Source organism: Rhizobium herbae, assembly GCF_019511375.1.
Lineage (GTDB): Bacteria > Pseudomonadota > Alphaproteobacteria > Rhizobiales > Rhizobiaceae > Pararhizobium > Pararhizobium herbae_A.
Genome location: NZ_JAEUAO010000007.1, coordinates 56568 through 169603, shown reverse-complemented (window position 1 = coordinate 169603; position 113036 = coordinate 56568). Strand labels below are relative to the sequence as shown.

Annotated in this window: 109 protein-coding genes, 1 tRNA gene and 2 pseudogenes (2 of these 112 cut by a window edge); 53 read left to right on the top strand and 59 right to left on the bottom strand. The window is 61.9% G+C overall.

From position 1 onward, the window contains the following. Positions 1 to 1556, bottom strand: the 5' portion of a protein-coding gene (locus JNB71_RS23020; RefSeq protein ID WP_220374109.1) for a GumC family protein. Its footprint begins 580 nt before the window's first position; only the first 1556 of its 2136 coding nucleotides appear in the window; it begins with the start codon at positions 1554 to 1556; its stop codon lies off the left edge, out of view. A 212-nt stretch (positions 1557 to 1768) separates the two neighbouring features. Here JNB71_RS23020 and JNB71_RS23015 point away from each other — a divergent pair, with 212 nt between their 5' ends. From JNB71_RS23015 to JNB71_RS22995, 5 genes are all read left to right on the top strand, one after another. After that, the gene (locus JNB71_RS23015; protein ID WP_220374108.1) at positions 1769 to 2344 is read left to right on the top strand and encodes a polysaccharide biosynthesis/export family protein; all 576 of its coding nucleotides are present in this window, start codon (positions 1769 to 1771) and stop codon (positions 2342 to 2344) included. A 5-nt stretch (positions 2345 to 2349) separates the two neighbouring features. Beyond that, positions 2350 to 3525 carry a glycosyltransferase family 4 protein gene (locus tag JNB71_RS23010; protein ID WP_220374107.1) on the top strand — a complete coding sequence of 392 codons (1176 nt, stop codon included), beginning with the start codon at positions 2350 to 2352 and terminating at the stop codon, positions 3523 to 3525. A 57-nt stretch (positions 3526 to 3582) separates the two neighbouring features. Continuing rightward, positions 3583 to 5145 (top strand): undecaprenyl-phosphate glucose phosphotransferase, encoded by a 1563-nt coding sequence (locus JNB71_RS23005; RefSeq protein WP_220374106.1) that lies wholly within the window; start codon positions 3583 to 3585, stop codon positions 5143 to 5145. Further along, positions 5142 to 6413 (top strand): O-antigen ligase family protein, encoded by a 1272-nt coding sequence (locus tag JNB71_RS23000; RefSeq protein ID WP_220374105.1) that lies wholly within the window; start codon positions 5142 to 5144, stop codon positions 6411 to 6413. The genes JNB71_RS23005 and JNB71_RS23000 overlap by 4 nt, the downstream gene beginning before the upstream one ends. Positions 6414 to 6475: 62 nt before the next feature. After that, positions 6476 to 7657: a glycosyltransferase family 4 protein gene (locus JNB71_RS22995; protein ID WP_220374104.1), complete on the top strand. Its 1182-nt coding sequence runs from the start codon at positions 6476 to 6478 to the stop codon at positions 7655 to 7657. 237 nt (positions 7658 to 7894) lie between these two features. On the opposite strand, the gene JNB71_RS22990 is transcribed toward JNB71_RS22995, so the two are convergent. Next, entirely contained in the window at positions 7895 to 8569 is a 675-nt protein-coding gene (locus tag JNB71_RS22990) for a thermonuclease family protein (RefSeq protein ID WP_220374103.1), read from the bottom strand. Positions 8570 to 8761: 192 nt separating this feature from the next. On the opposite strand from JNB71_RS22990, the gene JNB71_RS22985 reads away from it, so the two are divergent. Beyond that, a tRNA-Pro gene (locus tag JNB71_RS22985) sits at positions 8762 to 8838 on the top strand. A 114-nt stretch (positions 8839 to 8952) separates the two neighbouring features. Here the strand turns inward: JNB71_RS22985 and JNB71_RS22980 are convergent. The 10 genes from JNB71_RS22980 to JNB71_RS22930 all read right to left on the bottom strand — a co-directional run bounded on the left by JNB71_RS22980 (position 8953) and on the right by JNB71_RS22930 (position 15674). Then, positions 8953 to 9711, bottom strand: coding sequence for a DUF2726 domain-containing protein (locus JNB71_RS22980; RefSeq protein WP_220374102.1), 759 nt, complete (start codon positions 9709 to 9711; stop codon positions 8953 to 8955). 198 nt (positions 9712 to 9909) lie between these two features. Then, complete coding sequence (locus JNB71_RS22970; RefSeq protein ID WP_220374100.1) at positions 9910 to 10176, bottom strand: hypothetical protein; 267 nt, start codon at positions 10174 to 10176, stop codon at positions 9910 to 9912. A 4-nt stretch (positions 10177 to 10180) separates the two neighbouring features. Beyond that, a complete protein-coding gene (locus JNB71_RS22965; protein ID WP_220374099.1) occupies positions 10181 to 10531 on the bottom strand; it encodes a hypothetical protein in 351 nt (116 codons plus the stop codon). A 131-nt stretch (positions 10532 to 10662) separates the two neighbouring features. Next, positions 10663 to 10908, bottom strand: coding sequence for a DUF982 domain-containing protein (locus JNB71_RS22960; protein WP_220374098.1), 246 nt, complete (start codon positions 10906 to 10908; stop codon positions 10663 to 10665). Between the two features lie 139 nt (positions 10909 to 11047). Further along, positions 11048 to 11581 (bottom strand): MerR family transcriptional regulator, encoded by a 534-nt coding sequence (locus JNB71_RS22955; RefSeq protein ID WP_220374097.1) that lies wholly within the window; start codon positions 11579 to 11581, stop codon positions 11048 to 11050. A 251-nt stretch (positions 11582 to 11832) separates the two neighbouring features. After that, positions 11833 to 12171, bottom strand: a complete 339-nt coding sequence (locus JNB71_RS22950) for an integration host factor subunit alpha (protein ID WP_112855501.1) — start codon at positions 12169 to 12171, stop codon at positions 11833 to 11835. 94 nt (positions 12172 to 12265) lie between these two features. Further along, entirely contained in the window at positions 12266 to 13237 is a 972-nt protein-coding gene (locus JNB71_RS22945) for a beta-ketoacyl-ACP synthase III (RefSeq protein WP_220374096.1), read from the bottom strand. Between the two features lie 5 nt (positions 13238 to 13242). Next, entirely contained in the window at positions 13243 to 14301 is a 1059-nt protein-coding gene (plsX, locus tag JNB71_RS22940) for a phosphate acyltransferase PlsX (protein ID WP_220374095.1), read from the bottom strand. A 204-nt stretch (positions 14302 to 14505) separates the two neighbouring features. Continuing rightward, complete coding sequence (locus JNB71_RS22935; protein WP_220374094.1) at positions 14506 to 15057, bottom strand: YceD family protein; 552 nt, start codon at positions 15055 to 15057, stop codon at positions 14506 to 14508. Between the two features lie 77 nt (positions 15058 to 15134). Then, positions 15135 to 15674: a ubiquinol-cytochrome C chaperone family protein gene (locus JNB71_RS22930; RefSeq protein WP_220374093.1), complete on the bottom strand. Its 540-nt coding sequence runs from the start codon at positions 15672 to 15674 to the stop codon at positions 15135 to 15137. A 131-nt stretch (positions 15675 to 15805) separates the two neighbouring features. Here JNB71_RS22930 and JNB71_RS22925 point away from each other — a divergent pair, with 131 nt between their 5' ends. Then, on the top strand, positions 15806 to 16339 hold the full coding sequence (locus JNB71_RS22925) for an outer membrane protein assembly factor BamE (protein WP_220374092.1): 534 nt from the start codon (positions 15806 to 15808) through the stop codon (positions 16337 to 16339). Positions 16340 to 16449: 110 nt separating this feature from the next. Here JNB71_RS22925 and JNB71_RS22920 read toward each other — a convergent pair whose 3' ends face one another. Both JNB71_RS22920 and JNB71_RS22915 read right to left on the bottom strand, forming a co-directional pair. Next, positions 16450 to 18585, bottom strand: coding sequence for a sodium-translocating pyrophosphatase (locus tag JNB71_RS22920; protein ID WP_220374091.1), 2136 nt, complete (start codon positions 18583 to 18585; stop codon positions 16450 to 16452). A 1578-nt stretch (positions 18586 to 20163) separates the two neighbouring features. Then, positions 20164 to 21132 carry a hypothetical protein gene (locus tag JNB71_RS22915; protein WP_220374090.1) on the bottom strand — a complete coding sequence of 323 codons (969 nt, stop codon included), beginning with the start codon at positions 21130 to 21132 and terminating at the stop codon, positions 20164 to 20166. Between the two features lie 469 nt (positions 21133 to 21601). Between JNB71_RS22915 and JNB71_RS22910 the strand changes: the two genes are divergently transcribed. From JNB71_RS22910 to JNB71_RS22900, 3 genes are all read left to right on the top strand, one after another. Beyond that, a complete protein-coding gene (locus JNB71_RS22910; protein WP_220374089.1) occupies positions 21602 to 23290 on the top strand; it encodes a peptidase domain-containing ABC transporter in 1689 nt (562 codons plus the stop codon). Beyond that, positions 23287 to 24609, top strand: a complete 1323-nt coding sequence (locus tag JNB71_RS22905; protein ID WP_220374088.1) for an HlyD family type I secretion periplasmic adaptor subunit — start codon at positions 23287 to 23289, stop codon at positions 24607 to 24609. The genes JNB71_RS22910 and JNB71_RS22905 overlap by 4 nt, the downstream gene beginning before the upstream one ends. A 63-nt stretch (positions 24610 to 24672) precedes the next feature. Then, positions 24673 to 25068: a toxin-activating lysine-acyltransferase gene (locus tag JNB71_RS22900; protein WP_262927119.1), complete on the top strand. Its 396-nt coding sequence runs from the start codon at positions 24673 to 24675 to the stop codon at positions 25066 to 25068. 140 nt (positions 25069 to 25208) lie between these two features. On the opposite strand, the gene JNB71_RS22895 is transcribed toward JNB71_RS22900, so the two are convergent. Genes JNB71_RS22895 through ribH form a run of 3 tightly spaced genes read right to left on the bottom strand, consistent with a single transcriptional unit; the run spans position 25209 to position 27394 of the window. Continuing rightward, positions 25209 to 26444, bottom strand: coding sequence for an MFS transporter (locus tag JNB71_RS22895; protein WP_431029629.1), 1236 nt, complete (start codon positions 26442 to 26444; stop codon positions 25209 to 25211). A 9-nt stretch (positions 26445 to 26453) separates the two neighbouring features. Further along, complete coding sequence (nusB, locus tag JNB71_RS22890; RefSeq protein ID WP_220374086.1) at positions 26454 to 26936, bottom strand: transcription antitermination factor NusB; 483 nt, start codon at positions 26934 to 26936, stop codon at positions 26454 to 26456. Then, entirely contained in the window at positions 26933 to 27394 is a 462-nt protein-coding gene (gene ribH / locus JNB71_RS22885; protein ID WP_220374085.1) for a 6,7-dimethyl-8-ribityllumazine synthase, read from the bottom strand. The genes nusB and ribH overlap by 4 nt, the downstream gene beginning before the upstream one ends. A 205-nt stretch (positions 27395 to 27599) precedes the next feature. On the opposite strand from ribH, the gene JNB71_RS22880 reads away from it, so the two are divergent. The 3 genes from JNB71_RS22880 (at position 27600) to JNB71_RS22870 (ending at position 30543) form a co-directional block, all read left to right on the top strand. After that, a complete protein-coding gene (locus JNB71_RS22880) occupies positions 27600 to 28100 on the top strand; it encodes a cupin domain-containing protein (RefSeq protein WP_220374084.1) in 501 nt (166 codons plus the stop codon). A gap of 42 nt (positions 28101 to 28142) precedes the next feature. After that, positions 28143 to 28661, top strand: a complete 519-nt coding sequence (locus tag JNB71_RS22875; protein ID WP_220374083.1) for a GNAT family N-acetyltransferase — start codon at positions 28143 to 28145, stop codon at positions 28659 to 28661. A 130-nt stretch (positions 28662 to 28791) separates the two neighbouring features. After that, positions 28792 to 30543 (top strand): adenylate/guanylate cyclase domain-containing protein, encoded by a 1752-nt coding sequence (locus JNB71_RS22870; protein WP_220374082.1) that lies wholly within the window; start codon positions 28792 to 28794, stop codon positions 30541 to 30543. Between the two features lie 72 nt (positions 30544 to 30615). Here JNB71_RS22870 and JNB71_RS22865 read toward each other — a convergent pair whose 3' ends face one another. The 7 genes from JNB71_RS22865 to JNB71_RS22835 all read right to left on the bottom strand — a co-directional run bounded on the left by JNB71_RS22865 (position 30616) and on the right by JNB71_RS22835 (position 37423). Beyond that, complete coding sequence (locus tag JNB71_RS22865; RefSeq protein ID WP_220374081.1) at positions 30616 to 31233, bottom strand: riboflavin synthase; 618 nt, start codon at positions 31231 to 31233, stop codon at positions 30616 to 30618. Beyond that, positions 31233 to 32345, bottom strand: coding sequence for a bifunctional diaminohydroxyphosphoribosylaminopyrimidine deaminase/5-amino-6-(5-phosphoribosylamino)uracil reductase RibD (gene ribD / locus JNB71_RS22860; RefSeq protein ID WP_220374080.1), 1113 nt, complete (start codon positions 32343 to 32345; stop codon positions 31233 to 31235). Before ribD ends, JNB71_RS22865 begins: the two co-directional genes overlap by 1 nt. Before the next feature lie 65 nt (positions 32346 to 32410). Then, positions 32411 to 32884 (bottom strand): transcriptional regulator NrdR, encoded by a 474-nt coding sequence (gene nrdR, locus JNB71_RS22855; RefSeq protein WP_018326044.1) that lies wholly within the window; start codon positions 32882 to 32884, stop codon positions 32411 to 32413. 13 nt (positions 32885 to 32897) lie between these two features. After that, the gene (gene glyA, locus JNB71_RS22850; protein WP_220374079.1) at positions 32898 to 34199 is read right to left on the bottom strand and encodes a serine hydroxymethyltransferase; all 1302 of its coding nucleotides are present in this window, start codon (positions 34197 to 34199) and stop codon (positions 32898 to 32900) included. Between the two features lie 196 nt (positions 34200 to 34395). Next, positions 34396 to 35721, bottom strand: coding sequence for a L,D-transpeptidase family protein (locus tag JNB71_RS22845; RefSeq protein WP_220374078.1), 1326 nt, complete (start codon positions 35719 to 35721; stop codon positions 34396 to 34398). Positions 35722 to 36341: 620 nt separating this feature from the next. Further along, positions 36342 to 36854, bottom strand: a complete 513-nt coding sequence (ldtR, locus tag JNB71_RS22840) for a transcriptional regulator LdtR (RefSeq protein WP_220374077.1) — start codon at positions 36852 to 36854, stop codon at positions 36342 to 36344. A 131-nt stretch (positions 36855 to 36985) separates the two neighbouring features. After that, on the bottom strand, positions 36986 to 37423 hold the full coding sequence (locus JNB71_RS22835) for a DUF6163 family protein (protein WP_026203384.1): 438 nt from the start codon (positions 37421 to 37423) through the stop codon (positions 36986 to 36988). Positions 37424 to 37715: 292 nt separating this feature from the next. Between JNB71_RS22835 and JNB71_RS22830 the strand changes: the two genes are divergently transcribed. Continuing rightward, entirely contained in the window at positions 37716 to 38021 is a 306-nt protein-coding gene (locus tag JNB71_RS22830) for a hypothetical protein (protein ID WP_220374076.1), read from the top strand. Positions 38022 to 38057: 36 nt separating this feature from the next. Here JNB71_RS22830 and JNB71_RS22825 read toward each other — a convergent pair whose 3' ends face one another. From JNB71_RS22825 to JNB71_RS22795, 7 genes are all read right to left on the bottom strand, one after another. Beyond that, a complete protein-coding gene (locus tag JNB71_RS22825) occupies positions 38058 to 38324 on the bottom strand; it encodes a DUF1488 domain-containing protein (RefSeq protein WP_220374075.1) in 267 nt (88 codons plus the stop codon). Between the two features lie 120 nt (positions 38325 to 38444). Continuing rightward, on the bottom strand, positions 38445 to 38771 hold the full coding sequence (locus JNB71_RS22820; protein ID WP_220374074.1) for a hypothetical protein: 327 nt from the start codon (positions 38769 to 38771) through the stop codon (positions 38445 to 38447). A 272-nt stretch (positions 38772 to 39043) separates the two neighbouring features. Continuing rightward, a complete protein-coding gene (locus tag JNB71_RS22815; RefSeq protein ID WP_220374073.1) occupies positions 39044 to 39769 on the bottom strand; it encodes an amino acid ABC transporter ATP-binding protein in 726 nt (241 codons plus the stop codon). Beyond that, positions 39747 to 40406, bottom strand: a complete 660-nt coding sequence (locus JNB71_RS22810; RefSeq protein ID WP_220374072.1) for an amino acid ABC transporter permease — start codon at positions 40404 to 40406, stop codon at positions 39747 to 39749. The genes JNB71_RS22815 and JNB71_RS22810 overlap by 23 nt, the downstream gene beginning before the upstream one ends. Then, positions 40403 to 41074 (bottom strand): amino acid ABC transporter permease, encoded by a 672-nt coding sequence (locus JNB71_RS22805; protein WP_220374071.1) that lies wholly within the window; start codon positions 41072 to 41074, stop codon positions 40403 to 40405. Before JNB71_RS22805 ends, JNB71_RS22810 begins: the two co-directional genes overlap by 4 nt. A 395-nt stretch (positions 41075 to 41469) precedes the next feature. Further along, positions 41470 to 42225 carry a transporter substrate-binding domain-containing protein gene (locus tag JNB71_RS22800; protein ID WP_223215964.1) on the bottom strand — a complete coding sequence of 252 codons (756 nt, stop codon included), beginning with the start codon at positions 42223 to 42225 and terminating at the stop codon, positions 41470 to 41472. A 29-nt stretch (positions 42226 to 42254) separates the two neighbouring features. Continuing rightward, the gene (locus tag JNB71_RS22795) at positions 42255 to 43010 is read right to left on the bottom strand and encodes a GntR family transcriptional regulator (protein WP_220374069.1); all 756 of its coding nucleotides are present in this window, start codon (positions 43008 to 43010) and stop codon (positions 42255 to 42257) included. An 867-nt stretch (positions 43011 to 43877) separates the two neighbouring features. Between JNB71_RS22795 and hemB the strand changes: the two genes are divergently transcribed. The 6 genes and pseudogenes from hemB to JNB71_RS22765 all read left to right on the top strand — a co-directional run bounded on the left by hemB (position 43878) and on the right by JNB71_RS22765 (position 47848). Further along, a complete protein-coding gene (gene hemB, locus JNB71_RS22790; RefSeq protein ID WP_220374068.1) occupies positions 43878 to 44894 on the top strand; it encodes a porphobilinogen synthase in 1017 nt (338 codons plus the stop codon). A gap of 84 nt (positions 44895 to 44978) precedes the next feature. Continuing rightward, positions 44979 to 45443, top strand: coding sequence for an RDD family protein (locus JNB71_RS22785; protein WP_018327420.1), 465 nt, complete (start codon positions 44979 to 44981; stop codon positions 45441 to 45443). A 178-nt stretch (positions 45444 to 45621) separates the two neighbouring features. Further along, positions 45622 to 46386 (top strand): arginyltransferase, encoded by a 765-nt coding sequence (locus JNB71_RS22780; protein WP_220374067.1) that lies wholly within the window; start codon positions 45622 to 45624, stop codon positions 46384 to 46386. 10 nt (positions 46387 to 46396) lie between these two features. Next, positions 46397 to 47308, top strand: coding sequence for a DMT family transporter (locus tag JNB71_RS22775; protein WP_220374066.1), 912 nt, complete (start codon positions 46397 to 46399; stop codon positions 47306 to 47308). A 74-nt stretch (positions 47309 to 47382) separates the two neighbouring features. Beyond that, positions 47383 to 47454: pseudogene (locus tag JNB71_RS22770) on the top strand (AbrB/MazE/SpoVT family DNA-binding domain-containing protein); the annotation flags it as partial. A gap of 4 nt (positions 47455 to 47458) precedes the next feature. Next, positions 47459 to 47848: a type II toxin-antitoxin system death-on-curing family toxin gene (locus tag JNB71_RS22765; RefSeq protein ID WP_220374065.1), complete on the top strand. Its 390-nt coding sequence runs from the start codon at positions 47459 to 47461 to the stop codon at positions 47846 to 47848. 31 nt (positions 47849 to 47879) lie between these two features. Here the strand turns inward: JNB71_RS22765 and parC are convergent, their stop codons facing one another. After that, complete coding sequence (gene parC / locus JNB71_RS22760; RefSeq protein ID WP_220374064.1) at positions 47880 to 50156, bottom strand: DNA topoisomerase IV subunit A; 2277 nt, start codon at positions 50154 to 50156, stop codon at positions 47880 to 47882. Positions 50157 to 50418: 262 nt separating this feature from the next. Between parC and JNB71_RS22755 the strand changes: the two genes are divergently transcribed. Then, positions 50419 to 51612: a hypothetical protein gene (locus tag JNB71_RS22755; RefSeq protein WP_220374063.1), complete on the top strand. Its 1194-nt coding sequence runs from the start codon at positions 50419 to 50421 to the stop codon at positions 51610 to 51612. 68 nt (positions 51613 to 51680) lie between these two features. Here JNB71_RS22755 and JNB71_RS22750 read toward each other — a convergent pair whose 3' ends face one another. Both JNB71_RS22750 and aspS read right to left on the bottom strand, forming a co-directional pair. Beyond that, positions 51681 to 51998 (bottom strand): DUF1236 domain-containing protein, encoded by a 318-nt coding sequence (locus JNB71_RS22750; RefSeq protein WP_018327414.1) that lies wholly within the window; start codon positions 51996 to 51998, stop codon positions 51681 to 51683. A 171-nt stretch (positions 51999 to 52169) separates the two neighbouring features. Then, positions 52170 to 53960 carry an aspartate--tRNA ligase gene (gene aspS, locus JNB71_RS22745; RefSeq protein WP_220374062.1) on the bottom strand — a complete coding sequence of 597 codons (1791 nt, stop codon included), beginning with the start codon at positions 53958 to 53960 and terminating at the stop codon, positions 52170 to 52172. 17 nt (positions 53961 to 53977) lie between these two features. Here aspS and JNB71_RS22740 point away from each other — a divergent pair, with 17 nt between their 5' ends. Beyond that, positions 53978 to 55006 carry a class I SAM-dependent methyltransferase gene (locus tag JNB71_RS22740; protein WP_220374061.1) on the top strand — a complete coding sequence of 343 codons (1029 nt, stop codon included), beginning with the start codon at positions 53978 to 53980 and terminating at the stop codon, positions 55004 to 55006. Between the two features lie 38 nt (positions 55007 to 55044). On the opposite strand, the gene JNB71_RS24675 is transcribed toward JNB71_RS22740, so the two are convergent. Next, complete coding sequence (locus JNB71_RS24675; protein ID WP_262927118.1) at positions 55045 to 55167, bottom strand: hypothetical protein; 123 nt, start codon at positions 55165 to 55167, stop codon at positions 55045 to 55047. On the opposite strand from JNB71_RS24675, the gene JNB71_RS22735 reads away from it, so the two are divergent. The 4 genes from JNB71_RS22735 to JNB71_RS22720 all read left to right on the top strand — a co-directional run bounded on the left by JNB71_RS22735 (position 55166) and on the right by JNB71_RS22720 (position 60357). After that, positions 55166 to 56404, top strand: a complete 1239-nt coding sequence (locus JNB71_RS22735; RefSeq protein WP_220374060.1) for an MFS transporter — start codon at positions 55166 to 55168, stop codon at positions 56402 to 56404. The two genes, JNB71_RS24675 and JNB71_RS22735, sit on opposite strands and share 2 nt — an antisense overlap. An 89-nt stretch (positions 56405 to 56493) precedes the next feature. Continuing rightward, entirely contained in the window at positions 56494 to 57897 is a 1404-nt protein-coding gene (locus JNB71_RS22730; protein WP_220374059.1) for a multicopper oxidase family protein, read from the top strand. 84 nt (positions 57898 to 57981) lie between these two features. Further along, positions 57982 to 59127: a ribonuclease D gene (gene rnd / locus JNB71_RS22725; protein WP_220374058.1), complete on the top strand. Its 1146-nt coding sequence runs from the start codon at positions 57982 to 57984 to the stop codon at positions 59125 to 59127. A gap of 159 nt (positions 59128 to 59286) precedes the next feature. After that, positions 59287 to 60357 (top strand): adenylate/guanylate cyclase domain-containing protein, encoded by a 1071-nt coding sequence (locus tag JNB71_RS22720; RefSeq protein WP_220374057.1) that lies wholly within the window; start codon positions 59287 to 59289, stop codon positions 60355 to 60357. Between the two features lie 85 nt (positions 60358 to 60442). On the opposite strand, the gene JNB71_RS22715 is transcribed toward JNB71_RS22720, so the two are convergent. From JNB71_RS22715 to JNB71_RS22690, 6 genes are all read right to left on the bottom strand, one after another. After that, entirely contained in the window at positions 60443 to 62110 is a 1668-nt protein-coding gene (locus JNB71_RS22715) for a calcium-binding protein (RefSeq protein ID WP_220374056.1), read from the bottom strand. Positions 62111 to 62368: 258 nt separating this feature from the next. Then, a complete protein-coding gene (locus tag JNB71_RS22710) occupies positions 62369 to 63691 on the bottom strand; it encodes a calcium-binding protein (protein ID WP_220374055.1) in 1323 nt (440 codons plus the stop codon). A gap of 113 nt (positions 63692 to 63804) precedes the next feature. Beyond that, positions 63805 to 65328 carry an exopolyphosphatase gene (gene ppx / locus JNB71_RS22705; RefSeq protein WP_220374054.1) on the bottom strand — a complete coding sequence of 508 codons (1524 nt, stop codon included), beginning with the start codon at positions 65326 to 65328 and terminating at the stop codon, positions 63805 to 63807. A gap of 12 nt (positions 65329 to 65340) precedes the next feature. Beyond that, the gene (locus tag JNB71_RS22700; RefSeq protein WP_220374053.1) at positions 65341 to 67527 is read right to left on the bottom strand and encodes an RNA degradosome polyphosphate kinase; all 2187 of its coding nucleotides are present in this window, start codon (positions 67525 to 67527) and stop codon (positions 65341 to 65343) included. Between the two features lie 66 nt (positions 67528 to 67593). Beyond that, complete coding sequence (gene hdaA / locus JNB71_RS22695) at positions 67594 to 68280, bottom strand: DnaA regulatory inactivator HdaA (protein ID WP_220374052.1); 687 nt, start codon at positions 68278 to 68280, stop codon at positions 67594 to 67596. Positions 68281 to 68287: 7 nt separating this feature from the next. Continuing rightward, complete coding sequence (locus tag JNB71_RS22690; protein WP_220374051.1) at positions 68288 to 69409, bottom strand: AI-2E family transporter; 1122 nt, start codon at positions 69407 to 69409, stop codon at positions 68288 to 68290. A 219-nt stretch (positions 69410 to 69628) separates the two neighbouring features. Between JNB71_RS22690 and purM the strand changes: the two genes are divergently transcribed. Genes purM through JNB71_RS22675 form a run of 3 tightly spaced genes read left to right on the top strand, consistent with a single transcriptional unit; the run spans position 69629 to position 71535 of the window. Further along, positions 69629 to 70699 carry a phosphoribosylformylglycinamidine cyclo-ligase gene (gene purM / locus JNB71_RS22685; RefSeq protein ID WP_220374050.1) on the top strand — a complete coding sequence of 357 codons (1071 nt, stop codon included), beginning with the start codon at positions 69629 to 69631 and terminating at the stop codon, positions 70697 to 70699. A gap of 8 nt (positions 70700 to 70707) precedes the next feature. Beyond that, a complete protein-coding gene (gene purN / locus JNB71_RS22680; protein ID WP_220374206.1) occupies positions 70708 to 71358 on the top strand; it encodes a phosphoribosylglycinamide formyltransferase in 651 nt (216 codons plus the stop codon). A 9-nt stretch (positions 71359 to 71367) separates the two neighbouring features. Next, positions 71368 to 71535: a PIN domain-containing protein gene (locus tag JNB71_RS22675; protein ID WP_220374049.1), complete on the top strand. Its 168-nt coding sequence runs from the start codon at positions 71368 to 71370 to the stop codon at positions 71533 to 71535. Between the two features lies 1 nt (position 71536). Here the strand turns inward: JNB71_RS22675 and JNB71_RS22670 are convergent, their stop codons facing one another. Then, positions 71537 to 72136 carry an NUDIX domain-containing protein gene (locus JNB71_RS22670; RefSeq protein WP_220374048.1) on the bottom strand — a complete coding sequence of 200 codons (600 nt, stop codon included), beginning with the start codon at positions 72134 to 72136 and terminating at the stop codon, positions 71537 to 71539. A gap of 7 nt (positions 72137 to 72143) precedes the next feature. Next, positions 72144 to 74272, bottom strand: a pseudogene (locus tag JNB71_RS22665) (molybdopterin-containing oxidoreductase family protein). Between the two features lie 68 nt (positions 74273 to 74340). Between JNB71_RS22665 and JNB71_RS22660 the strand changes: the two are divergent. From JNB71_RS22660 to JNB71_RS22645, 4 genes are all read left to right on the top strand, one after another. Continuing rightward, positions 74341 to 75207 carry a 23S rRNA (adenine(2030)-N(6))-methyltransferase RlmJ gene (locus JNB71_RS22660; protein WP_220374047.1) on the top strand — a complete coding sequence of 289 codons (867 nt, stop codon included), beginning with the start codon at positions 74341 to 74343 and terminating at the stop codon, positions 75205 to 75207. A gap of 63 nt (positions 75208 to 75270) precedes the next feature. Beyond that, entirely contained in the window at positions 75271 to 75702 is a 432-nt protein-coding gene (locus JNB71_RS22655) for a hypothetical protein (RefSeq protein WP_220374046.1), read from the top strand. A gap of 5 nt (positions 75703 to 75707) precedes the next feature. After that, positions 75708 to 76439, top strand: coding sequence for a ribonuclease T2 family protein (locus JNB71_RS22650; protein WP_220374045.1), 732 nt, complete (start codon positions 75708 to 75710; stop codon positions 76437 to 76439). Between the two features lie 17 nt (positions 76440 to 76456). After that, positions 76457 to 77047, top strand: a complete 591-nt coding sequence (locus JNB71_RS22645) for a glutathione S-transferase (RefSeq protein ID WP_220374044.1) — start codon at positions 76457 to 76459, stop codon at positions 77045 to 77047. A 74-nt stretch (positions 77048 to 77121) separates the two neighbouring features. Here JNB71_RS22645 and JNB71_RS22640 read toward each other — a convergent pair whose 3' ends face one another. Next, positions 77122 to 77760: an outer membrane protein gene (locus JNB71_RS22640; RefSeq protein ID WP_220374043.1), complete on the bottom strand. Its 639-nt coding sequence runs from the start codon at positions 77758 to 77760 to the stop codon at positions 77122 to 77124. Between the two features lie 369 nt (positions 77761 to 78129). Between JNB71_RS22640 and JNB71_RS22635 the strand changes: the two genes are divergently transcribed. From JNB71_RS22635 to JNB71_RS22615, 5 genes are all read left to right on the top strand, one after another. Further along, a complete protein-coding gene (locus JNB71_RS22635) occupies positions 78130 to 78894 on the top strand; it encodes an SDR family oxidoreductase (RefSeq protein ID WP_220374042.1) in 765 nt (254 codons plus the stop codon). Further along, the gene (gene uvrC, locus JNB71_RS22630) at positions 78891 to 80912 is read left to right on the top strand and encodes an excinuclease ABC subunit UvrC (RefSeq protein WP_220374041.1); all 2022 of its coding nucleotides are present in this window, start codon (positions 78891 to 78893) and stop codon (positions 80910 to 80912) included. The genes JNB71_RS22635 and uvrC overlap by 4 nt, the downstream gene beginning before the upstream one ends. Positions 80913 to 81133: 221 nt before the next feature. Continuing rightward, positions 81134 to 81721, top strand: a complete 588-nt coding sequence (gene pgsA, locus JNB71_RS22625; RefSeq protein ID WP_220374040.1) for a CDP-diacylglycerol--glycerol-3-phosphate 3-phosphatidyltransferase — start codon at positions 81134 to 81136, stop codon at positions 81719 to 81721. Next, positions 81721 to 81981, top strand: a complete 261-nt coding sequence (moaD, locus tag JNB71_RS22620; RefSeq protein ID WP_018327388.1) for a molybdopterin converting factor subunit 1 — start codon at positions 81721 to 81723, stop codon at positions 81979 to 81981. Before pgsA ends, moaD begins: the two co-directional genes overlap by 1 nt. Before the next feature lie 5 nt (positions 81982 to 81986). Continuing rightward, a complete protein-coding gene (locus tag JNB71_RS22615) occupies positions 81987 to 82460 on the top strand; it encodes a molybdenum cofactor biosynthesis protein MoaE (RefSeq protein ID WP_220374039.1) in 474 nt (157 codons plus the stop codon). Between the two features lie 23 nt (positions 82461 to 82483). Here the strand turns inward: JNB71_RS22615 and JNB71_RS22610 are convergent, their stop codons facing one another. Then, a complete protein-coding gene (locus JNB71_RS22610) occupies positions 82484 to 83380 on the bottom strand; it encodes a branched-chain amino acid ABC transporter permease (protein WP_220374038.1) in 897 nt (298 codons plus the stop codon). An 80-nt stretch (positions 83381 to 83460) separates the two neighbouring features. Between JNB71_RS22610 and JNB71_RS22605 the strand changes: the two genes are divergently transcribed. Beyond that, complete coding sequence (locus JNB71_RS22605) at positions 83461 to 84021, top strand: CGNR zinc finger domain-containing protein (RefSeq protein WP_220374037.1); 561 nt, start codon at positions 83461 to 83463, stop codon at positions 84019 to 84021. Further along, entirely contained in the window at positions 84018 to 84539 is a 522-nt protein-coding gene (locus JNB71_RS22600) for a hypothetical protein (RefSeq protein WP_220374036.1), read from the top strand. The genes JNB71_RS22605 and JNB71_RS22600 overlap by 4 nt, the downstream gene beginning before the upstream one ends. Before the next feature lie 97 nt (positions 84540 to 84636). On the opposite strand, the gene ndk is transcribed toward JNB71_RS22600, so the two are convergent. Beyond that, positions 84637 to 85059, bottom strand: a complete 423-nt coding sequence (ndk, locus tag JNB71_RS22595; protein ID WP_220374035.1) for a nucleoside-diphosphate kinase — start codon at positions 85057 to 85059, stop codon at positions 84637 to 84639. A 250-nt stretch (positions 85060 to 85309) separates the two neighbouring features. Here ndk and JNB71_RS22590 point away from each other — a divergent pair, with 250 nt between their 5' ends. Next, entirely contained in the window at positions 85310 to 85822 is a 513-nt protein-coding gene (locus JNB71_RS22590; protein ID WP_220374034.1) for a DinB family protein, read from the top strand. A 234-nt stretch (positions 85823 to 86056) separates the two neighbouring features. On the opposite strand, the gene JNB71_RS22585 is transcribed toward JNB71_RS22590, so the two are convergent. After that, a complete protein-coding gene (locus tag JNB71_RS22585; protein WP_220374033.1) occupies positions 86057 to 86896 on the bottom strand; it encodes a hypothetical protein in 840 nt (279 codons plus the stop codon). A gap of 243 nt (positions 86897 to 87139) precedes the next feature. Beyond that, on the bottom strand, positions 87140 to 87616 hold the full coding sequence (locus JNB71_RS22580) for a hypothetical protein (protein ID WP_220374032.1): 477 nt from the start codon (positions 87614 to 87616) through the stop codon (positions 87140 to 87142). Between the two features lie 74 nt (positions 87617 to 87690). On the opposite strand from JNB71_RS22580, the gene JNB71_RS22575 reads away from it, so the two are divergent. From JNB71_RS22575 to JNB71_RS22560, 4 genes are all read left to right on the top strand, one after another. Continuing rightward, positions 87691 to 88056, top strand: coding sequence for a hypothetical protein (locus JNB71_RS22575; RefSeq protein WP_220374031.1), 366 nt, complete (start codon positions 87691 to 87693; stop codon positions 88054 to 88056). Between the two features lie 76 nt (positions 88057 to 88132). Then, positions 88133 to 89218: a GGDEF domain-containing protein gene (locus JNB71_RS22570; protein ID WP_220374030.1), complete on the top strand. Its 1086-nt coding sequence runs from the start codon at positions 88133 to 88135 to the stop codon at positions 89216 to 89218. A 58-nt stretch (positions 89219 to 89276) separates the two neighbouring features. Next, positions 89277 to 91166, top strand: a complete 1890-nt coding sequence (locus JNB71_RS22565; RefSeq protein ID WP_220374029.1) for an ABC-F family ATP-binding cassette domain-containing protein — start codon at positions 89277 to 89279, stop codon at positions 91164 to 91166. Between the two features lie 105 nt (positions 91167 to 91271). Then, a complete protein-coding gene (locus JNB71_RS22560) occupies positions 91272 to 91490 on the top strand; it encodes a hypothetical protein (RefSeq protein ID WP_220374028.1) in 219 nt (72 codons plus the stop codon). Between the two features lie 92 nt (positions 91491 to 91582). Here JNB71_RS22560 and JNB71_RS22555 read toward each other — a convergent pair whose 3' ends face one another. Then, positions 91583 to 92425, bottom strand: a complete 843-nt coding sequence (locus tag JNB71_RS22555) for a GNAT family N-acetyltransferase (RefSeq protein ID WP_220374027.1) — start codon at positions 92423 to 92425, stop codon at positions 91583 to 91585. A gap of 160 nt (positions 92426 to 92585) precedes the next feature. Between JNB71_RS22555 and JNB71_RS22550 the strand changes: the two genes are divergently transcribed. Beyond that, positions 92586 to 93512 carry a Gfo/Idh/MocA family protein gene (locus JNB71_RS22550; protein ID WP_220374026.1) on the top strand — a complete coding sequence of 309 codons (927 nt, stop codon included), beginning with the start codon at positions 92586 to 92588 and terminating at the stop codon, positions 93510 to 93512. Between the two features lie 185 nt (positions 93513 to 93697). Here the strand turns inward: JNB71_RS22550 and JNB71_RS22545 are convergent, their stop codons facing one another. Both JNB71_RS22545 and JNB71_RS22540 read right to left on the bottom strand, forming a co-directional pair. Further along, positions 93698 to 94147, bottom strand: coding sequence for a DNA polymerase III subunit chi (locus tag JNB71_RS22545; protein WP_220374025.1), 450 nt, complete (start codon positions 94145 to 94147; stop codon positions 93698 to 93700). An 8-nt stretch (positions 94148 to 94155) separates the two neighbouring features. Beyond that, the gene (locus JNB71_RS22540; RefSeq protein WP_220374024.1) at positions 94156 to 95652 is read right to left on the bottom strand and encodes a leucyl aminopeptidase; all 1497 of its coding nucleotides are present in this window, start codon (positions 95650 to 95652) and stop codon (positions 94156 to 94158) included. Between the two features lie 323 nt (positions 95653 to 95975). Here JNB71_RS22540 and lptF point away from each other — a divergent pair, with 323 nt between their 5' ends. The 6 genes from lptF (at position 95976) to rsmA (ending at position 103564) form a co-directional block, all read left to right on the top strand. Next, complete coding sequence (lptF, locus tag JNB71_RS22535; RefSeq protein ID WP_220374023.1) at positions 95976 to 97151, top strand: LPS export ABC transporter permease LptF; 1176 nt, start codon at positions 95976 to 95978, stop codon at positions 97149 to 97151. Beyond that, complete coding sequence (gene lptG, locus JNB71_RS22530; protein ID WP_220374022.1) at positions 97148 to 98233, top strand: LPS export ABC transporter permease LptG; 1086 nt, start codon at positions 97148 to 97150, stop codon at positions 98231 to 98233. The genes lptF and lptG overlap by 4 nt, the downstream gene beginning before the upstream one ends. Further along, on the top strand, positions 98233 to 100572 hold the full coding sequence (locus JNB71_RS22525; protein ID WP_220374021.1) for an LPS-assembly protein LptD: 2340 nt from the start codon (positions 98233 to 98235) through the stop codon (positions 100570 to 100572). Before lptG ends, JNB71_RS22525 begins: the two co-directional genes overlap by 1 nt. A 178-nt stretch (positions 100573 to 100750) precedes the next feature. Further along, positions 100751 to 101695 carry a peptidylprolyl isomerase gene (locus JNB71_RS22520; RefSeq protein WP_220374020.1) on the top strand — a complete coding sequence of 315 codons (945 nt, stop codon included), beginning with the start codon at positions 100751 to 100753 and terminating at the stop codon, positions 101693 to 101695. 10 nt (positions 101696 to 101705) lie between these two features. Next, complete coding sequence (gene pdxA / locus JNB71_RS22515; protein ID WP_220374019.1) at positions 101706 to 102737, top strand: 4-hydroxythreonine-4-phosphate dehydrogenase PdxA; 1032 nt, start codon at positions 101706 to 101708, stop codon at positions 102735 to 102737. Next, entirely contained in the window at positions 102737 to 103564 is an 828-nt protein-coding gene (rsmA, locus tag JNB71_RS22510; RefSeq protein ID WP_220374018.1) for a 16S rRNA (adenine(1518)-N(6)/adenine(1519)-N(6))-dimethyltransferase RsmA, read from the top strand. The genes pdxA and rsmA overlap by 1 nt, the downstream gene beginning before the upstream one ends. A 208-nt stretch (positions 103565 to 103772) precedes the next feature. Here the strand turns inward: rsmA and gmk are convergent, their stop codons facing one another. From gmk to fabD, 7 genes are all read right to left on the bottom strand, one after another. Next, entirely contained in the window at positions 103773 to 104438 is a 666-nt protein-coding gene (gene gmk / locus JNB71_RS22505; RefSeq protein WP_220374017.1) for a guanylate kinase, read from the bottom strand. 2 nt (positions 104439 to 104440) lie between these two features. Beyond that, entirely contained in the window at positions 104441 to 105328 is an 888-nt protein-coding gene (locus tag JNB71_RS22500) for a YicC/YloC family endoribonuclease (RefSeq protein WP_220374016.1), read from the bottom strand. Positions 105329 to 105481: 153 nt separating this feature from the next. Continuing rightward, complete coding sequence (gene mltG / locus JNB71_RS22495) at positions 105482 to 106660, bottom strand: endolytic transglycosylase MltG (protein ID WP_220374015.1); 1179 nt, start codon at positions 106658 to 106660, stop codon at positions 105482 to 105484. Positions 106661 to 106963: 303 nt separating this feature from the next. Then, entirely contained in the window at positions 106964 to 108223 is a 1260-nt protein-coding gene (gene fabF, locus JNB71_RS22490) for a beta-ketoacyl-ACP synthase II (protein WP_220374014.1), read from the bottom strand. A gap of 214 nt (positions 108224 to 108437) precedes the next feature. Further along, positions 108438 to 108674 carry an acyl carrier protein gene (locus JNB71_RS22485; protein ID WP_018327362.1) on the bottom strand — a complete coding sequence of 79 codons (237 nt, stop codon included), beginning with the start codon at positions 108672 to 108674 and terminating at the stop codon, positions 108438 to 108440. Between the two features lie 317 nt (positions 108675 to 108991). Continuing rightward, positions 108992 to 109729 (bottom strand): 3-oxoacyl-[acyl-carrier-protein] reductase, encoded by a 738-nt coding sequence (fabG, locus tag JNB71_RS22480; RefSeq protein ID WP_112848991.1) that lies wholly within the window; start codon positions 109727 to 109729, stop codon positions 108992 to 108994. A gap of 125 nt (positions 109730 to 109854) precedes the next feature. Next, on the bottom strand, positions 109855 to 110796 hold the full coding sequence (gene fabD, locus JNB71_RS22475; RefSeq protein WP_220374013.1) for an ACP S-malonyltransferase: 942 nt from the start codon (positions 110794 to 110796) through the stop codon (positions 109855 to 109857). 162 nt (positions 110797 to 110958) lie between these two features. Between fabD and JNB71_RS22470 the strand changes: the two genes are divergently transcribed. Then, positions 110959 to 112002, top strand: a complete 1044-nt coding sequence (locus JNB71_RS22470; RefSeq protein ID WP_220374012.1) for an aldo/keto reductase — start codon at positions 110959 to 110961, stop codon at positions 112000 to 112002. Between the two features lie 115 nt (positions 112003 to 112117). On the opposite strand, the gene JNB71_RS22465 is transcribed toward JNB71_RS22470, so the two are convergent. Next, on the bottom strand, positions 112118 to 113036 hold the 3' portion of the coding sequence (locus JNB71_RS22465; protein ID WP_220374011.1) for a class I SAM-dependent methyltransferase. The gene runs 125 nt beyond the window's last position; the window shows 919 of its 1044 coding nt (coding positions 126–1044); its start codon lies beyond the right edge, outside the window; it ends in the stop codon at positions 112118 to 112120.

Below are 113036 nucleotides of genomic sequence, written 5' to 3'. Positions count from 1 at the left end.
ACCGAGAAATCGTCGTCGCTATCGTCCGCCGCCTCCGCCGCTTCCTCATCCGGGACGATCGGTGTGCCGCCCGTCGCGGCTATCCCGCTCGCCGGTGCTGCCCGGGCCTGGCGCTTGCCGTCGACAAGCGGCTCGCCATTTTCTCCGATCGGCCGCAAGGCGCGGCCGCTGAACAGTTCTAGGAGCATGATGACCATGCAACTGACGAGCAAACTGGCGAAAGCCGCGACGATCGTGATCGGCAGGACCTTCGGGAAATGCCGCTCCGTCGGCTCGACCGCCTGGGAAATGATGCGGGCGTCGGCGGGTGTCGCATTCTCGCCGCTGCGCGATGTCGCCTCGCGGTAGCGCGCGAGGTAGGTCTCGAGCAACTGCCGCTGCGCTGTCGCTTCGCGCTCCAGCGCCCGCAGGCCCACCTCGTCCTCGCCTGCCTTGGCCGACGTCGCCTTCAGCGTATTGAGCTGAGCCACAAGCTGGCGCTCGCGCAACCGCGATACGTTCGCCTCGTTTTCGAGGCTGCCCAGAATCTTCTTCGTTTCGCTGAGTATCTGGCCACGAATGCCCTGGAGCTGTGACTTCAGCCCCTTCAGCCGCGGATGTCCGTCAAGCAGGGTCGTGGAGAGATCGGCAATCTGGCCCTGGACGTTGGATTCGGTTTCCTTGAGCCGCTGGATCATCGGCGAGGCGACGACGTCATTGAGCGTATCGACGGCGCGGCCGCTCGCAAGCGCTGCGCGCACGTTTTCGGCGCGCGCCTCGGCATTGGCGCGTTCGCCGCGCACGCGGGCAAGCTCGGTGGAAATATCGTTCAGCTGCTTGGTGGCGAACGTGCCACCGGCTTCACCGGTGAGCAGCAGGTCGGATGAGGCCCGGTAGTCGGCAACCCTGGCCTCGGCGTCGCGAACCTTTTCGCGCAGGTTGGCGATCTCGGGCTCCAGCCAGCGGCTGGCCTCAGTGTTGGAATCGAGCTTTGCACCGCTCTGCAACGACAGGAAGACCTTGGCCATCTCATTCGGGATGGCGGCCGCCAGGCGCGGATCCTTTGAGGTGAACTGGATCGCGATCACCCGCGATTTTTCGACCTGGTAGACCTGCAGCTTTTCCTGAAACTCCTTCAGCACGCGCTCTTCAGGCGGCAGGTCGAGTGGGTTCTTTTTGATGCCGAGCATCACCAGAATATCGGAAGCAGCCGAAGGATTCGCCGTCGGGTCGAATTCCGGCAGCTCGTACAGCTTCATTTCGCGGGCGACCTGCTTGATCAGATCGATTGAACGCAGCACCTGCACCTGGCTGGAAATGCCGGATTCATCGAACAGGCTGTCGGTTGTTTGGGGCGGCCCCTGGTTGTTGGCGCCACTGAATTCCGGCTGGCGTGATTCGATCAGCAACCGCGCCTCGCTCTGATAGTCGGGAGACATCAGGCTCGCGCCGGTGAATGCAAGTCCGGAAAAGACAACGGTCGCCGCGAGCACCCTGCCCCGGCGCCGCCAGATGGCACGGAGCAGCCCACCGAGATCGATGTCCACATCCTGATGTCTGCCGTTGACGCCCGACATGCGCTTTTACCTCGAACCTGCACAACTCGGCGCAACGTAAACAAACATGGTAACGCAAGGGTTAATGGCAGCAAGGCGCTCTCGACGGGACAACCGCTGAATGCAGGGAGAACGCGCCGCAATGACGAAAAACTGCCGCGCCTTTACCGGCTATTAACCCTAACGGATTGATAACATCGCCCATGACATGGTTTCCGGAGCGTGAGAGCCCAATGACGTCCGCACGAATGAAAACAGGCCTTTCCCTAATGGGCCTTTCTCTGTGCCTCGCCGTATCCGGTTGCAGCAGCTATCAGCCGGCGCCCAAGGCGTTTCATGAAGCGACGATCCAGCCGTACCGCGTCGACAGCGGCGACCGGCTGCGGATCAGCGTCTTCGAACAGGCTGGCCTGACCGGCACCTATACGGTCGACCAAGCGGGCTATGTCGCCTTCCCGCTGATCGGCGCCGTGCCGTCGCGCGGCCATACCCTGCCCGAGATGGAGAAGATGATCGCCGGCAAGCTGCGCGAGGGCTATCTGCGCGATCCGGACGTGACGATCGAGGTGGATCGCTACCGCTCCGTCTTCATCATGGGCGAAGTCGGCCAGGCCGGGCAATATTCCTATGTTCCGGGCATGACGGTGCAGAACGCCATTGCGGTTGCGGGCGGCTACTCGCCGCGCGCCAACCAGGCGAATGTCGACGTGACCCGCAAGATCAACGGACGTATCCTCACCGGCCGGGTTTCGATTTCCGATCCGATCATGGCCGGCGACACCATCTATGTGCGCGAGCGGCTGTTCTGACAGCCATGTCGGATTCCCGCCCGCTACGCATCATTCATTGCTTCAGATCGCCGATCGGCGGAATCTTCCGCCACGTCCGCGATCTGGCCGAGGCACATGCCGCACAGGGTCACGAAATCGGCATCATCTGTGACAGCACCACGGGAGGCAGCTACGAAGACGCTCTTTTCGACGAGATAAGGCCATTTCTCACGCTCGGTCTCGTCCGCCTGCCGATCCCCCGGTCCATCGGCCCGACGGATCTGGCGGCACTCTGGAGCAGCTACAAGGAAATCAGAAGTTTGCGGCCGGATATCCTGCACGGTCATGGCGCCAAAGGCGGCGCCCTGGCCCGGATCATCGGCTCAGCCTTGCGGGTGAACAGGTATTGCGTTGCCCGCCTTTATTCGCCGCATGGCGGAAGCTTGCACTACGACAGCCGCGCGCTTTCCGGCAAGGTCGTGTTTGTTCTCGAGCGTCTTCAGGAGTTTCTCACGGACGCGATCGTCTTCGTGTGCGATTTCGAGCGCACGACCTATGAAAAAAAAGTCGGCAAGCCGCGCACCCGCAGCGAACTGATCTACAACGGCATCGACGATCGTGATTTCGAAACCGTCCTTGCCCGGCCCGACGCCGTCGATTTCCTCTATATCGGCATGCTGCGCGACCTGAAGGGACCCGACCTCTTCGTCGATGCTTTCGCGCGCGCCGAGCGCATCATCGGCAAGCCGCTGTCGGCCATGATGATCGGCGACGGACCGCAAAAGGGCGAATACGAGCAGATGATGCTGGAGCGCGGTCTTGGCCGCCGTATCGAGATGCTGCCGGCGATGAAAGCGCGCGACGCATTTGCCTTGACGCGCAATGTCGTCGTGCCCTCGCGGGCTGAATCCATGCCCTATATCGTTCTTGAGGCGCTGGCTGCGCGCAAGCCGGTGATCGCCGCCAGGGTCGGCGGCATTCCTGAGGTACTGGGTTCGGAAAGCTCGGCTCTTGCTGTGCCGAGCGACGCACAGTCGCTCGCCGATGTCATGACCGCCGCAATGACCGAGCAGGATTGGGCGGCCAAGGTGATGCCGGATGCGGGCGCCTTCAAGGCAGCCTTCTCGACGTCGACCATGGCGGGCAGCATCATGCGGCTCTATCGCCAGCTTGTCCCGGAATCGGCCGCGCGGCAGGATCGGCCGCACAACCGCCCGTAAGCGTTTCTTAGGGGCTTTCTGCTATGCCGGACGCATCTGAACGGCCGAGCGGATATCATGAACCAGATCGACAAACAGGAAACCTTCGATACCGAAGCGCTGCGAAAGAAGATTTCGGAAATCCGCACCATCGCGCCCCACGAAAGAAGGGAGAGCGAAGCGAGCCGCGAACTCAACCCGCTGGCCCGCCGCATCGCAGAACAGTTCCGCACCGACACCTATTCTCCGAACATGATCATCGGTCTGATGCGGCTGTTCGAGTTCACGGCGCTGTTTGCCATCGGCTATGCCGTTCACGCATTCTATATCGCGCCGAGGCTTGACGAGCTGCTCGGCTATTGCGGCCTGATTGCCGGCGGTTCGGCCCTGACCGTCGGCTTCCTGCAATTGTGCGACGGCTACCAGGTGCCGTTGCTGCGCTCCGCCGCGCGCGCTCTGCCGCGGCTGATCGGATGCTGGACGCTGGCCTTCGCCGCCATGGCGCTGGCACTGTTCCTTCTCAAGATCGGCGGAACCTTCTCGCGGCTCTCCTTCGGCGGCTGGTATGTCTTCGGCGCCGTCTTCCTCGTCGCCGAACGTACCTTCATCGCCTATTCGATCCGCCACTGGGCACGCAACGGCACGATGGAGCGCCGCGCGGTCATCGTCGGCGGCGGCCAGCCGGCCAAGGACCTGATCCGGACGCTGGAACATCAGTCCGACAACGACATCCGCATCTGCGGCATCTTCGACGACCGCGACGAGCGCCGCTCGCCGGTGATCGTCGCCGGCTATCCGAAGCTCGGCACCGTCACCGAACTGGTGGACTTCGCCCGTCTCACCCGCATCGACATGCTGATCATCGCGCTGCCGCTGACGGCCGAAGACCGCATCCTGGAACTGTTGAAGAAGCTGTGGATCCTGCCGGTGGATATTCGTCTTGCCGCCCATGCCAACAATCTCCGCTTCCGTCCGCGCAGCTATTCGCATGTCGGCCAGGTGCCGATGCTCGACATCTTCGACAAGCCGATCGCCGACTGGGATTCGGTCGCCAAGCGCGTCTTCGACGTTTTCTTCAGCCTTCTCGCGCTGGCCCTCCTCTGGCCGGTGTTCATCGGAGCGGCGATTGCGGTGAAGGTGAGTTCACCCGGCCCGATCATTTTCAGGCAGAAGCGCCACGGCTTCAACAACGAGACGATCGAGGTCTACAAGTTCCGCTCCATGTACACCCACATGAGCGATCCCACGGCGCGCAATGCGGTCACCAAGGGCGACCCGCGCGTTACTCCGGTCGGGCGGTTCCTGCGCAAATCCTCCATCGACGAACTGCCGCAGATCTTCAACGTGCTGAAGGGCCAGCTCTCGCTCGTTGGCCCGAGACCCCACGCGGTGCTCGCCCAGACTGCCGACCGCACCTATTCGGACGTCGTCGAGGGTTATTTCGCCCGCCACCGCGTCAAGCCGGGCGTCACCGGCTGGGCGCAGATCAACGGCTGGCGCGGCGAGATCGACAATGACGAGAAGATCAAGTTCCGCACCGCCTTCGATCTCTACTACATCGAAAACTGGTCGCTGTGGTTCGACCTGAAGATCCTGTTCCTGACGCCGATCCGGCTTCTCAACACGGAAAATGCCTATTGAGCACGCTTGGCGCCACGTCTGCCGCGGTTTTTCGTCCGCAGCTTGCCGCCGTGGCGATCCTCGGCTCGGGCATGGTGACCTTCGGCGTTTTCCTCTCGGGTTTCGTCATTGCCGAACCTGCTCCTTACGAAGTCTTCATGGCGGCGCTGATCGGCCTGTGGTTCCTCTTCGGGCTGAAAATCTCGCGCGCCATCGCGCCGCTGCTTGCGCTGTTCATCCTGTTCATCACCGGCGGCCTTCTGTCCTTGACCGTCATGCGCGATCTTGCGACGGCGCCGATGTACATGGCCGTCTCCGGCTTCCTCGCTCTCACGGCCGTCTTTTACGCGGCCATCATCGAAGCCCGCCATGAACGCCTGAAGCTGATCTTCGACGCCTGGGTCGCCGCCGGTGTGCTGACCTCGCTGCTCGGCATTCTCGGCTATTTCGGCGCCATACCCGGGGCTGAGAATTTTACGCTCTACGATCGCGCCAAGGGTGCCTTCCAGGATCCCAACGTCTTCGGACCGTTCCTCGTCGCCCCGTCGCTCTATCTCATGTACCGGCTGCTCACCGAACGGATCACCACCGCGGCGCTGAGGGCGGTCGCGATCCTGATCATGGCACTCGGCCTGTTCCTCTCCTTCTCGCGCGCCGCCTGGGCGCTCTATCTCTTCTGCGCCTGCGCCCTCGTTCTGGTCATGCTGCTCAAGGAACGCACGGGCGCGTTCCGGCTGAAGATCCTCGTGCTGGCGCTCGGCGGCGCGCTCCTGATGATCGCGGCACTGGTCGTCGCACTGCAGATCCCGCAGGTCGCCGATCTGTTCTCCAACCGCACGCAACTCGTGCAGGATTATGACGGCGGCCATCTTGGCCGTTTCGACCGCCACAAGATCGGCTTCCTGATGTCGATGGAAAAGCCGCTCGGCATCGGCCCGATGGTGTTCAGCAACATCTTTCCCGAGGACGAACACAATATCTGGCTGAAGTGCCTCACCTCCTATGGCTGGCTCGGCTTCGTCTGCTATGTCACGCTGATCATCTGGACGGTCACCATGGGCTTTCGCTTCCTGCTGCTTAACCGGCCGTGGCAACCCTACCTGATGATCGCCTGGATCGTCCTGATCGGCCACGCCGCCATCGGCAATGTTATCGACACCGACCACTGGCGGCACTTTTACCTGCTGCTCGGCATCATCTGGGGCTGTGGCGCCCTGGAATACCGCCACCGGCGCAACGCCGCAGGTCCCTTGACGCATCGGCGTCTGAGCGCGCCAACGCAGCGTTAACATCAACATTGTACACAGGGTGCGGATCGGCTCCACATCGGGGCCGGCGGCGGATTGTCAGAATGAGCATCGACCCTCCCATCGCCGAAAGTGGCGGCAGCCTTCGTATCCTCCAGGTACTCGAGCCGAGCGGCGGCGGCTCCGGACGCCATTTCCTCGATCTTTGCCGCGGGCTTAAACGGCGTGGCCATCACGTGGAGGCCGTCTACTCGCCGGTTCGGGCGGAGGCGGCCTTTGTTCGCGAACTGAAATCGCTCGATCTGCCGGCAGTCCACACCGTTGCGATGAAACGCGCGCCGGGCTGGTCGGACATTGCCGCCTTTTGGGCGCTGCGCGACATCATCGCGGAGGGCAGTCCGTTCGACATTATCCATGGCCACAGCTCGAAGGCCGGCGCGCTGTCGCGCCCTCACCTCACCGGCCGCCACATCCCGCGCGTCTACACGCCGCATGCCTTCCGCACCATGGACCCGTCGCTCGGCAAGGCCGGACGCCTGATCTACGGCGCCATCGAACTGATCCTGGCGAGCCTCTTCACCGACCATCTCATCTGCGTGTCCGATGACGAATATGCCCATGCGCGGTCGCTTGGAATCCCTCAAGACAGGCTATCGGTCATCGTCAACGGCGTCGCGCCGCTGCCGCTCGACATGGCAAGGACGGTGCGCGCCTCCTTCGGCATCCCGGCCGAGACCTTCGTGTTCGGCTTCGTCGGCCGCCTGTCGCATCAAAAGGCGCCCGAACGGCTGATCGAAGCCTTCTGCAGCGCCGCCGCCCGCCTGCCCAATGCGCAGTTGATCATGGTCGGCGCGGGCGAAGGCGAGCGCGACGTGCGCAAGGCCATCGCCGGGAGCGGCCTGCAAAACCGCATCCGCCTGACCTCGGCCTTCAGCGGTTCCCAGGCCATCCCCGCCTTCGACGTCCTCGTCATGCCGAGCCGCTACGAGGCGATGTCCTATGTCATGCTGGAAGCAGCCGCCGCCGGAAAACCGATCGTCTCGACGGATGTCGGCGGCGCATCGACGGCAATCGACAGGGACAGAAGCGGCCTGATCGTTGCCAATGACGGCGACACGAGCAAGCTGGCAAACGCCATGGTCGACAGCGCCGATCCTGCCCGCTACAAAGCCTTGGTCGCCGCGGCTGAGGCGAGAATGTCGGATTTTTCGCTGGAGAGGATGATCGACAAGACCGAAACCGTCTACCGCCAGCTTGCCGCAGGGGCTTACACCAAAGATCGCTGACAATGACCGTGCGACGGCACGGAAACGGGCGTCCGGGTAGAAGAAACCACGGAGCGATGCCTGAGCATCGGTCGAGGATTTCGACGCCCTCCCGTGGCCGATTTCCGCGCCACCCGGAGGCCCGTCGCTTGTGGCTTCCGGGCGTCGTCAAAAATCCTCGCCGGACTTCTATCCGACTGCGGTTTTCTGCCGGCCGGAAGTTAAACCGGTCGCATCGGTCATCATCAATCTTTGGTGCTAGCCCTCTGCGCACCAGCCGCGCTTGCCGTCCGCCCCATGCCGGGCAAGGCCCTCGGCCACCAGCATGTCGCCGATCGACCGCCCCTCGCCCACCGTCACCCGGGCATTTTGGACGCCGGCCTTGCCGCCGGCCCCGGCGAGACGGACCTCGCCGGCATTGAGGATTTCCCACAGCCGCCGCTTTGCCAGCGAGCCGAACTTGCGCTCGTTGTCGCATTTGGCCTGTTTGATGCGCGGCACCTCGATATCCGCGATCTGGACCTTCTGGCGCCCGTACCAGAACGTACCGCCGTCGATGACGCAGTTTTCGAGCGTCACCGTGCAGAAATAATAGGTGCCCGGCTTGCCGTTGCGGGAATTTCCCACACCCGTGATCCGCGCCGGCGGTTCAAGGGCCGCCTGCTCGACCGGCCGCGCTCCGGGTCTTGGCATTGCCAGAGCCGGCCTTGCCTTGTCCGGCTGCTTTTCGGCCCGCTTCTCGACCGGTCGCGGCTTGGCGATCGACGCCGTATAGAAGGGTGCTGCCATCGGCACGATCTCTGCCCGGTGATCATAGGCGACCGCAGCGCTCACCGACAGGACACCGGCCAGATACCAGGGCCACATGCCGCCCTTCGCCTGCTTCCGGCCCGCCCGCCGCTTGTGGCCTTTTCTACTCGCTGTCTTCGCCATCACCCGGCTCCCCGATTAACAGCCGGCATTATCGGGGCAACGGGTTGCTGAAAACTTTAAGGATCGAAAAATTTGACGCCATGGCTGGGATGCAGCACCAGACGCCCGCGCTTTTTTCTCATCGATTTCCAAGCCTTTTCCAAAATCAGGGCTTGCGCCAGAAGTCCCGATTATATACGGCTCTTTTCGGTTCGGAGCGTAGCGCAGCCCGGTAGCGCACTTGACTGGGGGTCAAGGGGTCGTGGGTTCGAATCCCGCCGCTCCGACCATTTTCCTCCTTTGAAGTCCTTAGTCTTTTAGAAGCCGGAATATCGCGACAGCGGGAAATTCGGAAAATTGGGAGCGGCTTGCGCTTGGACTGAAAGCCGCAAGGGCCGCGGCCGCTATTCGGGTGCTGCCGGCTTGTCTACCAGCTTCTCTACCAATCGCCTAAGTTCCGACGGCGTAGTTTGGCCTGCCACGACCTCGTAATAGCCGATCCCAGCGCGTCGCAGCGCCTCTTTCTTGATGGCATCGCGCGCGGCTGCGGCGCCCTGGTGATGGGCCCCGCCTTGATATTCGATCGCGCATCGGGGCTGGCAGTCGCCATCCACCAACAGCAGGTCGACCCGCTTCGAGTTGATGCAACTGTGCGCGACCGCATCCTTGCTGCGGATGATCTCGCCCAACGATACTTGCGCCATCACCTGCCATGCCGGGTTGCGGCGAATGAGGATGCGGTCGAGTTCCTTGAATACGCGCGCTTCGCTCTTGTTGAGAAGCGGCTGAATTGCGAAGGTCGCACCCATAACGATCCGCAACTGGTCAGCAGCATCGGTTTTTTTTGAAGGCTCCATCGGAGGCCAAGGCCCAGTGGCGATGCTCGCCCCACTCTTTTTCCCCCAGCGGGGGCGGTTCTTTTCCCGCCATGCCTGCCTTCGCATTCGGGACAGGAATTGCTCGATGGTCATACCGGCGAAGGCGCCGGCAAACAGAACGGCGACAAGAAGGTAAGGATTTTCGGTCAATGCAACGGCAAGATGGTCGCTTGCCGTCATGGCGCCGGCAGCATCCAGCGCGAACGCACCGATAGCCAGGCCAGATGATGCGGCGAAAAACAGCGGCCTCTTTCGCAGACTACGGTTGCTCTGACGATAGTCCATGCCCCTCTCCGCCGTTTCGCGCCCAGATCGTAAACGCTGAGCACGTTGGCGAAAAGCTACACAAAAGAGTTAGCCCGGTGCTTATTGCGCGCCTCCGGCATCAGCACGTCCCGCCGAAGCGAACGTGCTACCCACGCATCCGGTAGGCACCTTGAGAGCCGATCGTAGTCTCAACTCCACCCGCCCCACCAGCCGCCATCAATGCACCGACGCCTCCGGTTCCGGGTCCTCCAGAAACGACCGGATGCCGTCGCGCTCGACGGTGGCGAGGAATTCCTCGAAGGCTTCCTTGTCGGTGGGGAAAGGCTCTTCCCAGACGGTCAGGCCCTCGTCCTGGTCGATCACCTCCATCGTCCAGCCGTCGTTGCTTCCGGCATTGCGGAAGATGTCGACGAGCACGGTGACGCCGTCATCGGTGAATTCGCCGGCGAAATCCGAATGCTCGAGCTTCTGCTTTTTTGCCATTTGACTATGCCTGTTTCGGGTTGGTGACGGTGGCGGTGAGCCGGCCTCGGGAGCGTTCGCGGCTAGCGGTCCCCTCGAGGCGCCTGGCGGCTTCCTTGATTTCGAGCGGCGTAAACAGCGAGCGATAATCCGCCCGCACCATCGCCGCCTCCATCGACAGTGCGGCCTTGCCGGCGTCCATCAGGCGCTCGAGGCCGGTCGTGCCCGGCTTGAACACCAGTTCCTTCGCCGCTTCGACGCCGCCGTTCAGGATGACGAGGCGGCGAAACAGAACGGGGCGGAAGCCAAGGCGGGCGCAATGGTCGTAGAGGGCGAGCATCTCGGCATGGAACTTCGCCTGCAGGGATTTGGTCATGTCGCTCGTTTCTTCATCCTTGAAGACGCAGATATGGAGATGCCGGCGCTCAAGCCCAAGGGTCTGTCTGTCGTTTCAATAAAACAGGTTGCGAAAAACAATGTGACACATCGGGAAAGGATAGGAAACGCTCACTCTCGAACATGGATGTCGGCCTCGGCGGCGGCCTCGATAAACGCCTTGCGCGCATCTTCCGCCGGCCGCTTGCCCTCGACGGCGGCAGCACAGATGTCGAGCGCGCGGTTCAAGACGGGTGCATCGTCGAGCGGCCAGTCCTCGATCATCGCCCAGGATGCCTCGGTGACGTTGGAGATCGTCACATATTTGCCCGGCCCCTCAAGGGCGAGCGTCACGCTTTTCGTCCAGGGCCTTTCCATGCGTTGCGCCTTGCTCGTCAAAATTGATGGAGATTCACAGTGTACGTCTCTGACGGCACGAGCGGAATGCAGAGCAACGGAGAACGCAGGGCCGCATCGCTACGGAGCGCCCTCCGCGAAACCAGCTGCCTGGTCTGCCTCAGCGCACCTGGTCGAGCAGCCGCTTGCATTCCAGGAGGTCGTAGAGCGCTTCCTGCAGCAGGGCGCGATCCTCCTTGCCGACCGAGGTCTTGCCGACCGAGATTTCCGGCGCCTCGTCATTGCCGCCGACGAAAGAGAAGAACCGGCGGCTCGCCGGCGCCTTGGCGCGACCGACGATCTGGTCCTCGTCCGGGTTGCCGAGCTTCGGCTGCGCCGGCTCCTCGATATTGGCCGCGGCCAGCGCCTCGACGGTGGCGAGATCGCCGCTGGCAATTGCGGCAACGAACTTGTTGCCGTTCATCTTCAGAAGCTTCTGAACGCCCTTGATCGTATAGCCGTGATCATAGAGCAGATGGCGGATGCCCTTCAAGAGATCGACGTCTTCCGGCCGGTAATAACGCCGCCCGCCGCCGCGTTTCATCGGCTTGATCTGCGCAAAGCGCGTCTCCCAGAACCGCAGCACGTGCTGCGGCAGGTCGAGATCGTCGGCCACTTCACTGATGGTGCGGAACGCGTCCGGGCTCTTGTCCATGTCTTCCCCCATCGAACACGGCTGCTGCACAATTGCTCAAACCGGAATTGCTCCAGGAATGACATTATGCGGCAATCTGAAAGTTCTACAGCGTCCTTTACGCGCCTGAACAGACGCGCGGGGCTGTAGACGGATCGGGCGCGACCGTCGTCCTGCGTCGTCCCTGGCAGCAATACGAATGATTACACGAATCATGCGTATTTCAACGGCTTATGGACGCGTTTTCAACCACTTTAATGATAAGTGAGCAATTACGAAGCCGGCGATTGCGGTTTCAGCTTGGCCTTGCGGGCCAGATGCGCCTTGAGAACGCGCTGCTTCAGCACGTTGGAGGCCTTGAAGGTCATGACGCGGCGGGGCGAAATCGGCACTTCCTCGCCGGTTTTCGGATTGCGGCCGATGCGCTCGTTCTTGTCGCGTACCTGGAACGTTGCGAAGGAGGAGAGCTTGACGCTTTCGCCACGGACGATGGCGTTGCAAATCTCATCGATCACGGTCTCGACCAGTTCGGCCGATTCCGTTCGGGAAAGACCGACCTTGCGAAAAACCGATTCGGCCAAGTCTGCTCGTGTCACCGTTTTTCCGCTCATCGTCCCCCACCGATTTTCTTGAAATATCGATTAGCCCGGAAGAGTATTGCCCTTGTCCATTCCGGTCAAGCCTCTGCGTTATATTGTCTTTTCTTTACCAGCGCAGCAGGATGGAACCCCATGTGAAGCCACCGCCCATGGCCTCGAGCAGGACGAGATCGCCCTGTTTGATACGGCCGTCGGACGCCGCGACGTTGAGTGCAAGCGGAATGGAGGCGGCCGAAGTGTTCCCGTGGAGGTCCACTGTAACCACAACCTTGTCGAGCGGGATGCCGAGCTTCCTGGCGGATCCGTCGATGATGCGGCGATTGGCCTGGTGCGGCACCAGCCAATCGAGATCCTCGGCCGTCGTGCCGGTCGCCTCGAACGCCGCTTCGATGACGTCGGTGATCATGCCGACCGCATGCTTGAAGACCTCGCGGCCCTCCATGCGCAGGTGGCCGACCGTGCCCGTCGTCGATGGGCCACCGTCGACATAGAGTTTTTCCTTGTGTGCGCCATCCGAGCGCAGCTGCGCGGTCAGGACGCCGCGATCGGCGGTCGTTCCCTCGCCTTCCTGCGCTTCCAGAACGATGGCGCCGGCGCCATCGCCGAACAGGACGCAGGTCGTCCGGTCGTTCCAGTCGAGAATGCGCGAAAACGTCTCCGCGCCAATCACCAGCACGCGCCGGGCAAGCCCGCCGCGGATATAGGCGTCGGCCGTCGCGACGGCGTAGATGAAGCCGGAACAGACCGCCTGCACGTCGAAAGCCGCGCCATGATGCATGCCGAGGCGATTCTGGATGTTGACGGCCGTTGCCGGAAATGTGTTGTCCGGCGTCGAGGTCGCAACGATGATCACATCGAGGTCGGCGGCCGTCAGGCCGGACTTGTCGAGGGCGGCGCGCGCTGCCGCCTCGCCGAGCGAAGCGGTCGTTTCGCCCTCGCCGGCGATATGGCGCTGGCGGATGCCGGTGCGCTGCACGATCCATTCGTCGGACGTGTCGACCTTCGCTTCCATTTCGCTATTGGTCATCACCCGTTTGGGAAGCGATGCCCCAAAACCGCGAACCACAGAACGGATCATACTCTTCAAACCTCGTCGGCCATGCCGCTCGCCGCACCTTCGGCGGGACGCGAGGCATGGTATTTTTGCAAATCGTTTTCGATCTTGGCCTTCAGGCCGTTGCGGACCATATCGTAGCCGACGTCGATCGCCGCTGCGAAACCTTCCGCGTCGGTTCCTCCATGGCTCTTGATCACGACACCATTAAGGCCGAGGAAGACGCCACCATTGACCTTGCGCGGGTCCATCTTCTCACGCAGGCGGTCGAAGGCGCCCTTGGCGAGAATATAGCCTATTTTGGCAAGTAGAGTGCGCGACATCGCCGCGCGCAGATATTCGGCGATCTGCCGGGCGGTGCCCTCGGATGCCTTCAGCGCGATATTACCGGCAAAGCCCTCCGTCACCACGACGTCGACCGTGCCGCGGCCAATGTCATCGCCCTCGACGAAGCCGAGATAGTCGATGCTGTCGGGAGCCGCTTCGCGGATCAGCCGACCGGCCTCCTTGACCTCTTCCTGGCCCTTGATCTCCTCGACGCCGACATTGAGCAGACCGAGCGTCGGGCGCTCGATCTCGAACAGGGCGCGCGCCATGGCGCCGCCCATCAGGGCGAAATCCATCAGTTGCTGTGCGTCCGCGCCGATCGTTGCGCCGACGTCGAGCACGATGCTCTCGCCCTTCAGCGTCGGCCAGATCGCCGCGATCGCCGGGCGCTGGATGCCGGACATGGTGCGCAGGCAGAACACCGACATCGCCATCAGCGCGCCGGTATTGCCGGCCGAGACGACCACGTCCGCGTCGCCCCTGTTGACGGCGTCGATCGCCTGCCACATGCTCGCCTTGCCGCGGCCGCGCCTGAGCGCCTGGCTCGGCTTCTCGTCCATGGCAATCGCCAGCTCGGAAGGGTGAAAGGTGCTGTTCGCCTTCAGCCTGGGATATTTTTCCAGGAGCGGCGCGCACTGATCCTCGAGGCCATACAGGACGAAACGGATATCGGGATGCCGTTCGAGCGCCCTTGCGGCACCCGGGATGACGACCTGCGGACCGAAGTCGCCGCCCATCACATCAACAGAAATTCTGACCACGCGTGCCTTATCCTTTATTCCTGCCACACCGCATGTTTCGTCCCGGCGCAATCAGCGTGAGCGATGGAGACACACGTGTTTTCATGACGTTTGAGACGCAACGGCCCCTGCTTGCGGGGCAAACGGCCCAACGGGCTGGATTTCGGCCAAAATACCGTTTTTCGCTGGTGTGACAACCGATTTGTGTCGCGAGCCTTTCCAGACTCAGTCCTTTTTCCAATCCTTGAGCACCGCGAAAGGATTGGGACGGACATCATCCTTCTCGCTGCTTTCGATCCGCTCACCGAAGCTCGCCCCCTGCTTGCGAGGATAGGGGTCGATTGCCAGCGCCGCGTGTTCCGCGACGGTGACGCCCACATCGATGGTGTCGCCGCTGAACATGTCGGGAAGATCGGGGCCGTCCGGATCGAGAATCATCTCGCCCGTATCATTGGCGGCGATCCGCGCCAGCCGCGAGCCCTCCGGCACGAAGATCGCTTCGACCGGCTCGTCGAGTTCCGCTTCCACCGGCTCCAGCGTCACCACGCAGGCCTGGACGATCTTCGCCTTGACCCTGCCCTTGATCTTGACGCCGTCCTTCTTCCAGCGGGCGATCTGCAGATCGGAGGAGAGCGACAGCACGTCCGACACACCCCACAGATCGCGCAGCGCCTTGCGTTCGGCCTCATTGGCCTCAAGATGAACCGTCACGGCATTGGCGGAGATATGGCCAACCTTGACCGGAAAGGAAAACGCGGGTTTCTCGTCGTGGTTCATCGTCAAGTCCTTTCGGGCGGCGTCGCCGCCCAAGATGGTGCTGCCGGTAGCGGCTCCGGGGGTCGCGGTGCGGTGCTTCAGGCGGCCGCATCGGCCAGGTCGATCCGGCCGGTTTCTACGACATCCTCTCCCACTTCCGCAAGCTGCGCTTCGGCACGCAACATATAGCTTGCGAGCCCATCCATGGAGAGGGCCGGGTCGTCCGTCTGCGGGTGGAAATTGCGCTTCAGCGCTGCCGCCAGCTCGTCGCCATCCTTATGATCCAGCGCCGCCGCATAGCTTTCCAGCCGGCCGTAAAACATCGAGGCGAACTTCTTCATCTTCTTCGGCACGCTGACGTCGCCGACGCCCAGCTCGCGTATCGAATGATCGACATCCTCGAAGAAGGCGTCGATGATTTCCTGCGCGATCTCCTGCCCCACCCGACCGGAGCTGCGGGTGCGGCGAAAATAGAGGATCAGCGTTGCCGACAGCATTTCGAAGCGCCCCATCACCGTGTCGGGAACGCCAAGATCGGTATAGAGATAAGGCCGCCGGGCGGCTGCGGTCAAAAGATCGTACTGGCGCGCGACAATGGCCGCATTGCTGTTTTTTTTGCCGAACAGTCCGAATATCATCATAAAGCCCAAGTTTGACCGCTTCAAAATGCGCCGGCCCGCGCATCCTGTTATTGCATGATCGCTGAAGCTGGTTTACCGAAGCAGGCACGAAATGCAATGGCGCATCTGCCAGCGTTACCTTGAGGGAGATGTCGTTGACGAAACGGTATTTCAAGTCAGACATGAAATTTCTGAGCAACGTGACTTTTACATTGGCAATTTGCGCAACGACCCTTTCGGGCTGCAAGACGGCCGAGGTGCTGAACACCAGCCAGACCATCAATCAGGGTTATGTCGTCGATGAGGAAACGCTGGCGCTGGCACCGGTCGGCTCCAGCCGTGAACAGGTGCTGCTGTCGCTCGGCACGCCGTCGACCACCGCGACCTTCGACAATGAAGTGTTCTACTATATCTCGCAGAAGCGCCAGCGGCCGGTTGCCTTCATGAAGCCGAAGCTGGTGGACCAGAGCGTCCTTGCCGTCTATTTCGACAAGGAAGGCGTCGTCTCGCAACTGGCCCACTACACGATGCAGGACGGCAAGGTCTTTGACGTGATTTCCCGCACGACGCCGACCGGCGGCAAGGAAATGACCTTCCTCGGCCAGTTGCTCTCCGGCAACGGCATCGGCAAGACCATGGCCCGGTCGATCTTCTCCGACGGTTCCGACTACGGCAAAAAGTAGCAGCATCAAGAGATTGCCCTCGATACGAAAAGCCCGCGGAAGAGACCTCCGCGGGCTTTGTGCTTGTGGCGTGACCCCCACAGGCGCAACCGGACGCCTGTGGGGTGCAATCAGGCGAGAACCGCCAGAAGCAGAAGAGCGACGATATTGGTGATCTTGATCGCCGGGTTGACGGCGGGGCCGGCCGTATCCTTGTAGGGATCGCCGACCGTATCGCCGGTAACGGAAGCCTTGTGGGCTTCCGAGCCCTTCATGTGCCTCGTGCCGTCCTTGTCGACAAAGCCGTCCTCGAAGCTCTTCTTGGCATTGTCCCAGGCGCCACCGCCCGAGGTCATCGAAATCGCAACGAACAGGCCGTTGACGATAACGCCGAGCAGGGACGCACCCAGTGCAGCAAAGGCAGAGGCCTTCGAACCGGACAGCGCCAGCACGCCGAAATAGACGACGATCGGCGCCAGCACCGGCAAAAGCGACGGCACGATCATTTCGCGGATCGCGGCCTTGGTCAGCATATCGACGGCGCGGCCATAGTCCGGCTTGTCCGTTCCTGCCATGATGCCCGGCTTTGCCTTGAACTGGCGGCGGACTTCTTCCACCACCGAGCCGGCGGCCCGGCCGACGGCGGTCATGGCAATGCCGCCGAACAGGTAGGGAATGAGCCCGCCGAAGATCAGGCCGGAGACCACATAGGGGTTGGAGAGATCAAACGAGATCACCCCGATATCCGCAAAATAGGGATACTTGTCGCCGTTTGCCGCGAAATATTTCAGATCGTTCGAATAGGCCGCGAACAGCACCAGCGCGCCGAGGCCGGCCGAGCCGATCGCGTAACCCTTGGTGACCGCCTTGGTGGTATTGCCGACGGCATCGAGCGCATCGGTCGATTTGCGCACCTCCGGCGGCAGATGCGACATCTCGGCAATACCGCCGGCATTGTCGGTGACCGGACCGAAGGCGTCGAGCGCCACGATCATGCCGGCAATGCCGAGCATGGAGGTGACCGCGATACCGGTGCCGAACAGCCCTGCCAGCTGATAGGTGGCGATGATGCCGCCGACGATGACGATTGCCGGCAGTGCAGTGGATTCCAGTGACACCGCAAGCCCCTGGATGACGTTGGTGCCGTGGCCGCTGACGGAGGCCTGGGCGATGGAATTCACCGGCCGCTTGTTGGTGCCCGTATAATATTCGGTGATCACCACGATCAGCGCTGTAACGACGAGGCCAAGAATGCCGCAGATGAAGAGGTTGGCACCGGTGATGTCCTTGCCGTCGATGACGCCGATCGAGCTCCAGCCGATGGTCAGAGACGTTGCCGCGCCAAGGCCGACGATCGACAGCAGGCCGGTGACGATGAGGCCCCTGTAGAGCGCGCCCATGATCGAGCCGTTGGAGCCGAGCTTGACGAAGAACGCGCCGATGATCGAGGTGATGATGCAGGCGCCGCAGATGGCCAGAGGATAGGCCATGACAACCGCAAGGTTCGCAGCGCCGGCAAAGAAGATCGACGCAAGGACCATGGTCGCGACGATCGACACCGCATAGGTCTCGAACAGGTCGGCCGCCATGCCGGCGCAATCGCCGACGTTGTCGCCGACGTTGTCGGCGATCGTCGCCGGGTTGCGCGGGTCGTCTTCCGGAATGCCGGCTTCCACCTTGCCGACGAGATCGCCGCCGACATCGGCACCCTTGGTGAAGATGCCGCCGCCGAGACGGGCGAAGATCGAGATGAGAGAAGCGCCGAAGCCGAGCGATACCAGCGCGTCGATAACTTCACGCGAGCCTTCCGGCAAACCGAGGCCGGCGGTCAGCACGAGGTAGTAGATCGACACGCCGAGCAGCGCCAGGCCGGCGACCAGCATGCCGGTGATGGCACCGGACTTGAAGGCGATACCGAGACCGGCCGCAAGGCTGACGGAGGAGGCCTGCGCCGTGCGCACGTTGGCCCGGACCGAGACATGCATGCCGATGAAGCCGGCAGCGCCGGACAGGACAGCGCCAATCAGAAAGCCGATGGCGGCGGTGGCGGAGAGAAGAACCCAGGCCGCGATGAATACGACAGCGCCGACGAGGGCAATGGTCTTGTATTGACGGGTGAGATAGGCCTGCGCCCCCTCGCGTATGAAGCCTGCAATCTCTTGCATGCGGGCATTGCCCTGGTCGGCTGATAGCACCGACTGCGTCGCCCAGATGGCATAAACCACCGAAAGCAACCCGCATGCGATAACGCCCAGTAATATGGTCATTTCGCACTTTCCTCCGTTTAAGCCTGCGGGCTCACTCCGTTCCACAGGCCCCAAAAAGCGCTGCCGACCGTGCCTCCTCTTCAAGCGACGGTAGCAGACGTGGCGAGAGAGTGCGGTGACGAATCGGGATCGTCAAGCGGCCATAAAGGGAAAAACCCACGTTTTTCGGTATGTTGGCGGCAGCTTACGGGAGCGGGAGAGCAGTTTCGGCGTCAGATCTCAGGCCGGACGCCGCTTTTCGGCGAAAAACAGCGAAATCAGCATAAGGCAGAAAGCCGTCACGGGCCAGACCGCAGCGCTCTAGGCGGTCAGCACCTTGCCCGAACCGAAGGCCTCCGCAGCGAAGCGCTCCGGCCAGCGCCATATGCAGGTCTTGGACTTGCACGTCGCTCCACGATTCAACGGTGCCCACGCCGTCGGCACTCAACAGATAACTACCCGGAAAATTTGCTAAAGAACCATGTTAGTATAATCGTAACAATGATAGAAAGTGCCGAGCTTATTAAAAAGTCGCGTAATTTAATTTGATTCCTAAGCATATATACATAGTATATAAAAAAGAATACCAGGGTAATAAACGACGCGCTTAGGGCGAGTTTTATCATGCTATACTCCTGAGAATGGAGTGGGGTAGCCGCAAGACAATCCCACTCCTTTGAGCAGGTGACTCAAATCTTGTGGTTCCCGTCACCATGACATAATCGAGTATAAGCACGAAGAAATCGCTCCCCCAACAGCGCCGCCTACCGCCCCCTTGACGCCACCTGGCGAGCCCGCAATTGCTCCGCCTATGGCACCTCCTGCGACCGCCTCCGGGCCTGTTCGCGGAATATTTGGAGTAGAGCGATGGTTTAAAGCGGTGCTGCACGGTTCCATCGCGGCACGGCTTCCCCCAGTATCGAGAAAACACTACAATTAAAGGTTCATTTTCTGGAATATGTTTTGTGATACACACAGAAAAATGTAACAATGTATGACATAACAAATAACGTCGGCAAATAAAGAAGTATTCCCCGTGGTATTCGTTCAACGCCTGAATGAAGAAGCTGCTGTAAGAATAAAATTCGTCAGCGTAGCCGACTAAATGCAGAGCGAAAAAACTGCCTGCCACCGCTGCAAGGAACGAAATTCCACCACCCAGCATCGCTGCGAGATTTCCTCGGCTGTATAGAAATGGGGCTGCCGCCGCCATGAAAAGGACGAACGCATATGTGACGGCGGCAGTCCAAGACAAAGGCATCTCCCTGCTCGAACATCTTAGATGTCGGTGTTGGATAAAAGATTCTGTTTCGGCGCCAACGGAAAGTGGCGGAGATTACTTACACGCTCTATTAGCAGCCACCCCCGCAGCGGCAGCCACAGATGTGGCAACGCCCTTTGCCACCCCGGCTGGGCATCCCACCCGCGAGGCCAGCCGTGGCCACGGCAGCGCCGACCGCTGCTGAGCACTTGCTGACACTATAGCTCGACTTGTTCGTCAGGTTTGGTCCGCCTTTAGAGCTATTTACCCACTCGCGCTCGATTATCTTCTTCCACACGATCACACTCGACTGCCCGGGGGCGGCGGAAATCTCACCATCAGCATCTGCTCGAAAAAATCTCATGGTATCTTGGGTTATTCTGGACAGCCCGCGCCGCTTGTTCGAGCTTGTGAAAGTTCTTTCTGATGTATCTGATGTAAGGACCGAGCCTTGCATCGGCGATTGACTCGTCGCGCGCATAGAGCGTCATCAGCAACATCACATCGTAAAGGCACATATTGGGAACATTGAGCTTCGCGCGCTCGGTCCGGTTCTTTGGATCGGCGTCGTCCTCGCTATCGGGTACGTTAGGCACCCGCCGTTCCTCGATGATGGAAACTGGCGTTTGATCAACTTTCAGATCGCTGGCGTTCAGCAGAACCTGCAGCAATTCCTGCTGGACAACGTTGCGCGCAAGCAACTTGTCAACTTCGAGTGTCGCGCCTTCAAATTCGTTGATTGCAACGTAAAGACGCGGCTCCAAGCCTATCTCAATCATAGATAGCCCCATACCATATTGACTTAAGCGGGCGTCAATAGGCTTGGTCATTCCAGCCCGCGTCATGATCAGAGCAAGCTCGCCGACGGCAGTTTGGTTGAAATTCTCCTCCCCCTGATGGAGGTGTACATAGAGAAACGTCGAGTTTGGGCATGCAACAATGTCAGGCTTGAAGCCAATCGTTGGGCGTAGCCACGTCACTTCTCGAACTATATCGAAGAAGAGCAACACCAATTTCTTGGTGCTCTCACTTCGACCACCATAAATGCAGACATCAAAACGCGAAGCCCATCGATTAAGTTGGATGTTCTCATCGTATGAACCCGAGGCGAGCGATTGCCTGAAAATCTGCTCGAAGCGATCATAACCCCGCGACGGAAAGCCGAACATAACAATCGAAACGGCCGCAGCAATTGAGACAGGCAAGAGCCAAGTCATAAAACGCTTCAGCGCTCGTACTCGTAACACCGGCATAAATCCACGTCCGCTGAAAAATTGATGATGACTTTCCCGCAGGTCCAGCTGCAATGTGTGCTCCCGTGAAACGGCGGGAGCACACAAAACAACACTGCCTATTGTTTGCGGCGCCCAGAGTATGGATCATGGCATGAGCCGCAAGTGGGGCTGGCGCTGACCGATACCCCTTTGTTACCAACATCTACCTTTACATTCGCGTGGGACGCGATGTGCCCTAGGGTATTACCAAATGTACTCCTGGTACCGTCTCTGTTTCGCTTGTGCTCCCTGTTCACCCTGTCCTCGGTGTCCGGCCCGCTGCGGCTTCCACTGCCTCCGCTTCCCATAGAAATCTCCTAACCTGTTGCTAATATTATCTATTGTGTTTGGCCAGCTGCGAGCGTTTTCAACGCACTCACCCAACCATGACGACGTAATTTGCGCGCCACATCTTCTAGGTTGCAGGCGCTGCCACTTTATTTCAAGAGAGTAAAACGCGATTTCTGAAGTTTTACTAACGGTTAAAATGTGATTTTTACTCATGATCAATAATGCAACTCCTGCCAAAATATCATGGTTTACTTACACGACCTCCGGATATACAGGAATTCTGATCGAGTTGATGATAGTCGCTGTCGTTCTGCGACTGTTTGGTCTGGTTCAGCCCTTTGTATTCCAGACGATCATCGACCGAGTTCTGCCGTTTCAGCGCGAGGCAACGCTGGTCCTGATCGTTGGGATCCTGGTGCTGACAGCGGTCTTTTCCGCAGGGCTGGACGCGCTCGCAACCTATCTCGGCAACCACATGGCCAACCGGTTGATTGCGGAACTGGCACGCAGGATCTTCCGCCACGTCCTTGGCCTGCCGCTGCGCTTTCTTGAACGGTGGCAGGTCGGCGAGACGCTCGCGCGCATCGAAGAGATCGATACAGTCAGGGCGTTTCTTACCGGCACGGTTTCCGGGGTCGCGCTGGACGTGCTGTTCGCGGCGACGTACATCATAGCGCTTTTTTCCATCAGCCCGTTCCTGACGGTGCTGGTGCTGGTCATGCTGCCGCTTCAGATCGTGACCTTCGGCACGATAGGGCCATTCCTCCGCGGCCGCATGCAGGAATCATTTGCTGCCGGATCCCGCCATCAATCACGCCTCGTCGAAGCCTTCGGAAATGCCGTCACCGTCAAGGCGCTGGCATCTGAACAACGGCAGGCCAAGCGTTTCCAGGAGACGTTGGACGTGAGCCTCGTTGCCGGTTTTCGCGTCGCAAAACTCAACATCCTCAACGGCTTCCTTGGTCACATTCTTGAGAATGGGTCGATTATCCTGATCATCTTTTTCGGCTCACGTTTGGTCTTTCAGAACGAAATCACGCTTGGCGAGCTGATCGCGTTTCATCTTCTGGCTGACAAGGTGTCGGGACCGATCCTGTCGCTTTCGTCGATCTGGGAGCAATGGCAGGGGCTGAAGGTCGCCCGGCTGCGGCTGGGTGATTTTCTCAACACGCCGACCGAGACGGACATCGCCAAGCCTCGACTGCGGATTGACGGGCGGCTGACGCTACGCCTGAACCGCTTGTCGTTCAGCTATACGGGTGATCAGGTGATTATCCGCGACATGAGCGCCGTCATCGAGCCAAACCGGCCGACAGTGATTGTCGGCGAATCCGGTTCGGGCAAGTCCACGTTGGCGAAGCTGATCGCAGGCCTCTACGAACCGGACGACGGGAGCGTTGAGGTCAACAATTTGGACCTTTCCGACTACGATCCGCAGAGCGTCAGGCGAACGATCGCCTATCTGCCGCAGGAGCCGGTGCTCTTTTCCGGATCCATCCTCGACAATCTCCTGGCCAAGCCCGACGCGACTGGAGAAGAGATCCAAAGCGTCCTGATCGATAGCGGCAGCGACCGGGTCGTGATGCAGCTTCCAAATGGGATCGACACCGACGTCGGAGAGCGCGGCGGTCGTCTGTCCGGCGGCCAGCGCCAGCGGATTGCTTTGGCGCGTGCCCTTCTTACGAACCCGCAGGCTCTCATCCTCGATGAGCCGACCAGTGCCCTTGATGCGCAATCGGCGGCGATCATTGTCGAGATGATGAAGCGTTTCGCACGTGACAGGACATTGGTCGTGGTTACGCACAATCCCCACCTGCTCGGGACGAACATCAACGTGATCGATCTCAGCCGCCCCGCGCCGGAGAAGCGGTGGGCGCCTGCGGAAATGATGCCGTCATGAAGAACGACAGGGTCGAAGGGCCGGCATCGCCAACCATCCGCGTCACGGCCTGGTTTCTCATCAGCCTGTTCGTGATAATCGTCGCCGGCAGCTACGTCGCGAAAACCGAAATCGTCGCGCGCGGCCACGGTAAGGTCATACCCACCGGCCGCGTCCAGCTCGTCCAGCCGCAGGTCGACGGCAAGATCATTGCGATCCTCGTAGAAGAAGGCCAGTCCGTCAAACGCAACGACGTTCTGGTGAGGATGGATGCCACCGCAGCCGAGAGTGAGATTGCGCGCATCGAGGCAGAGATCGAGCGGCAGGCACAGGAGGCGGCGGTCGCCTTGTCGATCCTGGAACCCTTGATCAGCAAAGATCCGACAGATGGAGGCTTCATCGAGGCCGGAAAGGCAGCTCTGCGGCGACAGAAGGTCGGCGTCCACGAAGAGCCCGGCACAGAGGCGCTTGTCATCGCCGTTCTCGCCGCGCTTCGCGATCAGGTTGCCGAGACAGACGCGCAACTGAAACGAATTGAAGGCTCGAAAAGCGCCCAATTGGCACGGATCGAAAAAGCGCGCTCGGACAAGGAAATCGTCGCGCGAAGACTGACCTCGGCGGAAACCCTGAAGGAGGGGGGAGCGATCAGTGAGGTTGCCTACCTGGAGAGGCTTCGCGAGTTCAAGGCGGTGGAAAGCGACACGGTGATTGCCGAACGTCAGCTCAGCGAGCTTTCAGCGGAGGCTGAGGCCATGGCCAAGAGGAGGATAAGTGCTATATCAGCGGTTCTCTCGACCTATCGCAAGCAAGTGAACGAGGCGGAAATCGCGCTGCGCAGTTCGCGGGCGGATTTGAATACCGCCCAAGCCCATCGCGCCAATTTATCCCTCAAGGCCCCCGCAAACGGCCGGGTCGAAAACCTCTCGGTATTCACCCTCGGCGGCTTTATCGAGGCTGGGGCGACCCTGATGTCTATCGTTCCCTCCGATGGTGGCGTTGAGATCGAGGCTTTCTTCGACAACCGGGACGTCGGCTTTTTGAAGACCGGCCAAAAGGCATTCGTGAAATTCGACGCCTTCCCGGCGGAGCGCTTCGGGATCGTTCGTGGGCGTGTCTCCAGCGTCGGCGCAGATGCGCGCGAAGATACGGCCACGCGCAAATGGGTCTATGCCGTTCGCCTGAACCTGGAGCGGCCCAACATCCGGGTCGCGGCCCGCATCATCGATTTCACGCCGGGCATGACGGTGACTGTCGACGTAATCACGGGCGAGCGCCGGCTGATCAGCTATTTCTTCGAGCCTATTCTGAAGGCTATCCAAGACAGTTTCGGGGAGCAATGAGGGATGCATAACGATAACGCAGGCGGCAGAGACCGCTCTATCGGTTATTTTGAAGCGCTTGGAATGATCACAGCCGTGGCTATGGCGTCCGACTATAGAAAGTGGTCCGTCGCCGAGGTAGAAGCCCATCTCGTTCCAGCTCTGCAGGCGGGACAATGCAAGGTTTATTTTGACGAGAATAGCCTGCCGATGGCCTTCGTCACCTGGGCCTTGGTGGATGATGAATGCCACACTGCACTCTATCTCCACGGGCAGAACCCGCCCGCCGATCGCTGGACATCCGGCAGCAACCTCTGGTTTACGGACATCGTTGCCCCTTTCGGAAATACGCTGCAGATCATCCGGGACTTGCAGCGCAATCACTTCCCGCATCTTCACGCCCATTCGATCAAGCGAAATGGCGACGGTAGCATCAAGCGCATCAAGGTCTGGCGGAACGCGCTTGCCAACAAGGCCTAAGCAATGATTGCCACACAGACGTGGCGAGAGAGTGCGGTGACGAATCGGGATCGTCAAGCGGCCATAAAGGGAAAAACCCACGTTTTTCGGTATGTTGGCGGCAGCTTACGGGAGCGGGAAAGCAGTTTCGGCGTCAAATCTCAGGCCGGACGCCGCTTTTCGGCGAAAAACAGCGAGATCAGCAGCAAAAGGCAGAAAGCCGTCACCGGCCAGACCGCGGCGCTCAGCATGTCCCAGCCATAGGCGGTCAGCACCTTGCCCGAACCGAAGGAGGCAAGCGCGACCGCAGTGAACAGGATGATGTCGTGGAAACCCTGCACCTTGTCTGCCTCCTGCGGCCTGTAGCTCGAAGCGACGATTGCCGTCGAACCGATGAAGCCGAAGTTCCAGCCGGCGCCGAGCAGGATCAGCGCGCCCCAGAAATTCCACAGCGCGATCCCCGCATGGGCAACCAGGGCGCAGAGCATCAGGATCACCAGGCCGCAGGCGACGATCCTTTCGGCGCCGTAGCGGCTGACCAGCATGCCGGTGAAGAAGCTTGGCGCGAACATCGCCAGCACATGCCACTGGATGCCGAGCGTCGCCATGTCCTGCGAAAAGCCGCAGCCGACGACCATGGCGATCGGTGCGCCGGTCATCATGAAGGTCATCAGCGCATAGGTGGAGATGCCGCAGATCATGCCGGTGATAAAGCGGTGCGTGCCGACGATCTGCCGCAGCGGTCGCACAGGCCCGATTGGGGCGGCTCCGGCAACCGGCCTGAGGTCGGGCAGCCGGAGGAACGCCAATATGGCAATCGCCACCAAACAGGTCGGGACCACCGCGAGGAACGCGCCGGCGAAGAAAACCGGCGCCAGCATGTCCTTGGTCAGGATGACGAGCTGCGGGCCGAGCACGGCGGAAACGATGCCACCGGCCAGGATCCATGAAATCGCCCGCGGCTTGTAGAAGCTGGGCGAGGCATCGGCCGCGGCAAAGCGCAGCTTCTGGGTAAAGCCCCCGGCGACACCCGATACGCACAGGCCGAGCGCAAACAGCCAGAAGTCGTTGAGAAACAGGGCATAGGCCGCAAGCGTACCGCCACAGGCGCCAAGCAGGGCGCCAACCATGAAGGCCGCCTTGCGACCAAGCAGCCTGGAGACACCAGCGACGACGACCGCACCAAGCGCCACGCCGACATTGAAGCCTGTGAGCGGCGCGGTCGCCAGCGACTTGTCGTCGCCGAGAAGCTGATAACCGGCGACGCCGCCGACGGCAAAGACGATCGGGCCGATCGTCCCGAGGATGGCCTGGGCAGCCGTCAGCAGATAGACATTGCGGCGGGCGCCGCGCAGCTCATGATCCATGTCCTGCACTGCGCCTGCCGGCACTGTCATCGGGTGATCCTACTTCTTGACGTCGCTTCTGATCGTCCGGGCGATCCGGTCGAGCACCGCATTGACGAGCTTGGGCTCGTCATCCTCGAAGAAGGCCTTGGCGATCTCGACATATTCGGTGACGATCACGGCGACGGGGACGTCCTTGCGCTCGCGAAGCTCGAACGTACCGGCGCGCAGGATGGCGCGGACCGTCGAGTCGAGGCGCGACAGCGCCCAATCGTCCTGAAGGGCCGTGCCGATCAGGGGATCGAGCAGACGCTGGTCGCGCACGACGCCCGAAACGATCGAGCGGAACCAGGAGGCGTCGGCCTTCAGATAGGTGTCGCCGTCGAGTTCCTGACCCAGCCGGTGGGCTTCGTATTCGGCGACGATCTCCAGCACGCCGGTGCCGCCGATGTCCATCTGGTAGAGCGCCTGCACGGCGGCCAGACGGGCAGCCCCGCGCTGGTTGGCCTGCTTGATCGGCGGATCGGAAGGAATGTCGCTCACAGTTCGCCGCCCAGCTTGAGTTTCAGGTCGATCATGGTCAGCGCCGCGCGGGCGGCAAAGCCGCCCTTGTCGCCTTCGCTCTTCCTGGCGCGCGCCCAGGCCTGGTCGTCGTTCTCGACCGTCAGGATACCGTTGCCGAGGGCAAGGCTTTCGCTGACGGCGAGGTCCATCAGGGCACGCGAGGATTCGTTGGCGACGATGTCGAAGTGGTAGGTCTCGCCGCGGATGACCATGCCGAGCGCGACGAAGCCGTCATATTCGGTGCCGCCATTGTCGGCGCCGTCGAGCGCCATGGCGATCGCGGGGGGAATTTCGAGCGCGCCGGGAACCGTCACGACGTCATAGGTCGCGCCGGCTTCCTTCAGCGCCGAGGTCGCACCATCGAGCAGAGCGTCGGCCATGTCGTCATAGAAGCGCGCTTCCACAATGAGGATATGTGGTTTCTCGGTATCGGACATTTGTCACCTGTCTGAAATGGGGGGCCGGACATCTCCGGCGCAGGCGGCGGTCAAATCATGCCAAGGCCCGGTTGGCAAGCATTTTTCGCGGCGAGGCGCCGATTCCGGTCGGGCCGCGGCAGGGAAACTGCGCGAAAGGCGCCAATTGCCATCGCCTTTTCAATCCGATGGCGCCCCGATAAAACGTTCCGGAGGCAAGAAGGACATGACAGATATGCAAAAACCGATCGTCAACCCCGCCGAACTTGAACTGGAACACTGGACCGAGGGCACGTTCTTCGAATCCCGCGACGCGTCCTTCGGCGCGCGACTGGGCCTCAAGGACCTCGGCATCGGCTACGGCGAAGTGCCGCCGGGCAAGTCCGGCTGTCCGTTTCACAATCACCATATCGAGGAAGAGCTGTTCGTCATCCTGAGCGGAGAAGGCGAATACCGCTTCGGCCCGGACCGCTACGCCGTGAAGGCCGGAGACGTTCTCGGCGCCCCTTCGGGCGGCCCCGAAACGGCCCATCACCTGATCAATACCGGCACCGCACCGCTCAAATACCTGTCGATCTCGAGCAATGCGAAGGCCGAAATCGTCGAATATCCGGATTCCGGCAAGTTCCTGGCAAAGTCCCGTGATGTCGGCGGCAAGCCGCGCTTCCGCTTCGTCGGTCGGCGGGAAAGCGAAGTCGATTATTGGGACGGCGAGCCGGGAATCTGATCCTATGACGAAATCCAATTTCAAAGCGGACTGAAGAGCCTCATGCACAGCGTCCCCACCATCGAGACCGAACGCCTGATCCTGCGCCCCTACCGGCGGGACGATTTCGGCCCCTACAGCACGCTTTTCGCCGATCCGGAGGTGACGCGCTTCATCGGCGGCGTGCCGTTCTCGCGCGAACAGGCCTGGACGCGGTTTCTGCGCCAGGTCGGCATGTGGCACTATTTCGGCTTCGGCTTCTTCGCGCTGCAGGACCGCGAGACCGGCCAGTTCATCGGCGAAGCCGGTTTTCACGACCTCCACCGCGTCATCACCCCCTCGCTGGAAGGCACGATGGAGACGGGCTGGGCGCTTTCCCCCCGCTCGCACGGCCGTGGCCTTGCCACCGAAGCGGTCGACGCTGCGCTGCGCTGGGGCGAGCAGCAGTTTCCGTCGCTGAAGAAAACCTGCATCATCGACGTCGCCAACCTCGCCTCGCTCAGGGTGGCAGCGAAGCTGCACTTCAAGGAAGCGCGGCGGACGGTCTATCATGGCGCTCAGGTGATCCTGCTCGAGCGGTAGGGCCCGGCATGTCGTCGCGCTGATCCCACCCCTCATACCGGCGACGCCGCGATGGCCAAACCGGCCGATCAGGTTTAGAGTCCCTGGGGCGGCGCGTTCGCCGCTCACACGACAAGGATGGCTCTGCACCATGACGGGCGAGCATGTTCAGCGCAGGCTGGCCGCAGTACTTGCGGCCGATGTCGTCGGCTACTCGCGCCTGATGGAGACCGACGAGGCGGGCACGCTGGCCCGGCTGAAGGCGTTGCGCTGCGCCGTTATCGACCCGGCCGTCGCGCGCCATTGCGGCCGCATGGTCAAACTGATGGGCGATGGCGCGCTGCTAGAGTTTGCCAGCGCCGTCGAGGCGGTGACCTGCGCCATGGAGATCCAGAAACAGGTGCCCGAATACGATCACGGCAGCTCTCCGGAAAACCGGATCCGGTTGCGCATCGGCATCAATGTCGGCGACGTGATCGTCGATGGAGACGACATATATGGCGACGGCGTCAACGTCGCGGCGCGGATCGAGGCATTGGCGCAACCCGGCGGCATCTACATCTCCCGGTCCGCCGCCGATCAGGTGCGCGACAAGGTTCCCGTCGGGATCGAAAGCCGTGGGTCGCAGACGGTCAAGAACATCGCGCGGCCGATCGAGATTTTCTGCCTCGTCAACGGTAACGCCCTCCCCGCCGCATCATCCGAGCCGCCGTCGGCGGAAAAGACCTCGATTGCCGTCCTCGCCTTCAACAACATGAGCGGGGACGCCGACCAGGAATATTTTTCTGACGGGATCAGCGAGGACATCATCACCGATCTTGCAAAACTCTCAGAACTGCATGTCATCGCCCGCAATTCCTCTTTCGTTTACAAGAAAAGCCCGGTCTCCATCCGCGATGTCGCTGCCGCGCTCGGCGTGCGCTATGTCCTCGAGGGCAGCGTGCGCAAGGCCGGCAACAGGGTGCGGGTCACCGCCCAATTGATCGACGCAATGACAGGCGGCCATGCCTGGGCCGATCGTTTCGACCGGGATCTCACGGATATCTTCGCCGTCCAGGACGAACTTACCCAGCAGATCGTCGCGGCTCTCAAGGTCAGGCTGACGACCTCGGAAAAGGACCGTCTCTCCGGCAAGCGGATCGCCGATATCACCGCCTACAACTATTTCCTGCAGGGGCGTGAGCAGGTGTGGCTCCACACGCGCGCTGGCAACGTCAATGGCCGGGCCCTCATGGCAAAGGTGATCGATATCGATCCGAATTGTGCGGCGGCCTACGCATTCACCGGGTTCACCCACATCAACGACTATGTGAACGGCTGGGCCGCCGAACCGGATAGCACTCTCGCGAAAGGTCTCGATCTCGCCCGCCGCGCTGTCGCCATGGACGATGAAGAGCCGGAAGCACATTTCGTCATGGGAGTGGGGCTGCTGTGGAGCCGCCAGATCGACAGCGCTCTCGATGCCGCGGCGCGCTGCATTGCCCTCAAGCCCAGTTCGGCGGACGCGCGCGTTCTCAAGGCTCACATCCAGATCTTCAGCGGCCTTGCCGCCGAAGCGGTCGAGACACTCGAAAGCTACATGCAGCTCGATCCCTTCTATCCTGAAATTGCGCTGCAATTTCTCGCCGAAGCGCAGCTCGTGCTCGGGCGTTTCGACCTGGCCGCCGCGACGCTGCGCAAGCGGCTGGTGCGCAATCCGGCCTCCGCCACGGCCTACGCCTTGCTGGCGTCGTGCTGTGGCCACCTCGGACGAATTGAGGAGGGTCGGACCGCCTGGACGCAGGCGTTAAAGATCGATCCTGACTATTCGATCGAACACCGGCGGCATGCCATGCCGTACAAGAACCCTGCCGATTTCGAACTGCGCGTCGAAGGTCTTCGCCGGCTGGGCCTTGCCGTTTGATGTAGCAAATCCAGCGCCGGCGTCGCCGAAGATCGCGTCACCTCCTCGATAGGCAATGGGAGGTGCAACACCTCACCCCTTCGGCGCTGGAAACTCCGCCAGACGCGCCGCATAGCGCGCCATTGTGTCGACCTCGAAATTGACGAAATCGCCTGCCTTGCGCTGCCCCCAGGTCGTCACCTCAAGCGAGTGGCGGATCAAAAGCACGTCGAACTCCGCGCCGTCGACGGCGTTGACGGTCAGCGAGGTGCCGTCGAGGGCGACCGATCCCTTCGGCGCCACGAATTTCGCCAGATGGTCCGGCGCACGCAGGCGAAAGCGGGTCGCCTCGCCTTCCGTTTCGACCGAGAGGATTTCCGCCTTGCCGTCCACATGCCCGGAGACGAGATGGCCGCCGAGTTCGTCGCCGATCTTCAGTGAGCGCTCGAGATTGATCGCCTGCCCCGCCGTCCAGGATGAAATCGTTGTCAGGCGCAGTGCCTCTTCCCAGGCCTCGACCTCGAACCAGCGGCCGTTGGCACCCTCCTGCGGCAGCGTCGTCACTGTCAGGCAGACGCCGGAGCACGCAATCGAGGCGCCGATGTCGATACCCTTCGGATCATAGGCAGTGGCGATGCGCAGCCGGATGCCCTCGTCGAGCGGGGTGATCGTTTCGACGGTGCCGATATCGGTGATAATGCCGGTGAACATCAGGGAGCTCTTTCGTATTCGTAAGTGTCGAGAATGTCGTCGCCGAAAGTGTCGGTCCGCATGTGGACGAAGCCGACGGGCAAGAGGTTCCGGTCAAGTGGGGATGGCACCCCTTGTTCGCCAAGGATCGACGGCCCGGTAAACAACAAGATCCGGTCGACAAGCCCGGCATTGAGAAACGTCTGCGCCGTCCGCGCGCCGCCCTCGACCAGCAGCGAGGAAATCCCCCGCGTCGCCAGCGCCGCGAGCAGATCGCCGGGCTCGGCCGGATCGCAGACCACCACTTCGACGCCAGCCGCTTCCAATGCCCGGCTCCGCTCGGAAAACGCGACGTTTCCCTCACGCTTGCCTGTTACCACCATGACGGGAACGTTGCGGGCCGTCTGGACGAGCCTCGACGTCAGCGGAAGGTCGAGATCGCCATCGATGACGATGCGCAACGGCGAGCGGTGCTCGAGCCCCGCAAGGCGCACCGTCAGTTCCGGATCGTCTGCAACGGCCGTGCCGATGCCGACGAGGATCGCATCGGTCTCGGCGCGCAGCCTGTGTACGAACTCGCGGGCGGGCGTGCCGGTGATGCGCACCTGCCCCTGGCCCCTGATCCCGATCATGCCGTCGGTGGAAACCGCAAGCTTCAGGGTAACATAGGGCCGGTTGTTGCGCTTGCGCATGAGATAGGCCTCGAGTTCGCGCTCGCCCGCGTCCTCCAGCACCCCGGTCACGACCTCAATGCCCGCCTCGCGCAGCATGGCAAGCCCGCGGCCCGCAACCCGTTCGTCGGGGTCTGTTACCGCGACGACGACACGCGCAATACCCGCCGCAATCAGCGCTTCGGCGCAGGGCGGCGTCTTGCCGTGATGCGAGCAGGGTTCGAGCGTCACGTAGGCCGTTGCGCCGCGCGCCAGCGCTCCGGCCCCGGCCAGTGCCTGCGTCTCCGCATGCGGCCGACCGCCGAGCGCCGTAACGGCGCTGCCGACGATCCTCTGGCCATCGCCGTCGTCACGGACGATCACGCAACCGACAGAGGGATTGGAACCGGTTGCGCCAAGGTGCTGGTGGGCGAGCTTAAGCGCCTCCGCCATGAACCGTTCGTCGTCCGCCCTGTCCGCCATGTCGATGCCGTTTCGTCCTCAACCCGGGAAATGTCAAACGCCGCCTTTCGGCGGCGTCGGTTCGGTCATGCCCCAGGATCGCGGGCAATCTTGGCGCTGATCTCAGCGATCACCTTCTCGAAATCCTCCGCATGGGAGAAGTCGCGATAGACCGAAGCGTAGCGGACGAAAGCGACGTCATCGAGCCCCTTCAACGCTTCGAGCACCTGGAGGCCGATCTCTTCGGAGGAAATTTCCGTCTCGCCGGAGCTTTCGAGCCGCCGGACGATGCCGGAGACGGCCCGTTCGATCCGGTCGCGATCGACCGGCCGCTTGCGCAGCGCGATTTCGAACGACCTGAGCAGCTTGTCGCGGTCGAACGGAGCCTTGCGGCCGGTCTTCTTCAGGATCATCAGTTCCCGCAGTTGCACCCGCTCGAAGGTCGTGAAGCGTCCGCCGCAATCCGGGCAGATGCGCCGGCGGCGAATGGCGGCGCCGTCCTCTGCAGGACGGCTATCCTTCACCTGGCTGTCTTCCGATCCGCAATAGGGGCAGCGCATCCGGGCTCCTCGATCAGAGGTAGGGGTACATCGGGAAGCGGTCGGTCAGCTTGACCACCTTCTCGCGCACACCGGCTTCGACGGAGGCATTTCCCTCGTCGGAGTTGGCGACCTTCAGGCCATCGAGGACTTCGACGATCAGGTTACCGATCTCGCGGAATTCCGCTTCCTTGAAGCCGCGGGTCGTGCCGGCCGGCGTGCCGAGACGGATACCGGAGGTGACGAAGGGCTTTTCCGGGTCAAACGGGATGCCGTTCTTGTTGCAGGTGACGTAGGCGCGGCCGAGTGCTGCCTCGGCGCGCTTGCCGGTGGCATTCTTCTTGCGCAGATCGACCAGCATCAGATGGTTGTCGGTGCCACCCGAGACGATGTCGAGACCGCCGGCGATCAGCGTTTCGGCGAGCGCCTTGGCGTTCTTGACGATCTGGGCCGCATAGTCCTTGAACTCCGGCTGCAGCGCTTCGCCGAACGCGACCGCCTTGGCGGCGATGATGTGCATCAGCGGGCCGCCCTGCAGGCCGGGGAAGACGGCCGAGTTGATCTTCTTGGCGATATCCTCCTCGTTCGTCAGGATGATGCCGCCGCGCGGTCCGCGGAGCGATTTGTGCGTCGTCGTCGTTGCCACGTGGCAGTGCGGGAACGGCGACGGATGCTGGCCACCGGCGACGAGGCCGGCAATATGGGCCATGTCGACCATCAGGTACGCGCCGATTTCGTCGGCGATCTCACGGAAGCGCTTCCAGTCCCAGATGCGGGAGTAAGCGGTGCCGCCGGCAATGATGAGCTTCGGCTTGTGGGTGCGTGCCTTTTCGGCAACGGCATCCATGTCGAGCAGATGGTCGCCCTCGCGCACGCCGTAGGATACGACGTTGAACCACTTGCCGGACATATTGACCGGCGAACCGTGGGTCAGGTGACCGCCCGAATTGAGGTCGAGACCCATGAAGGTGTCGCCCGGCTGCAGGAGCGCCAGGAATACCGCCTGGTTCATCTGCGACCCCGAGTTCGGCTGAACGTTGGCGAAGTTGACGCCGAACAGCTTCTTGGCGCGTTCGATCGCCAGCTCTTCGGCGATGTCGACGAACTGGCAGCCGCCGTAGTAGCGCTTGCCCGGATAGCCCTCGGCATATTTGTTGGTCATGATCGAGCCTTGCGCTTCCAGAACGGCGCGCGAGACGATGTTTTCCGAGGCGATCAGCTCGATTTCGTGACGCTGGCGGCCGAGTTCCTTCTCGATCGCGCCAAAAATGTCCGGATCGCTGTCGGCAAGGGGACGGCTGAAGAAAACGTCAGTGGCGGCGGAAGAAACGCTCATTCTCAAAGCTCCTGTGAGACCGTGGCACGCTGTTTATCGTCCTCGCATGGCAAGGGCAATACGGGCTGTGCGATTTGCGCCATTTCCCCCACCTGCCGCGCCGGGAAAGCGGCAAGGGTTGGAATGCAAAGGGCCGGAATGCAAAAGGGCCGCGCTCCTTTAAGGAGGCACGGCCCTTTCAATCGGGTCGCTGGCCTTATTGCGGCAGGTTTTCCTGCTCGACCGCACCGACCACCTGCTCGACGCCGGTGGTCGTCTGCAGCGCAAGCTGCTGCTCGCCATCCATCTGGTAGATGTCGTCGCGGAACTGGACGATACCGTCCATGGCAGCCCAGGCGGTGATGTATTTGAAGTAGACGGGAACCTCGACGGCAAGCTGGATCGGCGAGTTCTGGCCCGAACGGATCGTCGCCTCGATCTGCTGCCGCGACCAGCCGGGCGTGTCGCGCAGAAGCCATGTCGTCAGATCGCGCACGTTCTGGACGCGCACGCAACCCGAACTCTCGAAGCGGGCCAGCTTGTTGAACAGGCCCTGCTGCGGCGTATCGTGCATGTACTCGTTGTTTTCGTTGTGGAAATTTATCTTGGTCGAGGCCATGGCATTGGTCTTGCCGGGGTCCTGGCGGAATGTCAGGTTCGGCGCCTTCTCGGCATTCCAGTCGATCGTTTCCGGCGCGACCTCGTTGCCGCTGCCGTCGATGAGGCGGATAGAATTCTTCTTCAGATATTCCGGATCCTTGCGCATCAGGGGAACGATGTCCTTCTCGACGATCGAGCGCGGTGCGGTCCAATAGGGGTTGAGGATGACCTCGTAGATCTTCGAGTTGATGATGTGCGTCGGGCGGCTGATGCGGCCGACGACGGCCGTATGGCGCGTCGCTACGCGGCCGTTTTCAACGGCCTCGATGTAGGCAGCGGGAATGTTGACGACGACATAGCGGCCGCCGAGGTCGCCGGACATCGCCTGCAGCCGCACGATGTTGGTGTTCAACTGCCCCAGGCGGACATCCGCCGGGATGTTCATGGCCTTGATGGAATATTCGCCGAGCACGCCGTCCGCCGGCAGCCCGTGGCGGGCCTGGAAGCGCTTGACCGCCCCGTCGACATAGCTGTCGAAGGAATTGGAAATCCCCGCGGACTGCGAAAGGTCGCCGGAGATGATCAGGCGCTGGCGCAGCGCCTGCACGGCGGGATCGGAAACGCCCATCTCCAGGCGAACCGCCGAATTGACCTGAGGCCAGCCGCCGGCAGAGACGATCTGCTGATACTGGGCAATGGCGTTCTGCGTGTTGGCGAGCGTGTCGATACCGAAGATCGGATTGTTGGAGACGACCGCGGTGGCGCTGCGCGAGGCCTTGGCGTCGAACTGGTCGTCCCAGGCGCCGCGGCGCGGCGCGTTGATGATCTCGTCGAGCGCGTCCTGCGCCAATGCGCCACCGGCCCAGGTCGCGGCACCAAAGGCTGCGGCCGAACGCAGAAAGCTGCGGCGTGAGAAAGCATCAATTCCGTTCTTCTTCGACATAGTCCCTACCATTTAATGCTGCGACGCAAAACGCAGCGCTATCACAGATATGGTTAACAAACGCAAACTATACCGGTCCTGCCCGGTTCACATTCGTGAGAGCGCGACCGCAAATTGCCGTCCGTGTTCCCTCTGCAAAACAGAAACGGTGAGTCCCCTGACGCGCATTCTTGGCCTCGTCGCTGTCACAGTAATATGGCCAATTCGTGTCGCCTGCGGCCCCTGCCGATCGCCCGTTTCCGTAACACCCTGATTGCTGTGGGATTCCCGCAACAAGAACGCGACAGTATGACCGGTCTCCTTGGCACCGCGGCTCCGCCAAGACGAGGCCGTCCTGCGCGACAGTCTAGGTCACCATACAATCTGCACGGCTATTCGCGATTTCGAAACATGGATCTTGATGCCTCGTGGTTGCGGTGAGATTGCAACTTGCAGCTTCGCTCCAAGCCCTGAGCGCCGACGATGGAGCGCTCGCACCGCATCCTGCTTGCCGTATGACAGCTCGGGGAACCTTTTGCGGGACGCAGGCAGTGGGCGCCAGAACGCGCGAACGGATGCGCTCGTCACGCACCCGTTAGCAAGACATCACACATTTGCGGCTATGCCCAGCCCGTCGGCGCTTAGAGCTTGTAGAGCATCGTGTCGTTCCAGAAGCGGTCGAGACGCTGCAAGAGCTTGTTCATCTGGCCGAACTCGTCGGTGCCGATACCGCCGACCTTCTGGATGGAGCCGATATGGCGCTCATAGAGCTTGGCGACCGTCTCGGCGATCTCCTGGCCATCCTCGGTCAGGCTGATGCGGACCGAGCGGCGGTCGATGCGCGAGCGCTGGTGGTTGATGAAGCCGAGGTCAACCAGCTTCTTGACATTGTAGGATACGTTGGAGCCGAGATAATAGCCGCGCGAGCGCAGTTCCCCGGCCGTCAGTTCGGAATTGCCGATGTTGAAGAGGAGAAGCGCCTGGACGGCGTTGACGTCGGAGCGGCCCGAGCGGTCGAATTCGTCCTTGATGACGTCGAGCAGACGGCGGTGGAGACGCTCGACGAGGTGGAGGGATTCCATGTAGAGCGAACGGATCGCGTCTTCATGCGGATCCTTGACGGCAACGGCCTGCGGCTTCATTTTGGTGTTCATGATGACTGCCTCACTGTTTTGTTTGGCGGTGTGTGTTTATCTTCCCGCCTTGAGTGAGACACTATCGAATACGTATAAAATTCGACTTAAACTACAGCCTTAACAGCGCCTTACCATCCACAGCCCTTGTCTCAGGGTAAATCATTTCTTGCAGCCTTGGCCTGTTTGGCCCGCTGGTAGAGCATCACGAGCCGGAAAAGGACGTAGGTGACGGCGATTGAGCCGTGCATCATCAGGAGCATCGGCTTCTTCCCGAAAATCTCCGGATAGAGGCCGAACATCGTGGCTTCCGTCGCTGCCGCGACCACGAAGAGCACCGGTCCCCAGGAGACCAGGAGCCACAGCCCGAGGGCCGCCACCGGATAGACCACGGCGAGTGCCGTGGCCGCCACCCGCCAGGGTACCGGCAACAGATCGAACCGCCCACTCCCCTCGAACGAGAAGCCGATCAACAGCGCCCAGTAATTGAGCCCGAACCAGAAACACGCGACGGCAACCAGCCGCAGCAACAACCCGAAGATCGTTTCCGTCAGCGACAGTTTCGGCACTTTCACAGAATCAGGAGCCATGGCGCGGAAGATAGGCGGCAGAGCGGCGGTTGGCCAGACGGGTATTTTTCGACTGGCGCCCGCCAGGACGACGCCTGGGCCGGCTTGGGTGCCCTGAGGCCGTCCGGCTACGCCGACAAGAGCCGCCCAGACCGTTGCCCAGGCACGTCTTCGTGGCTGCCGGCACTCATGCTGATGGTCGGCATCTCTCCTTTTCCGGATGGTCTTTACGTCTAAAAGAGAAGCGCGCCTGCAGAGATTTGCAGGTAATTATGGACGGCAGGAAACGCAACAACAACGTGACGAAACGACCATGGGGAAGGCCCTTGCCGTGAACGAAAACGACATGTCGAAATGGGATGTCGACCTCGAAAACAAGCTGACCGCGTACACCCTCCTCGAGTGGGGCACAGCCACCGCAGACCCGCACCACGTCATCATGCGGATCGGGTACGCCATCTCCAAGAAGGAGTGGGATCTCTACCGGGATACGGACATTTCTCCGCATCAGCTCCAGGTCGCGATGTCGCCCTCCGCGGCCAAGGAACTCGGCACCTATCTGATCCGCTACGCCAAGAAGCTGGAGAAGCAGGTCCCGGCCAAGCGCATGCAGAACTAGCGTCAGCCATGAGCGGCGGGCGGGCTTGCGCGCGAATTATCTGAAGTTCGACAAATCCAGAAGCACCATTGCCTGCCGCTTGCCATTATAGGCACGCGTCGCAACGTCCAGGATTTTCGGACGCAGCTTGTCAAAGGCGGCGAGATAGTCCTGCTCCGCCGCGGTCCTGGTCACCAGTCCCTTGGCAAGAACGTCGGCGGTCACGAAGAATTTCACCTCGAACATGCCATCGTAACCGGTAAACCGGACACGCCTCTTGGCGTCGTCGTAGCTGCGGGCACTGTTGGGAAACGAGAGCGTCATGAGCACTTTCAATTTTGCAAGAGAAATTACCGCATCGCGAAATAGGCGACGAAGATCAGGGACAAGACAGGGGACGACCTGATCAGGAACGTCACCACGGATACGACCGGCAAACTGGGCTTAAACATGTTCGGGTATCCTCCCGTCCTGTTTATTCACCTGGTGAAGTGCGCTTCGCCCATTCTTCCAGCTGTAGACGGCAATGCCCGCCTTGGAGACGCAGGGTGCATTCATATCAGAGAACGGCTGGTCCGCGCCGCCTGCCATGGCATGCGACGTATGGCTTCTCACGGACAGTCTGAACCGGTTGTGCAGACAATAGATCAGTTCGGCGCACGCAATCAGCGGCGCAGCCGGTCGCTTCAGGTCCACGCCACAGTGGCGGCCCTCGGCGATGGATCTCAGATCGATGGAATCGACAAAATCTTGCTGGATGGTGGAAGACACGACGTCCTCCTTTGATTGGGGCTAGGGTATGACAGCCCTCAAGCGGCAGCGCCCGCACAAACTGCTGCCGAAGAGGGAAACATGCGCTAATTGCAGCCTATATACAAGACAATTATATCGAGCATCATTTGCAGATGCACCGGACCGGCGGCGAAACCGACGCCGGTTTGGCGGTGTGGCAAGCGTTCACCGTCTCCCGGGGCAAAGACGGTGAACGCTTGAGCCCATGCCTTGCGAGCCGCAGGCGCCGCGAGCGACCGTGGTTGCCGGCCTCAATGCATGCCCAGAAACTGCTGCAGTTCCGGCGTCTTCGGATTGGCGAACACCTCTTCCGGCGGGCCGATCTCGTGGACGCGGCCCTGATGCATGAACACGACGCGCGAGCAGACGTCGCGGGCGAATTTCATTTCGTGCGTCACCATCAACAGCGTCATGCCTTCCGCGGCAAGCTCGCGAACCACCGCCAGCACTTCGGCCACCAGCTCCGGGTCGAGCGCCGAGGTAATCTCGTCGCAAAGCAGCGCGATCGGCTGCATCGCCAGGGCGCGTGCGATCGCGACGCGCTGCTGCTGGCCGCCGGAAAGCTCGTCCGGATAGGCCTCGAACTTGTGCCCAAGCCCGACGCGGTCGAGCATCTTGCGCGCCATCGCCTCGGCTTCGGCCTTTGCGGTCTTCTTCACGACGCTCTGGGAGAGCATGACGTTGCCGCCGGCCGTCAGATGCGGAAACAGGTTGAACTGCTGGAAGATCATCCCGACCTTCAATCTCAGCGCCTTCAGGTGCACCTCGTCGTCGATGAGCTGCGCGCCGGCGACCGAGATCGAGCCTTGCGTGATCGTCTCCAGCCCGTTGATGCAGCGAAGCAGCGTCGACTTGCCCGAGCCGCTCTTGCCGATGATGGCGATCACCTCGCCGGGCTCGACGTCGAGATTGATGCCTTTCAGAACCTCGTTGGTGCCGTAGCTTTTGCGGACCTCAGTGATTTCGATGAGCGACATTGAGCTTCCTTTCGAGAATTTGGCTGCTCTTGGACAGGGGCCAGCAGAGCGCGAAATAGATGAGGGCGACGAGGCCGTAGACTGTGAAGGGCTGGAAGGTGGCGTTGGTGACGACGGTCCCGGCCTTTGACAGCTCGACGAAACCGATGATCGAGGTCAGCGCGGTGCCCTTGACGACCTGCACCGAGAAACCGACGGTCGGCGGCACGGCGATCTTTAAGGCCTGCGGCAGGATGACGTAGCGCATCTGCTGCAGCCGCCCCATGCCGAGGCTGGCGGACGCCTCCCATTGCCCCCTGGCGATCGATTCAACACAGCCGCGCCAGATTTCGGCCAGGAACGAGGCCGTCCACAGCACGAGCGCCAGACCGGCAGCCAGCCAGGCCGGCACATCGATGCCGAAGAGACCAAGGCCGAAGAAGGCGAGGAAAAGCTGCATCAAGAGCGGCGTGCCCTGGAACAGCTCGATGTAATATTTGGCGAAGGCACGCACTGCCTTGCGCTTGCTGATGCGCAGGAAAAGCAGAAGCAGGCCGACTGCCCCTCCCCCGACGAAGGAGACGAGCGAGAGCAGGATGGTCCAGCGCGTCGCCAGCAACAGATTGCGCAGGATGTCCCATATCGAAAATTCGATCATCGTGCCGCCCTCCGGGGAAAGATGAAGCCGCCGACGACGACCAGCGCCTGGCGCAGCAGGATCGCGAGGCAGAGATAGATCAGGGTCGAGACGATATAGGCCTCGAAGGCACGGAAGGTCCGCGACTGGATGAAATTGGCCGCAAAGGTGAGGTCTTCGGCGGCGATCTGCGAGACGACCGATGAGCCGAGCATGACGATCACCACCTGCGACGACAAGGCCGGCCAGATGCGCTGCAGCGAGGGCACCAGCACGACATGACGGAAGGTCTCGAACGGCGTCATGGCGAGGCTGGCACCTGCCTCGAACTGGCCCTTCGGCGTCGCCTGGATGCCGGCGCGGATGATCTCGCAGCTATAGGCGCCGAGATTGACCACCATGGCGATGTTGGCGGCCGTCAGTTCGCCGAGCTGCAGGCCGAGCGACGGCAGGCCGAAGAAGATGAAGAAAAGCTGGATCAGGAACGGGGTGTTGCGGATCAGCTCGACATAGGCGGCGACGATCGGCTTCAGCCACGAAGGTCCCAGCGCCCGCGCCCAGGCACAGAATGTGCCGAGCGCTATTCCGAGCACCGCGCCGACGGCAATCAGCTGGAGGGTTGTCAGAACGCCCTTGAGGATCTGCGGATAATATTCAGCCAGCCAGCCGAATTCGAAAATATAGGTCAATCTCTATCTCCTGGCACACGGTGCACGACAGTCCTGAGACACCCCCTCTGTCACTTCGTGACATCTTCCCCTCGAGGGCAGGACTATCGCATCTGGACTTGCAGCTTGCTCCCTCTTCTCCCCAGCGGGGAGAAGGTGGCCCGAAGGGCCGGATGAGGGGGACCGCCGGCAGCGAAATCGCGGAGAAGCCCCCTCATCGCCTCCCCTACGCTCGGCACTTCCCCCGCGGGGGAGAAGAGGGTTTCTGTCGCAATCGCCTCGCTCCATATGAACAGCCCTGCCGCCAAAGGAGATGCCCGGCACGGCAGAGGGGGTGAACGGTCTCTGTCGTGTCTCTCCTACACCTTGGCGGCCCCGCCATCCCGCGGGCTGCAGGATGGCCGCCATTCATCCGATCAGAGGTCGGCCGGAAGGTCGGCGCCGAGCCACTTCTGCGAGATGCCGTTGAGCGTGCCGTCCGTCTTTGCTGCGGCGATGATGGCGTTGACCTTTTCGAGCAGCGCCGGCTCCTCCTTGTTGAGGCCGATGTAGCAGGGCGAATTCTTGATCAGGAACTTCAGCTCCGGGCGCTTCGGCGGGTTCTTGGCGAGGATCGCGGCTGCGACCACGTTGCCGGTCGCCACCACGTCCACCTGGCCGGAGAGGAAGGCTGAGATCGTGCCGTTATTGTCCTCGTAGCGCTTGATGACAGCGTCGGCCGGGGCAATCTTGGTGAGTTCCAGATCCTCGACGGCACCGCGGGTGACGCCGACGGTCTTGCCGGCAAGTTCCTCGGCCTTCGTCACGGCAACATCGGCGGGCGCGAAGACGCCGTTGAAGAACGGCGCGTAGGGGGTCGAGAAATCGATGACCTTTTCGCGTTCGGAATTCTTGCCGAGGCTCGAAATCACCAGATCGACCTTGTTGGTCTGCAGGTAGGGGATGCGGTTGGCGCTGGTGACCGGCACCAGTTCGGTCTTCACGCCGAGCTTTTCGGAAATGAGATTGGCGATGTCGATGTCGTAACCCATCGGCGCCATGTCGGTGCCGACGCTGCCGAAGGGCGGGAAGTCCTGCGGAACGGCGACGCGGATCGTGCCGCGCTGGGTGATCTCGGCAAGCGCATCGGCGCGGGAAACCGAAGCCGTGGCAAAGATGGCGGCAACGGCCATTGCCGCGGCGGCGAGATGTTTGGTGAATGTCATGCTGTTCTCCTTTTACGATTATTTCTTCGGGACGGGACGGCCGCTTCTTTCGATTGCGCAGCCGCGGGTGGAAGGGAAAGCGAGGTGCGCAGGTCCGACAGCGGATCGCGGCGCGACGTCAGGTCGAGACCTTCCTCGACCTCCTCGAGATGCGCGATGCTGAGTTCGGCGGCTTTCGCAAAATCGCCCGCCTCCAGCGCATCGACGATCGTGCAGTGGCCGAGGTGGGACTGCATGGCGTGGAAATCCGACTGGTAGAGCAGAGAAATCAGGATTGTCCGTGCAGTCAGGTCGCGCAGGATGTCGATGAGCACGTCATTGCCGCTGAGCTCGGCGAGCCGGATGTGGAAATCGCCCATCAGGCAGGTCAAGCGCTGCTTGTCGCCAGCGGCAATCGCTTCCTTTTCCTCGGCGAGATGCGCATGCAGCTTCTCCCGCCCGGCGCCTGTCAATTCGCTCATCGAGCGAAGCAGGCCGGATTCGATGACGCGCCGGGCGGCGTACACCGTCATGGCTTCGCCGGCCGAGGGTTCGGCCACGAACCAGCCGCGGCGGGGGCTGACATGGACAATGGCGCGGGTCTCGAGCCGCATCATCGCCTCTCGCACCCGCGTGCGCGAAACGCCGAAAAGCGTTGCCAGCTGGTTCTCGCTGAGGCGCGTGCCGGGTTTGATGCGGGCCGAAAGGATACCGGCGACGATGGACCGCTCGATATCATCCTGTGCTGTCTGTACTGTATGTAAATCTTGCATACCAGACTGGATTGCAAGCGCCGTGCCAAACTGCATCTGGCAGTCGAGTCAATCACTTAGCCCCTCGCCGTGATGAGCGTGATGAAAAATGCGGCAGGAGACGGCTCATCCGGCGTCTTTTGCTGCATCCTCTCTGCGCTTGGGAGTGGATCCTCGGGTCAAGCCCGAGGATGACGGATGGGAGGAATTCGGCGCAAAGCCGGATACCTCCAGTAGCATGACGTTTGCCTCTGGCGCGATCCACCCGGAGTCGTCATCCCCGGGCCTGACCCGAGGATCCACTCCGAGCAGCGGGCAGGCTCCGTCAGCCCGCCACCCCCAAAACGGGGACAAGGATCAGCCCAAGGGCGCGGCACGCGCTACCTCTCCCCCCGTAGGAGAGGACATAAAATCAACATCTTACCCCAAGGCTGAGTGTTGGATTTTGTTGGTGAGGGGCTTTCCGACAAACGCAACATCCCCGCCCCCCAAACCGCCCCTATACTACCTCCCGTCCCGCCTTCGGATACGCTGCCAGCCGTGGCAGTAAGGACGGGGCCGGCGCCGGTCTTGAGGAAAGGACGGAAGTCCCCGAGACCGGGGTTCGCAAGAAGGTTCCCCTCCGCAGGCCGATGCTGCTGCTGCGGGCGTGCAATCGCACAGAGGGCCGAGAGGCCGTAGCGGAACGAGTTTGCGGGCACAAACCGCCGAACGCGGCGCTGAGAGGTGTCACCTATTCTATTTTCACGAGGCAGCTTTCAGCGCCCCGTCAACTCCGCCCCTCCCCCTCACGCGAAGCGTAAACGTGCCGCACCTCAACCATTTTCCTTTGCCCGCCCCGCATGATAAACCGCCACCACCCACACGAATGACCGAAAGACGACCGACATGACCGACAAGACCAACCCTGTTGACCTCATCACCGGCCACCGGCGCATGCGCCGCAACCGCAAGGCCGACTGGACGCGCCGGATGGTTCAGGAAAACCGGCTGACGGTCGATGACCTGATCTGGCCGATCTTCGTCGTTCCCGGCTCCGGCATCGTCGAGCCGATCGAGGCGATGCCCGGCGTCAACCGCATGAGCATCGACAAGGCCGTGGAAGCGGCAAGGGAAGCGGCCGATCTCGGCATTCCTGCCCTTGCCACGTTTCCCAACATCGAAATGTCGCTCAGGGACGAGACCGGCTCCAACAGCCTTGCCGCCAACAACCTGATCAACGAGACGACGCGGGCGATCAAGACGGCCGTGCCGAACATCGGCGTCATCACCGACGTGGCGCTCGACCCCTTCACCAGCCACGGCCATGACGGCATCCTGCGTGGCGGCGAGATCGTCAACGACGAGACGGTGGCGCAGATCGCCAGGGCCGCCGTCGTGCAGGCTGAAGCCGGCGCCGACATCATCGCCCCGTCCGACATGATGGACGGCCGCATCGGCGCCATCCGCGCCGCACTCGACGCGGCCGGCCACCAGGATGTCGGCATCATGTCCTATGCCACCAAGTTCGCCTCCGCCTTCTACGGCCCCTACCGCGAGGCGATCGGCACCGGCGGGCTCCTGAAGGGCGACAAGAAGACCTATTACATCGACCCCGCCAACGGCACCGAGGCGATGCGCGACGCCGCCCTCGACGTCGAGGAAGGCGCCGACATGCTGATGGTCAAACCCGGCCTGCCCTATCTCGACATCTGCTGGCGGATGAAGGAGAGCTTCGGCCTGCCGGTGTTCGCCTACCAGGTGTCCGGCGAATACACGATGATCAAGGCGGCCGCCGCCAATGGCTGGATCGACGGCGAGCGCGTCATGCTGGAAACCCTGCTCGCGTTCAAGCGCGCCGGCTGCGACGGCATCCTCAGCTATTTCGCCATGGACGTCGCCCGAATTCTGGCGAAGCGACCGTAGCCGGCTTGCCGTTATTTTCACCCGCCATTTGCATTTTGAGGACGCCCTCCCCATATGCCTGGCTGTTGACGATGGAGAACGGTCATGACTGTGCAGGATGAAAATTTGCGTATCCCGAGCAATGACTGGCGGGCCTATCAGGGTGTCTTGAGCCGCCGCGTCATCGCTTTCGTGATCGACTATGCCATCGTCGCGCTTCTGTGGATTCCGGCAGCGGTCGTCGTCTTCTTCTTCGGCATCCTGACGCTCGGGCTCGGCTTCATGCTTTATCCCGTGCTGTTTGCCGGTCTCGCCATGCTCTATTTCGGCCTCACCGTCGGCGGCGTGAAACAGGCCTCGCCCGGCATGAACATGATGGGCATCGCGATTGCCCGCACCGACGGGCGGCCGATGGATTTCCTGACCGCCATCGTGCATCTGGTGATCTTCTGGATCGCCAACGCGCTCTTGACGCCGCTGGTCCTGCTGATCGGCCTCTTCACCGACCGCGGCCGCCTGCTGCACGACCTTCTGATCGGCACGGTGACGGTGCGTCGCGACCTCTACTGATTCGCCCTTGCGACGGGTGGCCAGCCGTGTCGCCCGCCCCCCCTTCCCGGCGAAAACAGCTGAAAACACAGATTTAGCGCGTTGCGACCTATTGCTCAAAAAGTCGCGATTGACCTTTTTTAATCTTGCGCCATGCTAATGTTTTCGAAGCGGCCACGACGAGCGATCTCCGCAGCATATGAACACGCAAACTGCACCGTCTCCACAATTCTACCTGACCGCACCGGCGACCTGCCCGTATCTGCCGCAGGAGATGGAGCGGAAGGTTTTTACCCACATGGTGGGCGAGCGGGCACCCGAACTCAACGATCTCCTGACTCAGGGCGGCTTCCGCCGCTCGCAGAACATCGCCTATCGCCCGGCCTGCGAAACCTGCCGGGCCTGCATCTCGGTCAGGATCATCGCCGGCGAGTTTTCCCCCACCCGGTCGATGCGGCGCATCCTGGCTCTCAACAGCGACGTGGTTTCGGCGGAATATCCGGCCGAACCTTCCAGCGAGCAATACAGCCTGTTCCGCCGCTATCTCGACCACCGCCACCAGAAGGGCGGCATGTCGGACATGTCGGTCCTCGACTATGCGATGATGGTGGAGGACACGCACGTCAACACCAAGATCATCGAATACCGGTTGAAGGTCGAAGGCGACGGCATCGGCAAGGCCAAGGGTCCGCTGATCGCGGCAGCCCTTACCGACAAGATGGCCGACGGCCTGTCGATGGTCTATTCCTATTTCGAGCCGGAAATGTCGCACCGCTCGCTCGGCACCTTCATGATCCTTGACCATATCCGCAAGGCGAAGGACCGCAGCCTGCCGCATGTGTATCTCGGCTACTGGGTCAAGGGATCGCGCAAGATGGACTATAAGACCAAGTTTCTGCCGCAGGAGCACCTTATGGCCCGCGGATGGGAGCGCTATACAGGCGAGAGTGCAGCCACCACATAGGGACTGAAGCTTGAGCCAGACCATCGATGCCGCCCACCACCGCCGCGGCCTTCTCATCACCGGCGTTGGCGGCCTTGCCTTATCCTTCGACATCCCGTTGATCCGCTCCGCCGACGGCGAAGTCTGGTCGCTGCTTGCAGTCCGCAGCCTCTCCACCTTCGCGGTGGCGCTCTTTGCCTGGGTCGTGCTCAATAAAATTCTCGGTCGGAAGATCGCTCTGATGCCGGGCAAGGCCGGCCTTGCGGCGGGCCTGTTCTACGGTCTCGCCTCCCTCACCTTCCTCTTGTCCGTCTTCAACACCGCAACCGCCAACATCGTCTTCCTCGTCGCGTTCACCTCGATGTTCGCAGCCCTGCTGTCCTGGATCTTCCTCAAGGAACGACCGTCCAATGCCACCCTGCTGACGATGGCCGTGATGGTGTTCGGTGTCGGGCTGATCGTCCAGGACGGCCTGCAAAGCGGCAACTTCTTCGGTGATGCCATGGCGTGCTGCTCGGCGCTGCTGCTCGCATCCGCCATCACCGTCAGCCGGGCGAGCGGCCGGGACATGGGCCTGGTGCCGCTCGCAACCGCCCTCTTCCCTGGCATCGTCGGCTATCTCCTGTCGCCGTCCGAGGGCCTGGCGATCGCCCATCCCGGCTGGATCCTGTTCAACGGGCTGGTGATGATCCCGCTCGCCTTTTTCTGCCTCGCCACCGGCCCGCGCTATCTCTCCGCCCCGGAAGTCGGGATGTTCTACCTGCTCGAAACCATCCTCGCCCCGATCTGGATCTGGATCGTCTTTGAGGAAGTCCCGACCGTCCAGACGCTGATCGGCGGCACGATCCTGATCCTGGCGCTGGTCGGGCACTCGGTGTGGCAGATGCGCAGGAAGTCTGGACGTGACAAGGATGCGGCTGCCGAGTTTCCATTTACGGGGTGAGGCCTTCACGCCTGTGCTTCAATTGCAGCGTTGGGAAATCAGTTATAACACGATTATAACATTGGAGATTTCCCATGAACGTCACCATTCGCAAGATCGGCAACTCCGAGGGTATTATCATCCCGAAGGAAGTTCTTGTAAGCTTGCTGAATGAGCGACTGGATTTTTCTCGACCGCGCGATCGTCGAGAAATTCCACACGATGCAAATTGAGCGATTTGGCGGCGCCTTCGGCCTGAGAGATGAAGGCACGCTGGATTGCGCCTTGGCTCGAGCTGTCAACAAGGCGAATTATGGCTGCGACGACACTATCGAGCTGGCCGCAGCCTATCTCAACGGCCTTGCCATGAACCATGCGTTCATCGACGGAAACAAGCGTGTCGCCATTGTTGCAGCCGCCGTTTTCCTGATGGACCACGGATATGAAATCGAAACGAGTGACGCAAACCTGTTCAGTTTCGTCTTGTCCGTTGCCGCAGGCGAAATAGACGAGGCCGGAGCGGTTCGTTTTCTTCGCGATTTTGTTGTTCAGGTCGAGTAGGTGCTGGAGGTGGAGCAGGCGAAAGCCCTGATCACCCCGTAAACTTGCCGCTCCGCGGAAAGCCCTTCGGCACAGTCCTGCCCGCCGACGCGCGGTCGCCCAGCCATTCGATGAGTTCGTCCCTGGTCTTGGTGAAGCTGCGGCCGGCGCTGTCGGCCCAGGTGAGGCCGTCGGCGATGGCGAAGCAGCGGATGTCGCAGACGCCCCCATCCTTGTAGCGCTGCAGGCGCACGCCCTTGCCGCGGCCCATTTCCGGGATCTGTGCGAGCGGGAAGACCAGCATCTTGCGGTTCTCGCCGACAATGGCGACATGATCGCCCTTGACCGGGACGACGAGCTTTGCCTCGTCCGGCATGGCGACGTTCATGATCTGCTTGCCCTTGCGGGTGTTGGCGACCATGTCGGCCTCCGGCACGACGAAACCGTTGCCAGCCGCCGAGGATATCAGCAGCTTGCGCGAGGGGTCGTGAACGAAGGCGGTCAGCACGTCCTGATCGTTTTCCATGTCGACCATGATGCGCAGCGGCTCGCCATGGCCGCGTCCGCCCGGCAGCTTGTCGCCACCCAGCGTGTACGCCTTGCCGCCGGTGGTGACGACAAGGATGCGGTCGGTGGTGGAGGCCGTGAACGACAGCTTCAGCCCGTCGCCTTCCTTGAACTGCAAGGTCGAGACATCGGAGATGTGGCCCTTCAGCGCGCGAATCCAGCCCTTCTCGGAGATGACGACGGTGATCGGCTCCTTCTCGATCATCGCCTGCTGGATCGCTTCCAGATCGGCTTCCGGAGCGTTCGAGAACAGCGTGCGGCGGCGGCCGATCTCGGTGGCCTTGGCGAATTTCTTCTTCACCTCGCCGATTTCCCAGGCGACGGTCTGCCACTGCTTGTCGTTGGAGGCAAGCAGTGCCTCGATTTCCGCTTTCTCCTTCGACAACGCGTCGAATTCGGTGCGGATCTCGAATTCCTCGAGCTTGCGCAGCGAGCGCAGCCGCATGTTGAGGATCGATTCGGCCTGCAGGTCGGTGAGCGTGAAGCGCGCGATCAGCGCGGGCTTCGGCTCGTCCTCCTCGCGGATGATGCGAATGACCTCATCGAGATTGAGATAGGCGATGAGATAGCCGCCCAGAATTTCGAGACGGCGGTCGATGGCGGCCAGCCGGAAGCGCGAGCGGCGCAGCAAGACCTCGCGGCGATGGTCCAACCATTCGAGCAGGACCTCATTCAGCGCCATCACCTTCGGCACGCGCCCCATCGACAGCACGTTCATGTTGAGCGGAATGCGGTTTTCGAGCTCCGACAGCTTGAACAGCGATTCCATCAGGATCGTCGGGTCGACCGAACGGCTCTTCGGCACCAGTACCAGCCGCACATCCTCGGCCGATTCGTCACGCACGTCTTCGAGGAGCGGCAGCTTGCGGGCCAAAAGCAGCTCGGCGATCTTCTCGATCAGCCGCGACTTCTGCACCTGGAAGGGGATTTCGGTGACGATGATCTGGTAGCCGCCGCGACCGGTATCCTCGACCTCCCATTTGGCACGGACGCGAAAGCCGCCGCGACCGGTCCTGTAGGCTTCGATGATGCTCTCGCGGCTGTCGATGATGATGCCGCCGGTGGGAAGATCCGGGCCTTCGATCCCGCCCCGCTCGGGGTTGTTCGGATCGAACATCAGGTCTTCGATGGTCGCATCCGGGTTCTTGATCAGCTGCAGCGCCGCATCGCAGAGTTCATGCGCGTTGTGCGGCGGAATGGAGGTCGCCATGCCGACGGCGATGCCGGCGGCGCCGTTGGCGAGAAGGTTAGGAAAGGCGCCCGGCAGCACGACCGGTTCCTGGTCTTCCTCGTTGTAGGTCGGGCGGAAGTCGACCGCGTCCTGGTCGATGCCTTCGAGTAGCAGGCTCGCCACGTCGGTCATGCGCGCTTCGGTATAGCGGTAGGCGGCGGCGCTGTCGCCGTCGATATTGCCGAAGTTGCCCTGTCCGTCGACGATCGGATAACGCTGGGAGAAATCCTGCGCCAGGCGCACCAGGGCGTCATAGACCGATTGGTCGCCGTGCGGGTGGAACTTACCAATGACGTCGCCGACGATGCGGGCGCATTTCTTGAAGGACGAGTTGGAGCGCAGCCCCATTTCGCTCATCGCATGAACGATGCGGCGGTGCACCGGCTTCAGGCCGTCGCGAACATCCGGCAGCGCGCGGTGCATGATCGTCGACAGCGCATAGGCGAGGTAGCGCTCTTCGAGCGCCGCCTTGAGGTCAACAGGCAGAATATTGTCGTCTCCGCCCGACGGCGGCAAAAGGCTTTGTCCCATGCCTTGTTGCTATCTCAAGAAGCCCGCAACAGCAAGGATTGCAGGGCATCGCGTTGTGGAGAACCGGCGTTTTGGCACCCTTGATCTGCGTCGCTTCAATCAAGGGCAGGACGAGATGACGATGACGTCAAAGGTCGCTGTTCAGCCGGAAATTGAACCGGTCGTGAAAACATGATGCGGTTGTACAATTCGAATATATTTCGGCCTCAATCCGTATTAGGAATGCTTTCGAAACTAAACCCTTCCAACAAGGACCCGTCTCATGATGCCTACCTGCAACCTCCGTCTGATGTTGGCGAGCGCCGCTTTTGTCGGCCTTTCCGGTCCGGCCTTCGCGCTTGACGGCGCGGATCTCGTCACCAAGCTGAATGCCGCCTATGCCTCGAACGGCATGACGATCGCCTATGAGGGTGTGGAAGTGGACGGTACGACGATCACGCTTTCCGGCGTCAGCGTCAAGTCGATCGCAGCCCCGGATACGGATCTCAAGGTCGGCGAAGTGACGCTTGAAGGCGTCGAGGAAACAGACGGCGGCGGTTATTACGCCGAGACGGTCACGCTGCCGGACATCGACTTCAAGGCAGACGACGTTGCCTTGGCTGCCAAGGACATAGCCATGAGCGGATTGACCATTCCCGGCAATCCGTCGAGCGGCACAATCAACGATATCGTTCTCTACGAATCCGCCGGGACCGGCCCGGTCACGGTCACCGTCAAGGGCAAGCAGGTCTTCGCGATCACCGAATCCGAAGCCAATCTGACGAAGCAGGAAAGCGACACAGGCTTCGATTTCGACGCTACGCTGTCGGGCATCAAGGCGGATCTTTCGGATGTCGAGGACGCCAAGACCAAGGATGCGATCGAAAAGCTCGGCCTGAAGACGCTGGATGGCGAAGTGACGATGAAGGGCAGCTGGGAAGTCGCCACCGGCAATGTTTCGCTCGACGAATACGCCTTCGACTTCGCCAATGTCGGCCGGCTTGCCCTCGCCTTCGATATTTCCGGCTATACGATGGAATTCATGAAATCCATGCAGGAAGCGACGAAGGCTGCGGCCGCCAACCCGAACAAGGAAGAAGCCAACCAGGCGATGGGCCTTGCAATGATGGGTCTCGTCCAGCAGCTGACCTTCAACAGCGCCTCGATCCGTTTCGACGACGCGACCATCACCAAGCGCGTTCTCGACTATATCGGTGGACAGCAGGGCGTTTCCGGCGAGCAGCTCGCCCAGTCGCTCAAGGGCATGGTGCCGCTGATGATGGCGCAACTCAACGTGCCGGAACTGCAGAACCAGGTCTCCACCGCCGTCAACAGCTATCTCGACACGCCGAAGAGCCTGACGATCAGCGCCGAGCCGGCCAAGCCCGTCCCCTTCCCGATGATCGTCGGCGCGGCTATGGGCGCTCCGAACACGGTGCCGAGCGTGCTCGGCGTCAAGGTGACGGCGAACGACTGATATCCGGCAACCGGACAATCAAAAGCCCCGGCCGTTTCCGCGCGGCCGGGGCTTTTCTTGTTGTCACTCTATTCCAGCACCTGAATCACAGTGCGGTTTTGCGGATTGACGATCACGCGCCGTTCGTTAACGACGGTATAGGCGTAATCGGGGTGCCCATCGACCAGATGAAGCTGGACCGTGTCTGGCAAAGGCTGTCCGACGACAATGGCACCCTCGTAGGCGACGGACGGAACCTCGCGCTGCAGGACATAGGTGCGAACCTCGCCGGGAAGCTCCACCGTGGTCGAACTGGTCATGCCGGGGTCGACGACAACGGCCTGGGCAAAAGCCGGCGCCGTGATCGCCATGAAGACCGCGGAGGCGGCCAGAAGTGTCTTGCGCATGATCTTTCTCCTTGCTTCTACGCGTCAACAACAGCCGTGGCGGCAAGAAAGTTCCGAATCTTGGTGTCCGTCGGCCAGGGGCGGTCGGCGGCACGGTCAAAACCTGCGCAAAGAAGAAAAAACCCGGCAATCAGGAGTGCCGGGTTCAAGCTCGCAAATTGACGGGAGATCTCAGTCCTTCTTCGCCGTCGGGATGACACGCAGCGCGAGTTCGCGCAGCTGCGCCGGCGTTGCCGGGCTCGGGGCGCCCATCAAAAGGTCCTGGGCCTGCTGGTTCATCGGGAACAGCGTCACTTCGCGCAGGTTCTTGGCGCCGACGAGCAGCATGATCACCCGGTCGATGCCGGCTGCCATGCCGCCATGCGGCGGGGCACCGTACTGGAAGGCGCGGTAGAGACCGCCGAACTGCTCCTCGACCTCCTCGGCCGACTTGCCGGTCAGCTCAAACGCCTTGACCATGACTTCCGGCAGCTGGTTGCGGATCGAGCCCGAGGCGATCTCGAAGCCGTTGCAGACAAGGTCGTACTGGTAGGCCTTGAGCGACAGCGGATCATGGGTGTTCAAGGCTTCCAGACCACCCTGCGGCATGGAGAAGGGGTTGTGGGCGAAGTCGATCTTCTTTTCGTCTTCCAGCCATTCGTAGAAGGGGAAGTCGATGATCCAGCACAGCTCGAACCGGTCGCGGTCGACGAGGTTCAGTTCCTCGCCGGCGCGGGTTCGGGCTTCGCCCGCGAACTTGTAGAACTTGGCCGGATCGCCGGCGACGAAGAAGCAGGCATCGCCGTCATCGAGGCCGAGCTGGGTGCGGATCGCGTCGGTGCGCTCCTCGCCGATGTTCTTGGCGAGCGGACCGGCACCTTCCAGCTTTTCGCCTTCCTTGCGCCAGAAGATATAGCCGAGGCCCGGCTGGCCGGTCGACTGTGCCCAGGCGTTCATGCGGTCGCAGAAGGCTCTGGAGCCGCCGGTCTTGGCCGGGATGGCCCAGACTTCGACCTTCGGGTTCGACGCGATCATGTTGGCGAAGACCTTGAAGCCGGAGCCGGCGAAATGCTCGGTGACGGCCTGCATCTCGATCGGGTTGCGCAGGTCAGGCTTGTCGGAGCCGTATTTGCGGATCGCCGTGTCATAGGGAATGCGCTGGAACTGCTGCGTCACCGGCTTGCCTTCGGCAAACTGCTCGAAGATGCCGCGCATCACCGGCTCCATCGTGTTCCAGACGTCTTCCTGGGTGACGAAGCTCATTTCCAGGTCGAGCTGATAGAATTCGCCAGGCAGGCGGTCGGCGCGCGGGTCTTCGTCGCGGAAGCACGGCGCGATCTGGAAATAGCGGTCGAAGCCGGCAACCATCAGCAGCTGCTTGTACTGCTGCGGCGCCTGCGGCAGGGCGAAGAACTTGCCTTCATGGATGCGGGAAGGAACGAGGAAGTCGCGCGCGCCTTCCGGCGAGGATGCCGTCAAGATCGGCGTCGAATATTCGGCGAAACCGATCTCGGACATGCGACGGCGCATGTCGGCGATGATCTGGGTGCGCTTGACGATGTTCCGGTGCAGCGTTTCACGGCGCAGGTCGAGGAAGCGGTATTTCAGGCGCACGTCTTCGGGATAGTCAGGCTCGCCGAACACCGGCAGCGGCAGTTCCTTGGCCGCGGAAAGCACTTCGATCTCCTGCGCGTAGAGCTCGATCTCGCCGGTCGCCATGTGCTTGTTGACGGTCTCGTCGGAGCGCGCCTTGACCAGGCCGTCGATGCGGATGACCCACTCGCCCCGCACGGTCTCGGCCGTCTTGAAGGCCGGACTGTCCGGATCGACGACGATCTGCGTCATGCCGTAGTGATCGCGAAGGTCGATGAACAGCAGGCCGCCATGGTCGCGGACGCGGTGAACCCAGCCGGACAGGCGGACGGTCTGGCCGACATCGGATTTTCTGAGAGCGGCACAAGTGTGGCTGCGGTAACGATGCATCATATTATCCTGGAACCATGGGTGCCGCGCGGCCACGCCAAAGCGCGCTGCGGCAGCGTCAAAATCGGGCGGAAAAGCGCATGGTGAGGCCGATTTGTCAAGGCCGGAGCTTTCCTACGCGCCGCAAGACAGCCAATGCGAACCCAGTCTGGCGGGGAGTGGCTCCCGCTCGATCCAAGGCGTATGATCGCAAACGGGAGGAAAACGGCATGACCGTCGAAAAACAACAGACCCGCCAAACACGAAACTATGAGTTCTACAGCGCCCAGTATTCGCGCTTCAGTAGCATTCTGGCGTCGGACATCAGGCGCGAAGCCTATGGCGAGGATCTCGGCCAACAGGGCTGGCGAACGCTCGGCGAACAACAGGAAATCATCAGGCTCGTCAACGAACGTCCGCAAGCCCGATTGCTTGATGTCGCCTGCGGCTCCGCCGGACCATCGATTGCGATCGCCGCTGCAACCGGTTGCCGCCTGACGGGCGTGGACATCGAGCAAGCCGCGATCGAACAGGCCAAAATCATTGCCGCTGGTGCGCATCTGCCTGACAAGGCCACCTTCGCCGTCGCTGATTGCAGCCAGCCACTACCGTTCGGAGCCGGGGAATTCGACGTCATCTCCTGCATAGATGCGATCATTCACCTGACCGACCGCCGAACCGTGTTTGCAGACTGGTTCAGGCTGCTGACGCCCGGCGGCCGACTGATCCTTACGGATGCATGCGTCCTGACCGGAGATATCTCAAAGGAGGAACTGGATATCCGGGCGTCCCAAGGAAAATTCCATCTCGTTCCAGCGGGCTTCAATGAGGGTATGCTTGAGGGAGCGGGCTTCGAGTTGCTAAGTTGCAAGGACACCACGGACGCTGTCGCAAGTCTCGCCATGCGGCTCTGTCGCGCTCGGGAATCTCGCCGCGAAGCCCTGTTGAAGGAAGAGGAAGCCGGCTGGTTCGAAAACAGGCAGACATTTCTTTCAACGACCGCCGAATTGGCCGCGACCGCCAGGCTCTCCAGATTTCTTTACATTGCGGAGAAGCCGCAACTCTAGCGGCCTGTCGGCTAATGGCGGACTCAAAAGCAACGGCTTCAGCCGGAACGACGAAAAAAGCCGGAATTTAGCTGTTTTCCAAGCCGATACACGGCTAAAAACGGCTGCAGGCGATCCGTGCCGCGCGAGTCGCCGACCGATATCCGGATTTTCTCTTCCATGTCGCAGATACGTCCCCTCATCCCTCTCCTCGTTACGGCTGGAATTCTGATTGGCGGCAACGGGCTGCAGGGAACCTATATTTCGTTGCGGGGCCTGCATGAGGGCTTTTCGACCTCGCTGATCGGGCTTATCGGCACCGGCTACAATATCGGCTTTGCCATCGGCTGCATCTATGTGACGCGCATCCTTCGCTCGATTGGCCATATCCGCACGTTTTCGGCCATGGCCGCCATCGCATCGGCGGCGTCGATCGCCATGGTGCTCTTGATCGATCCGTGGTTCTGGTTCCTAATGCGACTGGTTGCCGGCATCTGCTTCGCCAGCCTGTTCGCCACCGTCGAGAGCTGGCTGAACGCGCGGGTGACCAATTCCAACCGGGCGCGAACGCTGTCCATCTACCGGCTGGTCGATCTCGGCTCGGTCACGGCAGCGCAGTATCTGATCCCGACCGTGGGGATCGAGGGCTTTCAGCTGTTTGCCATCGTCTCGATGGCGCTGACGCTGTCGCTGGTGCCGATTTCCTTTGCCGACCGCTCGAGCCCCGGCGCACCGGACGCGATCAAGTTCGACGTCAAGGCGCTGTGGAACATCTCGCCGCTTGCCACCGTCGGCTGCATCGTCGTCGGGCTGACGAACTCGACATTCCGCTCGCTCGGGCCGATCTATGCCGAGGGTATCGGCCTGTCGATCACCGCGATCGCCACCTTCATGAGCGCCGGCATCATCGGCGGCGTGGTGCTGCAATATCCGCTCGGGCTCTATTCCGACCGGCTGGACCGGCGGCTGATCATTCTCTTCGCCACCTTCGGCTCGCTTATCGCGGGTCTCTACCTCGCCTTCTTCGCCGGCAGCGACGAATGGCTGAACTTCATCGGCATCTTCATTTTCGGCGCCTTTGCGATGCCGCTCTACTCGCTCTGTTCGGCCCATGCCAACGACCATGCGGCCGAGGGCCAGCATGCGCTTGTGTCGGCGGGCATGCTGTTCTTCTGGTCGTGCGGCGCTGTCGTCGGGCCGCTGTTTGCCTCTTTCCTGCTGGATATATTCGGACCGCAGGCGCTGTTCATCTATACCGCCGCCGTGCTTGCCGCCTTCATGCTCTATACGCTTCAGCGCATGACGGCGCGCGGCGCGGTGCCGACAGGCGCACGCCGCATGCGCTTCCGCAATCTCTTGCGCACCTCCTCCTTCTTCAACAAGCTGGCGGCAGCACCCGGGGACAAGAAGGATGTCTAGCCTCGGCAGCAAGCGGCCGGCGCTTTCCAATTGCTGAATGAGGCAATCAAGTTTAAACGGAAGCGTCGAAACCTGCCGGAACCATCCTCATGCCAGTCATCAGCCGCCGCACGCTTCTCAAGGGATCGGCGGCCGCCGCCGCCTCCTTCTCGCTCGGTGCCGGCCTTGCCGCCGGGCGCGGTGCCGCCGCCCCCTCGCCGCTTCTGCTCAAGGCGCAGTTCATTGACGCAGAGCTCGCCAAGGATGGCATCACGCCAAAGGTGATGACCTATGGGACGAGCGATGTCGCGGCGAGCGGCATGCCTCCTGTGATCCGCATGAAAAAGGGTGAGCCGTTTGCCGCCCGGCTGGTGAACGATCTTGACGAGCCGACAACCGTGCACTGGCACGGCCTGCGCATCGCCAACGCCATGGACGGCGTTCCGGAGACGACGCAACCTTACGTCTATCCCGGCGACGGCTTCGACTATGCCTTCACGCCGCCGGATGCCGGCACCTTCTGGTATCATCCGCACTGCAACACCCTGACCCAGATGGGCCACGGGCTGACGGGCGCGATCGTGGTCGAGAACCCTGACGATCCGGTCTTCGATGCGGAAATCGTGCTCAACCTTCGCGACTGGCGGCTGGGAAGCGGTGGTGCCTTCATCGCGCCCTTCAAGCCCCGCGAGGCGGCGCGCGGCGGCACCTACGGGACGATCCGCACGGCCAACTGGCGCGAGGAGCCCGTCTACGACGCGCCGTCCGGCGGCCTCGTCCGTATTCGCCTGGCGGCGACCGACGTGACGCGGATCTACACGCTCGGAGTAGACGGCGCACCGGCGCTCGTCATCGCGCTCGACGGCAATCCGGTCAAAGCGCCCTTCCCGCCCGACCGGCTAGATTTCGGCCCCGGCCAGCGCGTCGACCTGGTCCTGCGCATGCCCGACACGGAGGGCGCGGTGGTCTGGCTCGGCAATTTCCGCGGCTCGACGCCCTGGACGATCGCAACGTTGCGGGCAGCCGGCGCGTCGCTGAAGCGCGATATCGGCGATGTGAAACCGCTTGCCGCCAATGCGATCGCCGAGGCCGATCTCTCGACCGCCGAACACATTCCTCTCGATTTCACCGCAACCGCCGAACACGCGCCGACCCCAGGCATCTGCGGCAGCCTCGGCTATACCTTCTGGGCGATCAACAAGGTGGCGTGGCCGGGCGACACGCCCGATCCCGTCGCGCCACTTGCGGAGCTGAAGCTCGGCAGGAGCTATGTGCTGCAGGTCAGGAACCGCACGCCGCATGCCCACCCGATCCACCTGCACGGGCTGACATTCCGCATCCTCAGTTCCAGCAAGCGCCCCGTGCTGCCGCCGCCGACCGACACCATTCTGTTGCTGCCGGACGAACAGGCCGAACTCGGCCTCGTCGCCGACAATCCCGGCGACTGGCTGCTGCATTGCCATATTATCGAGCACCAGAAGACCGGAATGTCGGGATATTTCCGTATCGCCTGAGCATTTTGCCATTGTGACCGATAGCATGAAGAGATACATCGGATGAGTTTAACGCCGCATTTCCGCCATAGTGATTGAAGTTTGATGATCGAGACAACCGCCGAACTCGCCGCCGCCTGCGAAAAGCTGGCCGAGGGGCAGTATATTACAATCGACACGGAATTTCTCCGCGAGACGACCTTCTGGCCGCAACTCTGCCTGATCCAGATGGCAGGCCCGGACATGGCCGTCATCGTCGATCCGATGGTGAAGGACATCGACCTTGCGCCGTTCTTCGAGCTGATGGCCAATACCAACGTGATCAAGGTGTTCCACGCCGCGCGCCAGGACATCGAAATCATCTACAATCTCGGCAAGCTGATCCCGCATCCGATCTTCGATACGCAGGTTGCCGCCATGGTCTGCGGTTTCGGCGACAGCGTTTCCTATGACCAGCTCGTCAGCCGCATCAAGGGCGTGCACATAGACAAGTCCTCGCGCTTCACCGACTGGAGCCGCCGGCCGCTGTCGGACAAGCAGCTCGACTATGCGCTGGCCGACGTCACCCATCTGCGCGAGGTCTACCTGCACCTCAGGCAAGAGCTCGAACGCGAAGGCCGCTCGCTCTGGCTGACAGAGGAAATGGCGATCCTCGAGGCCAGGGAAACCTACGACATGCACCCCGACGACGCCTGGCAGCGGCTGAAGATGCGGCTGAAGAAGCCTCAGGAACTGGCTGTTCTGCAGAAGGTCGCCGCCTGGCGCGAGCGCGAGGCACGCAGCCGCAACGTTCCGCGCGGCCGCATCCTCAAGGATGACGGGCTCTACGAGATCGCCCAGCAGCAACCCAAGGATGTGGAAGCGCTGTCGCGCCTGCGCACCATCCCCAAGGGCTGGGAGCGTTCGGCGGCGGGTGCAGCCATCCTCGAGGCCGTCAACGCCGCGCTCGAACTGCCGAAATCGGAAATGCCGAAGCTGCCGCGTCAGAACCAGTCGCCGGAAGGGGCCGCCGCCGCCAGCGAAATGCTCAAGGTGCTGCTCAAGCTGATCGCCGAAAAGCAGGGCGTCGCCGCCAAGATCATCGCCAATTCCGACGATCTGGAGCGCATCGCCTCGGAAGGTCCGAAGGCCGATGTCGGGGCGCTTAAGGGCTGGCGGCGCGAACTGTTCGGCGACACAGCTCTGAAGCTGATCAACGGCGAAGTCGCGCTGCGCTTCGTCGACCGCAAGATCGAGGCGGTCGAGCTTTAGGCCGCATCCTCTGTCGGCAGATGTGCTCTGCCGACAACCTGGCGTCGTCCAGGCCCAACAGGGCATGAGCAAAAGGCGGCAATAAGGTTACGCGAAGTTACTTGACCCCACGTCCTCAAGTGGAACAATGGCGTCTTCTGCCACGGCGAACCGGGTACCATGAGAGAAATATCTCCCACAGAGAACTGGCTGATGATTACGCTCGGCATGGCGCTGAGCGGCGTGCTCTACGGCCTCGTGGTTTATCCCGGCGAACCGATGATCATCGGCGCGGTTTTCGCTGCCTTCATGGGTCTACCGCTGATCGCCTTCGAGCGACGGCTGGTGCTTCGCCCGCTGAGCCGTTGGATCGAGCGGCTTCCGACGCCCCTCTTCATCGTTTCAGCGCTCGTCATCTACGAGGTTCTGATGAGCGCAGGCTACGCGCTTGCGGCCCTGCTGCTGTGGGCGCTGGGCTTCATCGAACCGAAGGCGCTCACCGACATCGTCGTCATGCCGTTCAATGTCTTCCTCTATGCGCTCGCCGTCTGCGCCCTGATCGTCTTCATTCTGCGCGTTCGCGATCTGCTCGGCCATGATGTCTTCACCAGCATGCTCATCAGCCGCTACCGCACGCCGGTAAAGGAAGAGCGCGTCTTCCTGTTCATCGACCTCGCCGATTCCACCTCCTTCGCCGAAAAGCACGGCGACCTGCGCGCGCAGCAGTTTCTGAAGGCCCTGTTTGCGGCCTTTGCGGAACCGGTCCGGCGTCACAAGGGGGCGATCGACGACTACATCGGCGATGCCGCGATCGTCACATGGCCGCTGGAAAAAGGCGTCAAACATGCGCGCTGCGTTCGCTGCATCTTCGAGATCATCGACGATATCGAGGCCGATGCGGAGGCCTGGCGCAAGCGGTTCGGCCAGGTGCCGCGGCTGCGGGCCGCCCTTCACGGCGGATCGATCATCACGGCGGAAATCGGCGTGCACCACCACAAGATCGCCTATTTCGGCGACACGGTGAACACCACGGCGCGGCTGGAATCGCTGTGCAAGACGCTGAACCGGCCGGTGCTGATCTCGGCTGAGCTCGCCGAACGGATCAAGCTTCCGGACGCGATCGCGATCGAGGATCTGGGCACCCACGCCGTCAAGGGACGCGGCCAGACGCTCGGTGTCATGGCGCTGAAATCGCAGGCCAAGGTCGCGGCCGTCGCCGAGACATTCGATCTGCGGATTCCCGCCGAATGACAGGCCGCCATAACGTCACCAGATGCGGCTGAAAATGTCGGCCCATCCGGGCGCCCCGTAATGTCAACTGCGGGGCTTTCGGAGGTCAGAGCAGGAAATCGCCCTTGCTCAAGCTCACGGCATCATCGAGATGGAGGGAGAAATCGGCTTTCCCGTCGCCGTTCACGTCCGCGTAGATGTAGGTGTCGGAGGCTTTCTTCTCGTAGCGCAATTCACCCGCCTTGCCGTTAAAGCCGGCGGTCCCGATGAAGGTGAACGCCTGGTTGCCCGGGGCGCCGTAGCGCGCGTCGATGGCGCGCAGGTCGATCCGATCGCCGTCTGAGCCGGAAAAATCGAAGATCGTATCGCGGCCAACTGCGGCCACGGTGGATTCCCAGAGGTCATCGTAGCGGAACCTGTCGGCGCCTGCGCCACCGAAAAGATCGTCGGCGCCCAACTGGCCCGCCAGCCGATCATCACCAGAGCCACCGGCGATCCGGTCGTTGCCGTAACCGGCGACGATGGCATTTGCATTTCGGTCGCCGGTCAATCTGTCGGCAAAATTGGAGCCGGTAAGGCCTTCGATGCCGGTATAGGTATCGCCCTTGGCTTCGCCCGTATTAACCGATGGCGTGGCGAGGCTGGCAACGACACCGCTTACCGAACCTGCGTAGTAGGCATAATCGACCCCCGTCTCGCCGCGAAACTCGTCTGCTCCGGCGCCACCTTCCAAGACATCGTTGCCGCTGCCGCCTGTCAGCGTATCGTTCCCTCTGCCGCCGCCGAGCACATCATTCCCCGAGCCGCCGGTAAGGACGTCGCTGCCGTTACCGGCAATGATGACATTCGCTTCTCCGTCGCCGGTCAATCTGTCGGCAAAATCGGAGCCGACGAGGCCTTCGACATCGGTGTAGGTATCACCTTTTGCATCACTGGAATTCAGCGCCGGTTCGGCAAGACTGGCAACGACACCGCTCGCCGAACCTGCATAGGAAGCATAGTCGAGTCCCGCTCCGCCGAGAAACACGTCTGCTCCCGCGCCACCCTCCATGACGTCGTCACCGCTTCCGCCTATCAGCGCATCATCCCCGCTACCGCCGTCGAGCAGGTCGCCGCCCGCGCCTCCGGAAAGGACGTTCGCGGCCGTATCCCCATAGAGGCTGTCAGCATAATCTGAACCGATGATCCCTTCGATAGAGGAAAAGGTGTCACCCTCGGCATCGCCGACATTGACGGAGGGGTCGGCGAGGCTTGCCCGGACGCCAGCCGTCGAAAAAGAATAGATGGCAAAATCATTCCCGCTGCCGCCGATCAGCTTGTCGGCGCCCGTACCGCCGACCAGATCATCGTCGCCGTCCTTGCCGTTCAGCACGTCGTTACCATCGAGCCCGAACAGCACGTCGTTGTACCGCGTGCCGTTGACGGTATCTGCACCCGCCAGAAGTAACGACAGGAATTGCACATCGTCGCCGGTGAAAATGGCGTCACCGAGCTTCGAGGCCGACATGCTGGCGCCGGTTACCGACAGGACGGTGACGCCACCTTCAACAAGCTTCATGCCGGCCACAGTGCCGGCGGTTATATCGACGATCGCACCGGCATCGGTCTTCACGACCAGCTTGCTGCCAGTGAACTGAACGTAGTTCCTCGAATCGTCGTAAAGTTTCACCGAGGTCGAGGACCAGGAGGCCTTGGAAAACAGGGTGAGGTCATCGACGAAGGAAGCGAACATATTGGCTCCGACACCAATGTCGCCGTAGGAAATTAGCGCCATCCCGACACCTTGATTCAGCCTCTTTTCGGGTCCCGCAGGAGAAGAACCGGGACTGTACATGCCCTGCCGCGAATTTCAACGAAGCGACGCGCCGAATTATTCGCGGGAGACAGTTGCAGACCGCCGCAACGTCGTCCGAGCAAGCGGCGGAGACATCTACTCAAACCGGAACGCGATCCTCTTGCCCTAGGCCTGGCGAGTTGCTGCCCGCGAACCCGTTTCAGACAAGGGTGCAAACCGTGGCGCGGCAGCGGATGGTCAGAGGAAGAAAGAGCCCTTGCTCAGGTTCACCAAATCGTCGAGATGGATGGAGAAATCGGCTGTGCTGTCGCCATCGAGGTCGGCGTAGATGTAGGTGTCGGACGCCATCTTGTCGTAGCGCAGTTCGCCGGCCTTGCCGCTGAACGCAGCCGTCCCGATGAAATGGAATGCCTGGTCGCCCGAAAGTCCGATATTGGCATCGATCTCGTCCAGTTCGATCTTGTCGCCGCCGGCTCCGGAAAAATCGAAGATCGTATCACGACCTGATGCCGAAACCGTCGAATCGGAAACGTCGGAGAAGGCGAACACGTCTTTGCCCGCACCACCCGTTAGATCGTCTGCGCCGGCACCGCCAAAAATCATGTCGCCGCCGGCGGCACCATTGATGATGTCGTTTCCGTCTAGTCCCCACAGCCTATTCCATTCGCTGTTGCCGTAGAGGTTATCGGCGTAATCTGAACCCTCCAGGTTTTCGATGGAGACGTAGGTATCGCCCTTCGCATCGTTCGTATTGATCGAGGAATTGACAAGGCTAGCGGTGACGCCCTTGGTGGCATTGGCATAGTAGGCCAAGTCGTAACCCGCACCGCCGTGCAGCTTGTCGGCGCCAGCACCGCCCAACAGATAATCGTTACCGCGTCCCCCATCCAGAAGATCGTTGCCTTCCCGGCCCCATAGAAAATTATCGTTGTTATTGCCATAGAGCTTGTCGCCATAGCGCGAGCCGAGCAAATCTTCGACGGACGTGTACGTGTCGCCAAGGGCATCGTTGGTGTTGATCGAATTATTGACAAGACTTGCGACCACGCCTTTTGTCGCCAGGTCATAGTCGGCCGCATCATACCCGAGCCCGCCGACGAGCTTGTCGGCACCGGCGCCGCCAAGAAGCCAATCATTTCCGCCATTGCCATGCAACGTGTCGTTTCCACTGCCGCCGACAAGTGTATCGTTATGGTTCGTGCCGTAGACGGTGTCATTACCCGAAAGGATCAGCGACAGGAACGCCGCGTCATTCTCGGCGAAAATCGCGTCAGCAAGCTTGGCCGCCGACACATTCAAACCCGTCATTGACGAGATGGTTGTCCCGCCAATCACGAGCTTAATCGTGTTGACGATGCCGGCGGTGATATCGGTGATCTGGCCTGAGGTCGAAGAGACCTTCAGTCCGGTGCCTTCAAACAATGTATAATTGCTTGAATCATGAAAGACTTTGATCTCGATCGTCGACCAGGACGCTTGTGCATATTCCGACAAGCCGGAGACGTTGGGTGCCAGCATATCGACGCCGCGACTGGTGTTTCGGTAGGCAATCTTCGCCATCACTTCCCCTGCAATTCATAAAATAAGCTAAAATTATAGGTTGCATTCCAATATATCGCCGTGAGGACCTGCGCAATCCGCAATCCCGGCAAGCTATGAGATTTTTTGCAGAATCAACTTTCAAACCGGAACGCGATCCGCTTGCCCGTCAGCCTGGCGAGCTGCTGCAGCCGGCCGTCGAGGCGTTCGCCGGTGAATTCCGAATAGGCGGAGGGGACGACGAATTCGAGATCGAGGTCCGGCGTACGCGACCGGCGGATATCGAGATTGCGGACGATGCCCGGCATCGAGGCGGAGAACAGGTAAACGACCCTGAGCAGGCCGCCGAGCAGCTTGGCGAGTTCCAGGAGGCGCGGCGTGGCGATCGCGGCAAGCGGCTCGGTGGCGCCGTCGTCGGAGAGGCCCTCGAAACGATAGTAGTTGGCCAGCGCGATATAGGCGCGGCCGGCATGGGTGATGCCGGAAAAGGTGCTGTGGGCAATGATGTTGAGCGCCTGCAGGCCGCGGTAATCCGGATGGGCGCGCCAGCTGATGTCGGCGAGCAGACAGGCCGCCTGTCGGTAGCGCCCTTCCTCCTCTGTCTCGGTGATGCCGAAATGCGGCACCATCTTGCCGCTCCAATCGGCGAGCTCGCGCGCATGCTCGGGCGAGCGGGCGCGCAGGATGGCGATTTCGCCCGCCGCCGTCAGCAGCGGATCATGCGCGCGCACGGTTTCCGACAGTAGGGAAAACAGATAGCCCTCGCGAACGCCGAGTGCTGAAAACGAGATGCGTGCCGGCTTCATCTGCACGATCGCTTCCTGCATGGCAATGGCGCCGAATGGCAGGAGTGCGCGGCGGCTCTTTGAGATGCTCGCATAGGCGGGCGACTTGGTGTCCTTCGGCTCGATCACCTCGGGCAGGAAGGCAATGGCTTCCTCATAGGAAATCTCATAGCCCTGCATCATGTGCAGCGGATAGTTGCGCATCTCCATATGCAGCTTGGCGATCGACCGCCAGGTGCCGCCGACGGCGTAGAAGGTGCGGCCGGCCACGTTCTGCAGCACCTGCGCACCCTTCATGTAGCGGCGCACATGGCTGCGCGCCTTGACGATCGATCCTTCGGCATGTTCCGACAGGCGGATGCCGCCGAGCGGCAGGGTAATGCCCTTGCCGACCTTGGTGCCGAGGACGTCGACAAGCTCGAGCGAGCCGCCGCCGAGGTCGCCGACGACGCCGTCCGGGTCGTGGTAGCCGCTGATGATGCCCATCGCAGAGAAATAGGCTTCCTCCTCGCCGGTCAGCACGCGGACCTTCTGGCCGAGGATGATCTCGGCCCGGCGGATGAAATCCGGACCGTTCGAGGCATCGCGGGCAGCGGCGGTGGCCAGCACGAAGACGGTCGAGGCACGTGCCTGGGTCGACAGGGCCCTGAAGCGATGCAGCGCCTTCAGCGCCCGCTCGACGCTTTCGGCGTCCATGCGTCCGGTCGCGTCGATGCCCTTCCCGAGACCGCACATCACCTTTTCGTTGAACAGCACGGCGGGGGAGCGGCTCAGCCCCTCATAGATCACCAGTCGAATCGAGTTCGAGCCGATGTCCACGACGGAGACCGGGGCAATTCCAGGCAGACGCCCCTGGGCTTCAGATTCTACCATGCAGTTCCAGTTTTATTTCCTGCGGCCGCTGTTCCAGCCGGCGATTACCTTCGGGGTGCTGGACTTCAGGGCCTCACCCCGCCCGGAGAGGCTGGGATTGGTCATGAAATAGACCTGTGCATTGAAGGGCTCGGAATCGCGGGCGACTTCGATGCGCCGCGACGTTCCGTCCGGAAGGATCTCGTAGCTCTGCTGGTTATCGATGAGATTACCCAGCATGATCTGCGACAGCACCTGTTCATGCACGGTCCGGTTGATGAGAGGCACAAGGGTCTCCACCCGCCGGTCCAGGTTGCGCGGCATCATGTCCGCCGACCCGATATAGACGAGCGCATGCTCGGAGGGAAGCCCATGGCCGTTGCCGAAACAGAAGATCCGCGAATGTTCAAGGAAACGCCCGACGATCGACTTGACGCGGATATTGTCGGACAGCCCCGGCACCTGCGGCCGCAGACAGCAGATGCCGCGCACGACCAGGTCGATCTCGACGCCGGCCTGGCTGGCGCGGTAGAGCGCGTCGATGATCTCAGGATCGACCAGCGAGTTCAATTTCATCCAGATCGCGGCCGGATCGCCGGCCTCGGCATGGGCGACCTCCTCGGCGATATGCTGCAGGATGCGTGGCCGTAGCGTGTGCGGCGAAAAGGCGAGCTTCATGCCGGCCTCGGGCTCGCCATAGCCGGTGATGAAGTTGAAGATGTTGGCCATGTCATGGGCGATCTTCGGATTGCAGGTGAAGAAGGACAGGTCGGTATAGATCTTCGCCGTGACCGGATGGTAGTTGCCGGTGCCGAGGTGGCAATAGGTTCTGAGCTTGCCCTCCTCGCGGCGCACCACCATCGACATCTTCGCATGCGTCTTCAGTTCGATGAAGCCGAACACCACCTGCACGCCGGCGCGTTCGAGGTCGCGCGCCCAGCGGATATTGGCCTCCTCGTCGAAACGCGCCTTGAGCTCGACCAGCGCCGTCACCGACTTGCCGGCTTCGGCCGCGTCGATCAGTGCGCGCACGATCGGGCTGTCGTTGGAGGTCCGGTAAAGCGTCTGCTTTATCGCCAGAACATCAGGATCGCGCGCAGCCTGGAGCAGAAACTGGACCACCACGTCGAAGCTTTCATAGGGATGGTGGACGACCATGTCCTTTTCGCGGATGGCGGCGAGGCAGTCTCCTGCATGCTCACGGACGCGCTCGGGAAATCGCGCATTGTACGGCTCGAAGCGCAGATCGTCGCGCGGCGCCTTGGTGATCTCGGAGAGCGTGTTGAGCGCCAGCAGACCCGGCAGGACGGCGACCCGGTTTTCCGGAACGTTCAGCTCGCCGACGACGAAATGGCGCAGTTCCAGCGGCATCTCGGAATCGATCTCGATGCGGATCACCGATCCGCGCCGACGCCGCTTCAAGGCCGTCTCGAAGAAGCGCACGAGGTCTTCGGCCTCTTCCTCGACTTCGATATCGCTGTCTCGGATGATGCGGAACGTGCCCGAGCCCTTCACCTCATAGCCGGGGAACAGCCGCTCGATGAACAGGCTGACGGCATCCTCCAGCGTGATGTAGCGGATCGCCGACTTGGCATCCGGCAGCCGAATGAACCGGTCGAGCGCGACAGGCAGGCGCAACAGCGCCGTCATCGGCTCGCGGCCGCTCTTGCTGACGAGCTGCAGCCCCATCGTGAAGCCGAGGTTGGGGATGAACGGGAAAGGGTGCGCCGGATCGATCGAGAGGGGAGTGAGGACCGGAAAGATCGACTGTTCGAATTCGTTCGCGAGCCAGGCACGGTCCTGCACGGACAGCGACACCGGGCGGACGATGAGAATGTCCTCCTTGGCGAGATATTGCTGCAGGACCGCAAGCGAGGCCTGCTGTTCCATCTGCAGATTGTCGATCTCCTTGAGGATGTCCTCGAGCTGCTCGGCCGGGGTCTTTCCGTCCGGGCTGCGCACCAGCACGCCTTGGCGGACCTGGCCTTCCAGACCGGCGACGCGGACCATGAAGAACTCGTCGAGGTTGGCGGCGGAAATCGACAGAAAGCGCACCCGCTCAAGCAACGGATGGGCCGTGTTCAGCGTTTCCTCGAGAACCCGGCGATTGAACTGGAGCCAGGAGAATTCGCGGTTGATGAAGCGCTCCGGGCTGTTCATAAGATCGATTGCGTCGGCCGCGGGTTGGCTGGCAGTGGTTGCAGTCGTCAAGGTGTCCATTGTCCCGGCCTTTTTTCTCGATTTTCTTCCAGCAGTTAGTCCAGTTTGACGACGGAACTGTGACAGTCAATCGAATTCGCGCGCCGTTCCAACGGTGTTGAGCACTTCCGAGGCCAGCGCCCTGTTGATCCGCGTGCCGCGCGCAAGCGCCAGATGATCCAGCCGCTCGACGATCGCCTGGGCCGATTCGAGCGAACGCTCCATGCGCGCCACGATGTAGCCGATCAGGCGGTCGTCGAGCGCAAGCTGGCGGTCGGACAGCAGCTTGACCAGGACCTGGGCCAGTGACTCGTCGTCCGGCTCGCCGATCTCGACCACCGTCGCGGCCTTCAGGCGCGAGCGCAGATCGGCAAGCTCGACGGGCCAGGACATCGGCCAAAGACGGCTGGTGATCAGCAGGCTCGTGCCGTTTTCGCGCACGCTGTTGATGACGTGGAACAGGGCGCGGTCGTCAAAACCCTGCCGGTCGGCGTCCTCGAACAGAACGGGGCTGTTTGCCGCGACATCAGCCGCGTCGCTGCCCGCGGTCGGGTGAATGGCGACGGCGCCGCTCGTTTCCCGCCAGATGGCCGCCAGATGCGATTTTCCCGAACCGACGGGTCCGGCCAGGATGACGACGGGCGACGGCCAGCGCGGCCAGCTGTCGATCATGGAGACGGCTGCCTTCAGCCGTTCGGAAACCAGAAGATCGTCCCGACCTGTCTGAGGCTCGTGCTGGAAAACGAGCGGCAGTTGTTCGAACTTGCGGACCATGCGCTGTTTACTCTGGAAATTGCTGTTCCGGCGCTGTCGTCTTGCCGGTCCGGTGGCCGTGATAGAGCGTGCTGTCAAGGTAACGCCCGAGGCCGAAGCGGACAAGCACGCCGATGGCGGCGGCGGACGGCACCGCCACCAGCAGCCCGACGAAGCCGAACAGGGCGCCGAACGCCAGGAGCGCAAACATCAGCCAGACCGGATGCAGCCCTACGCTTTTGCCGACCAGGCGCGGCTGGAGGATGTTACCTTCGAGAAACTGGCCGACGAAGAAGATGCCGGCCACGATGCCTATGTGAAGATAGTCCGGCCAGAACTGGACGAGCGCCACGCCGACGGCAAGGACGAGGCCGACCAGCGAGCCGACATAGGGAATGAAGCTGATCATGCCGGCAAACAGGCCGATCAGCAGGCCGAAATTGAGGCCGGCGAAGGACAGTGCGGTGCCATAGAACAGGCCGAGAATGATGCACAGCGACCCCTGCCCGCGCACGAAACCGGCAATCGTCAGGTTCATCTCAAGAGCGATCTGGCGAACGGTGGCGACGTGGTCGCGCGGGATCCAGCCATCGACCGTCTCCACCATCCGGTCCCAGTCGAGCAGCAGATAGAAGGCGACGACCGGGGTGACGATCAACAGCGAGATGATGTCGAGCAGCGCCATGCCCGAATTCCATATCTGCTGGAACAGCGTGCCGAGGAAGCTCGCGCCCTGTTCGAGCAGCTTGGCCGAGTTCTGCTTGATGGTATCCATCTGACCGGCCACCCAGTCCGGAAGCCAGCCGGTTTGCGGGCTGGTCACGAATTCCTGCAGCTTGGCGATGTAGCCCGGCATCTTCTGGATGAAATCGGCGGCCTGGGTGAAGACGATCGGAATGATGACGACGAGCGACAGGGCAAAGACGACGATGAAGCCGATCAGGATGACAACCGTCGCCATCAGGCGGCTCAAGCCCAGCTTTTCCAGCCGGTCGGCGACGGGATCGAGGAAATAGGCGAGCGCCATGCCGGCGATGAACGGCAGGAGGATGGTCGAGAATACCATCAGGAAGGCGATGAAGGCAGCGAGAAACAGCGCCCAGAAGATGGCCTGGCGCCGCAGTCCGCTGCTGCTCAGTTTGTTGACCATGCCGCTATTCCGATGCCCCGTGCTTGAAAGCCGCAAAACGCGCTCCTGCCTTTGGAGATAGGATGCGCCACCAACCGCGGTCAAGCCTAAGGCTGCAAACGGCCGCGACAACGCAGCGAAACAGTAAAAAAGCGTGAGTTTCAGGGGCAATATGCTTGCACTTCCCTGATCGTCATGCCAATCGCAATGCCAAAACGACAAGCCGGCGGAGATCAAGCCATGAGCGAGCCAGGAAAGAACGGTCTGACCTACAGCGATGCGGGTGTGGACATCGACGCCGGAAACCTTTTGGTGGAAAAGATCAAGCCGCATGTGCGCTCGACCCGGCGTCCAGGTGCCGACGGCGAGATTGGCGGCTTCGGCGGCCTGTTCGACCTGAAGGCGGCAGGGTTCACCGACCCGGTTCTGGTTGCCGCCAATGACGGCGTCGGCACCAAGCTGAAGATCGCCATCGATGCCAACAAGCACGACACGGTCGGCATCGATCTCGTTGCCATGTGCGTCAACGATCTCGTCGTGCAGGGCGCCGAACCCCTGTTCTTCCTCGATTACTTCGCCACCGGCAAGCTCGATCCCGACCAGGGTGCCGCAATCGTCGGCGGCATCGCCGCGGGTTGCCGCGAGGCGGGCTGCGCGCTGATTGGCGGCGAGACGGCCGAAATGCCGGGCATGTATTCGGGCGGCGATTACGACCTCGCAGGCTTCGCCGTCGGTGCCGCCGAACGCGGGCAATTGCTGCCGGCCGGCGATATCGCCGAGGGCGACGTCATCCTCGGTCTCGCCTCCTCCGGCGTGCATTCGAACGGCTATTCGCTGGTGCGCAAGATCGTTTCGCTCTCGGGCCTCGCCTGGGAGGCGCCAGCTCCCTTCGGCGAAGGCACCCTGGCCGACGTGCTGATGACGCCGACGCGCATCTATGTGAAGCCGCTTTTGAAGGCCATTCGCGAGACCGGCGCGCTGAAGGCGCTTGCCCACATCACCGGCGGCGGCTTTCCGGAAAACATTCCGCGCGTGCTGCCCAAGCACCTCGCCGCCGAGATCGATCTTTCCGCCATAAAGCCGCCGGCCGTCTTCTCCTGGCTTGCCAAGACCGGTGGCGTTGCCGCCAACGAGATGCTGCGCACCTTCAATTGCGGCGTCGGCATGATCGTCGTCGTCGCGGCTGATGATGCCGAGAAGGTAGCTTCGGTTCTCGAGGCCGAAGGCGAGACCGTCTTTGCGCTCGGCCGCATGGTGGCCCGCGACGACGGTGCCGCCGGCACGATCTACAAGGGCACGCTCGCCCTATGAACGATACGGTGAAAACGGCCCGCAAGCGGGTCGTGGTGTTCATTTCCGGCGGCGGCTCCAACATGCTGGCGCTGGCGAAAGCGGCCTCCGAACCGGATTTTCCCGCTGAAATCGTCGGCGTGATTTCGGACAAGGCCGACGCCGGCGGGCTTGCCAAGGCAGCGGCACTCGGCATTCCGACCTTCTCGTTCGCCCGCAAGGATTATGACAGCAAGGACGCGCATGAAGCGGCGATCCTGTCGGCGCTTGAAAGCCTCTCGCCCGACATCATCTGCCTTGCCGGTTACATGCGGCTGTTGAGTGCGGCCTTCATCAATCGCTACGAGGGCCGGATCATCAACATCCACCCGTCCCTCTTACCGCTGTTTCCAGGTCTCCACACCCATCAGCGCGCCATCGATGCCGGCATGGTAGAAGCCGGCTGCACCGTGCACTTCGTCACCGAGGGCATGGACGAGGGACCGGTCATCCTGCAGGCCAAGGTGCCGGTCCTGCCGGGCGATACCGCGGAAACGCTTGCTGCAAGGGTCTTGGTCCAGGAACACCGGACATATCCGGTGGCGCTGAGGTTGATAGCCGAGGGCAAGGCAAGCATGACCGACGGGCGGTTAATCGGAGCCGAGGGAGCGACAACTGGCGTGACTTGGTCAACCCTATGACCAAGTGCGATGTCTAAAGACGCTCTCGTTGTCAGCCTCGCGCGCAAACATCAACTCTCGGCATATGATGCGGCTTATCTCGCGCTGGCGATTACAGAAGGGATTCCGCTCGCCACACTCGACAAAAAGCTGCAGCAAGCGGCCGTCGCCGAAGCGGTTCTGGTGTTTTCCGCATAGCTCACTCCGCAGCCAGCTTGTCCCGGTTCAGCATTGCCCATTGCAAGAGCATGATCGTCTTGCCGTCGCAGATCTCGCCGCTGTCAATCATCGCCATGGCATCCTTCAGCGGCACCTCGAGCACCTCGATGTCCTCGTCCTCGTGTGCGGCGCCGCCGCCGTCTTCGGCGCGCACCGTCACGTCGATGATCGCGGCGAAGAAATGGATCGTCTCGGTCACGGCACCGGGCGACATGAAGGCCTGGAAGATCGGCCGCACGTCCTGTACCAGATAACCTGTCTCCTCCATCGCCTCCCGCTTGATCGCCTCCACCGGATGATCGCCGTCAAGCAGCCCGGCCGGTGTTTCCAGCAGCCAGCCCGAATGGCCGTTCAAATGCGCGGGCACGCGGAACTGGCGCACGAGGATGACGCTGTCGCGCCTCGGATCGTAGAGCAGGATCGTCGCGCCGTTGCCGCGATCGTAGACCTCGCGCTTCAGCTTCTTCGTGACGCCGTTCGAGCCGGTGTAATCGAAGGTGACGTTGCGCAGGTGGTACCAGTTCTTCGAAAGCGTCTCTTCCTTCAGGATGTCGATCTTCGCGTCGCGGAATTTGGTCATTCGCCGGTCAATCCTTGCGCAGCCATACGTGATTGTCGTGGAAGGCGGCGCCGCCATAGGGCGCTGCCGCGTCGGCGCCGGTCAGCACGTTGATGCCCTCCCCGTCCAGGTGCGCATCGTTCGGCCAGAGCCCCTCGGCGATCACCACGCCACGCCGCGCGCCGCCGCCGAGCCTGGCGTGCAGGCGGATTTCGCCCCGCTCGTTGCCGATCCTGACGATATCGCCCTCGGCAATGCCGAGTGCCGCCGCATCCTCCGCGTGGATCATGGCTTCGGGGCGGCCTTCCTTCTGGATCGAAGACGGCGTCTCGGCAAAGGTCGAGTTCAGGAAGGAGCGCGCCGGCGACGTCGCCAGCCGGAACGGGTGTTGCTCGTCGGCAACTTCGATCAGGTCGACATGATCGGGGAATACCGGCAGTTTCGCATGCGGACCGAAGAGGCCGAGCGCCTTCGGCGGCCGGTTCGGCGCCGGTGTTCCGGTCCAGTCGGCCTTGAAGCGGAACTTGCCGTCCGGATGGCCGAACCCCTTGATGAAATGCGCGGTCTCGAAATCCGGCTGGACATCCAGCCACTTGTCGCGTTTCAGCTCTTCATAGCCGATGCCGTAGTTGACCAGAATATGGTCGACATGCGCGCGCTCGCTGAGGCCGAAGCCCGGCCTGTCGGCAACGCCGAGGCGCCTGGCCAGTTCCTCGATGACGAAGAGGTTGGTGCGCACGCTCGAAGGCGGCTCGACCACCTTGGGGCCGAGCAGGATGTGCTGGTGGCCGCCGCCGCGATAGAGATCGTCATGCTCGAGGAACATGGTGGCGGGCAGGACGATATCGGCGAGCTTGGCCGTGTCGGTCATGAACTGCTCGTGCACCGCGACGAACAGGTCGTCACGCAGGAAGCCGCGCTTCACCAGCCGCTGCTCGGGCGCCACATTGACCGGATTGGTGTTCTGGATGAGCATCGCCGTCACCGGTCCGCGATGGCGCAGCGCCTCCGCATCACCGGTCAGGACGCGGCCGATCTGCGACTGGTCGAGCATCCGGATCTCCGGGTCGAGCATCGCCGAGCCCATCAACTCGCGCTTGTCGAACCTGAAGATATCGTTGTTGGAGTGGAACGCGCCGCCGCCCTCGTGCTGCCACGATCCAAGAACGGTCGCCACCGAGGCTGCCGCGTGGATGGCGACGGCGCCGTTGCGCTGGCGGGTAAAGCCGTAGCCGAGGCGGAAATAGGTTTTCGGGGTCGTGCCCACAAGCTTGCCGAAGGCCTCGATCTCCTCAATCGGCAGGCCGGTGATGGCAGACGCCCATTGCGGCGTGCGGGTTCTCAGGTGGTTTTCGAGCCCGGCCGGATCGTCCGCATATTGCGCCAGATAAGCCCGGTCAGCATAGCCGTCGCGGAAGGCGATATGCATGATGGCGCAGGCGAGCGCCGCATCGGTGCCGGGCTTCAGCACCAGCCCCATGTCCGCCTGCTTGATCGTCGGATTGTCGTAGATATCGATGACGACGATCCTGGCGCCGCGCTCCTTGCGCGCCTTGATCGCGTGGGTCATCACATTGACCTGCGTCGACACCGCATTGGTGCCCCAGATGACGACGCAGTCGGATTTCGCCATCTCGCGCGGATCGGGGCCCCTGAGCGAGCCCGTCGCCATCGTCAGCCCCGTCCAGGCGAGGTTGGTGCAGATCGAGCCGAAGAAGCCGGAATAGCGCTTGGCATGGCGCAGGCGCTCGATCGAATCGCGCTGCACCTGGCCCATCGTGCCGGCAAATAGGGCCAGACGGCCTCGGAGCCATATTGCTGCTCGGCCTTGACGAACGCGCCGGCGATTTCGTCGAGCGCGTCGTCCCAGCTGATCTCCTGCCAGCTTCCCTCGCCCTTTGGGCCTTTGCGCCGCTGCGGCACCATCAGGCGGCCCGGATGGTAGATGCGCTCGGAATAACGCGCGACCTTGGCGCAGATGACGCCGGCCGTATAGGTATTGGCGCTTGCGCCGCGAACCCGGCCGATCCGTCCCTCCTGCGTCACGTCGATTTCGAGCGCGCAGGCGGAGGGACAGTCATGCGGACAGACCGAATGGGCGATGGACTTTTCTGGCTTGATGGGGGTCGCAACGTTCATGGCTTTTCTATATTGCATCGCGCAAGGCTCTCAAAGGCCCATTGGGCATGCATTCCAAGAATTCATCAGGACGATCAGGGACGCGAATGAATTACCGTCACATCTACCATGCAGGCAATTTTGCCGACGTCCTGAAGCACGCCGTGCTCGCCCGGCTGATCGTCTATATGGCGCAGAAGGACAAGGCCTTCCGCGTGCTCGACACCCATGCGGGCATCGGCCTTTATGATCTGTCGAGCGAGGAAGCGCAGAAGACCGGCGAATGGCAGGACGGCATCGGCCGCCTCATCGATGCGGACATTCCGGCGAAGGCAAAGGCCCTGCTTGCCCCCTACCTGACGGCAGTGCGCGATCTCAATCCCGGTGGCGGCCTCAAGCTCTATCCCGGCTCGCCGAAGCTCACCCGCATGCTGATGCGGCCGCAGGACCGACTGTCGGCGATGGAACTGCACCCCGACGACTACGAGACGCTGCACCGGCTGTTCGACGGCGATTTCCAGAGCCGCATCACCCAGCTCGACGGCTGGCTGGCGCTCGGCGCCCATCTGCCGCCAAAGGAAAAGCGCGGGCTGGTGCTGGTCGATCCGCCCTTCGAGGTGGCCGGCGAGTTCGAGCGCCTGGCGGATGGCCTCGCCAGGGCCTGGCGCCGGTTTTCCGGCGGCACCTTCTGCCTGTGGTATCCGCTGAAACAGGGTGCGCCGATTGGAGCCTTCCACGCGGCGCTTAAAGCGCTGGAAATCCCCAAGATGCTCTGTGCCGAGCTGGGGGTGCGTAGCGATCGTGATAGGACCGGCCTTTCCGGCTCGGGCCTGATCATCGTCAACCCACCCTATACGCTGAAGGATGAGCTCGACGTCCTCCTGCCGTTCCTCAAGGACCGGCTGAAGCAGGATCGGCACGCCTCCGCCCGCGCCTTCTGGCTGCGCGGCGAGAACGTGGCGGAGCGCGATTGAACGAGACTTGACGGCCAGCCCCCGGAAGACGCAATCTCGTCGGGGACTTTTCGGGAGACGACCATGACCAGAACGCGCGCCGCAAGCCTCCTTTTCTCCCTTGCCCTTCTTCTGCCCGGCGCAATGCCGGCCGCGGCAGCCGAACCGTCGAGCAGACTGGATTATGGCGAGACGGCTTGCCACAACCGGTCAATCCTCGGCTTCATCACCTCCGATTTCGGCTATCGCGCCCGCCACTACCTGAAGGCGGACATTGCCATCGCGGAAATCCGCGACATGGGTCTGAACCGGCTCGAACTGCGCGACGAAACCCACCCGGTCGAGCGCGAATATTGCTACGCCACCGCCATCACCACCGACGGCGAGACGCGGGCGCTCTGGTATCTCATCGAGCGTGGCTGGGGTTTTGCCGGCATCGGCTCGAACGTCGAGTTCTGCCTGAGCGGCCTTGATCCCTGGTTTGTCTACGGTGCTCAGTGCGCCTCGCTGCGATAGGCCGTGTGGCGGATTTCCGGCGCCGCCTGCGGCCGCTCTTCGCCGCGCTTCTGCTTTCGGCCTGCAGCGGAGAAAGCGAACATGAGAAGCAAGCGGCGGCAACCGGCCCCGCCACAACCACCCCCATCGCCACTGCGCAGGCCAAAGCCCAACCCGTCCCGCTCGGCAACGGATTCGACTTCTATGTGCTGTCGCTCTCCTGGTCGCCGAGTTGGTGCCTTGAAAACGACCCTTCCGGCCGCACTGAACAATGTGCGGCGGAAAACGATCACGGCTTCATCGTGCACGGCCTCTGGCCGCAGAACGAACAGGGTTATCCGGAATTCTGCCGGACGCGCGACCCCGACCGGGTGCCGGAGGCGCTGGGACGCACGTTGTTCGACATCATGCCGTCGATGGGGCTGATCGGCCACGAGTGGCGCAAGCATGGTTCCTGCTCGGGGCTCAGCCAGAAAGACTATTTCACGGTTCTGCGCGCCGCCCGCGAGAAGGTGACGATACCGCCGGCGCTGCAATCGGTGAAAACTCACCAGCGAACAAACGCCGCCGAGATTGAAACATCGCTGACCGCCGCCAATCCCGGCCTGCGCAACGACGCGCTCGCGGTCACCTGCGCCGCCGGACGCGTCGACGAGGTGCGCATCTGCTTCAACAAGGACCTCAGCTTTCGTGCCTGCAACGCCATCGATCGCGCCGGCTGCAAGATGAAAAACCTCAGCCTGCCGGCAATTCCCTAAACAACAGAAAGACAACGATGAAAATTCTCTACTCCCCCGCCTCCCCCTATTCCAACAAGGTGCGCATGGGCGCGCGCTACGCCGGTATCAAAGCCGAAAGCGTGCTGACCGACACCAACGCCAATCCGCCCGAACTGATCTCCAACAACCCGCTCGGCAAGATCCCGACGCTGATCACGCCGGAGGGCAAGGCGATCTACGACAGCCGGGCGATCATGCATTTCATCGACCGCGAGACGAAGGGAAAACTCTATCCGCGCAATGCCGAAAAGCGCACCGAGGTGGAAATGCTGGAGGCGCTGTGCGACGGCATCTGCGACAGCCTGCTCGCCATCGTCTACGAAAAGCGCTTCCATCCGCCGGAAAAGATCCACCAGCCCTGGATCGACAGGCAATGGGAAAAGGTCGTACGCGGCCTCGACTACCTCAATGCCAACCTGCCGAAGACCGGCGCCAAGCTCCATGCCGGCCATTTCGCGCTTGCCGCGATGCTGCGCTATATCGAACTGCGCTTTGCCGGCGAATGGCAGAAGGGCCGCCCGAAACTGAAGAACTGGCCACAGAAATTCGAGAAATTCTTCCCGGACTATGCACAGTTCCAGGCTTGAGCGGCAGCCGGTTCATCCAGAAACGCAAAAAGGCCGGATCGCTCCGGCCTTTTTGTCATGCATGAACTTCGCGATCAGAACTTGACGCCCATACCGACCTTGACGCTGTGTTCGTCATAACCCGACGAAACCTTGCCGCCCGGCAGGCTGAAGTCCTTCGAACCGTAGTCGGAGTAGCGGTATTCGACGCGCGCGGTGACGTTGTCGGTCACCAGGGCTTCGGCACCGGCACCGGCCGTCCAGCCGAGCAGCGTGTTCCTGTCCGAACCGCCCGCCTGCGTTGCCTTGACGCTGGATGCGGCAACACCGGCCGTACCGTAGACGAGAACCGGGTTCAGGTCGTAGCCGACGCGGGCGCGAACGGAGCCGTTGACGCCCTGCTCCATCTTGCGGACCGGGTTGCGCGTGTCGTTGTCGCCGTAGTTGATATCGGCTTCACCGCCGTAAACGATCTGGCCGCTCTGCATGTTGTAGCCGCCATACAGACCGCCGCCGAAACCGGAGGCACCGCGGCCGCCCGTCGCGTCATATTCGCCGCGGGCCCAGTTGGCCGTACCACCGACATAGGCGCCCGACCAGTTCTTGGCGGCCGGCTCGCTGTATTCGGCAGCGGGAGCCGCCGGAACTTCGTCGATCGCGTCTGCCGCCTGAACGGCCGAGAAGGCGATGAGGGATACGGCAGATGCCATGAGGGTGGTGATGAGAGTACGCATTAAAGTCTCCTTTCGAACCGATGCTCCGGACCCTCGCGGTCCTAAACTGATACATCGGTAAACTGCAATTAACCCGCCCGGTTGACGGAGAAATTGCCGACGAAATGCGGATTCACAAGAGCTAAATTGTGAAATTTTAGTGGCGTGAGGGTGGCTGAAATTCGATGTTGCTTCGTAGCCACAGGGTGTTTATTAACCACAAAACAAGATTAACCAAATATATACTACGGCAATAAAAAACAATTCAATTTAGCGCTTCCGCGTTAATTTTTCCAAAACGAATAGGTGGGTGCCGTTTCGCAATCCGCGCCCGCCTCCTATATCCTTGCGACACATACACCGTTTCGAATCGCAGAGCAGGAACCGCCCTTGAGGACGCCTTTGAAAACAGCGCTGGTCACCGGTGGCGCCAAGCGCATTGGCAAGGCGATCGTCGAGGACCTGGCGGCGCACGGCTTTGCCGTGGCCGTCCATGCCAATGCCTCGCTGGCGCAAGCCGAAGAGCTAGCGCGGGAGGTTCGGGCTCAGGGCGGCAAGGCGGCGGCCATCTTTGCGGACCTCACCGATACCGCAGCCGTCGCCGCCCTGATGGCAGACGCCGTCGCGGCGCTCGGTCCGATCGGGCTCCTGGTCAACAATGCCTCGCTGTTCAAGAAGGACAGTCTCGAAGAATTCGACGAGACGGTCTGGGACCGGCATTTCGCCCTGCATGTGAAGGCGCCGTCGCTGCTGGCGCGCGATTTTGCGGCACAGCTGCCGCAGGCCAATTCGGGCCTGATCGTCAACATCGTCGACCAGCGCGTCTGGTCTCCAAATCCGCGATTTTATTCCTATATGTTGTCAAAGTCGGCACTGCTGACGGCAACCAAGACGATGGCGCAGGCCCTGGCGCCCGACATCCGGGTCAACGCCATCGGCCCCGGCCCGACACTGCCGAACGAACGGCAGAATGAGGCGGACTTCCGGAGGCAGGTAGACGCGGTCATCCTCAAGACCGGTCCGCAACTTGGGGAATTCGGCCGCACGATCCGCTTTCTGTTCGACACGCCCTCGATGACCGGGCAGATGATCGCGCTGGATGGCGGCCAGCATCTGGCCTGGCAGACGCCGGACATTTTGGAGATTGTGGAATGAGCGGGCGCGTGCCCACAGATGGCGGCATTCTGTACGATGAAAATGCCAGCGACGAGGATGACCTGATCGACGCAGCGGAGAGCCCCGCGCCGGCACCGATTCTCGATTGGGCCGAAACCGGTGCAATTCCCGACGGTCTGCGCGGCGGCGAACTGATCCAGGCCTTCGTCAAGCGCCTGCCCAACAGCCCCGGCGTCTACCGCATGTTCAACGAGGCGGGCGACGTGCTCTATGTCGGCAAGGCGCGCAGCCTGAAGAAGCGGGTCGGCAACTACGCGCAGGGCCGCGTCCATTCCAACCGCCTCGCCAAGATGGTGCGCGAGACGGCGCACATGGAGTTCGTGACGACGCGCACCGAGATCGAGGCGCTGCTATTGGAAGCGAACCTGATCAAGCGCCTGCGGCCGCGCTTCAACGTGCTTTTGCGCGACGACAAGTCGTTTCCCTATATTCTCGTGACCGGCGACAGCCGGGCACCGGCGCTCTACAAGCATCGCGGCGCCCGCAGCCGCAAGGGCGATTATTTCGGCCCCTTCGCCTCGGCCGGCGCCGTCGGCCGGACGATCAATTCGCTGCAGCGCGCGTTCCTGTTGCGCACCTGCACCGACAGCGTCTTCGAGACCCGCACCCGTCCCTGCCTGCTGCATCAGATCAAGCGCTGCGCCGCGCCATGCACCCGCGAGATCAGCGACGCCGACTACGGCGAATTGGTGCGCGAAGCCAGGGATTTCCTCTCCGGCAAGAGCCAGGCCGTCAAGGCGACCATCGCCGCCGCCATGAACGAGGCGTCGGAGAACCTCGATTTCGAGCGGGCCGCGCTTTACCGCGACCGGCTGGCGGCGCTGTCGCATGTCCAGAGCCATCAGGGCATCAACCCATCCGGCGTCGAGGAAGCGGATGTCTTTGCCATCCATCACGAAGGCGGCATTTCCTGCATCCAGGTGTTCTTCTTCCGCACCGGCCAGAACTGGGGCAACCGCGCCTATTTTCCGAAGGCCGATCCGACCCTGCCCGCAGCCGAGGTGCTGAGCGCCTTCCTCGCCCAGTTCTATGATGACAAGCCCTGTCCCCGGCAGATCCTGCTCTGCGAGCCGGTGGCCGAACAGGAACTGCTTTGCGAAGCGCTGACGGAGAAATCCGGCTACAAGGTTTCAATCCTCGTGCCGCAGCGCGGCGAGAAGAAGGATCTGGTCGAGCACGCGCTCGCCAATGCCCGCGAGGCGCATGGCCGCAAGCTCGCCGAAACAGCGTCGCAGTCGCGCCTGCTCGAGGGGTTTGCCGAAACCTTCAAGCTCGAGCGTGCGCCGCGCCGCATCGAGATCTACGACAACTCCCATATCATGGGCACCAACGCAGTCGGTGGCATGGTGGTGGCGGGACCGGAAGGTTTCGTCAAAGGCCAGTACCGTAAGTTCAACATCAAATCGACCGACATCACCCCCGGCGACGACTTCGGCATGATGAAGGAAGTGATGACCCGGCGGTTCTCGCGGCTGTTGAAGGAAGAGGGAAAGCCGGATCGCAGCGCAGAACCGGTCGAGGATGCCGGTTTTCCGGCCTGGCCGGACGTGATCCTCATCGACGGCGGCCAGGGCCAGATGACGGCGGTTCGGGCGATCCTGAGGGAACTCGACATCGAGGATTGCGTCACCGCCATCGGCGTTGCCAAGGGTGTCGATCGCGATGCCGGGCGCGAGCGCTTCTTTCCGCCCGGCCGCGACGGCTTCACGCTGCCGCCGCGCGACCCCGTGCTCTATTTTATCCAGCGCATGCGCGACGAGGCGCATCGCTTCGCCATCGGCTCGCACCGGGCGCGGCGCAAGAAGGAAATGGTCAAGAATCCGCTGGACGAGATCGCCGGCATCGGGCCGACGCGCAAGCGTGCGCTGCTGCAGCATTTCGGCACCGCCAAGGCGGTTTCCCGCGCCGGCATCAACGATCTCGTGGCCGTGGAAGGTATATCCGAAGCGGTGGCGCGGCTCGTCTATGACCACTTTCACGAGGAAGGTGCGAAATAGCCTCTACGGGACGCGGCCCAGGTCGCATTGATCAAGCGCAGGGTTCAGCCCGATTGCGGCAGGACACGCCCGCGCGCCGGGAGTGTCCTGCGCTCAACCCGGTTCACCGCCCGTTCAGATGAATTCAGCCACAATTGCGGGTGATCTATCAAAGAACGGTTGACGCGGCTGTCACAAAGCCGTTCATCTGTCGCCCAAGAACTCGCAGAGAACCCGAATCCATGTCCTCCACGCCGACTACCTACAGCATCCCCAATCTCCTGACCTATGGACGCATTCTGGCTGTTCCGCTGATCGTTCTGTGCTTTTTTATCGAAGGCAAACTGCAGAGCTCCGACTTTGCCCGCTGGACGGCGCTGGCGCTGTTTGGGATCGCCTCGATCACCGATTTCTTCGACGGCTATCTCGCCCGCATCTGGCAGCAGACCTCCAACATCGGCAAGATGCTCGACCCGATCGCCGACAAGCTTTTGGTCGCCTCCGTGCTACTGCTCGTGGCTGCCGACGGTACGATCGCCGGCTGGTCGATCTGGGCTGCGATCATCATCCTGTGCCGCGAGATCCTCGTCTCGGGCTTGCGCGAATACCTTGCCGGGCTGAAGGTGAGCGTGCCGGTGACCCGCATCGCCAAGTGGAAGACGACGATCCAGATGGTCGCCATCGCCTTCCTGCTCGCCGGTCCGGCCGGCGACAAGATCCTGCCCTATACCACCGAAATGGGCATCGTGCTGCTCTGGATCGCAGCGGGGATCACGCTCTATACCGGGTATGACTATTTCCGCGCCGGCCTCAAGCACATGGTCGACTGATGGCACGCGTTGACCTCGTCTATTTCGCCTGGGTGCGTGAGCGGATCGGTAAGGCCGAGGAAACGCTGGAACTGCCCGATAGCGTTGTCACGGCCGGCGACCTGCTTGGCTATCTCAAGACGCTGGGCGAGGAATACGTGGCGGCTCTGGAGCACGAAAACGTCATCCGTGTCGCCATCAACCAGGAACATGTCGACCACCATGAGCCGATCGCCGGGGCACGCGAAATCGCGCTGTTTCCGCCCATGACCGGAGGCTGAGGCCGATGTCCCGGGCGCCTGTCACGGTTCGCGTCCAGCGTGACGATTTCGACCTTGCCGCCGAGGTGCGGGCGCTATCGGCCGGCCGCCACGACATCGGCGCCGTCGTCACCTTCTGCGGCCTTTGCCGCGACGAGGCGGGTACGCTGAGCGCCCTTGAGCTCGAACATTATCCGGGCATGGCGGAAGCGGAGATCGCCCGCATCTGCGGGCAAGCCATCGACCGCTTCGGGCTGCAGGCCGCAACTGCCATCCACCGCTATGGAAAAATCCTGCCGGGCGAAAACATCGTGCTGGTCGTCACCGCCTCGCCGCACCGGCAGGCGGCCTTCGACGGCGCCAATTTCATCATGGATTTCCTGAAGACCTCCGCGCCCTTCTGGAAGAAGGAACACGCGACCGATGGCAGCACCGGCGGCTGGGTCAGCGCCAAGGACGCGGACGACAGCGCCCGGGACCGCTGGTCGAAAAGTGAGTAGAGCCCTTCCGGGCCAGGAAAGGTCTAGGGCTGGAACTGTTCCTTTCTCGTCAGCACCAGAAGCAGGACAAGGAACGAGAAGATCGCAAAATCCCGCCACAGCATCGGGCCATAGGCGCTCCACAGCGTTTCGCCCAGGCCCATCGCTGCTGCCCCCGCCGCAGCCAGCAGAGGTGCTGTCTGGCCACCGATCGCGGCGATGAACAGCACCTTGACGCCGAACACCAGGCCGGCGCCAAAATCCATGTTGCCGTAATAGGATGTGGCGAGAATGCCGGCGATGGCGGCCAGCAGCGTCGACAATCCGTAGGCGGCGACGAAGACACGCTTGCCGTCGACGCCGCAGAGCGCCGCAGCACCCGCATCCTCCGACACCGCCCGCCAGGATCGACCCCAGGCGGAGCCCGTCAGGAACCGGTTTCCTGCCCCCACCATGGCCAGCATCAGCCCGGTGTTCAGCAGCTGGATTACCGTCAGCGTCACGGGGAAATCCGGATCGGACCAGAGCGTGAGCGGCGTGTTGAGGAACGGCGGCAGCCACAGGCTGCGCGTCTCCGCCGCGATCCGCGACAGTTCCATCAGCACCATCGCCACGCCGAGAGAGGCAACGACCACGGTGTTGGCGGAGGTCTTCGCCAGCCGGCGCATGACCGAGCGGCCGATGACGAGGCCGGCGCCCAGCGTATAGAGCAGCGCCAATGTCGCACCGACCGCAAGCGCAAGCGGCAGCACCAGCCAGAGACGGTTCCAGGCGAAATCGGAAAACAACAGGAAGATCTGGCCGGCAAAGCCGAACAGCGCGCCATAGGTCAGGTCGGCCCTTTTGGTGACCGAGAAGGAGATGGAATAGCCGAAGGCGAGCAGCGCGTAGAGAGCGGCGATCGGCAGGGCACTGGCAAGCTGCTGCAGAAAATAGGCCATGGACAATCCGGGTGATGACAACGTCGGCGCAAATCATTATAACTAGTAAAATACGTTTTACCAGTTAGGATGTTGCGTGCGTGACCTTTACCTGGACACCCCATCGTTTTTCCGGCGGCGCACTCGCTTTCGATGTCGCCAATTCGGTCGTGCTGCGCTTCGATGCCGAGCGGCGGATCGACCGTTACGCCGATCCCGCGGCCATCGACGGCTTTGCCGCGGCCGCGGCGCGTTTCTGCGCCGACAGGGACCTGTTCGGGCCGCTGCGGCCGGTCGCGCCGGAAAACCTGCAGGCATTTCTCGATCTGAGGGAAGCAACCGACCGGCATTTTCGCGCCGAGGTGCTGGGGCATCCCTCCTCCGGGCGCCTGGCCGATCTGCTCGACGCGGCATCCACCGTCATCCGGCGCCATGCCCTCAAGGCAGCCCCCACGCCGCTCGACGCCGCCACGGCGCGCTCCGCACTGATGCTTGCGACCTTCGCAGAGCCGCAGCGCCTGAAAATCTGCCCCAATTGCCAATGGCTGTTCCTCGACCGCAGCCGTAACCGCAGCCGCACCTGGTGCGACATGACCGTCTGCGGCAACCGGGTGAAGGCAAGCCGGCACTACCAGCGCCAGAGGAAGGAACTGATCCAATGACCGTCCACCCGAAACGCCTGACGCTTGTCGCTCTTCTTCTGGCTGGCGCGACGGCCCTGGCCAGCTGCCAGCGCGAGACCGGGCCGGACCCGCTCGAACTCACCGGCAAGATGTTCATCTTCAACTATCGGCTGGCCTATGCCACCTACATGATCACGCTGACCAAAACGCAGCCGGTTCCGGAGGGCAGTACCGTTGTAGCCACGTTCGAAAACCCTGCCGGTGGCGCGCCGCTGACCCTCAGCCGCAAGCTCTTTGCCAAGCTCGACAAGGTCGTTCTCGAAAGCCAGGATGTGAGCTGCGTGAAAAAGCAGCGGCCCTATGCCGTCACCATCGAGGTCAAGGAGCCGGACGGCGCCATCCTGCAAACGCTGAAGACCACGGTGACCTCCGATCTCGATCAGGACATCCTGCCCGCCAAGGCGCTGGTCGTCGGCCCTGCCTATGACAAGAACCCTGAAGTCTTCGAGGACGGCAGGACGCCCGAACATTTCGAGACGGCGAAGTGCCCGTCGTAGACTCCGGTCACGCCGAAAGGAAAAGCCGGAGCGTTTCCGCCCCGGCTCTTGAAAGGAGTGTTTTCAAGCGCTTTGCGCCGAACCCTCAGAGATTGAATCAGCCGACGATTTCGGTGTCGGAGAACCAGTACTTGATTTCCTGGGCAGCCGTTTCCGGAGCGTCCGAACCGTGAACCGAGTTCTCGCCGATCGACAGGGCGTGGACCTTGCGGATGGTGCCTTCGTCGGCATTGGCCGGGTTGGTGGCGCCCATGATTTCGCGGTTCTTCAGGATGGCGTTCTCGCCTTCGAGAACCTGAACGACGGTCGGACCGGAGGTCATGGTTTCAACAAGTTCGCCGAAGAAGGGGCGTTCCTTGTGAACGGCGTAGAAGCCCTCGGCTTCGCGCTTGCTCATCCACACGCGCTTGGAGGCGACGATACGCAGGCCTGCGTCTTCAAACATCTTGGTGATGGCGCCCGTCAGGTTGCGCTTGGTGGCATCCGGCTTGATCATCGAAAAGGTGCGTTCAATCGCCATTGTCTCAATTCCCTTGGTTTTCCGTGAGTCGGCGGTTCAATAACCGCCAATCCCGCGCAAAACAAGGGGGAACGGCGAAGTTTCACGGCCTCGTCACGAAGCGCGCGGAACGACACGAAGATCGAACCTGCCGTGGATCTTTCTTGGAAAGCGCAAACGGCAAACAACCAAATCAGTAAATTTCATGGAAGACATCAGCCGCCATGATACCGTTCAAGAGTAAGCTCGCCACATGCAGAAGGAGAACACGATGCTCGACCATTACCGCATGTTTGCCGACTACAATCGCTGGGCAAACCGGCTGCTCTATCAGGCGGCGGCCGCGCTTTCCGACGCGGACTATCGCGAAAACAAAGGCTCCTTCTTCGGTTCGCTGCATGCGACACTCAACCACCTCCTGGCCGCGGATCGCATCTGGATGAAACGCTTCACCGGCACGGGCGATGCGCCGACCTCTCTCGACGTCATCCTGTTCGATGATCTCGTCACGCTGTCGTCCGCCCGCGCCGCGGAAGATGAGCGCATCATTGCCTGGATCAAGGGCCTGACCGAAGCCGATCTCCGCGGCCATTTTACCTTTACGCCGATCACCAACCCCGTTTCCATGACCCAGCGCGTGGCGCCGGTGCTCGCCCATTTCTTCAACCACCAGACCCATCATCGCGGCCAGTGCCACATGACGCTGACCGCACTCGGGCAGCCGAGCCTAAGTTTAGACTTGGCTTTATTCCTCAGAGCCGAGGGGAATAAGTGGGCTTCCTAAATCTCCGCCCACACGCTCCTCACAGGCAGACACGCAAAACGAAATCAGCGCATCCAGAACGTCCACCGACCGCTTGAGGTAATTCCGTTGTGGGGGAAAATCTCATTGTCATGTCGAAGCCGAGCTTGCGGTGCCCGAGGAAGTTTGCGATCTCCATCATACCCACGCCATGCGGGCGCAGGTATCCCTATGCCGAGTCAGGTGGATTGCCGCAACTAAAATTTATCCCGCCCCTTACGAGAAAATGTTTGGGCTATCTGGGCTGATTACGAAATCCTCCCCGATATGCTCCAAGAGCGCCGCCAGTATCGCGGGATTCTGGGGCGTCGCCGGTAATCTTAAGCGGGCTTCGGTGCGAGACATGGCGAATAGCTCAGCGCCTTCGATGTTTCTTATCCACGAACGCACAGCCGTTTGAACGTCACGATCCGGCGCGGTGTTTTTCGCCCTTATTGTGTAGCTTTCGGTGACTGTCCGCCGTCGCCCAGGCACAAGCCAATCCGTTTCGATGCGGGCAAGACGCTCATGAAGTGAGGACAACTCCTCCATGAATACGCTTTCCGTAGAAGCTGCACCTTCGGTGATTTTCACTTTGCCACGGGAGAATGTAACCGGGTTATCTACCTCGTGATCGCCCGCCAGTGCAGCGTCCGCAAAGCTTTTAAGTATGTCCCTTGCCACCTTTAAGTCTTTCGGGCGACGGCGCTGAAATTTGATGGAGCGGAAAGAGGCGATGTCAAAAGGTATCCGCTGCCCTTCAAGGTGCATGTGGATTATCGGCTTTTGTATCATGTGCCGGATACCGATCTCGTAGAACGCATTTGGATTGAGCGTGGTAAGGTCGGCTATGACGAGTTCAGATTCCAGCAACGCTGTTATGACCTGGGCATCTATTCGTCCGGGGTTTGAAATCTTATCAGCACGAGTCACCTCGAAATACGGGAAGTGTTCCGCGAACACCGGCTCAATGATTTCCTCAAGCAGCCAGTCCGCATGAATCCGGTCGTCGCTGTCGTCGTCACCTATCGGGCCGACAACAAAACACTGTTTCTTGGGGGTGGCGGCTTTTGCCATAGCAAGCTCCTCAGATACCAATCCAATAGTGCTAAGGCGGCAACGCCATGTATGCAACCGTCTCGCCTCGATAATACTCGTCAAAGTTACAGACCATCTCCCAGTCTCAACTCATCGCACCTCACAAAGGAGCGACATCATGAAAACCTTAAACGAGCACCTGCGCGAAGTCATAGAGCAGCAGTTCGAACTTCCTGACATGCCGCCGCCCATGGCCTCAACCTCGCCATCGAAGAGCCGCAGTCATAATCCGTAATGAGCCATCACCTTTTCAGCTTCGCGGTGATGGTCAGGGTCAGACTGGTAAAAGTGAATTTCTGTTTGGAACGCTGGCCATTGCCCGTTGCGATGGCGTAGTAGATAGACCACTTCCGCCTCGATTGTTTCAATATCGCTGCCGCTTCGCTTGCCCTCCGCGCGTTCGCGCACCGGGTCTGTATCGACCCACACATCAAGGTCTACTGCGTCGCCCTCCAGGCGGAAGCCGTACCCATGATACCCGCCTTCCCCTTGCGCTTGCCAACCCACTCTCAGACGCTCACCCATGGGGCGGACTGTAGCCCCGACATAAATGGGCTTGTTGTCGCGCGAGAAAATATAAAGCTTGGGCTGCTTGCTGGATGTGAGACCCGAAAACTTATTCGTCCCGCGCTCACACAGAATCTTCTTTTCATTAGGCGTATAATTGATTTTGAAGCGCGCGGGACCTACAAGGTTCATAGACTCTCCTTAACTTGAGCCTATCGGTTTACAGCGAAAACTGTGGAAACGCGACCAGTTACTTGGGTTCAAGATTGCGTCACCACCGGAGGGAGAAGACTGCGCAAAGTAAGTATCCGGTCGCCTTCGGCTATATCGCCGGCGCGCTCGACCGCTGGTCGCGCGACCTGCACCATGCCGAGATGTCGGATGTCGTCGACGCCGAAAATAACCGGCCGAAAGGCAAGGTCTCCGTCACGGAAAAGATCCGCGCCAATGTCTGCGACCCCGATGCGGTCACGCTCGAAGAGCAGGTGAAGATGGTCTGCGCATTGTCACAGCCATTCCGCCAGAACGTGGCCGCAGCGCCGACATGCTGGTGCAACTGGCCATGCAATCGAAATGGCCCTGCAAATAACAGAACCAGAGCGCGAGCCGCCGCACCCTCGAACCCTTTTTGACGGTCTTTTAAGGTCGATGTGTTACCCAGGTTCTGATTGCCATGATGGCTCTCGCGGATTTTTGGAGGGAGCTGCCATGGTGGACGATTTTCAACACGACGGACACGGACATGCGGCGCAGAATGCCGCCATTCTGCTGAGGGTCGCCCAGACCATGGCCAAACTCGGCGTTGCCGCTTTTCCGCGCAATTACGAGCTGTTTTACGAAGCCCTGTCCGGCCGGAATCCGGCCCTGACGCGCGATGTCGCAGCGCTTGGCTCCTACCCGGTACAGAGCCGGATCGAAGAGATCGGCGTGAAATTTCACCTGTCCGGCTTTGCCCCGATCGCCACGGACGTCATCCGCACCGAGGCCGCCCGGACGATTTCGGCCGTCAATCAGCGGCTGAACAACAACATCGCCAGAACGGAAGGTTTTGCCGCGCTGCTGCGTCAGTTCATCGCTCGCCTGGAAACCGACCCGGTCGCCGGCATGTCGGATTTCAGCGCTGACGCCGGCCGGATGCGCGATGCCGTCGCCGCTTTCGAGAGGGAGGAGCGGGCCTTCGCCGTCTCCATGAATGAAACGGTCGCGGAACTGGGCGGCATCGCCAGCGACATCGAAGCAATGCGCAAGACCTCGACCCGCGACGCCACCACCGGCCTTGCCAACAGGGTCGCCTTTTCCGCAAGGCTCGCGGCCTTGTACGACGACGGCAGCGCCGCCGGCCCCGCCGCCCTGGCTCTGGTGAAAGTTGAAGGCTTGCGCGACCTGTGCGAGAGCCACGGCGCGGCGATCGCCGAAAAGGCGTTGAAGAAACTGGCGCCGGTGTTCCGCAAGTCGGTCAAGAAGAATGACTTTGTCGCCCGCATCGGCGCGGACGAATTCGCCTTCATCTTCCATGACGTCAGCACGGACAATGCCGAGGCGATCGCGCAGCGCATCCGCGCCTGCGTCGAGGCCGTGCAGATCACGCTGCCGAACCGGACGTTCACCTCGAAAACGCTGTCTCTCTCCGCCGGAATCGCGATGACGCCGATCGCATCCGGCAGCGCCGACCTGATTACCCAGGCCGAGCTTGCGCTTCACGCCGTTCGCGTCGGCGGCAACCGCGGCGTTCTCGTCTTCTCGGCCGCAATCGGCAGCCGTGCTACGAAAACCTATACCCGGCACGTCGCCTGAACCCATTGCGCTGCGGCGAACTCTTGCCTTCGGCCAAGACTTCGGCCAAAACGCCGCCATGATTACGATCAACGACCTCTCCGCCCGCATCGCCGGGCGTCTTCTCATCGATCATGCGAGCGTGGCGCTTCCGGCGGGCACGAAGGCTGGTCTTGTCGGCAAGAACGGCGCTGGCAAGTCGACGCTGTTTCGGATCATCACCGGCGACATGGAAAGCGAGAGCGGCTTCGTTTCGATCCCGAAGAACACCCGTATCGGCCAGGTGGCGCAGGAGGCGCCCGGTACCGAAGAGCCGCTGATCGAGATCGTGCTCAAGGCCGACAAGGAGCGCGAGGCGCTGCTCGCGGAGGCCGAAACCGCCACCGATCCGCACAGGATCGCCGAAATCCACACGCGGTTGACGGACATCGATTCCCATTCGGCCGAGGCGCGGGCCGCCAGCATCCTGTCCGGCCTCGGCTTCGACGCGGAAGCACAGTTGCGGCCGGCGTCGAGCTTTTCCGGCGGCTGGCGCATGCGCGTCGCGCTTGCTGCGGTGCTGTTCTCCGAACCGGACCTGTTGCTGCTCGACGAGCCCACCAACTATCTCGATCTCGAGGGCACGCTCTGGCTGGAGGACTATGTCCGCCGCTATCCGCATACGGTCATCATCATCAGCCATGACCGCGACATGCTGAACATGGCGGTCAACTCGATTATCCATCTCGACCAGAAAAAGCTGACCTTCTATCGCGGCACCTACGATCAGTTCGAGCGCCAGCGCGCCGAGGCGGTCGAGCTGCAGACCAAGGCAAAGGCCAAGAACGACGCGGCACGCAAGCACCTGCAGTCCTTCATCGACCGCTTCAAGGCCAAGGCCTCGAAGGCCCGCCAGGCGCAAAGCCGCGTCAAGGCGCTGGAGCGGATGGGCACGGTTTCGGCCGTCATAGAGGATCACGTCCAGCCGATCCGCTTCCCGAAGCCCGAGAAGCAGCCGGCGTCGCCGATCGTCGCCATTACCGGCGGCGCCGTCGGCTATACGCCGGGCAAACCGATCCTCAAGGGCCTCAACCTCAGGATCGACAATGACGACCGCATCGCGCTGCTCGGCTCGAACGGCAACGGCAAGTCGACCTTCGCGAAATTCATCTCCGGCCGGCTGTCCGCCGAAAGCGGCGATATAAGGCTCGCGCCAAATCTGAAGATCGGCTTCTTCGCGCAGCACCAGCTCGACGACCTCAGACCGGCCGAGACGGCCGTCCAGCACGTTCGGCCGCTGATGCCGGACGCGCCCGAAGCCAAGGTGCGCGCCCGTGTTGCCCAGATGGGGCTTGCAACCGAGAAGATGGACACCGCAGCCAAGGATCTGTCCGGCGGCGAGAAGGCCCGCCTCCTGATGGGCCTTGCCGCCTTCGAGGCGCCAAACCTTCTCATTCTCGACGAACCGACCAACCATCTCGACATCGACAGCCGCAATGCGCTGATCGAGGCGCTCAACGACTACGAGGGCGCGGTCATCCTGATCTCGCACGACCGGCATCTGATCGAGGCAACGGTCGATCGCCTCTGGCTGGTCAAGGACGGCACCGTTGCCAACTACGACGGCGACCTCGAGGACTACCGCAACACCATCGTCCAGAGTTCGCGCGGCAAGGGGAACAAGGACAAGGGCAACGGCTCCGATGACAACCGCTCCAAGGCAGAGCAGCGCAAGGCCAATGCCGACAAGCGGGCTGCGTTCGCGCCACTCAAGAAAAAGATCAACGATATCGAATCCTTGACCGGCAAACTGCAGAAACAGATTCAAGCCCTCGACAAGGAGCTTGAAGACCAGGAGATCTACGAGAAATTTCCCGCCAAGGCCGCCGCCAAGGTGAAGGAACGCGCCGAGATCGTCGCCAGACTGACCAAGGCGGAAGAACAGTGGCTCGACCTCTCCACCGAATATGAAGAGGCGATGGCGGGGTGATTTCGCCGTCTCCCTTTGGGAAACCCGCCGATCCACAAGCAAAGCCTAAAATTTTAACAGAGCGTTTAAAGTCTCGTTTAAAATCGGGCCTTATATTCGTTCTTCATGAAACACGAGAGCCAAAATGTCTTCCGGTTCCGGCGCGTCAAATGGGGAAATCCCCGGCACGCGTTGAACGCGTTGCGCAACAAGGAGCCGGTCTTCGTCGACGAGGCTCCGGCGTCGGGCAGACTGTTCTGGGTGCTCGTCGTCATGCTGGTGATCAGCGTCTTTGCCAGTGTCCTGATCATCGGCGGACAGCACGATCTGTTCCCATGGGCCTGATGCTCCAGTCTCGCTGGCACGCCACGATTCGTCTGCCTGACTTTCCTTGTTTTGTCGCGATCGGTAAACGGTGGGACACTTTCGAAACCGGCCTAGCCAAGTTCGAAGGTGGTGATGCCGTAGATCTGTCCGAGCGGCAGGTCCGGCACCGGGCCGCGATACATCCGCGCCGTCTCGAAAACCGGCTTCAGATTGTAGCGATCGCACAGCGCCCGTGCGGCGGCGTTCGGCTCGGGGAGATCGAGATAGACCCGACCCGCGCCGACGCTCGTCACCAGCTTGCGGAAGATGAGGTCGGCGCCGGTTTCCGTATCGGCAAACAGCGGCCCGATCTTGTGGCCCTCGCGGCATGCGCGGATGGTGCCGTAGCCCAGCACCTCGGCGTTTCTGATCAGTGCGAAGCTCTCGCGCGTTGAAAGCGGCTTCAGCCATTCGCGCAGGAAGTCGTCGCGTCGCGCCGGATTGAAGCGCGCGTCGTAGTCGATGAGCATCGGCACATGCACCGGAGAGACGGAAACCAGCTCGGTGCCGGGTGGCTCGGTGCATTGGACCTCGCCGCCATAGCGGAAATTGGCGTGGGCATAGGCGAAACCGGATTTGCGGTAGTTGTCCTGCTGCGCCACCACGCCATCGAGCCCGATCGTGCGGTCTGCCGCAGCCGAAACCGCCTCCCGCCACAACGCGTAGCCGATGCCCCGGCCGCGATAGTCCGGATGCGCCAGATAGAGACCGAGAAAGGCATAGGCGGCACCGTAGCGGACCAATGAAAGCCCTGCTGCAACGACGCCGTCCTCCTCGGCGATCCAAAAACCTTCCGGGTCTGCCGCCCAGAAGGCGGCTGCATCGTCGAGGCCGGGATTCCACCCTTCCCGTGCGGCCCAGTCGATGAGGATATCGAGATCGGCGCGGCTGGCTTTTCGAATGATCGGGGGCATGGCGGCTCCTGTTTGGGATTGCAGCCCTATCCAAATAGAGCGGCTTTGCTATTGTCCACCACCGGCAGCAACGAATATCTACGCCACGGCAGCGCTTGCCCGCTTTTCGCTTTCTGCTACAAAGCCGTCCCATAAAGTCATACAAATCGAGCGAAACACCATGAGTCCCATCAACATCTCGATCGTCGGCGTCGGCAAGATCGTCCGCGACCAGCATCTGCCCGCCATCGCCAAGAATGCCGACTACAAGCTGATTGCCGCCGCCAGCCGCCATGGCGTCGTCGACGGCATCGACAATTTCAAGTCGATCGAGGCGATGCTCGACGCGGTTCCGGCCATCGACGCCGTGTCGCTCTGCATGCCGCCGCAGTTCCGTTATCAGGCGGCGCGCGTGGCGCTTGAAGCCGGCAAGCACGTCTTCCTCGAAAAGCCGCCGGGCGCGACGCTGAGCGAGGTGGCCGATCTCGAATCGCTCGCCGCCGCCAAGGGACTGTCGCTGTTTGCCAGCTGGCATTCGCGCTACGCGCCGGCGGTCGAAGCCGCCAAGTCCTTCCTCGCCTCGACGAAGATCAACAATGTCAAGGTGATCTGGAAGGAGGACGTGCGCCACTGGCACCCGAACCAGGACTGGATCTGGCAGGCCGGCGGCCTAGGCGTCTTCGATCCCGGCATCAACGCGCTGTCGATCGTCACGCATATCCTGCCGAATCCTCTGTTCATCACCGCTGCGACGCTGGAATTCCCGGAAAACCGCGACGCGCCGATCGCCGCCTCGATCACCTTCACCGATGCTGGCGAACTGCCGGTTTCCGCCGAATTCGACTGGCGCCAGACCGGCCACCAGAGCTGGGACATCATCGCGCAAACCGACGCAGGCACGATGACGCTTTCCGAAGGCGGCGCGAAACTGTCGATCGACGGCGTTCTCAAGCATGACGAGCCGGAACAGGAATATCCGGCCCTCTACGCCCGCTTTGCCGAGATCATCAAGGCAAGGAAGTCGGACGTCGACCTCGCCCCGCTGCGCCATGTCGCGGATGCGTTCATGCTGGGGAAGCGGAAGTTTGTCGAAGCGTTCATCGATTGAGCGCTTAGCTTGCCCCTCATCCGCCCTATCGGGCACCTTCTCCCCGTAAAACGGAGAGAAGGAAGGGCGGCGAACTCTTGCGTGATTAGTCCCCTTGCCCCGCTTGCGGGGAGAGGATTAGGGTGAGGGTTAAATGCCAGCCGCGGGAATGAGAAGGTCGCGTGAAAGCAGCCGTGGTTTGAACCTCACGCCTTCTTTACCCAGCGCCCGTCCTGGTTCTGCTGCCAGTAGGTGAGCGTATGCCCCTCGCCCTTCAGCGCCTTCCAATGTGCGCGCGCGGCCTCCAGCTGCGCCTGGTCGTAACCGTCGAACATGAACACCACGCGCTCGTAGCTTTCGACCGGCGGCGGTGCGGCGCCGTCGACGAGGAAGCGCACGGTCGCGCGGTTCCCGTTGCCCTCTCCCGCCGTCAACAGGACCGGCTGCTCTTCTGCGAAATCCGCGGCGTCCGTGCCGTGGGGCAGGAAACTGTCGTCGCGATAGGTCCACAGATGCGTGTCGAGCATGTCGCGCCGCTCCTCGTCCGCCGTCTGCACGACGACGCGCCAGCCGCGCTCGACGCTTTTGTCGAGCAGCGGCGGAAGCGCATCTTCGAGTTTCGATTCGGTCAGGTGATAGAACAGGATATCCGTCACGGGTGCGATCAGCCCTCGCAATTGGCGCGGACGAACTCGTCCAGCAGGCGCACGCCGAAGCCCGAACCCCAGGACTGGTTGACCTCGTCGGTCGGCGAGCCCATGGCGGTGCCGGCGATGTCGAGATGCGCCCACGGCGTATCCTTGACGAAGCGCTTGAGAAATTGTGCCGCGGTGATCGAGCCGGCGTAGCGGCCGCCGGTGTTCTTCATGTCGGCGAACTTGCTGTCGATCATCTTGTCATATTCCTTGCCGAGCGGCAGGCGCCACAGCCGTTCCTGGGTCGCCAGGCCCGCCGCCGTCAGCTGTCCCGCAAGCTTGTCGTCATTGCTGAACAGGCCTGCATGATGGCTTCCGAGCGCCACCATGACGGCACCGGTCAGCGTCGCCAGATTGATCATGAACTGCGGCTTGAACCGGTCATTGCAGTACCACAGCGCGTCGCACAGGACGAGTCGGCCTTCCGCGTCCGTATTGATGATCTCGATCGTCTGGCCGGACATGGAGGTGACGATGTCGCCGGGACGCTGGGCGTTGCCGTCGGGCATGTTTTCCACAAGGCCGATGATGCCGACGACATTCGCCTTGGCCTTGCGCGCCGCCAGCACATGCATCAGGCCTGTAACGGCCGCCGCCCCGCCCATGTCGCCCTTCATGTCCTCCATGCCGGCGCCGGGCTTGATCGAAATGCCGCCCGAATCGAACACGACGCCCTTGCCGATGAAGGCGACCGGCCTGTCTTTCGGTTTGCCGCCTTTCCACTGCATGACCGCAAGCCGCGGCGGCCGCACTGAGCCCTGCGCCACGCCAAGCAGCGCACCCATGCCGAGCCTCTTCATCTCCCGCTCGGTCAGGATTTCGACCTCGACGCCAAGCTTTTCGAGCTCTTTGGCCCTGGCTGCGAACTCGACCGGCCCCAGCACGTTCGCCGGTTCGTTGACGAGGTTGCGCGCGATGAAAACGCCTTCGGCGATCGCCTGGGAATTGGCGGCCGCCTTCTTGGCTGAAATCACGGCGCTGGTGACGATCGTCACCTTCACCGGCTTCGGCGGGCCCTTCTGCTCGTCGTCGTCCTTCTTCGTCGTCTTGTAGGTGTCGAAGCTGTAGGCGTTCATCTCCATGCCGAGCGCGAAATCCGCGGCCGCCTTGCCGGTGACCTCGACGCCCGGGGCATCGAGGAAAATCGTCACCTTGTCGGCGCCGCGCAGTTTCGCGGCCGCGGCGCCGCCCGCCTTTAGCCAGTCATGCGTGGAAAGGCCGGAACCATCGCCGAGTCCGAGAACCACGATTCGGTCGACCGGCGCCCCTTGCGGTGCAACGATATCGAGCGTGCTCAGCGACTTGGCCTTGAATTTCGCAATCCGCGCAGCCTTGGCAATAATTGCCTCCGGATCGGCTTCCGCAGCGCCAGCCGCCTCTTTTCCGTCAACAGTCTTGAGCAGGATAGCCAGACCACCGGTCAAACGTGCTGATTTGCTGAAACCGATTTCGAATTTCATCGCCATGAAGATACTCCAGAAGGGCCGCGGGCCGGCGCCGTTATGTTACATGGCGGTGACAGTGGCAAACATTCGCCATCGACCGCAAGCCCGCAAACAGGTCTGTGCACCCTTCTTGGTTTTGATGGCCTTGGCAAGACGCGAGCGTATGTTTACATGCTGTTAACTTTCATTCTTTGCCGTGCATTAGCCCTGCCCCTTTACAATTTGGTTGTCGTGGAAAACTTGCAAACCGGTCCGATCAGCGCAATAGGGACATCTGGTGCGATCCGACGCCTGTCGGCGGCGTCGGACGGGGCAAGCGACAGGAAGATGAGCCAGGACCGGGCATGAAACTGATCGAGCGCTATATCCTGAGGCGGGCAACGGGCATGTTCCTTGCCACGCTGCTGCCGCTGATGGCGATCGTCTGGACGACGCAGGCGCTTGCCAGCATCAATCTGGTGACCGACAGCGGCCAGTCCATCCTCGCCTTCCTCAAGCTGGCAACGCTGATCCTGCCCTCGATCATCCCGCTGATCCTGCCCTTCGCCCTGGTGATCGGCGTGGCGCAGACGCTGACTGCGATGAACGCCGATTCGGAGCTCACCGTGCTGAATGCCGCCGGCGCCTCGCGCATGACGATCATCCGGCCGGTCCTTTATCTCGGCATCGCGCTCAGCGTCCTGTCCTTTGCGGTCGACAATTTCATCGAACCCTATTCACGCATGGCCGTGCGCAAGATGATCGCCACCGCCCATGCCGACCTCCTGTCGTCCGTGGTGCAGGAAAACACCTTCCGCAAGATTGCCGAGGGCCTCTATGTCCAGGTAGCCGCGCGCCGCAGCGGCGGCGTCCTGCACGGGATTTTCGTCGCCGATTCCCGCAACCCGGCCTATGAGCTGGTCTATTATGCCCGCGAGGGCGCGGTCGACGAAAACGGCTCGGCGCTGGTGATGAAGGACGGCGAGGTGCACCGCAAGCTTCCGGACAGCAATGTCTCGATCATCAAGTTCGATTCCTATGCCTTCGACCTCACGGACCTGACCAAGATGGCCGGCGAAGCCACCATCCGCGCGAAGGACCGGGACCTGTTTTTCCTGCTGGATCCTGATCCCAAGGACCCGGTCTACGAGAAGAACCCGATGTCCTTTTCGGCAGAATTGCACCGCCGTTTCACCGAGTGGACCTTTCCCCTGCTGTTCGCGCTGATTGCGCTGGTCGTCAGCAGCGATGCGCGGTCACATCGCGAAGCCCGCATGCATCCGATGATTACCGCCCTCCTGACCTGCCTTTTCGTCCGCTGGGCGACTTTCTACGCCGCCAATGGCGCGGAGGAATCAGCCGCCTTCGTTCCGGTCATGTATCTGATTCCGCTGGCAACCGGCTATCTGGCGGTGCGTCAGTTGATCGGCAACAAGCGGCTTGAGATTCCGCTGACCTGGGAGCAGAAGCTCAACGAGGTGCTGGTTCGCCTGCGCATTGCCAAGGTCGCGCCTGCCTCCGACGGGAACCAGTCCGCATGATATTCACCACGCTCGGGCGTTATTTCTTCAGGCGATACGCGGTGACGACCTTCTGGTTCCTCACCGGCATTTTCGCACTGATCTTCATCATCGATTTCAGCGAACTCTCCAATCGGATGTCGCAATTGCCGCGATACTCAGTCGCGGGCGCCCTTCTGATGACGACGTTCCGCATTCCGATGATCCTGCAGCAGACAGTTCCCTTCGTCGCGCTGTTTGCCGGCATGGCGGCACTGATCTCGCTCAACCGCCGCTATGAGCTGGTCGTGACGCGGGCCGCCGGTATTTCCGTCTGGCAATTCCTGCAGCCTTTCGTCATCGGCGCGCTCCTGTTCGGCATCCTGGCGGTGATCGCTCTCAATCCGATCGCCGCCTGGGGAACGAAGCAGGCCGAAGCGCTGGAAGCGGAATGGGGAAGCTCGTCCTCCGCCCACTCGGCGATCTCCATCCCCTGGTTGCGGCAGATCTACGGAAACGACGATACGATCATCGGCGCCCGCTCGGTACAGGACGAGGGCAGGACGCTGGTCAACGTCACGGTGCTCCATTTCGATCCGCTCGGCACGATCGTTTCGAGACAGGATGCCGCAACGGCAAAACTGGAAGATGGTTACTGGCTCCTTAACGCCGTGACGGAAACGCGCAACGGGCAGCTGCCACGGCGTCTCGCCACGGCACAACTGCCGACCCATCTGAAGCCGGAATTCGTTCAGGAAACGCTTACAAAGGCTGATTCCATTCAGTTTTTTGACCTGCAGCGCAAAATTGAAGTGGCGAAATCATTTGGCTTCCCGACAAACGGCATGGAAACCCAGTTCCATTCCATGCTTTCGCTTCCTCTGCTTCTGGTGGCAATGACGCTGATCGCTGCAAGCGTCTCTCTAAAATTTAGCCGGTTTAACCAATCGAGGCCGGTGATTCTCGGTGGCATCCTTTCGGGCTTCGTGCTTTATGTCGTCACCGTGCTTGTCAAAGCATTCGGGAGTAGCGGCATAGTGCCTCCGTTCGTTGCAGCCTGGTTGCCAGTTGTTGTAGCGATGGCACTCGGCTCTACGATTCTATTGCATGAGGAAGATGGCTAGTGGCGGCAGGCAACCGCAAACATATCAGGCTGCTCACGGCCCTTCTGCTTTCCGGCGTTACGTTCCAGGCGTTTACCCCGATCGCACCGGCTTGGGCACAAGCAACCAATATCGATTCGCTTCAGCCGAAGCTCCCCGAAGATGCCAAGATGCTTCTCTCGGCCAACGAGCTCGTCTACAATCAGGACGCCGAGCGAGTGATCGTGCGCGGCGCCGTGCAGATCAATTATGGCGGCTACCAGATGGTCGCCCAGCAGGTCGAATACAGCCAGAAGACCGGGCGCATCATTGCGACCGGCGAGATCGAACTCATCGAACCCGGCGGCAACAAGGTCTACGCCGACAAGATGGACGTGACGGACAATTTCGCCGATGGCTTCATCGAAACGATGCGGCTTGAAACGACCGACCTTACGAAGCTGGCCGCGGTCACCGGCGAGCGGCGCAACGGCGAGGAAATGATCCTCAACAATGCCGTCTACACCGCCTGCACGCCCTGCGCGACCAATCCGGACCATCGCTCGCTCTGGCACGTCAAGGCGCAGCGCATCGTCCAGAACGGCAAGACCCATACCGTTCGCATGGAGAATGCCAGGTTCGAGCTGTTCGGCAAGCCGATCATGTTTCTGCCCGTGCTCGAGGTTCCGGACCACACGGTGAAGCGCAAGAGCGGCTTCCTGTTTCCTAAATTCAAATACACGCAAAAACTCGGCGCCGGTGTCGGGATCCCCTATTACTGGGCGATTTCCCCCTATATGGACGCCACCGTCACCGCGACCGGTTTGACCCGCCAGGGTTTCCTGCTCGAGGGCGAGTTCCGCCAGCGGTTCGAAAACGGCGAACACATCCTCAGCATGGCCGGCATCAACCAGATGGACCGCGACAGTTTTACCGAAGGCACCGTCGATGCCAAGGAGACCGCCCGTGGCATGATCGCCTCGAAGGCGAGGTTCGAGATCAATCCGCGCTGGACGTTCGGCTGGAATGTCCTGGTGCAGAGCGACAACAACTTCGCCAAGACCTACGAGCTTTCGACCTTCGACGGGACGACCTACACGAACCAGGTCTATCTGACCGGTCTTGGCAAGCGCAATTACTTCGACGCCCGCGCCTTCTACTTCGATATCCAGGATGCCGACCTCGACAGCCTTGCCGAAAACAAGCAGCCCATTGCGCAGGTGACGGATTATTCCTACACGGCGCCTGAGCCGGTGCTTGGCGGCGAGTTGAACGCCAATTTCAACCTCACCAACGTCAAGCGCAACCGCGAGGACGAACTGCAGGTCAGCGTGCCCGGTCCTGACGTGTTTCGCTATCGGGGGCTGGAAGGCAGCTACCAGCGGTTTACCGCCGAAGCCGAATGGAAGCGCAATTTCATCCTTCCGGGCGGACTGTCGCTGACGCCGATGCTTGCCGCACGCGGCGACCTGACCGGCACGTCGATGACCGAGCCGGCCAATTATACCGGCAACTTTAACGACGACGACGCGGCCGCCCGGCGCATGCTGACGGCGGGAATCGATGCGCGCTATCCCATTCTGCTGACGACCGATTACAGCAGCCACATCATCGAGCCGATCGCCCAGGTCTTTGCCCGTCCCGACGAGGAATATGCCGGCGGTCTGCCGAACGAGGACGCACAGAGCTTCGTCTTCGATGCAACGACGCTGTTCGACCGCGACAAGTTCTCCGGCTATGATCGCATCGAGGGCGGCACGCGGGCCAATCTCGGCGTCCGCTACACCGGCGCGCTCGGCAACGGCTACGCGCTGCGCGCCATTGCCGGCCAGTCCTTCCATCTGGGCGGGCTGAATTCCTTTGCGACGGACGACCTGGTCAAGGCCGGTGCAAATTCCGGGCTGGAAACAGACAGTTCGGATTATGTCGCCATGTTCGGCATCGATGCCCCCTCCGGCATCACGACAAGCCTGAGCGGCCGTTTCGACGAGAGCAGTTTCGACCTGCAGCGCGCCGATGCAACGATCGGCTACCAGGGCATCTTCTGGCAGGCCGCGCTGACCTACACCAGCATCCAGGCGCAACCGCTTTACGGATCGACGAGCGACCAGGACGAAATCCAGACGGCGGCCGCATACAAGTTCCGGGACTACTGGTCGGTTTTCGGTTCGGTCACCTACGACCTGAACAGCAACGTCGTGACTCGCAACGGCATCGGCATCACCTATGACGACCGCGACACGATCTTCTCGCTGGTCTACAAGGAAGAGCGCGATACCGATCAGACCGTCGCAAACGACTGGTCGATCGGCGCCCGCATCAGTTTCCGTACATTGGGCGACATCAATGTCGGCGACACCGACTTCGACGGCCTGAACTGAGCGGCGCACATCGCTTGCTGGGGCAGCCGCAAGGTCTGCCTGCGTCGCGCTGCAGGTCTTGTCATTGTTCGGCCGCATGTATTATGCATCTTGCGAGGAAACGCGCAGGACGGTTGCGCTCGGCACAAGATCACTACCTCCGGGGCTTCGCAGTCGGGGAAGACGAAAAGGATAAGACATGGGCGGGAAACTCTCGATCACACGCGCGGTTTCGACACTGATCCTCGCCTGCGGCATCGCATTTGCGGCAGCGCCGGCGGCGGTGCAGGCCGCGAGCAAGGTCGTCGCCGTCGTCAACGGCACGCCCATCACCTCCGGCGATGTCGCCAAGCGTGCTGCGTTTCTGCGCCTGCAGCGGCATGCCGGCGGCCAGGCCGCCGCCCGCCAGGAACTGATCGACGAAGTTCTCAAGCGCGCCGAAGTCGTCAGGGTCGGCGCCTCCGTCAGCACGAGCGATGTCGATGCGGCGGTCGGCCGCTTTGCGGCCGGCAACAAGCTCACCGTCCAGCAACTGTCGCAGGTGCTCGACCAGGCCGGCGTCGGCCTCGAGCACTTCAAGAGCTACGTCGCCGTGGCGATGAGTTGGCCGCGCGTGGTGAATGCCCGGTTCGGCGGTGGCGGAAACGGCCGTCTTTCCAACGAGGAACTCGTCCGGCGCATGCAGGAAAACGGCGGCAACAAGCCGGTGACGACGGAATATTTCCTGCAACAGGTGATCTTCGTGGTACCCGCCTCCAAGCGCAACGCCATCATCGGCAAGCGCCAGGCGGAAGCCAACGCGTCGCGCTCGAAGTATCCCGGCTGCGAACAGGCCAAGGTGTTTGCCGCCACGATGCGGGACGTTTCGATCCGCAATCTCGGCCGCATGATGGTGCAGGAGATCCCCGGGGACTGGAAGCCACTGGTCGAAAAGGCCGGCGACGGCAACACGACGGCGACGCGCGTGACGGATAAGGGCGTCGAATATCTCGGCATCTGCAAGAAGCGCCAGGTTTCCGACGACCTTGCCGCCGAAGTCGTCTTCCGCGCCGAGGATATCGGCAAGAAGAACCAGGGCGAGGACGCCAACAGCAAGAAATACATCGAGGAACTGCGCAAGCGCGCGCAGATCATCGACAAATAACCGCACTCCCATGACCGCAACCGCAAGCGACAGGCCGCTTGCCCTGACCATGGGCGATCCGGCCGGCATTGGCCTCGACATCAGCCTTGCCGCCTGGGCGAACAGAAAGGCCTGGCAGACTCCGCCTTTCATCATGATCGGCGATCCCGTCGCCCTTGCCGAGCGCGCCCGCCTGCTTGGCCATGACATCGCGATGCGTGAAGCGGAATGCGCCGAAGCGATTGCCGCTTTCGACGCAGCGCTGCCGGTCCTGCCGGTTGCCTGCGCCGCGCCCGCCATGCCGGGCGAGCCCGATTCCGCCAATGCCGGCGCCATCACCGGCGCGATCGAAACGGCGGTGCGGCTGACGATGGAAGGTGCCGCTTGCGCCGTCGTCACCAATCCGATCGCCAAATCGGTTCTCTACCAAGCCGGCTTCCGATTCCCCGGACATACCGAATTCCTCGCCGATATCGGTGAACGCATGACCGGCGAAAAATTGCTGCCGATCATGCTTTTGGCCGGGCCGAAGCTGAAGGCCGTCCCGGTGACGATCCACATCCCTCTGAAGGACGTGCCGGCGCAGCTGACTTCCGACCTGATCTACCGGACCTGCACGATCACCGCGCGTGACCTGAAGCGGCGGTTCGGGCTTGCCTCGCCGCGCCTCGCGGTGGCGGGCCTCAACCCGCATGCCGGCGAAAACGGTGCCCTCGGTCTCGAGGACGATGCGATCATCCGCCCGGTCATCGATCGCCTGAAGGCCGAGGGGCTCGACATCATCGGGCCCCTGCCCGCCGATACCATGTTCCATGACCGCGCCCGCGCAACCTATGACGTGGCGATCTGCATGTATCACGACCAGGCGCTGATCCCGGTCAAGGCGCTCGGCTTCGACGACAGCGTCAACGTCACGCTCGGCCTTCCCTTCATCCGCACCTCGCCGGACCATGGCACGGCGTTCAGCCTTGCGGCCAAGGGCGTTGCCCGCGCCGACAGCCTCGTGGCCGCGCTGAAGATGGCGCGAGAGCTTGCCGACAACGCTGCGAAAGCGAACGGCTGATGGCGGCAATCGACGGCCTGCCGCCGCTGCGCGACGTCATCCAGCGCCATGGCCTCGATGCCAGGAAGGCATTGGGCCAGAACTTTCTGTTCGACCTCAACCTCACCCAGAAAATCGCCCGCACGGCCGGGTCGCTGGAGGGCGTGACAGTGATCGAGGTCGGCCCCGGGCCCGGCGGTCTCACCCGCGCCATCCTGTCGCTCGGCGCCAAAAAGCTGATCGCCATCGAGCGGGACAGCCGCTGCCTGCCGGCGCTCGCCGAGATCGCCGATCACTATCCCGGCCGCCTGGAGGTGATCGAGGGCGACGCCCTGAAGATCGACTTCGAGAACCTCGTGACCGATGGCCCGGTCCGCATCATCGCCAACCTGCCCTACAATGTCGGCACGCAACTTTTGGTCAACTGGCTGTTGCCGAAAGCCTGGCCGCCCTTCTACCAGTCGATGACGCTGATGTTTCAGCGCGAGGTTGGCCTGAGGATCGTGGCGGAAGAAAACGATGATCATTACGGCCGGCTCGGCGTGCTCTGCGGCTGGCGGACGCAGGCGCGCATGGCCTTCGACGTGCCGCCGCAGGCGTTTTCGCCGCCGCCGAAGGTAACCTCGTCCGTGGTCCATCTGGAACCGCTGGAAAACCCGATCCCCTGCTCTGCCGCCGCCCTGGAAAAGGTGACGATGGCCGCCTTCGGCCAGCGCCGCAAGATGCTGCGCCAGAGCGTCAAGTCGATCGGCGGCGAGGCCCTGCTGGCCAAGGCCGGCATCGACCCGCAACGCCGCGCCGAAACGCTCTCCGTCGAAGAATTCTGCCGGATCGCCAACTGCCTTTGAAGGTCGCAAGGCAATCGTCGGCGGAGAATTTACCCCCCCTCTGCCACTTCGTGACATCTCCCCCTCAAGGGGGAGATTATTCTCGTCCCTCAGCCGCATTCCAAAACTGTGGGGAAGGCGACTGCACGGCCAATCTCCCCCCTTGAGGGGGAGATGTCACGGAGTGACAGAGGGGGGTTAACCGCACGTCATTGTATGGGTGACCACTCTAAAGCTTCGGCGTTTCCGTCAACAGCCCGTTGACGAACTCGAACAATCCCGGGCGGCGGTCGCGGCGCAGGCGTTCAGCCTCGACGATCGCCTTGACGGAGGCAAACGCGCTGTCGAGGTCCTCGTTGACGACGATATAGTCGTACTCGATCCAGTGCTCGATCTCGGCCCGCGAATTGGCAAGCCGTGTATGGATCACCTCTTCCGTGTCCTCGGCGCGCCGGTGCAGGCGCGATTGCAGTTCGGCCATCGACGGCGGCAGGATGAAGATTGACACGACATCGCCGCCCATCTTCTCCTGCAGCTGCTGGGCGCCTTGCCAGTCGATGTCGAACAGCATGTCGCGGCCATCGGCCATGGCCTGTTCCACCGCGTCGCGCGGCGTGCCGTAGAAATTGCCGTGCACCTCGGCCCATTCCAGGAGCGCGTCGGTCTGGCGCAGGCCCTCGAACTCACGGATCGACTTGAAGAAGTAGTGACGGCCTTCGATCTCGCTCGGGCGGCGCTTGCGCGTCGTCACGCTGACGGAGATGCTCATCTGCGGATCGGCTTCCAGGAGGTTGCGTGCAATCGTCGACTTGCCGGCACCGGAGGGTGACGAGATCACCAGCATGAGGCCGCGGCGCTGAATGGCTTTTGTGGATGGTGGGCTGGCGGGGCTCATGGTCACTCCAGATTTTGGACCTGTTCACGAAACTGGTCGATGACGACTTTCAGTTCGATGCCGGCGGCAGTCACCGTTGCGGCATTCGACTTGGAACAGATCGTATTCGATTCGCGGTTAAATTCCTGGGAAAGGAAATCGAGTTTCCGGCCAACCGGGCCGCCCTTCTCCAGAAGATCGCGGGCAGCGGCGACATGCGTGCGCAGCCGGTCGATCTCCTCGCGGATATCGGCCTTGGCCGCCAAAAGCGCCACCTCGCCATAGAGGCGGTCCTGATCGATCGTCACGCCGCCATCCAGCACCAGAGCCACCTGCTGCGCCAGCCGGGCGGCGATCGACTGCGGGCTGCGCGACGGATCCACCTCGATCTGCCCGGTCAGCAGGGCGATCTTTTCGATCTGGTCGAGCAGCACCCGGCAGAGCGCGGCACCTTCGGTCTCGCGCATGGCGGTGATGTCGGCGAGAGCGAGTTTCAGGCCAACCAGGAGGTCCCCGTCGCGGGCGGCGCGCTCGCCCTCCTGTTCCTCGGGCTCCCGGAAATCGACGACGCCACGAATGGCAAGCAGCGTGTCGAGCCGCAGCGGCGCGGGGTCGATCACATCGCGCAACTGCTCGCGCAGCGCCAGTACGGCTGCCAGCGCACCCTGGTTGACCACGGTTTCAACCCCGGCCTCGCTGGTGTTCACGGTCAGGTTCACCTGCATGTTGCCGCGCGAAAAACACTCCGCCACCAGCTTGCGAACATCGGCTTCCAGATGTTCGGTGCCGGTCGGCAGCCGCAGCCGCAGATCGAGACCCTTGCCGTTGACCGAGCGCAGTTCCCACGCCCAGCGATAGCGCCCGGAGGTTCCCTCGCGGCGGGCAAATCCGGTCATGGATTGCAGCGGCATCGTCTTCTCCTTGCTCCTCGCAGCGCGCAGCCGGACCGGCTGGCATGGCGCGCGGGAATGTTTGAAATGGTGCATGAATGTGTACGGCTCCGGCACGGTTGACCGCAAGGGTCAAGCGGGCCGGAGCCGTATCATCCACAAGCGTGGTACCGATTATTCCTGAACGGTCGCCGGTTCTGCCGCCTTGGCTGCGGCTGCGGCCTTCTCGGCCTCCAGCTTGCGCCAGCGGCGGACATTGTTGTTGTGCTCGTCGAGCGTGGCTGCGAACACATGCCCGCCGGTGCCGTCGGCCACGAAATAGAGATCCGATGTGCGCGACGGGTTGGCAACGGCCTCCAGCGCGGCGCGGCCGGGATTGGCGATCGGCGTCGGCGGCAGACCCTTGATCAGATAGGTGTTGTAGGGCGTCTGCTTGTCGAGGTCCGATTTCAGGATCGGCCGGTCGGCCGGTTTTCCGTCGCCGCCGAAAATGCCGTAGATGATCGTCGGGTCGGACTGCAGGCGCATGCCCTTTTCCAGCCGGTTGATGAAGACGGAGGCTACGCGCGAGCGTTCGTCGGCGATGCCCGTTTCCTTCTCGACGATCGATGCCAGCGTCAGGAACTCCTCGCGGCTGGAGATCGGCAGGTCCGGATCACGGCGATCCCAGATCTGATCGACCAGGGCCTTCTGCGCAGCTGCCATCTGCGCGACGATTTCGCTGCGCTTGGTGCCGCGCGAGAATTTATAGGTGTCGGGACGCAACGTGCCTTCGGCAGGCAGTTCCGCCGGCAAATCGCCTTCCAGCACCGGGTCCGCACTCAGCTTGCTGAACATCTGCTTGACGGTCAGGCCTTCCGGCAGCGACACGGAGTAAAGGATCGACTTGCCCGATTTCAGCAGTTGCATGATCTCCTGCATCGAGGAGCCTGCCTTGATTTCGTACTCGCCGGCCTTCAGCGTGTCATCGTCCAGATAGGCTTCCGACATGAAGCGGAAGACGCGCCCATCGGAAACGATATTGTTGCGCTCGAGACTGCCTGCGATTTCCTGAATGCCGGCACCGTTGCGCACTATGAAATTGGTGTTTGCCGTCAGCGGGCCTTTGGCCTCGTAGGCCGTCATCGCGTAATAAATGGTCGCGGCGGCAGCGACCGTCAGACAAACGATGACGGTCATGACGAAATTCAGAAAGATGACGACCTGGCTTTTCGCCTTGCGCGACCGCTTCGGCGGCTGCGGCACCTTTTCCGGACGAAGGGCTTCGCTCGCCGATTTCGGAATGATCGGGCCGTTGTTGCCGGCGTCGCTGCGGCCGAAAGGCACTGCGCTGTTTTCGTTTGCGTCGTTCACGAGTGTCCTGGTTCTGGAGTTCGCATCATGCACGTCCCAATCCCTGATGCGAACTCCAGAAGAGTACCAGGAAAGAGAATCATTTCGCTGCGACTATAGCAATCTACGCCGTCTGCCTTGTGTCAGCATGACCTGGCGACACCCGGCACAGCGGTCTCCGGTCACAAATCGTCCCTATTGCACGTTTGAACCGAGCAATGCGGCAAAAGCTGGATAAGGGATGCATTTAAAGCATCAAATACGGTAAGCCGGCGACATGGCGCGCCGACACGGGGCCTCAGAGGGGCCCCGCGAGCGCCGATATCAGGCGAGACGGCGCAGGACGAGGGAGGCGTTCGTACCGCCGAAACCGAAGGAATTCGACAGGGCGACATTGATATCGCGCTTGCGCGCAACATGCGGCACCAGGTCGATCTTCGTTTCGACCGAAGGATTGTCGAGATTGAGCGTCGGCGGCGCGACATTGTCGCGGATCGCCAGCGCGCAGAAGATCGCCTCCACCGCACCGGCAGCGCCGAGCAGATGGCCGATCGCCGACTTGGTCGAAGACATGGAAACCCTGCTTGCGTGCTCGCCAAGAACGCGCTCTGCGGCGCCAAGCTCGATCGTGTCCGCCATGGTGGAGGTGCCGTGCGCGTTGATATAGTCGATGTCGGCTGCCGTCAGGCCGGCGCGCTTCAGCGCCATCTGCATGCAGCGGTAGGCGCCGTCGCCGTCTTCGGCGGGCGCGGTGATGTGGAAGGCGTCGCCTGAGAGGCCGTAGCCCACGACTTCCGCATAGATCCTTGCGCCGCGCGCCTTGGCATGTTCGAGCTCTTCCAGCACGACGATGCCGGCGCCCTCGCCCATGACGAAGCCGTCACGATCCCTGTCATACGGGCGCGATGCCTTTTGCGGATCGTCGTTGTGTTGGGTGGACAGCGCCTTGCAGGCTGCAAAGCCGGCAAGGGCGATGCGCGAAATCGGCGATTCCGTGCCGCCCGCGACCATCACGTCGGCATCGCCAAGCGCGATCAGGCGGCTCGCATCGCCGATCGCATGGGCGCCGGTCGAACAGGCGGTGACGACCGAATGGTTGGGTCCGCGCAGCTTGTGGCGGATCGAGACCTGGCCGGAGGCGAGATTGATCAGACGGCCGGGGATGAAGAAGGGGGAAACGCGGCGGGGGCCCTTGTCGCGCAAGGTGATGCCGCCATCGACGATGCCTTCGAGACCTCCGATGCCCGAACCGATCAGGACGCCGGTGGCAATCTGGTCCTCGTCGGATTTCGGGTGCCAGTCGGCATCGGCAAGCGCCATGTCAGCTGCAGCCATCGCGTAGATGATGAAATCGTCGACCTTGCGCTGTTCTTTCGGTTCCATCCAGTTGTCGGGATTGAACGTGCCGTCGGTGCCATCTCCGAACGGCAGGCGGCAGGCAATCCTCGCAGGCAGGTCTTCGACTTCGAATTCAGTCACCCGGCGGGCGGCATTGCCTCCGGCAATCAGCCGCGACCAGCTGATCTCGGTTCCACAACCCAATGGAGATACCATGCCGGTACCGGTGATAACGACACGTCTCATAGCCCGTGATCCACCCTGCCTGTTAATTCCAGAACCGGACCGGACCACATGCTAAAACCGGACCCGTACATCCATTTCCGTGATGTTCATATCGCGCAATCAGGTACGGAAGCCATCAGGCCTTCCTTAAATGCGCTTGCTGCCCCCAAAAAAGGGAGCCTGCCCCGCCTGGGGACTTGAAGGCGGGCCGCGACGCGCCCCGCCCTGCACCGGCTTAGGCCTGTGCCTTTTCGATGAACTTGACGGCGTCGCCGACCGTCAGGATCGAATCCGCTGCATCATCGGGAATTTCGACGCCGAACTCTTCTTCGAATGCCATGACCAGTTCGACGGTGTCGAGCGAGTCCGCGCCCAGATCGTCGATGAAGCTTGCGCCTTCCGAAACCTTTTCGGCATCGACGCCAAGATGATCAATAACAATTTTCTTTACGCGTTCTGCTACGTCGCTCATGTCGGATTCCTCGACCTTTGTTTTTTCTCAACGATGCCGTGCTGACATCGGTACCCTATTAACGCCAGAGAGATCAAGAACGATCACCCCGGCAATCTCTTCAACCGCAAGAGCGGCAAACCACGCGCTGCAAAAGATGGCGTGTGCCTCATATCTTCCGATCGACTGCGCACAGTCATGGCCCGCTTAACACGGTTTATGTCTGTCGCAAAGTCCGAAAATGGCCGGGAATGGCTTGGTCAACACGCAATTCCCGGTATTTCCGCCCTGCCCCTTCGATTAACGCGAAAACGCGGCAGCGCAGGCGTTTACCGCCCTCAGATCATCGCCATGCCGCCGTTCACATGGATCGTCTGGCCGGTCACGTAAGCCGCCTCGTTGGAGGCGAGATAGGCGACGGCGGCGGCGACTTCCGCACCGGTTCCCATCCGCTTCATCGGGATGGCGCCCATGATGGCGTCCTTCTGCTTGTCGTTCAGCTTGCCGGTCATGGCGCTCTCGATGAAACCGGGCGCGACGCAGTTGACGGTGACGTTGCGGGTGGCGATCTCCTGCGCCAGCGATTTGGAGAAGCCGATCATGCCCGCCTTGGAGGCGCAGTAGTTGGCCTGGCCCGGATTGCCGGTGACGCCGACGATCGAGGTGATGTTGATGATACGGCCATGGCGGCGGCGCATCATCGGATGGGTCAATTCGCGCGTCAGCCGGAAGACCGAGGTCAGGTTGACTTCCAGCACCGCGTCCCAGTCCTCGTCGCTCATGCGCACGAACAGGCCGTCCTTGGTGATACCGGCATTGTTGACGAGGATGTCGACGCCGGAAAGTTCGCTTTCCGCCTTTTCGCCGAGCGCCTTGACGGCGCCACGGTCGGCAAGGTTCGCCGGAAACAGGTGGACGCGCTCGCCGAGCTCGTTGCCGAGCGCTTCGAGCTTTTCGACGCGGGTGCCGTGCAGGCCCACGATGGCGCCCTGCGCATGCAGGATGCGGGCGATCTCTTCGCCGATGCCGCCGGATGCGCCGGTGACGAGAGCCTTGCGGCCAGACAGATCGAACATTGTGATTTCCTCTTGTTAGAGCGAATAGTTGTTAGTCGTTCGTGAGTAGTTATGAGAGAAAACCAGTGCTCACGTGGCGAGCGGCACCTAATCACTACTCACTGCCGACCACTCACGTCTCGTCACTAGACGAGAGCAGCAATTGCCGCGTCGATGTCGGCGGGGGAATTGACGGCGCTGCCGGTCACCGTCTTGTCGATGCGGCGAGCAAGACCGGTCAGCACCTTGCCGGAGCCGATCTCGTACAGAGTCTTCACGTCGTTTGCGGCGAACCACTCGACGGTCTCGCGCCAGCGGACCTGGCCGGTCACCTGTTCGACCAGAAGGCTTGCGATCACCTGCGCATCCGTCACCGGCGCGGCCCGTACATTGGCGAGCAGCGGCACGGCCGGATTGCTCTTCGCCACCGTTGCGAGGGCCTCGCGCATGGCGTCGGCCGCCGGCGCCATCAGCGCCGAATGGAAGGGCGCGGACACGGGCAGAAGGATAGCACGCTTTGCCCCCTTCTCGGTCGCCAGCATCGCCGCCTTTTCGACCGCGGCCTTCTCGCCGGAAATCACCAGCTGGCCGCCGCCATTGTCGTTGGCGATCTGGCAGGAGCCGAGCGCCGACGCTGCCGCGCAGATCGCGTCGACATCGCCATGCTCCAGGCCGATGATCGCCGCCATCGCGCCCTTGCCTACGGGCACCGCCGCCTGCATGGCATTGCCGCGGATGCGCAGGAGCCGCGCCGTGTCGGCGAGCGAGAACGTGCCGGCGGCACAGAGCGCCGAATATTCGCCAAGCGAATGGCCGGCGACATAGGCGACCTTGGATTTCAGATTAAGCCCCTTGGCCTCGAGCACGCGAATGGCGGCGATCGACACCGCCATCAAAGCCGGCTGGGCATTGGCCGTCAGCGTCAGCGTCTCCTCCGGGCCGTTCCACATGATGTCCGAGAGCTTGTCGCCGAGCGCGTCGTCGACCTCGGCAAAGACGGCTGCTGCCTCCGGAAAGGCATCTGCCAGGTCCTTGCCCATGCCGAGCGCCTGGCTGCCCTGTCCAGGAAATGTGAATGCGATTGCCATGGGGATGTCCTTCCCTTCAATTTTCCTCTCCATTCACATTCCTTGCGTCCGAGTCAAGGCTTGAGCGGCCTTCGGCCCGTCTATGCATCGGGTGCGCGCTTTTCTCTTGCGCCGCAGCAAACAGCCACTACATTCGCCGGCAAACCAGATCGAGGCACTTTCATGCGCTACAAGACACTCGGCCGCACCGGCATCACCGTTTCCGAAATCTGCCTGGGCACCATGACCTGGGGCAGCCAGAACCCGGAAAGCGAAGCCCACGAGCAATTGGACTATGCCGTCGGCCAGGGCATCAACTTCATCGACACGGCTGAACTCTATCCGGTGACGCCGCTTTCGGCCGAAACGCAGGGCCTCACCGAAGCCTATATCGGCACCTGGCTGAAGAAGCGCGGCAAGCGCGACGATGTAGTGATCGCCACCAAGGTCGCCGGCCCCGGACGCCCCTATATCCGCGGCGGCAGCCCGATGAGCCCCGCCACGATGCGGATCGCGCTCGATGAAAGCCTGAAACGGCTGCAGACGGACTATGTCGATCTCTATCAGCTGCACTGGCCGAACCGCGGCCATTACCACTTCCGCAACGCCTGGACCTACGACCCGTCGAAACAGGACAGGGCGGCGGTACCGGCCGAGCTCCTGGCGCTCCTCGAAACGCTCGGAGAGTTCGTCAAAGCGGGCAAGATCCGCGCCGTCGGCCTGTCGAACGACACCGCCTGGGGCACAATGACGATGCTGTCGCTGGCCGAGAAGCACCGCCTGCCGCGCATCGCCTCGATCCAGAACGAATACAACTTCCTCTACCGCGCCTTCGATCTCGATCTTGCCGAGGTCAGCCATCACGAGGATGTCGGCCTGCTCGCCTATTCGCCGCTCGCCGCCGGCCTGATGAGCGGCAAGTATCTCAACGGCGCGTGCCCGCAAGGCTCGCGCCTCAGCATCAATGGCGACCTCGGCGGACGCTATACCGAATATCAGGAAGGAGCCGTCGCCGCCTACGCCGAGCTCGCCCGCACCCACGGCCTCGATCTCGCCCAGATGCAGCTTGCCTTCAGCCTTACCCGGCCCTTCATGACCTCGGTCATCATCGGTGCGACGAGCATTGCACAGCTGAAGACGAATATCGGTGCGAGGGATGTCAGGCTGTCAGCCGAGGTGTTGAAGGGAATCGGGCGGCTGCACCGCCAGTTCCCGGCGCCGATCTGAGCACGCGTCGGTGGCGGCTCCATAACAGAGAGTGTGAGACCGGCACCGGCTGCGGATCCTCCGCACCATACAAAAATGGCCTGCAGGCAGCAGGCCATTGTGCGACCTCAAAGGATCAGGAACGCTTCCTGATCGTGCCGTAGACGATGTTGCGGTTCTCGCCGAACCAGACACTCGCCTCGACGCTGTTGCGCTCGACGCTCGAATTGATGACGTTCCACATGTCCGCCTCCGAGCGCAGGAGTAGTGCCCAGTTCATGTACGATTCCATATAGCCGTCGTCGGCCATGCCCTTGGCGAAATTGGCGAAGAGGAAGACACCGCCCGGCTTGAGCATGTCCATGCAGGTCTGCGTCAGCTTCACCGCAACCTTGTCGGCAAGATAGTCGTAGAGACCGGCGGCATAGATGAAGTCAAACTTGCCGAGCTGATGCTTCTTGCTGAGCAGCCCGCGGACGGAACCATCGATTGCCTCGATGCTGGTGCCCTGGAAATCCCGGGCGATCGATCCGATGCTGAGCGGGTCCTGATCGAGGGCGACCCACCGCCTGATCTGCCCGTTCTTCAGGGCGACCGAGCTGTCGGCTTCACGCAGGTGGCCTGCGGCGACGGTGAGTATCTCCGTTTCCGGGCCTTTTTCCGCCGCGATCTCGTCGACATAGCGGGTCAGGATGTCGCGCCGCTCCCTGACGGCGACAGGGCCCGGGGCGTTGCGGGTATATTCATAAATTCCGAGCCCAAGCGGAGTGGACTTTGCCACTTCGTGGGCAACGGCGGGGTGGCCATAGATGAAGTCGATCAGGCTCGCGTCACCGGAATAGCCGCGCGGCTTTTCGAAAGACCAGCGGGTGAACGGATCCTGCTGAAAGATCTTCGCCGACGGATGGCTCTGCACGATCGGGATCAGCTCCTGCCAGACGCTTGGCTCGAACTTGTTGCGCGTCTCATGAAGCGCGCCGATAAGCCACTTTACAGTCTGGGCCGGATCGCTGCGTTCTTCGATCCGCTGCAGGGCAATTGACAGCACGAGCGCC

What these genes read in the sequence shown, in the direction of transcription:
- JNB71_RS23015 (WP_220374108.1), top strand. Translation starts at nt 1,769, where the DNA reads ATGACGTCCGCACGAATGAAAACAGGCCTTTCCCTAATGGGCCTTTCT.
- JNB71_RS23010 (WP_220374107.1), top strand. Translation starts at nt 2,350, where the DNA reads ATGTCGGATTCCCGCCCGCTACGCATCATTCATTGCTTCAGATCGCCG.
- JNB71_RS23005 (WP_220374106.1), top strand. Translation starts at nt 3,583, where the DNA reads ATGAACCAGATCGACAAACAGGAAACCTTCGATACCGAAGCGCTGCGA.
- JNB71_RS22995 (WP_220374104.1), top strand. Translation starts at nt 6,476, where the DNA reads ATGAGCATCGACCCTCCCATCGCCGAAAGTGGCGGCAGCCTTCGTATC.
- JNB71_RS22990 (WP_220374103.1), bottom strand. Translation starts at nt 8,569, where the DNA reads ATGGCGAAGACAGCGAGTAGAAAAGGCCACAAGCGGCGGGCGGGCCGG.
- JNB71_RS22980 (WP_220374102.1), bottom strand. Translation starts at nt 9,711, where the DNA reads ATGGACTATCGTCAGAGCAACCGTAGTCTGCGAAAGAGGCCGCTGTTT.
- JNB71_RS22970 (WP_220374100.1), bottom strand. Translation starts at nt 10,176, where the DNA reads ATGGCAAAAAAGCAGAAGCTCGAGCATTCGGATTTCGCCGGCGAATTC.
- JNB71_RS22965 (WP_220374099.1), bottom strand. Translation starts at nt 10,531, where the DNA reads ATGACCAAATCCCTGCAGGCGAAGTTCCATGCCGAGATGCTCGCCCTC.
- JNB71_RS22960 (WP_220374098.1), bottom strand. Translation starts at nt 10,908, where the DNA reads ATGGAAAGGCCCTGGACGAAAAGCGTGACGCTCGCCCTTGAGGGGCCG.
- JNB71_RS22955 (WP_220374097.1), bottom strand. Translation starts at nt 11,581, where the DNA reads ATGGACAAGAGCCCGGACGCGTTCCGCACCATCAGTGAAGTGGCCGAC.
- JNB71_RS22950 (WP_112855501.1), bottom strand. Translation starts at nt 12,171, where the DNA reads ATGAGCGGAAAAACGGTGACACGAGCAGACTTGGCCGAATCGGTTTTT.
- JNB71_RS22945 (WP_220374096.1), bottom strand. Translation starts at nt 13,237, where the DNA reads ATGATCCGTTCTGTGGTTCGCGGTTTTGGGGCATCGCTTCCCAAACGG.
- JNB71_RS22935 (WP_220374094.1), bottom strand. Translation starts at nt 15,057, where the DNA reads ATGAACCACGACGAGAAACCCGCGTTTTCCTTTCCGGTCAAGGTTGGC.
- JNB71_RS22930 (WP_220374093.1), bottom strand. Translation starts at nt 15,674, where the DNA reads ATGATATTCGGACTGTTCGGCAAAAAAAACAGCAATGCGGCCATTGTC.
- JNB71_RS22925 (WP_220374092.1), top strand. Translation starts at nt 15,806, where the DNA reads ATGTCGTTGACGAAACGGTATTTCAAGTCAGACATGAAATTTCTGAGC.
- JNB71_RS22920 (WP_220374091.1), bottom strand. Translation starts at nt 18,585, where the DNA reads ATGACCATATTACTGGGCGTTATCGCATGCGGGTTGCTTTCGGTGGTT.
- JNB71_RS22910 (WP_220374089.1), top strand. Translation starts at nt 21,602, where the DNA reads ATGATCAATAATGCAACTCCTGCCAAAATATCATGGTTTACTTACACG.
- JNB71_RS22905 (WP_220374088.1), top strand. Translation starts at nt 23,287, where the DNA reads ATGAAGAACGACAGGGTCGAAGGGCCGGCATCGCCAACCATCCGCGTC.
- JNB71_RS22900 (WP_262927119.1), top strand. Translation starts at nt 24,673, where the DNA reads ATGATCACAGCCGTGGCTATGGCGTCCGACTATAGAAAGTGGTCCGTC.
- JNB71_RS22895 (WP_431029629.1), bottom strand. Translation starts at nt 26,444, where the DNA reads ATGACAGTGCCGGCAGGCGCAGTGCAGGACATGGATCATGAGCTGCGC.
- ribH (WP_220374085.1), bottom strand. Translation starts at nt 27,394, where the DNA reads ATGTCCGATACCGAGAAACCACATATCCTCATTGTGGAAGCGCGCTTC.
- JNB71_RS22880 (WP_220374084.1), top strand. Translation starts at nt 27,600, where the DNA reads ATGACAGATATGCAAAAACCGATCGTCAACCCCGCCGAACTTGAACTG.
- JNB71_RS22875 (WP_220374083.1), top strand. Translation starts at nt 28,143, where the DNA reads ATGCACAGCGTCCCCACCATCGAGACCGAACGCCTGATCCTGCGCCCC.
- JNB71_RS22870 (WP_220374082.1), top strand. Translation starts at nt 28,792, where the DNA reads ATGACGGGCGAGCATGTTCAGCGCAGGCTGGCCGCAGTACTTGCGGCC.
- JNB71_RS22865 (WP_220374081.1), bottom strand. Translation starts at nt 31,233, where the DNA reads ATGTTCACCGGCATTATCACCGATATCGGCACCGTCGAAACGATCACC.
- ribD (WP_220374080.1), bottom strand. Translation starts at nt 32,345, where the DNA reads ATGGCGGACAGGGCGGACGACGAACGGTTCATGGCGGAGGCGCTTAAG.
- nrdR (WP_018326044.1), bottom strand. Translation starts at nt 32,884, where the DNA reads ATGCGCTGCCCCTATTGCGGATCGGAAGACAGCCAGGTGAAGGATAGC.
- glyA (WP_220374079.1), bottom strand. Translation starts at nt 34,199, where the DNA reads ATGAGCGTTTCTTCCGCCGCCACTGACGTTTTCTTCAGCCGTCCCCTT.
- JNB71_RS22845 (WP_220374078.1), bottom strand. Translation starts at nt 35,721, where the DNA reads ATGTCGAAGAAGAACGGAATTGATGCTTTCTCACGCCGCAGCTTTCTG.
- ldtR (WP_220374077.1), bottom strand. Translation starts at nt 36,854, where the DNA reads ATGAACACCAAAATGAAGCCGCAGGCCGTTGCCGTCAAGGATCCGCAT.
- JNB71_RS22835 (WP_026203384.1), bottom strand. Translation starts at nt 37,423, where the DNA reads ATGGCTCCTGATTCTGTGAAAGTGCCGAAACTGTCGCTGACGGAAACG.
- JNB71_RS22830 (WP_220374076.1), top strand. Translation starts at nt 37,716, where the DNA reads ATGGGGAAGGCCCTTGCCGTGAACGAAAACGACATGTCGAAATGGGAT.
- JNB71_RS22825 (WP_220374075.1), bottom strand. Translation starts at nt 38,324, where the DNA reads ATGACGCTCTCGTTTCCCAACAGTGCCCGCAGCTACGACGACGCCAAG.
- JNB71_RS22815 (WP_220374073.1), bottom strand. Translation starts at nt 39,769, where the DNA reads ATGTCGCTCATCGAAATCACTGAGGTCCGCAAAAGCTACGGCACCAAC.
- JNB71_RS22810 (WP_220374072.1), bottom strand. Translation starts at nt 40,406, where the DNA reads ATGATCGAATTTTCGATATGGGACATCCTGCGCAATCTGTTGCTGGCG.
- JNB71_RS22800 (WP_223215964.1), bottom strand. Translation starts at nt 42,225, where the DNA reads ATGGCCGTTGCCGCCATCTTTGCCACGGCTTCGGTTTCCCGCGCCGAT.
- JNB71_RS22795 (WP_220374069.1), bottom strand. Translation starts at nt 43,010, where the DNA reads ATGCAAGATTTACATACAGTACAGACAGCACAGGATGATATCGAGCGG.
- hemB (WP_220374068.1), top strand. Translation starts at nt 43,878, where the DNA reads ATGACCGACAAGACCAACCCTGTTGACCTCATCACCGGCCACCGGCGC.
- JNB71_RS22785 (WP_018327420.1), top strand. Translation starts at nt 44,979, where the DNA reads ATGACTGTGCAGGATGAAAATTTGCGTATCCCGAGCAATGACTGGCGG.
- JNB71_RS22780 (WP_220374067.1), top strand. Translation starts at nt 45,622, where the DNA reads ATGAACACGCAAACTGCACCGTCTCCACAATTCTACCTGACCGCACCG.
- JNB71_RS22765 (WP_220374065.1), top strand. Translation starts at nt 47,459, where the DNA reads ATGAGCGACTGGATTTTTCTCGACCGCGCGATCGTCGAGAAATTCCAC.
- parC (WP_220374064.1), bottom strand. Translation starts at nt 50,156, where the DNA reads ATGGGACAAAGCCTTTTGCCGCCGTCGGGCGGAGACGACAATATTCTG.
- JNB71_RS22755 (WP_220374063.1), top strand. Translation starts at nt 50,419, where the DNA reads ATGATGCCTACCTGCAACCTCCGTCTGATGTTGGCGAGCGCCGCTTTT.
- JNB71_RS22750 (WP_018327414.1), bottom strand. Translation starts at nt 51,998, where the DNA reads ATGCGCAAGACACTTCTGGCCGCCTCCGCGGTCTTCATGGCGATCACG.
- aspS (WP_220374062.1), bottom strand. Translation starts at nt 53,960, where the DNA reads ATGCATCGTTACCGCAGCCACACTTGTGCCGCTCTCAGAAAATCCGAT.
- JNB71_RS22740 (WP_220374061.1), top strand. Translation starts at nt 53,978, where the DNA reads ATGGGTGCCGCGCGGCCACGCCAAAGCGCGCTGCGGCAGCGTCAAAAT.
- JNB71_RS22735 (WP_220374060.1), top strand. Translation starts at nt 55,166, where the DNA reads ATGTCGCAGATACGTCCCCTCATCCCTCTCCTCGTTACGGCTGGAATT.
- JNB71_RS24675 (WP_262927118.1), bottom strand. Translation starts at nt 55,167, where the DNA reads ATGGAAGAGAAAATCCGGATATCGGTCGGCGACTCGCGCGGCACGGAT.
- JNB71_RS22730 (WP_220374059.1), top strand. Translation starts at nt 56,494, where the DNA reads ATGCCAGTCATCAGCCGCCGCACGCTTCTCAAGGGATCGGCGGCCGCC.
- rnd (WP_220374058.1), top strand. Translation starts at nt 57,982, where the DNA reads ATGATCGAGACAACCGCCGAACTCGCCGCCGCCTGCGAAAAGCTGGCC.
- JNB71_RS22720 (WP_220374057.1), top strand. Translation starts at nt 59,287, where the DNA reads ATGAGAGAAATATCTCCCACAGAGAACTGGCTGATGATTACGCTCGGC.
- JNB71_RS22715 (WP_220374056.1), bottom strand. Translation starts at nt 62,110, where the DNA reads ATGGCGCTAATTTCCTACGGCGACATTGGTGTCGGAGCCAATATGTTC.
- JNB71_RS22710 (WP_220374055.1), bottom strand. Translation starts at nt 63,691, where the DNA reads ATGGCGAAGATTGCCTACCGAAACACCAGTCGCGGCGTCGATATGCTG.
- ppx (WP_220374054.1), bottom strand. Translation starts at nt 65,328, where the DNA reads ATGGTAGAATCTGAAGCCCAGGGGCGTCTGCCTGGAATTGCCCCGGTC.
- JNB71_RS22700 (WP_220374053.1), bottom strand. Translation starts at nt 67,527, where the DNA reads ATGGACACCTTGACGACTGCAACCACTGCCAGCCAACCCGCGGCCGAC.
- hdaA (WP_220374052.1), bottom strand. Translation starts at nt 68,280, where the DNA reads ATGGTCCGCAAGTTCGAACAACTGCCGCTCGTTTTCCAGCACGAGCCT.
- JNB71_RS22690 (WP_220374051.1), bottom strand. Translation starts at nt 69,409, where the DNA reads ATGGTCAACAAACTGAGCAGCAGCGGACTGCGGCGCCAGGCCATCTTC.
- purM (WP_220374050.1), top strand. Translation starts at nt 69,629, where the DNA reads ATGAGCGAGCCAGGAAAGAACGGTCTGACCTACAGCGATGCGGGTGTG.
- JNB71_RS22675 (WP_220374049.1), top strand. Translation starts at nt 71,368, where the DNA reads ATGTCTAAAGACGCTCTCGTTGTCAGCCTCGCGCGCAAACATCAACTC.
- JNB71_RS22670 (WP_220374048.1), bottom strand. Translation starts at nt 72,136, where the DNA reads ATGACCAAATTCCGCGACGCGAAGATCGACATCCTGAAGGAAGAGACG.
- JNB71_RS22660 (WP_220374047.1), top strand. Translation starts at nt 74,341, where the DNA reads ATGAATTACCGTCACATCTACCATGCAGGCAATTTTGCCGACGTCCTG.
- JNB71_RS22655 (WP_220374046.1), top strand. Translation starts at nt 75,271, where the DNA reads ATGACCAGAACGCGCGCCGCAAGCCTCCTTTTCTCCCTTGCCCTTCTT.
- JNB71_RS22645 (WP_220374044.1), top strand. Translation starts at nt 76,457, where the DNA reads ATGAAAATTCTCTACTCCCCCGCCTCCCCCTATTCCAACAAGGTGCGC.
- JNB71_RS22640 (WP_220374043.1), bottom strand. Translation starts at nt 77,760, where the DNA reads ATGCGTACTCTCATCACCACCCTCATGGCATCTGCCGTATCCCTCATC.
- uvrC (WP_220374041.1), top strand. Translation starts at nt 78,891, where the DNA reads ATGAGCGGGCGCGTGCCCACAGATGGCGGCATTCTGTACGATGAAAAT.
- pgsA (WP_220374040.1), top strand. Translation starts at nt 81,134, where the DNA reads ATGTCCTCCACGCCGACTACCTACAGCATCCCCAATCTCCTGACCTAT.
- moaD (WP_018327388.1), top strand. Translation starts at nt 81,721, where the DNA reads ATGGCACGCGTTGACCTCGTCTATTTCGCCTGGGTGCGTGAGCGGATC.
- JNB71_RS22615 (WP_220374039.1), top strand. Translation starts at nt 81,987, where the DNA reads ATGTCCCGGGCGCCTGTCACGGTTCGCGTCCAGCGTGACGATTTCGAC.
- JNB71_RS22610 (WP_220374038.1), bottom strand. Translation starts at nt 83,380, where the DNA reads ATGGCCTATTTTCTGCAGCAGCTTGCCAGTGCCCTGCCGATCGCCGCT.
- JNB71_RS22600 (WP_220374036.1), top strand. Translation starts at nt 84,018, where the DNA reads ATGACCGTCCACCCGAAACGCCTGACGCTTGTCGCTCTTCTTCTGGCT.
- ndk (WP_220374035.1), bottom strand. Translation starts at nt 85,059, where the DNA reads ATGGCGATTGAACGCACCTTTTCGATGATCAAGCCGGATGCCACCAAG.
- JNB71_RS22590 (WP_220374034.1), top strand. Translation starts at nt 85,310, where the DNA reads ATGCTCGACCATTACCGCATGTTTGCCGACTACAATCGCTGGGCAAAC.
- JNB71_RS22585 (WP_220374033.1), bottom strand. Translation starts at nt 86,896, where the DNA reads ATGGCAAAAGCCGCCACCCCCAAGAAACAGTGTTTTGTTGTCGGCCCG.
- JNB71_RS22580 (WP_220374032.1), bottom strand. Translation starts at nt 87,616, where the DNA reads ATGAACCTTGTAGGTCCCGCGCGCTTCAAAATCAATTATACGCCTAAT.
- JNB71_RS22570 (WP_220374030.1), top strand. Translation starts at nt 88,133, where the DNA reads ATGGTGGACGATTTTCAACACGACGGACACGGACATGCGGCGCAGAAT.
- JNB71_RS22565 (WP_220374029.1), top strand. Translation starts at nt 89,277, where the DNA reads ATGATTACGATCAACGACCTCTCCGCCCGCATCGCCGGGCGTCTTCTC.
- JNB71_RS22560 (WP_220374028.1), top strand. Translation starts at nt 91,272, where the DNA reads ATGAAACACGAGAGCCAAAATGTCTTCCGGTTCCGGCGCGTCAAATGG.
- JNB71_RS22555 (WP_220374027.1), bottom strand. Translation starts at nt 92,425, where the DNA reads ATGCCCCCGATCATTCGAAAAGCCAGCCGCGCCGATCTCGATATCCTC.
- JNB71_RS22550 (WP_220374026.1), top strand. Translation starts at nt 92,586, where the DNA reads ATGAGTCCCATCAACATCTCGATCGTCGGCGTCGGCAAGATCGTCCGC.
- JNB71_RS22540 (WP_220374024.1), bottom strand. Translation starts at nt 95,652, where the DNA reads ATGGCGATGAAATTCGAAATCGGTTTCAGCAAATCAGCACGTTTGACC.
- lptF (WP_220374023.1), top strand. Translation starts at nt 95,976, where the DNA reads ATGAAACTGATCGAGCGCTATATCCTGAGGCGGGCAACGGGCATGTTC.
- lptG (WP_220374022.1), top strand. Translation starts at nt 97,148, where the DNA reads ATGATATTCACCACGCTCGGGCGTTATTTCTTCAGGCGATACGCGGTG.
- JNB71_RS22520 (WP_220374020.1), top strand. Translation starts at nt 100,751, where the DNA reads ATGGGCGGGAAACTCTCGATCACACGCGCGGTTTCGACACTGATCCTC.
- pdxA (WP_220374019.1), top strand. Translation starts at nt 101,706, where the DNA reads ATGACCGCAACCGCAAGCGACAGGCCGCTTGCCCTGACCATGGGCGAT.
- rsmA (WP_220374018.1), top strand. Translation starts at nt 102,737, where the DNA reads ATGGCGGCAATCGACGGCCTGCCGCCGCTGCGCGACGTCATCCAGCGC.
- gmk (WP_220374017.1), bottom strand. Translation starts at nt 104,438, where the DNA reads ATGAGCCCCGCCAGCCCACCATCCACAAAAGCCATTCAGCGCCGCGGC.
- JNB71_RS22500 (WP_220374016.1), bottom strand. Translation starts at nt 105,328, where the DNA reads ATGCCGCTGCAATCCATGACCGGATTTGCCCGCCGCGAGGGAACCTCC.
- fabF (WP_220374014.1), bottom strand. Translation starts at nt 108,223, where the DNA reads ATGAGACGTGTCGTTATCACCGGTACCGGCATGGTATCTCCATTGGGT.
- JNB71_RS22485 (WP_018327362.1), bottom strand. Translation starts at nt 108,674, where the DNA reads ATGAGCGACGTAGCAGAACGCGTAAAGAAAATTGTTATTGATCATCTT.
- fabG (WP_112848991.1), bottom strand. Translation starts at nt 109,729, where the DNA reads ATGTTCGATCTGTCTGGCCGCAAGGCTCTCGTCACCGGCGCATCCGGC.
- fabD (WP_220374013.1), bottom strand. Translation starts at nt 110,796, where the DNA reads ATGGCAATCGCATTCACATTTCCTGGACAGGGCAGCCAGGCGCTCGGC.
- JNB71_RS22470 (WP_220374012.1), top strand. Translation starts at nt 110,959, where the DNA reads ATGCGCTACAAGACACTCGGCCGCACCGGCATCACCGTTTCCGAAATC.